Origin of the sequence: Methylobacterium sp. J-092, assembly GCF_022829325.1 — a bacterium.
Lineage (GTDB): Bacteria > Pseudomonadota > Alphaproteobacteria > Rhizobiales > Beijerinckiaceae > Methylobacterium.
On the sequence record NZ_JAKSXU010000095.1, the window covers coordinates 1 to 111,276 of the forward strand.

109 protein-coding genes, 1 tRNA gene and 1 pseudogene (1 of these 111 only partly in view) are annotated in these 111,276 nt (G+C 71.6%); 54 read left to right on the forward strand and 57 right to left on the reverse strand.

Features of this window, described 5'->3' with window-relative positions; all coding sequences use genetic code 11:
• Together MKK60_RS10470 and MKK60_RS10475 are read left to right on the forward strand one after the other, a co-directional pair.
• A pseudogene (locus tag MKK60_RS10470) lies at positions 1–134 on the forward strand (porin family protein); the annotation flags it as partial.
• A 214-nt stretch (positions 135–348) separates the two neighbouring features.
• A complete protein-coding gene (locus MKK60_RS10475) occupies positions 349–1,095 on the forward strand; it encodes a DUF2076 domain-containing protein (protein ID WP_147728242.1) in 747 nt (248 codons plus the stop codon).
• 121 nt (positions 1,096–1,216) lie between these two features.
• Here MKK60_RS10475 and MKK60_RS10480 read toward each other — a convergent pair whose 3' ends face one another.
• Positions 1,217–1,978: a L,D-transpeptidase gene (locus MKK60_RS10480; RefSeq protein ID WP_147728241.1), complete on the reverse strand. Its 762-nt coding sequence runs from the start codon at positions 1,976–1,978 to the stop codon at positions 1,217–1,219.
• A 246-nt stretch (positions 1,979–2,224) separates the two neighbouring features.
• Between MKK60_RS10480 and MKK60_RS10485 the strand changes: the two genes are divergently transcribed.
• The 4 genes from MKK60_RS10485 (at position 2,225) to moaD (ending at position 6,106) form a co-directional block, all read left to right on the forward strand.
• On the forward strand, positions 2,225–2,953 hold the full coding sequence (locus tag MKK60_RS10485) for a chemotaxis protein (protein WP_147844133.1): 729 nt from the start codon (positions 2,225–2,227) through the stop codon (positions 2,951–2,953).
• 75 nt (positions 2,954–3,028) lie between these two features.
• A complete protein-coding gene (gene uvrC / locus MKK60_RS10490) occupies positions 3,029–5,098 on the forward strand; it encodes an excinuclease ABC subunit UvrC (protein ID WP_243985571.1) in 2,070 nt (689 codons plus the stop codon).
• Between the two features lie 72 nt (positions 5,099–5,170).
• A complete protein-coding gene (gene pgsA, locus MKK60_RS10495) occupies positions 5,171–5,770 on the forward strand; it encodes a CDP-diacylglycerol--glycerol-3-phosphate 3-phosphatidyltransferase (protein ID WP_243985691.1) in 600 nt (199 codons plus the stop codon).
• A gap of 84 nt (positions 5,771–5,854) precedes the next feature.
• The gene (moaD, locus tag MKK60_RS10500; RefSeq protein WP_147728238.1) at positions 5,855–6,106 is read left to right on the forward strand and encodes a molybdopterin converting factor subunit 1; all 252 of its coding nucleotides are present in this window, start codon (positions 5,855–5,857) and stop codon (positions 6,104–6,106) included.
• 40 nt (positions 6,107–6,146) lie between these two features.
• Here moaD and cmk read toward each other — a convergent pair whose 3' ends face one another.
• Together cmk and aroA are read right to left on the reverse strand one after the other, a co-directional pair.
• Entirely contained in the window at positions 6,147–6,794 is a 648-nt protein-coding gene (gene cmk, locus MKK60_RS10505; protein WP_243985575.1) for a (d)CMP kinase, read from the reverse strand.
• A gap of 5 nt (positions 6,795–6,799) precedes the next feature.
• On the reverse strand, positions 6,800–8,149 hold the full coding sequence (gene aroA / locus MKK60_RS10510) for a 3-phosphoshikimate 1-carboxyvinyltransferase (RefSeq protein WP_243934506.1): 1,350 nt from the start codon (positions 8,147–8,149) through the stop codon (positions 6,800–6,802).
• Between the two features lie 342 nt (positions 8,150–8,491).
• Between aroA and MKK60_RS10515 the strand changes: the two genes are divergently transcribed.
• Together MKK60_RS10515 and MKK60_RS10520 are read left to right on the forward strand one after the other, a co-directional pair.
• Positions 8,492–8,567: transfer RNA gene (locus MKK60_RS10515), tRNA-Ala, on the forward strand.
• 371 nt (positions 8,568–8,938) lie between these two features.
• Entirely contained in the window at positions 8,939–9,157 is a 219-nt protein-coding gene (locus MKK60_RS10520; protein ID WP_243934508.1) for a hypothetical protein, read from the forward strand.
• An 18-nt stretch (positions 9,158–9,175) separates the two neighbouring features.
• On the opposite strand, the gene pcaD is transcribed toward MKK60_RS10520, so the two are convergent.
• Together pcaD and MKK60_RS10530 are read right to left on the reverse strand one after the other, a co-directional pair.
• Positions 9,176–9,949: a 3-oxoadipate enol-lactonase gene (gene pcaD, locus MKK60_RS10525; RefSeq protein WP_243985577.1), complete on the reverse strand. Its 774-nt coding sequence runs from the start codon at positions 9,947–9,949 to the stop codon at positions 9,176–9,178.
• A 1-nt stretch (position 9,950) separates the two neighbouring features.
• Positions 9,951–10,796, reverse strand: coding sequence for a 3-keto-5-aminohexanoate cleavage protein (locus tag MKK60_RS10530; protein WP_243985579.1), 846 nt, complete (start codon positions 10,794–10,796; stop codon positions 9,951–9,953).
• Between the two features lie 177 nt (positions 10,797–10,973).
• Between MKK60_RS10530 and aroQ the strand changes: the two genes are divergently transcribed.
• From aroQ to MKK60_RS10545, 3 genes are all read left to right on the forward strand, one after another.
• Complete coding sequence (gene aroQ, locus MKK60_RS10535; RefSeq protein ID WP_147844049.1) at positions 10,974–11,429, forward strand: type II 3-dehydroquinate dehydratase; 456 nt, start codon at positions 10,974–10,976, stop codon at positions 11,427–11,429.
• Between the two features lie 140 nt (positions 11,430–11,569).
• Positions 11,570–12,124, forward strand: a complete 555-nt coding sequence (locus MKK60_RS10540; protein WP_243985581.1) for a hypothetical protein — start codon at positions 11,570–11,572, stop codon at positions 12,122–12,124.
• Between the two features lie 88 nt (positions 12,125–12,212).
• Positions 12,213–12,644: a DUF2147 domain-containing protein gene (locus tag MKK60_RS10545; RefSeq protein WP_243985583.1), complete on the forward strand. Its 432-nt coding sequence runs from the start codon at positions 12,213–12,215 to the stop codon at positions 12,642–12,644.
• A gap of 4 nt (positions 12,645–12,648) precedes the next feature.
• Here the strand turns inward: MKK60_RS10545 and alaS are convergent, their stop codons facing one another.
• Positions 12,649–15,327 (reverse strand): alanine--tRNA ligase, encoded by a 2,679-nt coding sequence (gene alaS, locus MKK60_RS10550; protein ID WP_243985585.1) that lies wholly within the window; start codon positions 15,325–15,327, stop codon positions 12,649–12,651.
• A 279-nt stretch (positions 15,328–15,606) separates the two neighbouring features.
• On the opposite strand from alaS, the gene MKK60_RS10555 reads away from it, so the two are divergent.
• From MKK60_RS10555 to MKK60_RS10575, 5 genes are all read left to right on the forward strand, one after another.
• Positions 15,607–16,803, forward strand: a complete 1,197-nt coding sequence (locus MKK60_RS10555; RefSeq protein ID WP_243985587.1) for a transglycosylase SLT domain-containing protein — start codon at positions 15,607–15,609, stop codon at positions 16,801–16,803.
• Between the two features lie 230 nt (positions 16,804–17,033).
• Positions 17,034–17,567: a response regulator gene (locus tag MKK60_RS10560; RefSeq protein ID WP_243985692.1), complete on the forward strand. Its 534-nt coding sequence runs from the start codon at positions 17,034–17,036 to the stop codon at positions 17,565–17,567.
• A 161-nt stretch (positions 17,568–17,728) separates the two neighbouring features.
• Positions 17,729–18,628 (forward strand): transglutaminase N-terminal domain-containing protein, encoded by a 900-nt coding sequence (locus MKK60_RS10565; protein ID WP_147726837.1) that lies wholly within the window; start codon positions 17,729–17,731, stop codon positions 18,626–18,628.
• A 68-nt stretch (positions 18,629–18,696) separates the two neighbouring features.
• Positions 18,697–19,515 (forward strand): transglutaminase-like domain-containing protein, encoded by an 819-nt coding sequence (locus MKK60_RS10570; protein ID WP_147726835.1) that lies wholly within the window; start codon positions 18,697–18,699, stop codon positions 19,513–19,515.
• 139 nt (positions 19,516–19,654) lie between these two features.
• Positions 19,655–20,326 carry a L,D-transpeptidase gene (locus MKK60_RS10575; RefSeq protein WP_147843537.1) on the forward strand — a complete coding sequence of 224 codons (672 nt, stop codon included), beginning with the start codon at positions 19,655–19,657 and terminating at the stop codon, positions 20,324–20,326.
• Between the two features lie 213 nt (positions 20,327–20,539).
• On the opposite strand, the gene MKK60_RS10580 is transcribed toward MKK60_RS10575, so the two are convergent.
• Both MKK60_RS10580 and MKK60_RS10585 read right to left on the reverse strand, forming a co-directional pair.
• Positions 20,540–20,872, reverse strand: a complete 333-nt coding sequence (locus tag MKK60_RS10580; RefSeq protein WP_243985589.1) for a hypothetical protein — start codon at positions 20,870–20,872, stop codon at positions 20,540–20,542.
• 163 nt (positions 20,873–21,035) lie between these two features.
• Positions 21,036–21,524, reverse strand: a complete 489-nt coding sequence (locus MKK60_RS10585) for a phasin (protein WP_147726829.1) — start codon at positions 21,522–21,524, stop codon at positions 21,036–21,038.
• Between the two features lie 227 nt (positions 21,525–21,751).
• On the opposite strand from MKK60_RS10585, the gene MKK60_RS10590 reads away from it, so the two are divergent.
• From MKK60_RS10590 to MKK60_RS10610, 5 genes are all read left to right on the forward strand, one after another.
• On the forward strand, positions 21,752–24,514 hold the full coding sequence (locus MKK60_RS10590) for a PAS domain-containing sensor histidine kinase (protein ID WP_243985592.1): 2,763 nt from the start codon (positions 21,752–21,754) through the stop codon (positions 24,512–24,514).
• 335 nt (positions 24,515–24,849) lie between these two features.
• Complete coding sequence (acs, locus tag MKK60_RS10595) at positions 24,850–26,799, forward strand: acetate--CoA ligase (RefSeq protein ID WP_147726408.1); 1,950 nt, start codon at positions 24,850–24,852, stop codon at positions 26,797–26,799.
• Between the two features lie 145 nt (positions 26,800–26,944).
• A complete protein-coding gene (locus MKK60_RS10600) occupies positions 26,945–27,319 on the forward strand; it encodes a DUF485 domain-containing protein (protein WP_147726407.1) in 375 nt (124 codons plus the stop codon).
• The gene (locus MKK60_RS10605; RefSeq protein ID WP_147726406.1) at positions 27,316–28,995 is read left to right on the forward strand and encodes a cation acetate symporter; all 1,680 of its coding nucleotides are present in this window, start codon (positions 27,316–27,318) and stop codon (positions 28,993–28,995) included. The genes MKK60_RS10600 and MKK60_RS10605 overlap by 4 nt, the downstream gene beginning before the upstream one ends.
• A gap of 290 nt (positions 28,996–29,285) precedes the next feature.
• A complete protein-coding gene (locus tag MKK60_RS10610; protein ID WP_243985594.1) occupies positions 29,286–30,992 on the forward strand; it encodes an MFS transporter in 1,707 nt (568 codons plus the stop codon).
• 96 nt (positions 30,993–31,088) lie between these two features.
• Here MKK60_RS10610 and purH read toward each other — a convergent pair whose 3' ends face one another.
• Positions 31,089–32,687: a bifunctional phosphoribosylaminoimidazolecarboxamide formyltransferase/IMP cyclohydrolase gene (gene purH / locus MKK60_RS10615; protein ID WP_243937394.1), complete on the reverse strand. Its 1,599-nt coding sequence runs from the start codon at positions 32,685–32,687 to the stop codon at positions 31,089–31,091.
• A gap of 72 nt (positions 32,688–32,759) precedes the next feature.
• Positions 32,760–34,505, reverse strand: a complete 1,746-nt coding sequence (locus tag MKK60_RS10620) for a heparinase II/III family protein (protein WP_243985600.1) — start codon at positions 34,503–34,505, stop codon at positions 32,760–32,762.
• Positions 34,506–34,673: 168 nt separating this feature from the next.
• On the opposite strand from MKK60_RS10620, the gene MKK60_RS10625 reads away from it, so the two are divergent.
• On the forward strand, positions 34,674–34,937 hold the full coding sequence (locus MKK60_RS10625; RefSeq protein WP_147726410.1) for an amino acid transporter protein: 264 nt from the start codon (positions 34,674–34,676) through the stop codon (positions 34,935–34,937).
• Between the two features lie 295 nt (positions 34,938–35,232).
• Entirely contained in the window at positions 35,233–35,460 is a 228-nt protein-coding gene (locus tag MKK60_RS10630) for a hypothetical protein (RefSeq protein ID WP_147726402.1), read from the forward strand.
• A 3-nt stretch (positions 35,461–35,463) separates the two neighbouring features.
• Here MKK60_RS10630 and MKK60_RS10635 read toward each other — a convergent pair whose 3' ends face one another.
• Positions 35,464–36,408: a metal ABC transporter substrate-binding protein gene (locus tag MKK60_RS10635; RefSeq protein ID WP_243985602.1), complete on the reverse strand. Its 945-nt coding sequence runs from the start codon at positions 36,406–36,408 to the stop codon at positions 35,464–35,466.
• Positions 36,409–36,604: 196 nt separating this feature from the next.
• Here MKK60_RS10635 and MKK60_RS10640 point away from each other — a divergent pair, with 196 nt between their 5' ends.
• From MKK60_RS10640 to MKK60_RS10650, 3 genes are all read left to right on the forward strand, one after another.
• Entirely contained in the window at positions 36,605–37,135 is a 531-nt protein-coding gene (locus MKK60_RS10640; RefSeq protein ID WP_243985611.1) for a Spy/CpxP family protein refolding chaperone, read from the forward strand.
• 107 nt (positions 37,136–37,242) lie between these two features.
• On the forward strand, positions 37,243–39,012 hold the full coding sequence (locus tag MKK60_RS10645; protein ID WP_243985693.1) for an ABC transporter ATP-binding protein: 1,770 nt from the start codon (positions 37,243–37,245) through the stop codon (positions 39,010–39,012).
• A 51-nt stretch (positions 39,013–39,063) separates the two neighbouring features.
• The gene (locus MKK60_RS10650) at positions 39,064–40,104 is read left to right on the forward strand and encodes an aldose epimerase family protein (RefSeq protein ID WP_243985613.1); all 1,041 of its coding nucleotides are present in this window, start codon (positions 39,064–39,066) and stop codon (positions 40,102–40,104) included.
• On the opposite strand, the gene speB is transcribed toward MKK60_RS10650, so the two are convergent.
• Positions 40,083–41,051 (reverse strand): agmatinase, encoded by a 969-nt coding sequence (gene speB, locus MKK60_RS10655; RefSeq protein ID WP_243985694.1) that lies wholly within the window; start codon positions 41,049–41,051, stop codon positions 40,083–40,085. The genes MKK60_RS10650 and speB overlap by 22 nt on opposite strands.
• Before the next feature lie 292 nt (positions 41,052–41,343).
• Here speB and rpsT point away from each other — a divergent pair, with 292 nt between their 5' ends.
• The 5 genes from rpsT to MKK60_RS10680 all read left to right on the forward strand — a co-directional run bounded on the left by rpsT (position 41,344) and on the right by MKK60_RS10680 (position 47,166).
• Positions 41,344–41,616 carry a 30S ribosomal protein S20 gene (gene rpsT / locus MKK60_RS10660; RefSeq protein WP_147728871.1) on the forward strand — a complete coding sequence of 91 codons (273 nt, stop codon included), beginning with the start codon at positions 41,344–41,346 and terminating at the stop codon, positions 41,614–41,616.
• A 923-nt stretch (positions 41,617–42,539) separates the two neighbouring features.
• Positions 42,540–44,027 carry a chromosomal replication initiator protein DnaA gene (dnaA, locus tag MKK60_RS10665; protein WP_243985622.1) on the forward strand — a complete coding sequence of 496 codons (1,488 nt, stop codon included), beginning with the start codon at positions 42,540–42,542 and terminating at the stop codon, positions 44,025–44,027.
• Positions 44,028–44,228: 201 nt separating this feature from the next.
• Positions 44,229–45,347, forward strand: coding sequence for a DNA polymerase III subunit beta (gene dnaN, locus MKK60_RS10670; RefSeq protein WP_147844487.1), 1,119 nt, complete (start codon positions 44,229–44,231; stop codon positions 45,345–45,347).
• A gap of 74 nt (positions 45,348–45,421) precedes the next feature.
• Positions 45,422–46,534: a DNA replication/repair protein RecF gene (gene recF / locus MKK60_RS10675; RefSeq protein WP_243985695.1), complete on the forward strand. Its 1,113-nt coding sequence runs from the start codon at positions 45,422–45,424 to the stop codon at positions 46,532–46,534.
• A gap of 20 nt (positions 46,535–46,554) precedes the next feature.
• Positions 46,555–47,166: a LysE family translocator gene (locus tag MKK60_RS10680; protein WP_243985696.1), complete on the forward strand. Its 612-nt coding sequence runs from the start codon at positions 46,555–46,557 to the stop codon at positions 47,164–47,166.
• A 3-nt stretch (positions 47,167–47,169) separates the two neighbouring features.
• Here the strand turns inward: MKK60_RS10680 and MKK60_RS10685 are convergent, their stop codons facing one another.
• Both MKK60_RS10685 and MKK60_RS10690 read right to left on the reverse strand, forming a co-directional pair.
• A complete protein-coding gene (locus MKK60_RS10685) occupies positions 47,170–47,574 on the reverse strand; it encodes a type II toxin-antitoxin system VapC family toxin (RefSeq protein WP_147729276.1) in 405 nt (134 codons plus the stop codon).
• Positions 47,574–47,810: a type II toxin-antitoxin system VapB family antitoxin gene (locus tag MKK60_RS10690; RefSeq protein WP_147729277.1), complete on the reverse strand. Its 237-nt coding sequence runs from the start codon at positions 47,808–47,810 to the stop codon at positions 47,574–47,576. Before MKK60_RS10690 ends, MKK60_RS10685 begins: the two co-directional genes overlap by 1 nt.
• Before the next feature lie 78 nt (positions 47,811–47,888).
• Between MKK60_RS10690 and recQ the strand changes: the two genes are divergently transcribed.
• From recQ to MKK60_RS10730, 8 genes are all read left to right on the forward strand, one after another.
• Positions 47,889–49,739 (forward strand): DNA helicase RecQ, encoded by a 1,851-nt coding sequence (gene recQ, locus MKK60_RS10695; protein ID WP_147859671.1) that lies wholly within the window; start codon positions 47,889–47,891, stop codon positions 49,737–49,739.
• Positions 49,740–50,377: 638 nt separating this feature from the next.
• Entirely contained in the window at positions 50,378–51,571 is a 1,194-nt protein-coding gene (locus MKK60_RS10700) for a hydrolase (protein ID WP_147842995.1), read from the forward strand.
• A gap of 154 nt (positions 51,572–51,725) precedes the next feature.
• Positions 51,726–53,945, forward strand: coding sequence for a phosphoribosylformylglycinamidine synthase subunit PurL (gene purL, locus MKK60_RS10705; protein WP_243985624.1), 2,220 nt, complete (start codon positions 51,726–51,728; stop codon positions 53,943–53,945).
• 25 nt (positions 53,946–53,970) lie between these two features.
• Positions 53,971–54,207: a BolA/IbaG family iron-sulfur metabolism protein gene (locus MKK60_RS10710; protein ID WP_147727612.1), complete on the forward strand. Its 237-nt coding sequence runs from the start codon at positions 53,971–53,973 to the stop codon at positions 54,205–54,207.
• Positions 54,208–54,230: 23 nt separating this feature from the next.
• Positions 54,231–54,731 carry a DUF29 family protein gene (locus MKK60_RS10715; protein ID WP_243985626.1) on the forward strand — a complete coding sequence of 167 codons (501 nt, stop codon included), beginning with the start codon at positions 54,231–54,233 and terminating at the stop codon, positions 54,729–54,731.
• Positions 54,732–54,761: 30 nt separating this feature from the next.
• Positions 54,762–55,100: a Grx4 family monothiol glutaredoxin gene (grxD, locus tag MKK60_RS10720; protein WP_147727610.1), complete on the forward strand. Its 339-nt coding sequence runs from the start codon at positions 54,762–54,764 to the stop codon at positions 55,098–55,100.
• A gap of 137 nt (positions 55,101–55,237) precedes the next feature.
• A complete protein-coding gene (locus MKK60_RS10725; protein WP_243985628.1) occupies positions 55,238–56,137 on the forward strand; it encodes an NAD(P)/FAD-dependent oxidoreductase in 900 nt (299 codons plus the stop codon).
• 286 nt (positions 56,138–56,423) lie between these two features.
• Positions 56,424–56,642 (forward strand): hypothetical protein, encoded by a 219-nt coding sequence (locus tag MKK60_RS10730; RefSeq protein ID WP_147842991.1) that lies wholly within the window; start codon positions 56,424–56,426, stop codon positions 56,640–56,642.
• A 19-nt stretch (positions 56,643–56,661) separates the two neighbouring features.
• On the opposite strand, the gene MKK60_RS10735 is transcribed toward MKK60_RS10730, so the two are convergent.
• The 3 genes from MKK60_RS10735 to MKK60_RS10745 form a co-directional block, all read right to left on the reverse strand.
• Positions 56,662–57,471: a hypothetical protein gene (locus MKK60_RS10735; protein WP_243985631.1), complete on the reverse strand. Its 810-nt coding sequence runs from the start codon at positions 57,469–57,471 to the stop codon at positions 56,662–56,664.
• Positions 57,472–57,579: 108 nt separating this feature from the next.
• The gene (locus MKK60_RS10740; protein ID WP_243985633.1) at positions 57,580–59,658 is read right to left on the reverse strand and encodes a M3 family metallopeptidase; all 2,079 of its coding nucleotides are present in this window, start codon (positions 59,656–59,658) and stop codon (positions 57,580–57,582) included.
• Positions 59,659–59,747: 89 nt separating this feature from the next.
• Complete coding sequence (locus MKK60_RS10745; RefSeq protein WP_243985635.1) at positions 59,748–60,425, reverse strand: alpha/beta fold hydrolase; 678 nt, start codon at positions 60,423–60,425, stop codon at positions 59,748–59,750.
• On the opposite strand from MKK60_RS10745, the gene MKK60_RS10750 reads away from it, so the two are divergent.
• Positions 60,424–61,473, forward strand: coding sequence for an extensin family protein (locus MKK60_RS10750; RefSeq protein ID WP_409567384.1), 1,050 nt, complete (start codon positions 60,424–60,426; stop codon positions 61,471–61,473). The genes MKK60_RS10745 and MKK60_RS10750 overlap by 2 nt on opposite strands.
• 122 nt (positions 61,474–61,595) lie before the next feature.
• Entirely contained in the window at positions 61,596–62,699 is a 1,104-nt protein-coding gene (locus MKK60_RS10755) for a L,D-transpeptidase (RefSeq protein ID WP_243937373.1), read from the forward strand.
• 104 nt (positions 62,700–62,803) lie between these two features.
• Here MKK60_RS10755 and MKK60_RS10760 read toward each other — a convergent pair whose 3' ends face one another.
• The 5 genes from MKK60_RS10760 to MKK60_RS10780 are packed head-to-tail and all read right to left on the reverse strand — an operon-like array spanning position 62,804 to position 66,201.
• A complete protein-coding gene (locus tag MKK60_RS10760) occupies positions 62,804–62,962 on the reverse strand; it encodes a DUF2283 domain-containing protein (protein WP_243985637.1) in 159 nt (52 codons plus the stop codon).
• Positions 62,963–62,984: 22 nt separating this feature from the next.
• Complete coding sequence (locus MKK60_RS10765; protein WP_243985639.1) at positions 62,985–63,314, reverse strand: DUF4258 domain-containing protein; 330 nt, start codon at positions 63,312–63,314, stop codon at positions 62,985–62,987.
• 57 nt (positions 63,315–63,371) lie between these two features.
• A complete protein-coding gene (locus MKK60_RS10770; protein ID WP_409567386.1) occupies positions 63,372–64,094 on the reverse strand; it encodes an ABC transporter permease subunit in 723 nt (240 codons plus the stop codon).
• Between the two features lie 5 nt (positions 64,095–64,099).
• Positions 64,100–65,275 carry an ABC transporter permease gene (locus tag MKK60_RS10775; protein ID WP_243985643.1) on the reverse strand — a complete coding sequence of 392 codons (1,176 nt, stop codon included), beginning with the start codon at positions 65,273–65,275 and terminating at the stop codon, positions 64,100–64,102.
• On the reverse strand, positions 65,272–66,201 hold the full coding sequence (locus tag MKK60_RS10780; RefSeq protein ID WP_409567385.1) for a glycine betaine ABC transporter substrate-binding protein: 930 nt from the start codon (positions 66,199–66,201) through the stop codon (positions 65,272–65,274). Before MKK60_RS10780 ends, MKK60_RS10775 begins: the two co-directional genes overlap by 4 nt.
• A gap of 271 nt (positions 66,202–66,472) precedes the next feature.
• On the opposite strand from MKK60_RS10780, the gene MKK60_RS10785 reads away from it, so the two are divergent.
• Positions 66,473–66,862, forward strand: a complete 390-nt coding sequence (locus MKK60_RS10785; RefSeq protein ID WP_147729180.1) for a response regulator — start codon at positions 66,473–66,475, stop codon at positions 66,860–66,862.
• Positions 66,863–66,869: 7 nt separating this feature from the next.
• Here MKK60_RS10785 and MKK60_RS10790 read toward each other — a convergent pair whose 3' ends face one another.
• Complete coding sequence (locus MKK60_RS10790) at positions 66,870–67,250, reverse strand: YraN family protein (RefSeq protein WP_147843565.1); 381 nt, start codon at positions 67,248–67,250, stop codon at positions 66,870–66,872.
• A complete protein-coding gene (rsmI, locus tag MKK60_RS10795; protein WP_243985645.1) occupies positions 67,237–68,205 on the reverse strand; it encodes a 16S rRNA (cytidine(1402)-2'-O)-methyltransferase in 969 nt (322 codons plus the stop codon). Before rsmI ends, MKK60_RS10790 begins: the two co-directional genes overlap by 14 nt.
• 195 nt (positions 68,206–68,400) lie before the next feature.
• On the opposite strand from rsmI, the gene MKK60_RS10800 reads away from it, so the two are divergent.
• Positions 68,401–69,651, forward strand: a complete 1,251-nt coding sequence (locus MKK60_RS10800; protein ID WP_243985647.1) for a penicillin-binding protein activator — start codon at positions 68,401–68,403, stop codon at positions 69,649–69,651.
• Between the two features lie 14 nt (positions 69,652–69,665).
• Here the strand turns inward: MKK60_RS10800 and MKK60_RS10805 are convergent, their stop codons facing one another.
• From MKK60_RS10805 to rph, 4 genes are all read right to left on the reverse strand, one after another.
• Entirely contained in the window at positions 69,666–70,247 is a 582-nt protein-coding gene (locus tag MKK60_RS10805) for a hypothetical protein (protein ID WP_243985649.1), read from the reverse strand.
• Between the two features lie 72 nt (positions 70,248–70,319).
• Positions 70,320–71,498 carry a radical SAM family heme chaperone HemW gene (hemW, locus tag MKK60_RS10810; protein WP_147844311.1) on the reverse strand — a complete coding sequence of 393 codons (1,179 nt, stop codon included), beginning with the start codon at positions 71,496–71,498 and terminating at the stop codon, positions 70,320–70,322.
• Positions 71,499–71,547: 49 nt separating this feature from the next.
• Positions 71,548–72,180, reverse strand: a complete 633-nt coding sequence (gene rdgB / locus MKK60_RS10815) for an RdgB/HAM1 family non-canonical purine NTP pyrophosphatase (RefSeq protein ID WP_243937362.1) — start codon at positions 72,178–72,180, stop codon at positions 71,548–71,550.
• On the reverse strand, positions 72,177–72,890 hold the full coding sequence (gene rph, locus MKK60_RS10820) for a ribonuclease PH (protein WP_147728963.1): 714 nt from the start codon (positions 72,888–72,890) through the stop codon (positions 72,177–72,179). The genes rdgB and rph overlap by 4 nt, the downstream gene beginning before the upstream one ends.
• A gap of 148 nt (positions 72,891–73,038) precedes the next feature.
• Between rph and hrcA the strand changes: the two genes are divergently transcribed.
• Positions 73,039–74,133, forward strand: coding sequence for a heat-inducible transcriptional repressor HrcA (hrcA, locus tag MKK60_RS10825; protein WP_147728964.1), 1,095 nt, complete (start codon positions 73,039–73,041; stop codon positions 74,131–74,133).
• Positions 74,134–74,319: 186 nt separating this feature from the next.
• On the opposite strand, the gene MKK60_RS10830 is transcribed toward hrcA, so the two are convergent.
• The gene (locus MKK60_RS10830; protein ID WP_243985651.1) at positions 74,320–75,177 is read right to left on the reverse strand and encodes a DUF1236 domain-containing protein; all 858 of its coding nucleotides are present in this window, start codon (positions 75,175–75,177) and stop codon (positions 74,320–74,322) included.
• Positions 75,178–75,421: 244 nt separating this feature from the next.
• Between MKK60_RS10830 and MKK60_RS10835 the strand changes: the two genes are divergently transcribed.
• A complete protein-coding gene (locus tag MKK60_RS10835; RefSeq protein WP_147729610.1) occupies positions 75,422–76,771 on the forward strand; it encodes an MFS family transporter in 1,350 nt (449 codons plus the stop codon).
• Positions 76,772–76,801: 30 nt separating this feature from the next.
• Here the strand turns inward: MKK60_RS10835 and MKK60_RS10840 are convergent, their stop codons facing one another.
• On the reverse strand, positions 76,802–77,182 hold the full coding sequence (locus tag MKK60_RS10840; RefSeq protein ID WP_243985654.1) for a glutathione S-transferase N-terminal domain-containing protein: 381 nt from the start codon (positions 77,180–77,182) through the stop codon (positions 76,802–76,804).
• 199 nt (positions 77,183–77,381) lie between these two features.
• Positions 77,382–77,939 carry a superoxide dismutase family protein gene (locus MKK60_RS10845; RefSeq protein WP_243985655.1) on the reverse strand — a complete coding sequence of 186 codons (558 nt, stop codon included), beginning with the start codon at positions 77,937–77,939 and terminating at the stop codon, positions 77,382–77,384.
• A gap of 133 nt (positions 77,940–78,072) precedes the next feature.
• Between MKK60_RS10845 and MKK60_RS10850 the strand changes: the two genes are divergently transcribed.
• Both MKK60_RS10850 and MKK60_RS10855 read left to right on the forward strand, forming a co-directional pair.
• The gene (locus MKK60_RS10850; protein WP_243985656.1) at positions 78,073–78,840 is read left to right on the forward strand and encodes a TlyA family RNA methyltransferase; all 768 of its coding nucleotides are present in this window, start codon (positions 78,073–78,075) and stop codon (positions 78,838–78,840) included.
• Positions 78,827–80,077 (forward strand): class I SAM-dependent RNA methyltransferase, encoded by a 1,251-nt coding sequence (locus MKK60_RS10855; RefSeq protein WP_243985657.1) that lies wholly within the window; start codon positions 78,827–78,829, stop codon positions 80,075–80,077. Before MKK60_RS10850 ends, MKK60_RS10855 begins: the two co-directional genes overlap by 14 nt.
• Before the next feature lie 149 nt (positions 80,078–80,226).
• Here MKK60_RS10855 and MKK60_RS10860 read toward each other — a convergent pair whose 3' ends face one another.
• The 8 genes from MKK60_RS10860 to MKK60_RS10895 all read right to left on the reverse strand — a co-directional run bounded on the left by MKK60_RS10860 (position 80,227) and on the right by MKK60_RS10895 (position 87,547).
• Positions 80,227–80,445: a hypothetical protein gene (locus tag MKK60_RS10860; protein ID WP_243985658.1), complete on the reverse strand. Its 219-nt coding sequence runs from the start codon at positions 80,443–80,445 to the stop codon at positions 80,227–80,229.
• Positions 80,446–80,482: 37 nt separating this feature from the next.
• Positions 80,483–80,956: a hypothetical protein gene (locus MKK60_RS10865; protein ID WP_243985659.1), complete on the reverse strand. Its 474-nt coding sequence runs from the start codon at positions 80,954–80,956 to the stop codon at positions 80,483–80,485.
• A 240-nt stretch (positions 80,957–81,196) separates the two neighbouring features.
• Positions 81,197–81,961: an SOS response-associated peptidase gene (locus MKK60_RS10870; protein WP_243985660.1), complete on the reverse strand. Its 765-nt coding sequence runs from the start codon at positions 81,959–81,961 to the stop codon at positions 81,197–81,199.
• Positions 81,962–82,007: 46 nt separating this feature from the next.
• Positions 82,008–83,012 (reverse strand): magnesium transporter CorA family protein, encoded by a 1,005-nt coding sequence (locus MKK60_RS10875; protein ID WP_147728142.1) that lies wholly within the window; start codon positions 83,010–83,012, stop codon positions 82,008–82,010.
• Positions 83,013–83,098: 86 nt separating this feature from the next.
• A complete protein-coding gene (locus MKK60_RS10880) occupies positions 83,099–83,959 on the reverse strand; it encodes an SDR family oxidoreductase (protein WP_243985662.1) in 861 nt (286 codons plus the stop codon).
• Positions 83,960–83,992: 33 nt separating this feature from the next.
• Positions 83,993–84,835, reverse strand: coding sequence for an SDR family NAD(P)-dependent oxidoreductase (locus MKK60_RS10885; RefSeq protein WP_243985670.1), 843 nt, complete (start codon positions 84,833–84,835; stop codon positions 83,993–83,995).
• A complete protein-coding gene (locus tag MKK60_RS10890; RefSeq protein WP_243937352.1) occupies positions 84,832–85,599 on the reverse strand; it encodes an enoyl-CoA hydratase-related protein in 768 nt (255 codons plus the stop codon). Before MKK60_RS10890 ends, MKK60_RS10885 begins: the two co-directional genes overlap by 4 nt.
• A 202-nt stretch (positions 85,600–85,801) precedes the next feature.
• Positions 85,802–87,547, reverse strand: coding sequence for an acyl-CoA dehydrogenase (locus MKK60_RS10895; protein WP_243985672.1), 1,746 nt, complete (start codon positions 87,545–87,547; stop codon positions 85,802–85,804).
• 144 nt (positions 87,548–87,691) lie between these two features.
• Between MKK60_RS10895 and MKK60_RS10900 the strand changes: the two genes are divergently transcribed.
• Positions 87,692–88,705 (forward strand): L-threonylcarbamoyladenylate synthase, encoded by a 1,014-nt coding sequence (locus tag MKK60_RS10900; protein WP_243949517.1) that lies wholly within the window; start codon positions 87,692–87,694, stop codon positions 88,703–88,705.
• 178 nt (positions 88,706–88,883) lie between these two features.
• Here the strand turns inward: MKK60_RS10900 and wrbA are convergent, their stop codons facing one another.
• Positions 88,884–89,483, reverse strand: a complete 600-nt coding sequence (wrbA, locus tag MKK60_RS10905) for an NAD(P)H:quinone oxidoreductase (protein WP_147728527.1) — start codon at positions 89,481–89,483, stop codon at positions 88,884–88,886.
• A 140-nt stretch (positions 89,484–89,623) separates the two neighbouring features.
• Here wrbA and MKK60_RS10910 point away from each other — a divergent pair, with 140 nt between their 5' ends.
• On the forward strand, positions 89,624–90,517 hold the full coding sequence (locus tag MKK60_RS10910; protein ID WP_147841913.1) for a LysR family transcriptional regulator: 894 nt from the start codon (positions 89,624–89,626) through the stop codon (positions 90,515–90,517).
• A gap of 21 nt (positions 90,518–90,538) precedes the next feature.
• On the opposite strand, the gene greA is transcribed toward MKK60_RS10910, so the two are convergent.
• The 5 genes from greA to MKK60_RS10935 form a co-directional block, all read right to left on the reverse strand.
• A complete protein-coding gene (greA, locus tag MKK60_RS10915) occupies positions 90,539–91,006 on the reverse strand; it encodes a transcription elongation factor GreA (protein WP_147841914.1) in 468 nt (155 codons plus the stop codon).
• Positions 91,007–91,089: 83 nt separating this feature from the next.
• Positions 91,090–92,076 carry an MDR family oxidoreductase gene (locus MKK60_RS10920; protein WP_243949523.1) on the reverse strand — a complete coding sequence of 329 codons (987 nt, stop codon included), beginning with the start codon at positions 92,074–92,076 and terminating at the stop codon, positions 91,090–91,092.
• Between the two features lie 98 nt (positions 92,077–92,174).
• Positions 92,175–92,780 carry a hypothetical protein gene (locus tag MKK60_RS10925; RefSeq protein WP_147728531.1) on the reverse strand — a complete coding sequence of 202 codons (606 nt, stop codon included), beginning with the start codon at positions 92,778–92,780 and terminating at the stop codon, positions 92,175–92,177.
• 205 nt (positions 92,781–92,985) lie between these two features.
• On the reverse strand, positions 92,986–94,140 hold the full coding sequence (locus MKK60_RS10930; RefSeq protein WP_243985699.1) for a cell wall hydrolase: 1,155 nt from the start codon (positions 94,138–94,140) through the stop codon (positions 92,986–92,988).
• A 199-nt stretch (positions 94,141–94,339) separates the two neighbouring features.
• Complete coding sequence (locus MKK60_RS10935) at positions 94,340–94,876, reverse strand: hypothetical protein (protein ID WP_147843704.1); 537 nt, start codon at positions 94,874–94,876, stop codon at positions 94,340–94,342.
• 124 nt (positions 94,877–95,000) lie between these two features.
• On the opposite strand from MKK60_RS10935, the gene MKK60_RS10940 reads away from it, so the two are divergent.
• From MKK60_RS10940 to MKK60_RS10955, 4 genes are all read left to right on the forward strand, one after another.
• Complete coding sequence (locus tag MKK60_RS10940) at positions 95,001–96,392, forward strand: aminotransferase (protein ID WP_243985681.1); 1,392 nt, start codon at positions 95,001–95,003, stop codon at positions 96,390–96,392.
• A gap of 199 nt (positions 96,393–96,591) precedes the next feature.
• The gene (locus tag MKK60_RS10945) at positions 96,592–96,816 is read left to right on the forward strand and encodes a hypothetical protein (RefSeq protein ID WP_147843706.1); all 225 of its coding nucleotides are present in this window, start codon (positions 96,592–96,594) and stop codon (positions 96,814–96,816) included.
• Positions 96,817–96,963: 147 nt separating this feature from the next.
• Positions 96,964–97,884 carry a metallophosphoesterase gene (locus MKK60_RS10950; protein ID WP_243949525.1) on the forward strand — a complete coding sequence of 307 codons (921 nt, stop codon included), beginning with the start codon at positions 96,964–96,966 and terminating at the stop codon, positions 97,882–97,884.
• Positions 97,885–97,945: 61 nt separating this feature from the next.
• Positions 97,946–98,392: an ABC transporter ATPase gene (locus MKK60_RS10955; RefSeq protein ID WP_147843707.1), complete on the forward strand. Its 447-nt coding sequence runs from the start codon at positions 97,946–97,948 to the stop codon at positions 98,390–98,392.
• 15 nt (positions 98,393–98,407) lie between these two features.
• Here MKK60_RS10955 and MKK60_RS10960 read toward each other — a convergent pair whose 3' ends face one another.
• From MKK60_RS10960 to MKK60_RS11005, 10 genes are all read right to left on the reverse strand, one after another.
• Positions 98,408–98,737 carry a type II toxin-antitoxin system HicB family antitoxin gene (locus MKK60_RS10960; protein ID WP_243985682.1) on the reverse strand — a complete coding sequence of 110 codons (330 nt, stop codon included), beginning with the start codon at positions 98,735–98,737 and terminating at the stop codon, positions 98,408–98,410.
• On the reverse strand, positions 98,734–98,994 hold the full coding sequence (locus MKK60_RS10965; RefSeq protein WP_147727896.1) for a type II toxin-antitoxin system HicA family toxin: 261 nt from the start codon (positions 98,992–98,994) through the stop codon (positions 98,734–98,736). Before MKK60_RS10965 ends, MKK60_RS10960 begins: the two co-directional genes overlap by 4 nt.
• Positions 98,995–99,070: 76 nt before the next feature.
• Complete coding sequence (locus MKK60_RS10970) at positions 99,071–100,603, reverse strand: acyl-CoA carboxylase subunit beta (protein ID WP_147727895.1); 1,533 nt, start codon at positions 100,601–100,603, stop codon at positions 99,071–99,073.
• Between the two features lie 220 nt (positions 100,604–100,823).
• The gene (locus MKK60_RS10975; protein ID WP_243985683.1) at positions 100,824–101,618 is read right to left on the reverse strand and encodes an ATP12 family chaperone protein; all 795 of its coding nucleotides are present in this window, start codon (positions 101,616–101,618) and stop codon (positions 100,824–100,826) included.
• Between the two features lie 42 nt (positions 101,619–101,660).
• Positions 101,661–102,320, reverse strand: coding sequence for an HAD-IA family hydrolase (locus MKK60_RS10980; protein ID WP_243985684.1), 660 nt, complete (start codon positions 102,318–102,320; stop codon positions 101,661–101,663).
• A gap of 22 nt (positions 102,321–102,342) precedes the next feature.
• Positions 102,343–102,708 carry a hypothetical protein gene (locus MKK60_RS10985; protein ID WP_243985685.1) on the reverse strand — a complete coding sequence of 122 codons (366 nt, stop codon included), beginning with the start codon at positions 102,706–102,708 and terminating at the stop codon, positions 102,343–102,345.
• 166 nt (positions 102,709–102,874) lie between these two features.
• Entirely contained in the window at positions 102,875–104,410 is a 1,536-nt protein-coding gene (locus tag MKK60_RS10990; protein WP_243985686.1) for an RluA family pseudouridine synthase, read from the reverse strand.
• A 70-nt stretch (positions 104,411–104,480) separates the two neighbouring features.
• Positions 104,481–105,728, reverse strand: a complete 1,248-nt coding sequence (locus MKK60_RS10995) for an Hsp70 family protein (RefSeq protein ID WP_243985687.1) — start codon at positions 105,726–105,728, stop codon at positions 104,481–104,483.
• A gap of 70 nt (positions 105,729–105,798) precedes the next feature.
• Positions 105,799–106,128, reverse strand: a complete 330-nt coding sequence (locus MKK60_RS11000) for a GlpM family protein (RefSeq protein WP_147843991.1) — start codon at positions 106,126–106,128, stop codon at positions 105,799–105,801.
• Between the two features lie 8 nt (positions 106,129–106,136).
• The gene (locus MKK60_RS11005; protein WP_243985689.1) at positions 106,137–107,450 is read right to left on the reverse strand and encodes a replication-associated recombination protein A; all 1,314 of its coding nucleotides are present in this window, start codon (positions 107,448–107,450) and stop codon (positions 106,137–106,139) included.
• Positions 107,451–107,764: 314 nt separating this feature from the next.
• On the opposite strand from MKK60_RS11005, the gene MKK60_RS11010 reads away from it, so the two are divergent.
• Positions 107,765–109,282 (forward strand): putative bifunctional diguanylate cyclase/phosphodiesterase, encoded by a 1,518-nt coding sequence (locus tag MKK60_RS11010; protein WP_243949541.1) that lies wholly within the window; start codon positions 107,765–107,767, stop codon positions 109,280–109,282.
• Positions 109,283–109,312: 30 nt separating this feature from the next.
• On the opposite strand, the gene MKK60_RS11015 is transcribed toward MKK60_RS11010, so the two are convergent.
• Together MKK60_RS11015 and MKK60_RS11020 are read right to left on the reverse strand one after the other, a co-directional pair.
• Positions 109,313–110,812: a Do family serine endopeptidase gene (locus tag MKK60_RS11015; protein WP_147728139.1), complete on the reverse strand. Its 1,500-nt coding sequence runs from the start codon at positions 110,810–110,812 to the stop codon at positions 109,313–109,315.
• 147 nt (positions 110,813–110,959) lie between these two features.
• A protein-coding gene (locus tag MKK60_RS11020; RefSeq protein ID WP_243931760.1) for an alpha/beta fold hydrolase crosses the window boundary here: on the reverse strand, positions 110,960–111,276 show its 3' end. The gene runs 505 nt beyond the window's last position; the window shows 317 of its 822 coding nt (coding positions 506–822); its start codon lies off the right edge, out of view; the stop codon is at positions 110,960–110,962.

A 111,276-nucleotide genomic window follows, 5' to 3' on the forward strand; every position in this document is an offset into this window, starting at 1 on the left:
CCTCCAACTCGACCGGCACCGTGACCCTGACCTCGCCGGGCGTGACCGTCGTGCAGAGCGGCCTGAACCGCAACAACAGCACCGAGTTCGCCGTCGTGCGCGCCGGCCTGAACTACAAGTTCGGCTCGTACTAGGACCTGCGGGATCCGCCGCGGCTCGCCCAGAGCCGCGGTTCGAACCGACCCGAGAAGCCCGGCCGAAAGGCCGGGCTTTTTTCGTCGCACGATCGCATCGTCCTACGGCGAAGATTTCTTCGCCGCCCCTGACAAACCTCGGGCGTGCTCCCCATCTTGGAACCGGTCCATGCGGCGCACGATGCCGCGGGTTCGATTCGAGGAGGACGACTCCATGAACAGCGAAGAACGCGACGTCATCTCCGGCATCTTCCAGCGGCTCGAGCAGGCGTCCAGCCAGCCCCGCGACGCGGATGCCGAGCGCTTCATTGCCGACAAGCTCAGGGCCCAGCCCTATGCGCCCTACGCGATGGCGCAGCTGATCTACGTGCAGGAAGAGGCGATCAAGAGCCTCAACCAGCAGCTCGAGCAGGCCCGCCAGCAGCAGGCGCAGCCGCAATCCTCGGGTGGCGGCGGGTTCCTGTCGAGCATCTTCGGCGGCGGTTCGCAGCGCCAGGATCCGCAGCCGCAGCAGCGGGCGGGCGGCGCCTGGGGCAACCAGGGCGGCGCGCCGCAGGGTTACCCGCAGCAAGGGTATCCGCAGCAGGGCTACCCGCAACAGGGGTATCCGCAGGGCGGACCGCAGCAGGGCGGCCCGTGGGGCGGCCAGCAGCAGGCGCCGGCTCGCGGTGGCGGCTTCATGGCCACGGCCTTGCCGATGGCGGCCGGCGCGGCCGGCGGCATGCTGCTCGGCAGCGCCCTCTCGAACGCCTTCGCCGGCGGCCATTCGAGCCTCGGCAGCGCGGCGGCGGCCGGCCTCGGCGGCGGCACGACGGTCGAGAACAACTACTTCGGCTCGGACGCCGGCGGCACCCAGGATTTCGGTGCGCCCCTCGGCGGCGGGAGCGACACCGCCTTCGACGGCGGCAACGACGACTTCGCCGGCGATCTGGGTGGCGGCGACGACAGCGACTGGGCCTGATCGCGCGGCCCGATCCGGGCGCGGCCCGCTCGGATCGGGCTGGATGACATGCGTCCGATGACGTCGAAGGCTCGGGTCGCTCCTCTCGGCGATCCGAGCCTTCCTGCGTTCGATCCCGCGGTCACATCACCTCGACGCGCGTCCCCACCGGCACGCGTTCGTAGAGGTCGACCACGTCGTCGTTCATCATCCGGATGCAGCCGGACGACACGTTCTGGCCGATCGTGTGCGGCTCGTTGGTGCCGTGGATGCGATAGAGCGACGAGCCGAGATAGAGCGCCCGCGCACCGAGCGGATTGCCGGGGCCGCCTTCCATGTGGCGCGGCAGGTCCGGCCGGCGCGCCAGCATCTCCGGCGGCGGCGTCCAGCCCGGCCACTCGGCCTTGCGGCTGACGGTCTTGAGGCCCGACCAGGCGAAGCCCGGCCGCCCGACGCCGATGCCGTAGCGCATCGCCCGGCCGCCGGGTTGGACGAGGTAGAGATACTTCGACGGCGTATCGATCACGATCGTGCCCGGGCGCTGGGGACCGGAGAACGCGACCTCCTGCCGGGCGTAGCGCGGATCCGGCGCGCGGGCGATGCGGTCGCTCTCGGCAGGTGGGTCGGCCTGGGCGGGCAGGCCCTGAGGCAGCGCCGCGTAGGCTCGCGATGCGACGCCATAGGGTTCGATCGGATCGCCGGATTGTGCCGACGCGCCTGCGTAACCCGGCCGGGCCACCGCAACGGGGCGGGCACCGCCGCGTGGGGCGACGCCGCCGGTGACAAGGTATTCGATCAGGCCGCCGCCGTATCCGTCGGGCTCAGCATAGCGCGCCTGCGCCTGGACCGCCCCCGACCAGACGGATGCGGCAAGCGCCGCCCCCACGCACCAACTCGTCCGCATCGCCGCACTCCCGCACCACGGCCGGGCTCGATGCCGGCCGTCATGGTTGAGAGGGTCGGACCGGGACGCGCGACATTCGATGAAGGAACGTGGTGAATCGGTCGCGGACGGGCTTCGCTGCCCCGGTCGTCACGAAGCAACGTGAATCGACTGTAAATCCGACCGAATGCTTTCGATCTTCAGCAAACTGCAACCGTTCCCGGTCCTAGATCGGATCCGGGTTTCCAAGACGGCCGGTTCGAACCGATGACTCACAAGCGCTACCGCATCGAGGACAGCCTCGGCCTCCCGCCCGCGGCGGGGACGACGATGTCCAGTGCCGGGCCCGTGGAGGGCGGGGCGCGCCTCGACGAGATCCTCTCGGCGATCCAGGACCTGCGCCGCATCACCCAGTCGAGCGCCGGCGAGACCATCGAGGCGTGCCGCCGCGAGCTGTCCGAAGCCTTGGCGATGCGCTCCGAGCTCGACGTGATGAAGGCGGCGATCACCAACACCCGCGACGAGATCGCGGCTCTGTATCACTCCGAGTCCAACGGCAAGGGCATGCGCCGCGCCGCCGACGAGCTGGGCGCCGTGGTCGGGTCGACCGAGCGCGCGACGTCGACGCTGCTCACCGCGCTGGAGGAGATCGAGGCGAGCGCCAACATCCTGCGGGCCGGCAATCTCGGCAAGGGCGGCCAGGACAAGGTCGACGTCATCCTCGACCGCGTCATCGTCGCCTACGAGGCCTGCAATTTCCAGGACCTGACCGGCCAGCGCATCAGCAAGATCGTCAACGTCCTGAGCTTCGTCGAATCCCACCTCGACCGCATGATCGCCGCCTGGAGCGGCCTCGACGGGTTCCGCGACGTGTTCTCCGCCGGCCCCGCCGCCGTCGTCGATCCTGACGACGAGCGCTCGCTCCTGAACGGCCCGAAGCTCGACGAGGATCCGGGCCACGTCGACCAGTCCGACATCGACGCGCTGTTCGGCTGAGGGCCGAGGTCCGCCGGCACGCCTTTGCGCATCGCGCCCCTTCCCTCGCCAGTTTCGCGGGCTTAGATCACGGCGATGAGCCGGAGAGTCCCGTCAGGTCGCGCCACCGAGGATCTGCCCCAGGAGGCCTTCGACGACGAGGCTTTCGACGAGGAGCGGGACGAGGCCGAGCCGGCGCAGGCCGACGAGGCGCCCGAGATCGACTTCGATTTCGAGCCCGGCGCCGTCGAGGCCGGCACGGAGGTGATCCGCCGGTTCTGGACGACGCTGCCCTCCGGGCCCGGCGTCTACCGGATGTTCGATGCCAAGGGCGACGTGCTCTACGTCGGCAAGGCGAAGAACCTGAAGGCCCGGGTCGGCTCCTACGCCCGCGGGCAGGCGCATTCCAACCGCATCGCGCGGATGATCTCGCAGACGGCGGCGATGGAGTTCGTCACCACCGCCACCGAGACCGAGGCGCTGCTGCTCGAGGCGAACCTGATCAAGCAGCTGAAGCCGCGCTTCAACGTGCTGATGCGGGACGACAAGTCGTTCCCCTACATCCTCGTCACCGCCGACGGCCCGGCACCGCAGATCGTCAAGCATCGCGGCGCCCGCCGCCGCAAGGGCAGCTATTACGGCCCCTTCGCCAGCGTCTGGGCGGTGAACCGCACCGTGAACGCCCTGCAGCGCGCCTTCCTGCTGCGCACCTGCACCGACAGCTACTACGAGAACCGCACCCGGCCCTGCCTGTTGTTCCAGATCAAGCGCTGCTCCGGCCCCTGCACCGGCGAGATCGCGCTGGAGGATTACGCCGGCATGGCCGACTCGGCCAAGAACTTCCTCGCCGGGAAGTCCAATGCGGTGAAGGACCGGATGCGCACCGAGATGCAGGCGGCCTCCGACGCGATGGAGTTCGAGCGTGCGGCCCGCTTCCGCGACCGGATCAGCGCGCTCTCGGCGATCCAGGGCGTGCAGGGCGTCAACACGCAAGGGGTCGAGGAGGCCGACGTGTTCGCCCTCGACGAGCAGGCCGGGCAGTTCTGCATCGAGGTGTTCTTCTTCCGCAACTTCCAGAACTGGGGCAACCGCGCCTACTTCCCCAAGGCCGACCGCTCGATGACCCCGGACGAGGTGCTGGGCTCGTTCATCGGCCAGTTCTACGACACGATGCCGGCGCCGCGCCTCGTGCTGACGAGCCACGCGGTCGAGGATGCGGAGCTGGTCGCCGCCGCGCTCTCCAGCCAGGTCGCCTACCGGGTCGAGCTGCACCAGCCCCAGCGCGGCGAGCGCAAGGCGCTGGTGGACTACGCCCAGCGCAACGCCAAGGAGGCGCTCGGCCGCCGGCTCGCCGACACCGCGTCGCAGGGCAAGCTGCTGGTGGCGCTGGGCCAGGCCTTCGCCCTCGAGAAGACGCCGCGGCGGATCGAGGTCTACGACAACTCCCACATCATGGGCACCAACGCGGTCGGCGGCATGGTCGTCGCCGGCCCGTCCGGCTTCATGAAGACGCACTACCGCACCTTCAACATCAAGTCGGAGGAACTGACGCCCGGCGACGATTACGGGATGATGCGCGAGGTGCTGCAGCGCCGCTTCAAGCGCCTGGTCAAGGAGGCGCCGCGCACCGTCGCCGAAGCCGCCTTCGCCGCGACCGAGGGCGTTCCGGCGGAGCCGGTGGCCGAGGCGCCCGAGGATGCCGACGCGTTCCCCGCCTGGCCCGACCTCGTGCTCATCGACGGCGGCAAGGGCCAGCTCGACGCCGCGCGCAAGGCGCTGGAGGAGATCGGCGTCGCCGACGTGGCGCTGGTCGGCATCGCCAAGGGGCGCGACCGGGATGCCGGCCGCGAGACCTTCTTCATCCCCGGCCGGCCGGCGTTCAAGCTGCCGCCGCGCGATCCGACGCTCTACTTCGTGCAGCGCCTGCGCGACGAGGCGCACCGCTTCGCCATCGGCACCCACCGGGCCAAGCGCAAGCGCGAGCTGGTGCGCAACCCGCTCGACGAGATCGCCGGCATCGGCCCGAGCCGCAAGCGCGCGCTCCTGCACCAGTTCGGCACCGTGAAGGCGATCGAGCGGGCGGCCTACGAGGACCTCGCCAAGACGCCCGGCGTGAACGCCGCCACCGCGCGCGCCGTCTACGACTTCTTCCATGCGGGCGGCTGACGCATGAGCGACGGCATCGGCGACGCATCGGAACGGTTGACGCTCAGGCAGGCGCATGATTTCACCGGCCCGATGAACGCCGTCCTCCCCCGACGCCGGTCGCAGGCCTGGACGCTCGCGAACTGCCTGACCTACGGCCGCCTCGTCGCCGTCCCGGTGATGGTCGCGCTGCTGTTCTGGCCCGACGCGATCACCATGCGCTTCACGGCGCTGGCGGTGTTCGTGATCGCCGCGATCACCGACTACCTCGACGGCTACGTCGCCCGCACCTACGCGCAGAGCTCTGCGCTCGGCCGGATGCTCGATCCGATCGCCGACAAGCTGCTGGTCGCCGCCTGCCTGCTGATGCTGGTGGCCGACCGCACCATCGTCGGCGCCTCCGTCTGGGCGGCGATCGTGATCCTGTGCCGCGAGGTGCTGGTCTCGGGCCTGCGCGAGTACCTCGCCGAGCTGAAGGTCGGCGTGCCCGTGAGCAAGGTCGCCAAGTGGAAGACCACGGTGCAGCTCGTGGCGCTGGGATTCCTCGTCGCGGGGCCGGCCGGCGAGACGATCCTGCCCGGCACCGAGCGGATCGGCCTCGTCCTGCTCTGGCTCGCCGCCGCCCTGACGCTGTGGACCGGCTGGGACTACATGCGCGCCGGCATCAAGCACGTGATCGACGATCCGCGATAGGGTGATCCCGCCAGGCTTCCTCGCCCGCTGCGGCAGAGGGAGAAGCGACCTCGTGCATCGGGTGCGACCCGAGGAAACCGAACCATGAAGCTCGTCTATTTCGCCTGGGTGCGCGAGCGCGTCGGACGCCCCGAGGAGACCGTGACGCCGCCGGCGGAGGTCGCGACGGTGGGCGACCTGATCGGCTGGCTCAAGGGGCGGGGCGAGGAATACGCCCACGCCTTCGAGAAGGACGGCGTGGTCCGCGCCGCGATCGACAAGGTCCACGCCAAGCCCGACGCACCGATCGCGGGCGCGCGGGAGATCGCGTTCTTCCCACCGATGACCGGCGGCTAGGACCGACGCAGGGCGAGCGCCACCACCGCCCCGGTCATCGTCACTGCGCGCGGGCGCAGTCGACCACCGCGCGGGCGGCGGCGAAGGCCTCGTCGGCGTCGAGATGGGTAGTGTCGAGCCGTACCGCGTCGTCGGCCGCCCTGAGCGGCGCCGTGCTCCGCGCCGCGTCCCGGGCGTCCCGCGCCTCGATGTCGGCGAGGATGGCGGCCAGCGTCGTCGTCTCGCCGCGGCTCTCGAGCTCGCGGTGGCGGCGGCGGGCGCGTTCGGCGGCGTCGGCGGTGATGAACAGCTTCACGCGCGCGTCCGGGCACACCACCGTGCCGATGTCGCGCCCGTCGAGCACCGCGCCGGCGCTGGTGCCGGCGAAGCGCTGCTGCCACGCGAGCAGGGCCGCGCGCACCGCCGGCACCGCCGAGATGCGCGAGGCCGCCTCCCCCATCGCCCGGTCGCGCAGGCGCGGGTCGGCGAGGCGGTCGGCGATCAGGCCCTCGGCCGCCCGCGCCGCGGCGGCCTCGTCGTCGAGGGAAGCGCCGGCGTCGAGCAGGGTCAGCGCGACGCCGCGATAGAGCAGGCCGGTGTCGAGGTGGGGCAGGCCGTAGTGCCGGGCAAGGCGCTGGGCGAGCGTGCCCTTGCCGGAGGCGGCTGGGCCGTCGATGGCGATGACCATGGCTGTCGAATTGTCGGGCATCGGGCCTATTCCCCGATCCCGGCGCCGAGCGCCTGCATCGTCGGCAGGAAGCTCGGGAAGCTCGTGGCGATCATCGCGCCGTCGTCGACGGTGACCGGCTCGGCGGTGGCCAGCCCCATCACGAGGAACGCCATGGCAATGCGGTGGTCGAGATGGGTCGCGACCGTGCCGCCCCCGGGCGGCGCGGTGCCGTCGCCGTGGACGAGGAGGTCGTCGCCCTCGATCAGGTGGGCGACGCCGTTGGCCTTGAGCCCGGCGGCGACCGCGGCGAGGCGATCCGATTCCTTGACCCGCAACTCGTGCAGGCCGTTCATCCGCGTGGTGCCCTGGGCGAAGGCGGCGGCGACCGCGAGCACCGGGTACTCGTCGATCATCGCCGGCGCCCGCTCGGCCGGCACGTCGACGCCCTTGAGGCGGCTCGCGCGCACGCGGAGATCGGCGACGGTCTCGCCGCCCTCCTCGCGCTCGCGCAGGCGCTCGATGTCGGCGCCCATCTCGATGAGCGTCGTGATCAGCCCGGTGCGCAGCGGATTCATCATCACGCCCTCGATCGTGATCTCGGAGCCCGGCACGATCAGCGCCGCCACCAGCGGGAAGGCGGCCGACGACGGGTCGGCCGGCACCACCACCTCGGTGCCGCGCAGCGTCGGCTGGCCGGTGAGCGCGACCGCGCGGCCGTGGCCGTCCGGCCCGTGCGGGGTGACGGAGACCTCGGCGCCGAACAGGCGCAGCATCCGCTCGGTGTGGTCGCGGGTGGCCGCGGCCTCGATCACCGTGGTGGTGCCCGGGGCGTTGAGGCCGGCGAGGAGCACCGCGGACTTGATCTGCGCCGAGGCGGCCGGCGTCTCGTAGCGGATCGGGATCGCCTCGCGCGGGCCGCGCAGCGTCAGCGGCACGCGGCCGCCCTCGGCCTCCGCGAGCACCTGGGTGCCCATCAGCCGGAGCGGATCGAGGATGCGGCGCATCGGCCGGCTGCGCAGGGAAGCGTCGCCGTCGAAGGTCGCCGTGACCGGCTGGCCGCCGACGACGCCCATCATCAGCCGCGAGCCGGTGCCGGCATTGCCGAAGTCGAGGGTCTCGGCCGGATCGGACAGGCCGCCGATGCCGACGCCGCGCACCACCCAGCGTCCCTCCCCCAGGCGCTCCATGGAGGCGCCGAGCGCGCGGGCCGCGGCCGCGGTGCGCAGCACGTCGTCGCCCTCCAGCAGGCCCTCCACCCGCGTCTCGCCGATGGAGAGCAGGCCGAGGATCATCGCGCGGTGCGAGATCGACTTATCGCCCGGCGGCCGCAGCCGTCCGCGCAGGGGCGCGCCGGGCGCGGCGGAAAGCGGGGTCGGCTCGGAATCGTGCGACACGGGCGGTCAACTTCGCGAGGGATCCGGGCCGGGGCCGCGGGATCGCCAGAGGAGGCGCTGAGGCGCCGAAAAGCCGGTGCGACGCGTGGCGCCGCGCGGGAACATGGGGCGGTCGGTTATCACGCGCGCCGCGATCCGTCATCCGAGCTGCGGCGCCGATCCGACGTTCCGCCGCCGCCCTGGACGCATCGAATGTCGCCGGCGAACGATCGCCGATCGCTTTTCCGCAAAAAGGGGGTTGAGTCCGATCCGAGGCCCGCCTATAGAACCGCCCTCGCCGGACGGCATCGCCGGGCCAGCGAGACACCAGCGCGGACCTCCAGAGCCGCGGTGGACGAGAGTGGGGCCTTAGCTCAGCTGGGAGAGCGCTTCCATGGCATGGAAGAGGTCATCGGTTCGATCCCGTTAGGCTCCACCACTCTCCCTCTCAGACGCGAATACGGCTGTCCGAGAAGGGTTCGGCAGGGACGATCTCCCATCGCTGCCCCATACGATCTTGTGCTGACATCCCGTACGATAGGCAGGCCGCCGCCACGTCTGCGACCGAGATCAGGTACGGTTTCTATCTGCCGTCGAACGGCGCGGTTTTCAGAAGAATCTGCCGTTACGGGCTGCGGTCGGGTTCGCCGACGCTGGTGACTGCATTACGGCGGATGACGTCGCGTGCCCATTGTCGATCGATCGCATCGACCCTCACGGCTCGCGTCGACGGTCGTCGCGCGAGGGAGGCCGGAACCGAACCGCCGATCGCGACCTTACATCTTCAATCACTGGTTGTGTGAGGCTGTGATGGTTGCGATCGTGATGGCGGCGGTCTTCGGCGCGGGACTGTCGATCCTGCTCTTGGCCAAGTTCGGCCTCCTCATGGCGCTGCTGGCGATCCCCCTCGGCGGGAGCACCGCGGGCATGGCCGCCGCGCTCGGCCTCGCCGCGGCGCGCGATCGGCGACCGCCGAACCGGATCGGCCGGAGACCTGCGATGGCGCGGCCCGTCACCATCGTCCGCTGACGCCGCATCCGCTCTCGCCTACCGGTGCCGGTCGAGGAACTGCGCGAGGTAGGCGCCGGCCGCGTCCGGCCGCTCGACGGCGAGGAGGTGGGCGGCGTGCGGCAGCGTCACCAGTTCCGCCTGGGGGATGCCCCGGCAGATCTCCTCGGCCATCGCAGGCGGCGTCGCGGGATCCTCGCGGCCGGCGACGACCAGCGTCGGGGCGGTGATCGCCGAGAGGCGTGGGCGCAGGTCCATGCGCCCGATCGCGCCGCAGCAGACCGCGTAGCCGGCCGGATCGCAGGCCGTGAACGCCGTGCGGATCGGCGCGACCACCTCCGGATGCCGTTCGGAGAAGCCCGGCGTGAACCAGCGGCCGAGGGTCGCCGCGACGATCGCCTGCGGTCCCGCCTCGCGCACCGTCGCGGCGCGCGCGTTCCAGCTCGCTTCGCTCGGCATGTGGGCGGCCGTCGCCATCAGGGTCAGGCTCGCCACGCGATCGGGCGCGGCGCTCGCCAGCGCCTGCATCGTCATGCCGCCGAGCGACAGGCCGACGGCGTGGATGCGGCCGATGCCGAGCCCATCGAGCAGCGCCAGGAGGTCGCCGGCGAGGTCGTCGATCTCGGCCGGCGCGTCCCGCGTCGCCGAGCCGCCATGGCCGCGGGTGTCGTAGCGCAGGATGCGGTAACGGTCGGCCAGGCGCGGCACCACCGCGTCCCACATGGCGAGCGTCGTCCCGAGCGAGTTGGAGAACGCCACCACCGGTGCGTCCTCCGGGCCGGTGAGGATGTGGTTCAGGGGCAGGTGAGCCATCTCAGGCCGCCAGCCCGAGGGCGGCACGGGCCTCGGCCGGTGTCGCCGGCCGGCGGCCGTGGCGGCGCACCGCCTCGGCGGCGAGCCCGACGAGCTCGGCGTTGCTCGCGGCGAGCCGGTCCTTGGCGATGCGGATGTTGTCCTCGAGCCCGGTGCGCACCGCATCGGCGCCGCGCGCCAGCGCCCACTCCATCACCACCGCCTGGTTGCGGCCGATCCCGGCCGCCGTCCAGGTCGCCCCGGGCAGGATGCGCCGGGTCTCGGCCAGCAGGATGTCGAGCAGGTGCTCGTCGGCCGGCATCGCGTTCTGGACGCCCATCACGAACTGCACGTGCGGCCGCGCGTCGATCAGGCCGGCCTCGACGAGGCGGCGGGCGCCGTGGAGGTGCGACAGGTCGAAGATCTCGATCTCCGGCCGCACGCCGAAGCGCCTCATCTGCGTGGCGAGGTCGGTGACCAGGGCGGCCGGATTCTCGTAGACGATGGTCGGGAAGTTGACCGAGCCGGTCGAGAGCGAGGCCATGTCCGGCCGGTGCTGCAGCGAGAGACCCCGGCTCGCCGGGTCGCGCCCGCGCCCGCCGGTGGAGAACTGCACCACGAGGCCGGGGCAATGCTTGCGCAGGCCCTCCTGCACGGCGGCGAAGCGGTCGGGATCGGAGGACGGGGTCTCGTCGTCGTTGCGCACGTGGATGTGGGCCAGCGTCGCCCCCGCCTCGAAGGCCTGGTGCGTCGACTCGATCTGCTCGGCCACCGTCACGGGAAGCGCCGGGTTGTCCGCCTTGCGCGGCACCGAGCCGGTGATCGCCACCGCGATCACCACGGGCGCGCTGGTCTCGATCTGGCTCATGGTCACTCCGTGGCTCGGCCGCGTCCTCGCGCGATTCTCGCGGGATGTAGACCGCCGCGCCCGCGCGCAAAGCCCGGGGCGGAGACAGCGCCGCCGCTCTGTCGGCCCGCTTGATGCCGCGGCCGCAGCGGTTCATGGGTCGAGCGTCCGTGCGCGGGCCGCGCGAAGGAGGATGTCATGAGCCGTCTCGTCACCGTGCTGAATGGCCCGAACCTGAACCTCCTCGGCCGGCGCCAGCCGGAGATCTACGGCCACGAGACTCTGGCCGACGTCGAGGCCGCCTGCCGGGCGCTCGCCGGCGAGCTCGGGCTCGCGCTGCAGTTCCGGCAGTCGAATCACGAGGGCGCGTTGATCGACTGGATCCACGCGGCGCGGGACGAGGCCGCCGGCATCGTCATCAACCCGGCCGCCTTCACCCATACCTCGGTGGCGCTGCTCGACGCGCTCAACGCCTTCGACGGCCCGGTGATCGAGGTTCACATCTCGAACGTGCACAAGCGCGAGGCCTTCCGGCACCACTCCTACGTCTCGCTGCGCGCCGACGGCGTCATCGCCGGCCTCGGCACCGAAGGCTACGGCCTGGCGCTGCGCCGCGTCGCGACGTTGATCGGCCAAGCCGAGGCGGCGCGCTGATGCGGGACGGGGCGGTGGACCGGGCGGTCAGCGCGCACGCGGCGCATGGACGGTTCGGCCGCCGATGCCTATGGCGTAGCGCGAGCCCGCCTCCGTCGGTCCGGGCGCTCCTCCTGCTTGCAATGGCGATGTTCGGTTCGATGCGTCCCGTCTCGGCCGAACCGGTTCCGCCGCCCGAGGCGACGACGGGACTGATCGAGGCCCTCCAGGCCCGCATCCTGTCCGGCCACAGCGCGACCGCGGTGCTGGAGGCGTGGTGCGCCGAGCGCGGCCTGTCGGCCGAGCCGCACCTCGTCGCCCGTCGGGTCCCGGGGGCCGAGAAGCCCCTCGACGCGGCGCAACGCAAGCGTCTCGGCCTCGCGCCGGACGAGCCGGTCCGCTACCGGCGCGTCCGGCTCGCCTGCGGCGTCCACGTCCTGTCCGAGGCCGACAACTGGTACGTGCCGGGCCGGCTGACGCCCGCCATGAACGCGGCCCTGGACGAGACCGACGCGCCGTTCGGCCGGGTGGTGCGCCCGCTCGCGCCGACCCGCCGCAACGTCGCGCTCCGCCCGCTCCGCGATCCCGGCGCCCCCGCCCCGGGTCCGGACGACCCGCTGTTCGAGGTCGACGCGGTGCTCGCGACCGAGGCCGGCCTGCCGTTCTGCGAGGTCGCCGAGACCTATCTCGGGGCCGTGCTCGGGCGCGGACCTTAGCAGCCGCCGCTGCGTCTTGCGGGACTTCGGTGCGCACGGCTATTGCCGAGCCGATCGCCCGGACGGGCGGCACGCTCGGAGGATCCGCATGAGACCGGCAACTGTGTTCGCTCCCACCCTCTTCGCCGTCTGCCTCGTCGCGTCCTGCCTCGTCGGCAGCGGCGCGCAGGCGCAGAAGGCCGCCGACCCGGCCGGGATCTGGCTGACCGAGACCGGCGACTCGAAGGTGCGGCTGACGCGGTGCGGCGCCGGCTTCTGCGGCACCATCGTCAGCACCGCGGGCAAGGGCCTCGACGCCAACAACCCGGACCCGGCCCTGCGCACCCGCAGCGTCGTCGGCGTCCAGATCGTCAACGCCACGAGCCCGTCGGACGACGGCTATTCCGGCACCCTCTACAACCCGAAGGACGGGAAGACCTATTCCGGCTCGCTCAAGATGACCGGCCCGAACGCGATCGAGGTCTCGGGCTGCGTGATGAGCGTCTTCTGCAAGCGCCAGACCTGGAAGCGGGTGGGCTGAGCCGTCAGCCCGCCGCCACCGCCGCGGTGATCGCGTCGAGGGCGGCCTTCGCGCCGGCGCCCTCCGGGCCGCCGGCCTGTGCCATGTCGCGGCGGCCGCCGCCGCCCTTGCCGCCGAGATGGCCTGCGCCGGCCCGCACCAGGGCGACGGCGTCGTAGCGCTCGGTGAGGTCCGGGGTGACGCCGACCACGAGGCCGGCCTTGCCGTCGGCGCCGACGCCGACGATGGCGACGATGCCGGAGCCGAGCTTCTGCTTGCCGGCATCGGCCAGGCTCTTGAGGTCGCGCATCTCGACGCCCTCGATCGCCCGCGCCATCAGCTTGATGCCGGCCACCTCGGTCGCCTCGTCGCCGCCTCCGGCGCTGCCGCCCATCGCCAGCTTCTTGCGCAGGTCCGAGACCTCGCGCTCCAGCCGGCGGCGATCCTCTAGCAGCCCGGAGAGCCGGTCGGACACCTCCGCCACCGGCGCCTTGAGCTGGGAGGCCAGCGCCCCGAGGGTGCGGCTCTCCTCGCCGCGGTGGCGGCGGGCGGCGTCGGCGGTCATCGCCTCGATGCGGCGCACCCCGGCGCCGACCGCGCTCTCGGCGAGGATCGTGATGGTGCCGATGTCGCCGGTGCGCGCGGCGTGCGTGCCGCCGCAAAGCTCGATCGAGAAGTTCGGCAGGCGGCCGCCCTCGATCTCCGTGCCGGCATCGTCCACCGGCCGGCCCATGGAGACGACGCGGACCTCGTCGCCGTACTTCTCGCCGAACAGCGCGCGCGCCCCGGACTCGATCGCCTCGTCCACCGCCATCAGCTTGGTCACCACCGGCACGTTCTGCAGCAGCACCGCGTTGGCGATGTCCTCGACGCGGGCGAGCTCGGCCGCCTCGATCGGCTTCGGGTGGCTGATGTCGAAGCGCAGGCGCTCGGGGGAGACCAGCGAGCCCTTCTGCGCGACGTGGTCGCCGAGCACCTGCCGCAGGGCCTCGTGCAGCAGATGGGTGGCGGAATGGTTGGCGCGAATCGCGGCCCGGCGGGCGTGGTCGACCTTCAGCTCCACGGCCTGGCCGAGGCTCAGGGTGCCCGCCTCCACGGTGACGTGGTGGACGAACAGGTCGCCGAGCTTCTTCTCGGTGTTGGTCACGCGGGCCTTCAGCCCCGGCGCGGCGAGCGTGCCGGTGTCGCCGACCTGTCCGCCGGATTCGGCGTAGAACGGCGTCTGGTTGGCGATGAGCAGCCCGCTCTCGCCGGCCTGCAGGGCCTGGACCTCGGCGCCGTCGCGCAGCAGCGCCGTCACGACGCCCTCGGCGCTCTCGGCCTCGTAGCCCAGGAACTCGGTGGCGCCGGTCCGGTCGCGCACCGAGAACCACACCGTCTCGGTGGCGGCCTCGCCCGAGCCCGACCACGCCGCGCGCGCCGCCTGCTTCTGGCGCTGCATCGCGAGTCCGAACGCCTCCGTGTCGACGCCGATGCCCCGGGCCTTCAGGGCGTCCTGCGTCAGGTCGAGGGGGAAGCCGTAGGTGTCGTAGAGGGTGAAGGCGGTCTCGCCGGCGAGGTTCTGGCCGGCGGCGAGGTCGCGGGTCTCGGCGTCGAGGATCGCGAGGCCGCGCTCCAGGGTGCGGCGGAAGCGTGTCTCCTCGAGGCGCAGGGTCTCGGAGATCAGGCTCTCGGCCCGCACCAGCTCGGGGTAGGCCTGGCCCATCTCCCGCACCAGCGTCGGCACGAGGCGGAACATCGCCGGCTCGCGCGAGCCGAGCAGCTCGAGGTGGCGCATGGCGCGGCGCAGGATGCGGCGCAGCACGTAGCCGCGGCCCTCGTTGCCCGGCAGCACGCCGTCGGCGATCAGGAAGGAACCGGCGCGCAGGTGGTCGGCGATCACCCGGTAGGAGGCGACGTTCGCGGGCTCGGGCGGGCGGCCGACCGCGTGCGATACGGCGTCGATCAGCGACCGGAACAGGTCGGTCTCGTAGTTCGAGGTCACGCCCTGGAGGATCGCGGCCATGCGCTCCAGGCCCATGCCGGTGTCGATCGACGGCCGCGGCAGGACCAGCCGGTTGCCCGGCTCGACCTGCTCGTACTGCATGAACACGAGGTTCCAGAACTCGAGGAAGCGGTCGCCGTCCTCGTCGGGCGAGCCGGGCGGGCCGCCGGCGAGCCCCGGGCCCTGGTCGATGAAGATCTCCGAGCACGGCCCGCAGGGGCCGGTGTCGCCCATCTGCCAGAAGTTGTCCGAGGTGCCGATGCGGATGATCTTGTCGTCGGAAAAGCCGGCGATCTTCTTCCAGAGCGTCGCCGCCTCGTCGTCGTCGGCATAGACCGTGACGAGGAGCCGGTCCGGCTTGAGGCCGAACTCCTTGGTGATCAGGGTCCAGGCCAGCTCGATCGCCTGCGGCTTGAAGTAGTCGCCGAAGGAGAAGTTGCCGAGCATCTCGAAGAAGGTGTGGTGGCGCGCGGTGTAGCCGACGTTGTCGAGGTCGTTGTGCTTGCCGCCGGCGCGGACGCATTTCTGCGCCGTCGTCGCCCGCACGTAGGGCCGCTTCTCGACGCCGGTGAAGACGTTCTTGAACTGCACCATGCCGGCGTTGGTGAACATCAGCGTCGGGTCGTTCTTCGGCACCAGCGAGGACGACGGCACGATCGTGTGCCCCGCACCCGCGAAGTAGTCGAGGAAGGCCGACCGGATCTCGTTGACGCCGCTCATCGGATAACTCTGTGCTGGGCCGGGCTTTTTCGCGCGGCGACGCCCGGCCGTCCCGGGCCGTTCGTCGCGGATGCGCCCTCATACGGAGGGACGGGCGCCAAGTCACGGGCTCACATCGCGCCCCACCATCGCCGGAAGAACGGGTGATGGCCGGCCGGCCCCCGGAAACCGCCGGCACGACCGGAATGGTCCAGCCTCGGCCGTGTTGTCGCCACATCTGTCAAGCCAGATCGGGGGGTGGCGCCGCGATCGGCGCGAAACCGGGATTTTGGGACGCACATGCAGGGCCGCACCGTCGGAACGTCTCGCAAGGCCATCGCGTCCGGCTCCGCCGCCGTCGGCAAGGGCGCGTCCAAATCGGCGTCCACGGGCCGCTTCGGGGCGGGCGCCACCGACTGCATCACCCTTTCCGCCCCGGTCGGCCGCGGCCACGGCAGCCGTCCGGCGCTCGCCCGCTCCGTCCTGTCGATGTCGCTGTTCGCCGGCGCGCTGAGCGCGCTGCTGATCGGCTCGGGCGTCGAGCTCGGCAAGATCGGCCTGGAGAATGCGGTGTCCTCGGCCCAGGCCGCCACCGAGATCCCGATGCCCCGCCCCCGCATCCAGATGAGCGCGCTGCCGCCCGTCGTCGCCGAGCCGCCGGTGGTGCTGCGCGCCTCCTCGGCCTTCGCCGCGGTCCACGATCTCGACACCGAGCTCGGGTCCAACGCGGTCGACCGGGTCTCCTACGACTTCCTGCTCTCGGAGAGCGCCGGCGGCGACCCGAACGACGTGCTCGAGTTCGGGCCGATGAAGATCCGCCGCCACATCGTCCAGACGATCGTGCGTGCCGCCCAGGCCGTGCAGACCGACCCGGTGCTGCTGATGGCGGTGGCCGACAAGGAGTCGAGCTTCATCACCGCCGTGCAGGCCAAGACCTCCTCGGCCACCGGCCTGTACCAGTTCATCGAGCGGACCTGGCTCGGCTGCGTGCGCGACTTCGGCGCCAAGTACGGGATGGAGAAGGAGGCGGCGCTGATCGTCGCCGATTCCAACGACCGGCCGACGGTGACGGACGCCGCCGAGCGCACCCGGATCCTCGAGCTGCGCCGCGATCCCTACCTCTCGGCGCTTCTGGCGGGCGAGATGCTGAAGCGCGACGCCGCCCGCATCGCCCTGCGGATCGGGCGCGAGCTGTCTCTGGGCGAGGTCTACCTCGCCCACTTCCTCGGGCCGGACGATGCCGAATCGTTCCTCGCCCAGGTCGTCGACAAGCCCGGCGCCGCCGCGGCCAAGCTGCTGCCGGGCCCGGCGCGGGCCAACCGCTCGATCTTCTTCGCTTCCGAGCGCAACCGCCGGCGCAAGGCCGCGAGCCTGTCGGTCGCGCAGGTGCACGAGAAGTTCGAGGCGATGATGAGCGCCCGCGGCGCGCGCTACCGCGACGTCCGCGCCGTGTCAGGCGTGATGGCCTACGCCGACGCCGACGCGGCCGCCCGCTAGGATCGGCCGCCCCAGGTATCTCGGGCGCTCCAGGTATCGGGCACCTCGGGGATCGGCCGTCCGCAAGGATCAAACGGCCGCCTGAATCGTGAAGCAGGCGCAACTGACTGCGCTTTCCCGACTTCTTTCTTCAAGCGACTCCGCATCCGCGGCCCGCGACGCGAAGACTTCGGGGGAAGTTCTTGACCAAACCGCTCCGACACCGGCCCATCGACACGCTGAGCCCCGACATACCCCTCGACCGGATCGGGGAGACGCTGGCGTCGTTCTACGACAGCCTCGTCGCCGAGGGCGTGCCGGAGCATCTGGCTGCGCTCGTGCGCAAGGTCCGGCAATCCGAATCCGACGGCGACGTGGCGAAGCCTGCGGCGCCCCCTGCCCCGCGGGCCGAGCGGATCGCCCTCGTCGTCGAGGACAATCGCCAGGTACGCGGCCTCGCCGAGGCGCTGCTCGAGGAGACCGAGCTTTCGGTCGTCGGCTGCGACAGCGCCGAAGCGGCGCTCGCGGTGCTGCAGGCACGGGGCGGCGACGTCGCCCTGGTCTTCGCCGACGTGCGTCTGGCCGGCGAGATGGACGGCCTCCAGCTTGCCCATGCGGTCGCGACGCTGTGGCCGCGGGCGCGGCTCGTCATCACGTCGGGCCACTGCGTCGGCCGCCCCGAGATCCCGCCTGAGGCGGTGTTCATTCAGAAGCCCTGGCGCGCCTTCGACGTGCTGGTGGAGGCGGAACGGGCCGTCGGCGAGCCGGCACCGCCGATCCTCTGACGCCGGCCCTGCGCGCTACCCTTCGCGTCGACGGCATCGTCCGGCTCCGCATGGAACGCGGCATCGGCCGCTTCGATCGCCGTCCCGGACCGAAACGGGCATGTGGGCGTGAAATTTGCAGCACGGACGTCGCACCGGCGCATCCGCGGAGTGTTACGTCCTTGCCGATCCTGTCCGTCCGGCACCTCACCGTGTACCGCTACCGCCGCCCGGTCTCCTTCGGCGAGCACCGGATCATGTTCCGCCCGCGGGACAGCTACGATCAGCGCCTGATCGAGGCGACCCTCGACATCGACCCGCTGCCGGCCAGCGTGCGCTGGATGTTCGACGTGTTCGGCAACTGCGTCGCGATCGCGAGCTTCGACACGCGCAGCGACACCCTGCGCTTCACCTGCGGCATCACCCTCGACCATACGCCCGAGCACGCCCCGGTCTTCCCGCTGGCGCCGCACGCGACCCACTACCCGTTCGGCTACGGCGTCGAGGACATGCCCGACCTGTCGCGCTCGATCGAGCGGCAATGGCCCGACACGCACCACGTGGTCGACGCCTGGGCGCGCAGCTTCATCCCGGCCGACGGCCGCATCCCGACACAGGACCTGCTCGCCGACATGACCCGCGGCATCCGCCGCAACTTCACCTACCTCGCCCGCAGCGAGAAGGGCGTGCAGGACCCGGTGACGACGCTCCGCCTGAAGCGCGGATCGTGCCGCGACTTCGCGGTGCTCATGATGGAGGGCGTCCGCTCCCTCGGCATGGCGGCGCGCTTCGTCTCCGGCTACCTCTACAATCCGCGCAACGACCGCGACCGCCACGTCGGCGGCGGCTCGACCCATGCCTGGGTCGGCGTCTATCTTCCGGGGGCCGGCTGGATCGAGTTCGACCCGACCAACGGCATCGTCGGCAATCGCGACCTGATCCGCGTCGCCATCGCCCGCGACCCGCGGCAGGCGGTGCCGTTGCACGGGTCGTATTTCGGTCTGGCGAGCGACGACCTCGGCATGCGCGTCGACGTCGCCGTGACCGAGAAGCCGGCGCTGGAGCTCGCCCCCGCGCAATAGGGGTACCGACACGCCGGTGCGGGCATCATGAACGTATGCTTCGTTGAGGAAGGTTGGCAGGTGGCGCGATGAAGATCAGGACCGGTTTCGATATCGCCTTCGATTCGGCGCAGCCGATGCCGATGATCCTGATGCTCAGCGTCCACCCGTCGCGGCTGCCGGACCTGCTGTCGCCGCAGGCGATCGCCTTCGATCCGCCGATCCCCTGCCACCAGTATGAGGACGGCTTCGGCAACATCTGCCATCGCATCGTCGCGCCGCCCGGGCTGCTGACGATCTCGGCCGATTTCACGGTGCAGGATTCCGGGCAGCCCGACGCGTTCGTGCCGGATGCGCGGCAGATCCCGGTGCAGGACCTGCCCGACGAGGTCCTCGTCTACCTGCTGGGCTCGCGCTACTGCGACACCGACAAGCTTTCGCAGACCGCGTGGTCGTTGTTCGGCAGCACGCCGGAAGGTTGGGCGCGCGTCCAGGCGATCGTCGACTACACCCACGAGCGCATCCGCTTCGACTACATGCGCGCCGACGCCACCCGCAGCGCTCATGACGGCTTCATGCAGCGCGAGGGCGTGTGCCGCGACTTCGCGCACCTGGCCGTCACCTTCTGCCGCTGCATGAACATCCCGGCGCGTTACTGCACCGGCTATCTCGGCGACATCGGCGTTCCGAAGGATCCGGCGCCGATGGACTTCTCCGCCTGGTTCGAGGTCTACCTCGAAGGTCCGCAGGGCGGGTGCTGGTACACCTTCGATGCCCGCCACAACACGCCGCGCATCGGGCGGATCGTGATGGCGCGCGGGCGCGACGCCACCGACGTCGCGATCACCACCAACTTCGGCTACGCGCCCCTCGCCCGCTTCGACGTGCACACCGACGAGGTGGCGTGATCGCGCGCCCTCGATCGGCGCGACGACGTCTTCGCGGCTTACGTATTCCCACGCTCCTGAAATCTTCGCCGGCGCGTGGAACCCTCTGCCTATGCTCACGCTTGTAATAGCAAAGGTTACTGCACAGGTAGGCCACATCATGAAGACCTCAGCCACCGCTCTCGCCGCCCTTCTCGGACTCTCGATTGTTGCCAGCGTGCCGGCCATGGCCGCCTCGACCTACGATCCCTTCGGCACCGATGCCGGATACGAGGAAGATCAGTCCTACGGTTACCAGGGTACGCAGAGCCGTGACTATTACGGCCAGCGTCCCGTCTACGAGCCGGGCTACGGCCAGGGCGTGCAGGCCGCGCCGCAGGCGCAGGTCCAGCCGATCCAGCGCGAGATCGTGGCGTTCAACGGCAACTATGCTCCGGGCACGGTCGTCGTCTCGACCGCCGAGCGTCGCCTGTACTTCGTGATGCCCAACGGCGAGGCGATCCGCTACGGCGTCGGCGTCGGCCGTCCCGGCTTCACCTGGTCGGGCACCAAGACCGTGACCGCCAAGAAGGAGTGGCCGTCGTGGACGCCCCCGGCCGCGATGATCGCCCGCCGCCCCGACCTGCCGCGCTACATGGCCGGTGGCATCGAGAACCCGCTCGGCGCCCGCGCCATGTACATCGGCAACACCGAATACCGCATCCACGGCTCGAACGAGCCGGACACGATCGGCCAGGCCGTGTCCTCGGGTTGCATCCGGATGACCAACGACGACGTCACCGACCTCTACGAGCGCGTGAAGGTCGGCGCCAAGGTCGTGGTCCTGAACTGATCCGACAGCGCACCTGTCTGCGAAATCATGAGGGCCGCGTCATCCGAGAGGGTGGCGCGGCCCGTCTCGTCTGAACACCTCGGCGCCGCTTCGCTCGGCTCAACGGGGCCGAGCCCTGCGCCGGCGATCCGGCGCAGCCGCCGATACGGAGACGCGGAAGGCGTCGGGCGCGCATTCGAGGCCTCCGCCTCGCGGTGCGAAGGCGGTCGCGCGTCAGGGCACGACGCGGCCGACCGCCGTCTGCGGCTGGCTGAACGAGGCGATCGGCATGTCGCAGAAGCAGCGCGCGCCCAGTGGCCGCGGGCCCGGAAGCGGGCAGGAATAGGGCTGCGGGCCGGTCAGGCCCTGCTGGACCGCATCGCAGTTCAGGCCGACCGGGCGGGCCGGGACCGGCCGCTCGCGCCGCCGCGGGTAGGCCGGGTGCTCGTCGTAGGCCGGGCGCTCGTCGTACCCGCGGGGCGGCACGTCGTAATATTGTGCGTCGGCGGCCTGCACGGCCAAGGTCGTGAGCAGGGCGGCGAGGCCGAGGCGTGTGATCTGTCGCATGGCATCCCTATCGGCGGAACGTCGGAACCCTGTTCGGGCCGATGCAGGCATGCTCGCGGAAACCCGGCGAAAACGAGACGGCCCGCCCCCGACGATCGGAGGCGGGCCGGTGAGCGATTGCCGGCGGCCCGCCCCCCGGAGGGGCGGGCATGGTTTGAAGGGCTCAGTGCGTCGCCTTGTTGGCGGCGTCCTGTGCATCGTGCGCCGCCTGCTTGGCGGCATCCGTGCCCTGCTCCATCGCCTTGCGGGCGTTGTCGGCACCTTCCTGCATCACGGACTTCGCGCGCTCGGCACCCTGCTGCATCGCGCTCTGGGCGAGACCGCCGAAATCCTTGGCCTGCGCCTGGATCGCGGCGAACTGGCTGCGCACGAACTCCGCCTGATGCTGCATCGCCTCCTGCACGTCCTTCGAGCGGACGAGCTTCTGGGCGAGGTCGAAGGCGGCGTTGACGTTCTGCTCGGCATACTCGAAGCCGCGGGCGGACACGTCCTTCACGCTGGTCCGGGTCGCCTCGGTGGACCCGGTCACGGTCTCCGCGGTGCGGCGTGCGGCGCCGATGAAGCTGTCGAAGGCCTTGCGGGCCTGGTCGACGCTCTTTTCGGCGAAATCGCGCATCTCGGTCGGGACTTCGTAGGTCGGGGGGGTGCTCATCGCTCGTCTCCTCTCACGTTGCCGGTTGATGCATCATTGTGCGCTGCACAATAACACAGGTATCATCGTACGCCACCCGGCGAGGCAGCATTAACGTTGATGCGAGGTAAACGTGTGACGGGCGCGAGAAAGGTCCAGCACCCTTCGGCGCTCCGCCTACAATAAGCACGGTACAATCATATTTCCGTAACCGAACGGGCCGGGACGCGGCCGATGGGGACACTTCGTTGAACGTTGGCGACAGCACGCGTGCAGGCCTCACGGCCGCTCTGGAGGCCTGGGCGGGCGATCCCGTCCTCGCCGCGACGCTGGCTGATTCGGCGCGGGCCTACCTCGTCCTCGACGGGGCCGCGACGGCGATCCTGCACGCCTCCGCCGCAGCCGGCCCGTTCCGCGACGCGGTCTCGGACGAAGCCGGGACGCTGAACCCGGCCCTCGCCGGCCAGATCCGTGCCGTCGGCGGCACCGCGCGGCCGCGGCTGGTGCGCCTGCGCCTCGATCCGCGGCGGATCGCACCGCCGACCGCCTGCCTGATCGCCGGCGGCACGATCGACGGCGCCCCCGCCCTGCTCCTGATCGCGGTCGGCCCCCTCCCCGCCTTCCGCCCGCGCCCGGTTCCGCCCGCGACCACGGATCGGCCGGACGATCACGTCATGCCGGCCGCTCCGGTCGCGGCCGCGGCGCCGATCGCGCTCGATCCGGGCGACGCGGTCGTGCCCATGGCCGGCGATCGCTTCGTCTGGCGGAGCGATGCCGCGGACCGCCTCGCGACGATCTCCGGCGCATCGTTCGGGCCGCTCGCGCCGCGCCTCGTCGGGCACAGCTGGGCCGACCTCGCCGGGGCCGGCCGCTTGCGCGATGCAGACGCGTTCCTCGCCGCGGTCGGATCCCGGCGCACGTTTCGGGCGCTGCCGGCCGTGCTGGACGCTGGCCCGATCGGTGCGCTCGCCCTCGACCTGTCCGGCGCCTGCCTCGGCCGCAGCGGCGACACGTTCTCGGGATTGGGCGGGTACGGCGTGGTGCGCGCGGTGATTGCACCGTCGGCAGCCTTGGAACCCCCGACCGATGCGGCGCAAGCCGGTCCGGATCCGGTCGTCCCCGTTCCCGATCCCCAACTGCCCGACGCCGTCTCCCCGCCCGACGCGGAGGCGGCCCGCCCGGGCTCCGCGGGAGCCGATCGCACGCTGCCCGACATCCGCAAGGCCGCGTGGCCGCCGGCGACGATCACCGCCGCCCGCTTCGGCAGCCCTTGGGCCGGCGATCCATTCGCGCGCGATCCCTGGTCCGGTGCCCGCGGCCCGGCGCCGGTGCCAGATATCGACGCCGCCCCTGCGCCGATCGCGGTCCTGCCGGACTCCGAGCCGGCGCCCGTCGAGCAGAGCCCGCCCAGCGAAAGCCCGGTCGCGGTGCAGGAGGGCGCCGACGCCGCTCTGTCGGTGACCGAGCACGCGGCCTTCCGCGAGATCGCCCGCGCGCTCGGCGCCCGCTACGCCGGCGACGACGAGATCCGGGACCCGGCCGACGCCGCGGACGCGCGCGGCGCGGGCGGAGCGGTGATGCCGTTCCCGACGCCCAGGGTCGCGGAGCCCGAGACGCCGGTGCAGCCGGACGACGTCGCTCCGCCCCTGGACGACCTCCCCCTTTCGATGCTGATCCACCGCGGCGACGCGGTGCTGGCGGCCAACCGCTGCCTCCTCGACCTCACCGGATACGCCGACCTCGCGAGCCTTCAGGCCGCGGGCCTCCATCGCCTGTTCCCCGGGCTTGCCCCGGCCGACCGCGTCGCCGGTGCCGGCGCCTCCGCCGGCCCGCGCATCGTCGAGACCGCGCAGGGCGGCAGCCGTCCGGTCGCCATCGAGCGCGGGCCGACGACCTGGAGAGGAGAGCCGGCGACCTGCATGATCCTGCGCGTGGTCGACGAGGCCGATCCGGCCCGCGAGCGGGCGGCCGAACGCCTCGCCCAGTCGTTTCGCGACGGCCACGCCGCGGACGCGCGTGCGACCCTCGACGCCCTCGACGACGGCGTCGTCACCCTCGACCCGGCCTCCCGCATCGTCGCGATGAACCGGGCCGCCGCCGGCCTGTTCGGATGCGATCCCCGCGAGGTGGTCGGCACCGGCTTCGACACCCTGTTCGAGGCCGCGCAGCGCGACGCGGTGCGTGCCGGCATCGCCGGGCTCGGCACCGAGACGCGCATCGCCGCCGCCGGTGGCCGTCCGCTGACGCTGCGCGTGTCCGGCCGGGACGGGGCCCGCGTCGCCCTGCTGCGGCCTGCGCCCGACGATGCCGCGCGGGCGCGGCCGGACTTCGATCGCGCGGCCTTCCTCGATCGCCTCGATCGCGAGATCCGCACGCCGGTCGAGGGGATCGTCGGCCTCGCCGACGGTATCCTCGCGGAGCCGCACGGGCCGGTCGACGAACGCTACCGCACGACGCTGCGCGCGATCCGAGCGGCGGGCGACCACGTGCGCGGCCTCGTCTCCGACCTGATCGACATCGCCACCATCGAATCCGGCGGCCTCGCGCTGTCCGTCCGGCCGCTGCCCCTGAACGAGCTGGTCTCCGGCTGCGTCGAGCTGCTGCAGCCCGAGGCGGCGCGCGGCCGCATCGTCCTGCGCACCAGCTTCTCGCCGGATCTCGCACCCCTGGAGGCGGACGAGCCTTCCCTGCGGCAGGCGGCGCTGACGGTGATCGGCGAGGCGATCCGCGCGACGGCGGCCGGCGGCCAGGTGATCGTCTCGACGACGCCGGGCGAGCGCGGCGGCATCGCGCTGAAGGTGCGCGGCACCGGCCCGGGCGCACGCTCCGCCGAGCCCGAGGACGGGCACGACTCCCGCAGCGGCAGCGAGTCGCACGTCGCCGGGCTCGGATTGCCGCTGACCAAGGCCCTGGTTGAGGCCAATCACGGTTCGCTGCGCATCTCGACCCGGGGCAACGACGGCACCCTGGTGGAGATTCTTCTCCCAGGAACGGAATTCCGGACGGGGTGAGTGGCACGCCGAGACAATCCCCGGCCTTTGTCAGAGGACCGGTTCGAAATTCGTCGTCACCGTTAGACTCTTCAAGCGGGGCCGTGCAGACCATCCCACCGAGGGACGACGGCGGGACTTAGGGTCGGGCTCGAACGGGCCCCGACCTTGGGGCAGGAAAACCGGCTTGACAGCGCTCTCCGGGCGCCCCTAGCAGGAATTGTGTCGCCTTCGGCCGGATGCGGGTCGGGCGGGGGGCGGCGATTGGTGTTACGACGACGACGACGATAATCTTTGGAAGCCCCGGCTGCGCGGACAACTGCGATACGATCGGGCACCAATCAGGGAGACGCGAGATGGACGGGAAGGTCGTCGAGGTTCGGGACACATGGCGCGAGGGCGCCCATGTGGATGACGCCAAGTATCGCGAGATGTACGCCGCCTCGGTTGCCGACCCGAACGCGTTCTGGGGCGAGCACGGCAAGCGCATCGACTGGATGACGCCGTTCTCCAAGGTCAAGAACGCCAGCTTCGAGCCGGGCCAGGTCTCGATCAAGTGGTTCGAGGACGGCAAGACCAACGTCGCCTACAATTGCGTCGACCGCCACCTCGAGACCCGCGGCGACCAGACCGCGATCATCTGGGAAGGCGACGACCCGAACGAGTCGAAGCACATCACCTACCGCGAGCTGCATGCGCAGGTCTGCCGGATGGCGAACGTGCTGCGCAACCGCGGCGTCGAGAAGGGTGATCGCGTCACGATCTACATGCCGATGATCCCCGAGGCCGCCTACGCCATGCTGGCCTGCGCGCGCCTCGGCGCCGTGCACTCCATCGTCTTCGGCGGCTTCTCGCCCGATTCGCTGGCCTCGCGCATCGAGGGCTGCGCCTCGAAGATCGTGATCACCGCGGACGAGGGCCTGCGCGGCGGGCGCAAGGTGCCGCTGAAGGCGAACGTCGACGCGGCGATCGCGCGCCTCGGCAAGGACGTCGTCGACCACGTCGTCGTGGTGCGCCGCACCGGCAGCGACGTGGCGATGGAGCCGGGCCGCGACGTGTACTACCACGAGGCCGCCGAGCAGGTGACCGACGAGTGCCCGGCCGAGGCCGTGGAGGCCGAGCACCCGCTCTTCATCCTCTACACCTCGGGCTCGACCGGCCAGCCCAAGGGCGTGGTCCACACCACCGGCGGCTACCTCGTCTACGCGTCGATGACGCACCAGTACGTCTTCGATTACCGCGAGGGCGAGGTGTACTGGTGCACCGCCGACGTCGGCTGGGTCACCGGCCACAGCTACATCGTCTACGGGCCGCTCGCCAACGGCGCGACGACGCTGATGTTCGAGGGCATCCCGACCTACCCGTCGAATTCTCGGTTCTGGGACGTGGTCGACAAGCACAAGGTCAACATCTTCTACACCGCCCCGACCGCGATCCGCTCGCTGATGGGCGGCGGCGAAGGGCCGGTGAAGAAGACCTCGCGGGCCAGCCTGCGCGTGCTCGGGTCGGTCGGCGAGCCGATCAACCCGGAGGCCTGGGACTGGTACTACAAGGTCGTCGGCGACTCGCGCTGCGCCATCGTCGACACCTGGTGGCAGACCGAGACCGGCGGCATCCTGATCACCCCGCTGCCCGGCGCGACCCGGCTGAAGCCCGGCTCGGCCACGCGCCCGTTCTTCGGCGTGCAGCCGGCGATGGTCGATGCCGAGGGCAAGGTCCTGGACGGGCCGTGCGAGGGCAACCTCTGCATCACCGAGTCTTGGCCCGGCCAGATGCGCACCGTCTACGGCGACCACGAGCGCTTCGAGCAGACCTACTTCTCGACCTATCCGGGCAAGTACTTCACCGGCGACGGCGCCCGCCGCGACGCGGACGGCTATTATTGGATCACCGGCCGGGTCGACGACGTGATCAACGTCTCGGGTCACCGCATGGGCACCGCCGAGGTCGAGTCCTCGCTGGTCGCCCATGCGAAGGTCGCCGAGGCGGCGGTCGTCGGCTACCCGCACAACCTCAAGGGCCAGGGCATCTACGCCTACGTCACCCTCAACGAGGGCGAGGAGGGCGACGACGCGCTGCGCAAGGAGCTCGTGACCTGGGTCCGCAAGGACATCGGGCCGATCGCCTCGCCGGACCTGATCCAGTTCGCTCCCGGCCTGCCCAAGACCCGCTCGGGCAAGATCATGCGCCGCATCCTGCGCAAGATCGCCGAGGACGACTTCTCCTCACTCGGCGACACCTCGACGCTCGCCGAGCCCGCGGTGGTCGACGACCTGATCGAGAATCGACAGAACCGCGCCGTCTAGGGCCGGTCTGCGACGACGGGCGGGCCTCGACCCGCTCACCGAGGCGGATGCCCCAGGGCGTCCGCCTCCAACATGCAAAAAATGCAGTCATGTCGACCGGAAGGCGGGCCCGATCGCGGGTACCCCTTCATCGGAGGGAGCACACATGTCCATCACCACAAGCGGCCTCGACGGCCGCCCCGCCCCAGCGGTGCCGCGGCCCGGCAGCACCGCGTCCGGACCCGCCTACGACGAAGTCGCGAAGAGCCCGATCTTCCGCCAGCTCGTCCAGGAGCGCACGAGCTTCGGCTGGATCCTCACCGGCCTGATGCTGCTCGTCTATTTCGGCTTCATCGGCCTGATCGCCTTCGACAAGAGCCTGCTCGCGGTGAAGCTCGGCAGCGGCACCGCGTCGGTCGGCCTTCTCATGGGGGTCGTCGTGATCCTCTTCGCCTTCCTCCTCACCGGCCTCTACGTCATGCGCGCCAACACCCGCTACGACGCCCTGGCCGCCGAACTCAAGCGGAGCCTCGGACGATGATCCGCACCCTGTCATTCCTGGGAGCCGCCCTGCTGGCCGGCCCCGCGCTCGCGGCCGGCCCCGACATGGGCGCCGTGCAGCAGCAGGCGACGAACTGGCCGGCCATCGGCATGTTCCTGTTCTTCGTGCTGTTCACGCTGGGCATCACCTACAAGGCGGCCAAGGGCACCAAGTCCGCGGCCGACTTCTACGCCGCGGGCGGCGGCATCTCAGCCGGCACGAACTCGCTGGCGATCGCCGGCGATTACATGTCGGCGGCCTCGTTCCTCGGGATCTCCGGCCTCGTCTACACCTCGGGCTTCGACGGGCTGATCTACTCCACCGGCTTCCTCGTCGGCTGGCCGATCGTGCTGTTCCTGATCGCCGAGCGCCTGCGCAACCTCGGCAAGTTCACCTTCGCCGACGTGGCGAGCTTCCGCCTCGACCAGACCTCGATCCGCATCATCTCCGCGACCGGAACGCTGGTCGTGGTAGCGTTCTACCTGATCGCCCAGATGGTCGGCGCGGGGAAGCTGATCCAGCTCCTGTTCGGCCTGCCCTACCTCTACGCGGTGGTGATCGTCGGCGTGCTGATGATCGTCTACGTCGCCTTCGGCGGCATGAAGGCCACCACCTGGGTGCAGGTGATCAAGGCCTGCCTGCTGCTCGGCGGCGCCACCTTCATGGCCGGGGCCGTGCTGCTCAAGTACGGCTTCAACCCGGAGGCGCTGTTCGCCTCGGCCGTCGCCACGCATCCGAAGGGCGACGCGATCATGGCGCCCGGCGGCCTCGTGTCGAACCCGGTCGAGGCGATCTCGCTCGGCGTCGGCCTGATGTTCGGCACCGCCGGCCTGCCGCACATCCTGATGCGCTTCTTCACCGTCTCGGACGCCCAGGCCGCCCGCAAGTCGGTGTTCTACGCCACCGGCCTGATCGGCTACTTCTACATCCTCACCTTCATCATCGGCTTCGGCGGCATCGCCCTGCTGATGTCGGATCCGTCCTACTTCAAGCTCGGGCCGGCCGGCGCGTTCGACAAGCTGAAGGACATGCTCGGCGGGACCAACATGGTCGCCGTCAACCTCGCCAACGCGGTCGGCGGGCCGTACTTCCTCGGCTTCATCTCGGCGGTGGCGTTCGCGACCATCCTCGCGGTCGTCGCCGGGTTGACGCTGGCCGGTGCGTCCGCCGTCAGCCACGACCTCTACGCCCAGGTGATCGCCCGCGGGCGCACCACCGAGAAGCACGAGGTTAACCTCTCGAAGATCGCGGCGGTGGTGATCGGCATCGTGGCGATCTACCTCGGCTACGTGTTCGAGAACCAGAACGTGGCGTTCATGGTCGGCCTCGCCTTCTCGGTGGCGGCGAGCTGCAACTTCCCGGTCCTGGCCATGTCGATCCTGTGGCGCGGCACCACGACCTGGGGCGCGTTGCTCGGCGGCCTCGTCGGGCTGATCTCGGCGGTGACGATGGTGGTGCTCTCGAAGGCCGTGTGGGTCGCGACGCTCGGCCATGCGGCGGCGATCTTCCCCTACGACAACCCGGCGCTGTTCTCGATGCCGCTGGCGTTCGCGACGATCTGGATCGTCTCGACGCTCGACAAGTCGCGGCGGGCCGAGCGCGAGCGCGCCGCCTTCGAAGCGCAGTTCGTGCGCTCGGAGACCGGCATCGGTGCGGAGGGCGCCCACGCGCACTGACGCCCGCCACACCGGCGACGCCTTTCGAGGGGGCGCGGCATCCGCCGCGCCCCTTCTTCGTCGCGGCACGGCTCCGCGACAGGCCTGCTTCGCGCACGAGCCGAAGCAAACCTGTTACAACGTCTGCATTCCTTCCGTTCCGCCCGTCCGACCTGTTGGCAGAATCGAGGCCTCGGGTAACAATCGCGTGTTCGGTTCTTGCCGAACGGCCGGACGACGCGAGCGCGTCGTCCCAAGCCCGGTTCCGCGAAAGGAGCACCGGGACACGACGGATCGGGAGGAATTTCAAGATGGTTGCTGCAACCACAGTCCCACGGCCGGGAGACGCGGCACGGCCGATGACCTCGGCCGAGAAGCGCGTGATCTTCGCGTCGTCCCTCGGCACCGTGTTCGAGTGGTACGACTTCTACCTCTACGGCTCGCTCGCCGCGATCATCGGGGCGCAGTTCTTCTCGGCCTACCCGCCGGCCACGCGCGACATCTTCGCGTTGCTCGCCTTCGCCGCCGGCTTCATCGTCCGCCCGTTCGGCGCCCTGGTGTTCGGCCGCGTCGGCGACCTCGTCGGCCGCAAGTACACCTTCCTCGTCACCATCCTGATCATGGGCCTGTCGACCTTCATCGTCGGCATCCTGCCCAACGCCGAGACCATCGGCATCGCGGCGCCGATCATCCTGATCGTGCTGCGCCTCGCGCAGGGCCTCGCGCTCGGCGGCGAGTACGGCGGTGCCGCGACCTACGTCGCCGAACACGCCCCGAACGGACGGCGCGGCTTCTACACGAGCTGGATCCAGACCACCGCGACGCTCGGCCTGTTCCTGTCGCTGCTGGTGATCCTGGCGACCCGCTCGTTCACCGGCGAGGAGGCGTTCAAGGCTTGGGGCTGGCGCATCCCGTTCCTGGTCTCGGTGCTGCTGCTCGGCATCTCGGTCTGGATCCGCCTGCAGCTCTCCGAGTCGCCGGCCTTCAAGAAGATGAAGGAGGAAGGCACCACCTCCAAGGCGCCGCTGACGGAGGCCTTCGGCCAGTGGAAGAACGCCAGAATCGCGCTCATCGCCCTGTTCGGCCTCGTCGCGGGCCAGGGCGTGGTCTGGTACACGGGCCAGTTCTACGCGCTGTTCTTCCTGCAATCGATCCTGAAGGTGGACGGCTACACCGCGAACCTGCTGATCGCCTGGTCGCTCCTGCTCGGGACCGGCTTCTTCGTGTTCTTCGGATGGCTCTCGGACAAGATCGGCCGCAAGCCGATCATCCTGGCCGGCTGCGCGATCGCCGCCGCGAGCTTCTTTCCGCTGTTCCACGGGCTCACCTCGGTGGCGAACCCGGCGCTTGAGCGGGCGATCGACCAGGTGAAGGTCACGGTGGTGGCCGACCCGAAGGAGTGCGGGAACCTGTTCAACCCGGTGGGCACCCGCGTGTTCTCGGCGCCGTGCGACCTCGCCCGCGACTTCCTCTCGAAGTCGTCGGTGAAGTACGCCACCGAAGCCGGCCCCGCCGGCCAGCCGACCGTGGTCAAGGTCAACGACACCGCCGTGCCGTTCCCCGCCGGCAGCCCGGCCGCGGACTTCAACAAGGCCGCCACCGCGGCCCTGCAGGCGGCGGGCTACCCGAAGGCGAACGACGCCGGCATCGTGAAGATGTCGAATCCGTTCGACATCTTCCGGCCGCAGGTGGCGAGCGTGATCGGGCTGCTGTTCGTCCTCGTCCTGTTCGTGACGATGGTCTACGGGCCGATCGCGGCGATGCTGGTCGAGCTGTTCCCGACCCAGATCCGCTACACCTCGATGTCCCTGCCCTACCACATCGGCAACGGCTGGTTCGGCGGCCTGCTCCCGGCCACCGCCTTTGCGATGGTCGCCCAGACCGGCGATATCTATTACGGCCTCTGGTACCCGATCGTCATCGCCGTCGCGACGGTGATCATCGGCCTGTTCCTGGTGCCCGAGACCAAGGACCGCGACATCTACGCCGACGCGGACGCCCCGGCCCCGCGCCGCTGAGCGACGAGATCGTCGCCGCGCACGGATCGGCACGACAACGAGAAGGCCCTGCCGGTCGGCGGGGCCTTCCCTCATTCGAGGGGGCTGCGACGCCGCTCAGTGCCGGAAGTGGCGCACCCCCGTGAACACCATCGCCAGCCCGGCCGCGTCGGCGGCGCGGATCACGTCGTCGTCCCGCATCGAGCCGCCGGGCTGGATCACGGCGGTGGCGCCGGCCTCGGCCGCCGCCATCAGGCCGTCGGCGAAGGGGAAGAACGCGTCGGAGGCCACCACCGCGCCGACCGCGAGGCTGTCCGGGAGGCCGAGGCGCTGGGCACCCTCGGCGGCCTTCCAGGCGGCGATGCGCGAGGAGTCGACCCGCGACATCTGCCCGGCGCCGATGCCGACGGTGGCGCCGCCCTTGGCGTAGACGATGGCGTTCGACTTCACGTGCTTGGCGACCCGGTAGGCGAAGCGCAGGTCGGCGAGCTCGGCTTCCGTCGGCGCGCGCCGCGTGACCACATTCAGCGCCATGTCGTCGACGACCATGGCGTCGCGGCCCTGCACCAGCAGGCCTCCGGCGAGCGTGCGCACGGTCTCGCCCGCGGCTCGCGGATCCGGCAGGCCGCCAGCGAGCAGCAGGCGCAGGTTCTTCTTGGCGGCGACGATCGCGATCGCCTCCTCCGACGCCTCGGGAGCGATGATGACCTCGGTGAAGATCTTGACGATCTCGCGGGCGGCATCCGCGTCGAGGAGCCGGTTGAGGGCGACGATGCCGCCGAAGGCCGAGGTCGGGTCGCAGGCGAGCGCACGGGCATAGGCCTCGGTCAGGCTCGCGCCCTCGGCGACGCCGCAGGGATTGGCGTGCTTGATGATCGCCACCGCCGCCGCGCGGGCCGGATCGAACTCGGCGACGCACTCGTAGGCCGCGTCGGTGTCGTTGAGGTTGTTGTAGGACAGGTCCTTGCCCTGCACCTGCCGTGCGGTGGCGATCCCGGCCCGCGCGATCCCCGGCGCGCGGTAGAAGGCGGCCGCCTGGTGCGGGTTCTCGCCGTAGCGCAGGCCCTGCGCGAGCTGGCCGCCGAAGCTGCGGAACGGTGCCGTGCCGGCGGCTTCCACGTGGGCGGACATCCAGTTGGCGATCGCCGCATCGTAGGCCGCGGTGCGGGCATAGGCCTTCTGGGCGAGCTGCCGGCAGAAGGGCCGGGTGAGCGTGCCGCCGCCCTGCGCCAGCGCCTCCAGAACCGCGCCGTAGTCGGAGACGTCCGTCACCACCGCGACGTCGCCATGGTTCTTGGCCGCCGCGCGGATCATCGCCGGCCCGCCGATGTCGATGTTCTCGACGCAGTCGTCGTAGTCGCGTCCGGCCGCGATCGTCGCCTCGAACGGGTAGAGGTTGACCACCAGCAGGTCGATCGCGCCGATGCCGTGGGCGGCGAGCGCGGCCTGGTGCTCGGGGTTGTCGCGGATGGCGAGCAACCCGCCATGCACCGCCGGATGAAGCGTCTTCACCCGGCCGTCCATCATCTCGGGGAAGCCGGTGAGCTCGGCGACCTCGGTGACCGGCAGCCCGGCCTCGGTCAGCGCCTTGTGGGTTCCGCCGGTGGAGACCAGGGCGATGCCGCGCGCGCTCAGGGCGCGGGCGAAGTCGACGAGCCCCGCCTTGTCGGAGACGGAAAGGAGCGCGCGGGCAACCCGCACCTGATCATGCGACATCGTGGGTCTTGTCGTTTCGAGGGTGTTCCGGGCGCGGTAGCACGAATGGCCGCCGCCGGGCCAGAAGGCCGGTCAGGCCGCCGCGCTCGGCGTGCGTCCGGGTGCCGAGGCGAGGCGCTGGAACGTCCAGTCGACGCGCACGTCGTCGTGGACGGCCACGTGCAGCACGATCTGGTCGGTGCGGCGCGCGCCGGTGAGGCCGGCGAAGTAGACGCTCTCCTCCAGTCGGATCTCGGCGCCGGTGGCGTGGAAGGTCCAGACCTCGCCGAGCGGCGAGGACAGCTCGAGCCCGTCCTCCTGAAGGCGCACCGCGATCGCCGGGTGCAGGTGGAAGCGGATCGCCACGTCCTGCGTCCGCGGCCGGCCCTTCCTCGCGGACGCGCGCAGGAACGCGTCCTGCCCGTCGAGCCGCCCCTCGGCGCCGGCGAGCTGCCAGCGTCGCTCGTGGACGATGCCGTGGTCGCGGGCGTAGCCGTCGTGCCGGGCGGCGAGCACGGTGGAGGCGCCCTCGTCGCTGCGCTCGGCCTTCACCGCCGCCGGCCCGCGCAGGACCACGGGGCCGACGCGGCGTTCGAGCCACCGCGCCGCGACGCGTTCGTCCCACCACCCGCCGGACCCGAGGAAGCGGCAGGACGATGCGTCGGCGACGCAGGCGGTGGAGTGGGCGGCCGTGGTGCGGGCGAGCCGGCGCAGCTCCGGGCCGCTCGCGGGCAGGCCGCAATTGATCACGATCCGCTGCGGCCCGCTCGACATCTCGAACGACAGGCAGCCGGCCCCGGCATTGAGCGAGTACGGCAGCGGCGGCGGGGCGCCGACGTCGGCGATGACGACGATGCGGCCGCCTTCCAGCCGCTCGTAGCCGGAATTCGGCGCGTGCATCATCGGCTGCGCCAGGGCGCCGTCGTAGATCAGCAGCGTCGCGAGGTGATCGGCGGCCGTCGCGCCCATGCCGTTGAAATGGCTCAGCGAGGCGTCGGCGTGGCGCAGCAGGCGCAGCAGCGGCAGCATCCGGTCGATGGCGCGCAGCAGGGCCTCGGGCGGCTCGACGCTACGGCTGAGATAGCTCTGGCGCAGGGGCAGCAGGTCGAGGAGCAGCTCCATCGCGAAGCGCGGATCGCGCGAGCGGTGGCCGCCATCCGGCATGATCTGGCGGTCGAGCTCGCGCGACAGCACGCGGGTGGCGCGCCGCAGGATCGGCTGGATGCCCTCGCAGCACAGCCCGGCGAAGCAGAGCGCGACGGCCGCGTTCAGCCGCCATTGCGGCGGCACCCCGCGCCGCAGGTCGCGCTCGAGCTGCTGCGCCCCGCGGGCCAGCGCCCTGAGGAAGGTCTGGTAGAAGGCGTGGTCGGCCCCTTCCAGCACCAGCGGCGACTGGCTCAGGAACGAGATCAGCCGGCGGGCGGCCACCGGCGTCTGGCGCGCCAGCGTCGGGTCGCCGCGCCCGGCCACGAAATCGGCCACGAAGGCGCGGGCGTTGGCGCGGGCAAGCGCCGTATCGGCGGCGCGCAGGTGCCTGAGCCAGCCGAAGCCGTAGAGCACGTCGGCCCATTCCGGCGAGGGCGGCGTGTAGTCGAACGGCGAGCCGCCGCTCACCGCGAGCGAGCGCCCGGCGAAGACGAAGAGCCCGGCATAGATGTCGTCGGCGAAGGTGGCGTCGGAGGTGCGCAGGTCGTGCGGCGCGATCACGAGGCCGGTGACGCGGACGCGGGCGAGGATGTCCGGCGGCGCGGTGAAGCGGGCCGAGGCGGCGCGTGCGGTCCGGGCGACCTCGCGTCCGACCAGCCGATACAAGCGCCAGCGATCAGCCCCCCAACGCACGCGGTTCCCCTGAAGGCCGGTGCGCGGAGATCGGCGCCGGTCACTCTCACGATCAAGCTAGAGCGGGCGTCTTAACCATCGGTTTACGATCTGTCATTGCTGGAGGTGACGGGTGCCGCGGCGCCGGCCGACCGTTTCCCCGTGCCGGGTCGCCCGCCATGCTGCCTGATGGTCTCTGAATCCAAGGCTCCGCAAGACGCGGGCGATCGTGCCAAGCTCGTCGCCAACGAGAGCGCCAAGCTCACCGCGACCTACGTGAACGGCGTCGCCATCGCGATCCTGGCCGTGGGCGGCCTTGCACCTGTCTTCTCCGGGCGGCTCGCCGGCATCGACTTCGGAGCTGCGCTCCTGGGCGCCAACCTTCTCCTTTGCGCGATGACGAGTGCGGCCCTACATTGGCTCGGACGCAGAATTCTCAGGACCCTCCGATGAGCGATCCGCACGTTCTGTTGATGTTCGCCTTTCCGATTTGCGGATTGATGCTCGGCCTCTGGGCGTTTTGGCTGACGCGGCGAGCGCACGACTAGACTGCACGACGAGACGGGTCGCGGGACGACGCGGCTTGGCGCCGGCCGCCGTCCCTGTGGAAACCGATGAAAGCGGGGACGATCGGGCCGATTCGACGGTTCGTTGCCGGCAAAGTCTTGAACGCCCTAAGCCGTTTACCCGCCGAGCTTTTTTCCGATGTATCGAAGAAGCATCCAGCACCTGCCGGGGGGCAGCGTCTATGCGGTTCGATATCACCGAGGATCCGAGCGGCCTTTGGCTGTGGACGCTGGTCGACGACCGCAACGGACCGGTGGTGTGCTCGCCCGTCCGGTTCCGGACCCAGGTCCAGGCCTATGCCGACGTCGCCGCCTTCAAGGCGATGGTGTCGGGCGCCGGCGTGCTGGTCGGGCGCGGCCCGAAGCGCCGCAACTCCGGTGACGGCGGCGGTCAGCTCGGCCTGCTCTGAGCGTCACGACGGCCCCAGCGCCGCGCCGAACGCGCGCAGGTTGCTCCGCATCATGTCGAGATAGGTCGATGCCGGGCCGGCCGCCCCGGACAGCGCGTCGGAATAGACCTTGTCGCCGATCCGCGCGCCGCTCTCGCGCGACACCTGCTGCATCAGGCGCGGGTCGGCGATGGTCTCGATGAACACCGCCGGCACCTTGTCCTGGCGGACCTGCCGGATGATCCGGGCGACGTCCTGCGGGCTCGCCTCGCTGTCGGTCGAGACCCCCTGCGGCGCCAGGAAGGTCAGGCCGTAGGCGGCGCTGAAGTAGCCGAAGGCGTCGTGCGTGGTGATGACCTTGCGGTGCTCGGGGGGAATCCTGGCGAGCGTCGCGCGGATCTCGGCGTCGACCGCGTCGAGCCGGGCCAGATACGCCTCGGCGTTGCGGGCGTAGTCGGCGGCATGGCCCGGATCGACCCTCGCCAGGCCATCGCGGATGTTGGCGACGTAGACCTTGGCGTTCGGGATGCTCTGCCAGGCATGCGGGTCGGGGCTCGACGCCGGGTCGTGGCCGCCCGCGCCGCCGTGGTGATGGTCGTGCCGGCCGGGAATCGTCGCGACCCCGGCCGAGGCGACGACGACGGGCGCCTTCGAGCCGGAGGCGCGGATCAGCCGGTCGAGCCAGCCCTCGAAGCCCAGGCCGTTGACGAACACGATGTCGGCGGCGGCCAGCGTCCGCGAATCACCGGGCGCCGGGCTGTAGCCGTGGGCATCCGCATCGGGCCCGACGAGGGTGGTCACCGCGACGGCGTCGCCGCCGACCTGCCGCACGAGGTCGCCGAGGATCGAGAAGGTCGCCACCGCCCGCACGCGGTCTGCCGCGAAGGCCGGAACCGATGCGGCGTGCAGGCACAGCGCCAGGGCCGTCGCTCGGAGGAGGCCGAGTCGCGTCGTGGTCCGGGTCGCCATCGTCGAGCACTCCTCGCAGCCGTCCGGCGTGCTGATAGTGTAATAGTGTTACATCGCCAAGCCGCGCGCGGCGACATACCGCCGAAACACGGATGCGGTGTGATCGGTGCGGCAGCGGGACGGCCGGTCGGCTCGGCCGCGCTGCGGATCCGGCGGCACCCGATCCGGGCTCGCCGCGGAAGGAATGGAGACCGAGATGGTCGGACGTGTGATCAAGGGTGCCCTCGTCGCCGGCCTCGCCGGCCTTGCCCTGGCCGGCGCGGTCGCGGCGCGCGACGGCGAGGACGGCCCGCCCCGCCGCTGGGGCGGCCATTGGAGCCGGCTCTCCCCCGAGGACCGCGCGGCCTTCGCCGACGCCCGCATCGCGGCGCTCCATGCAGGCCTGCGCCTCAACGCCGACCAGGAGAAGCTGTGGCCGCCGGTCGAGACGGCGATGCGCGACCTCGCCCGCCAGCGCCGCGAGCGCATGGCCGCGATGCGCGATCGCAAGCGCATGGACGAGGACGCGCCGGCGGCGTTGCGCGCCATGGCGGATGCCGCCACCGCCCGCGGCGCGGCTTTGGGCAAGCTCGCCGACGCCTCGGGGCCGCTCTACGCCACCCTCGACCCCGACCAGAAGCGCCGGGCGATGATCCTGGCCGGGCCGATGGGCGGGCATCGGCACCGCCACGGCGGCCGTGGCGAGGACGGCGGCGAGGGCGAGCAAGGCCCCCGCGACGGGTGCTGACGCAGGCGGCGCTTGATCCGCGGCGGCCGGGGCGGCACACCCGCGCCACCGCCGCCTCGGGCGACGGTGGGCCGGCGCCCTTCGCCCGGACGATCTCGGAACCCGCGATGGCGCGCCTGAAGGGCGACACGATCCCCCTGCTCCGCCGGCTCTGGCGCGAGTGGCTGTCGCCGCACCGGGGCACGCTGGCCGTGGTGCTGGTGCTCATCGCTCTGGTCGGCGCCTCGACCGGCCTGTACCCGGCGCTGATCAAGGGCGCTTTCGACGCCTTCGACCGCAAGGATGCCGGCGCGCTGGCCTACGGCCCGCTGATCGTCATCGTCGTCACCTCGGTGCGCGGTTTCGCGCTGTTCGGCCAGACGGTGCTGACCAACCGTGTCGTGACCCGGGTCGAGGCCGACATGCAGGCCGCGCTCTACGGGCACCTGATCGACGCCGACCTGGCGCAGCTCGGGCGCGAGAGCCCAGCCGCCTTCACACAGCGCTTCACCACCGACTTCGCCTTCATCAAGGAGGCGCTGACCCGGATCTCGACCGTGCTGCTGCGCGACGTCGCCATGCTCGTCGGCCTCGTCGCGGCGCTGATCTGGATGGATCCGGTGCTGACGCTGGTGGCCGCGGTCACCGTGCCCTTCGTCGCCGGGCCGATCGGGCGGATCGGCAAGAAGCTCAGGCGCGTCTCCACCACCACCCAGGAGCAGATGGGTGCCACCGCCAGCCTGATTTCCGAGAGCCTCCAGGGGGTGCGCATCGCAAAAACCTACGCGATGGAGGGCTACCTCAAGGGCCGCGCGGCCGACGCGCTCGACTCGGTCCGGCGCCTGAAGATGAAGGCCGCCAACGCCCGCGGGCGCCTCGACCCGCTGCTCGAGGTCGGCGGCGGGTTCGCCGTGGCGGCGGTGCTGATGCTGGTCGGCCAGCGGGTGATGGCGGGCGAGCGCACGGTGGGCGACTTCACCGGCTACGTCGCCGCGCTCCTGCTCGCCGCCCAGCCGGCCCGCGCGCTCGGCACCCTCAACGCGATCCTGCAGGAGGCGGCCGCCGCGCTGACCCGCTACTTCGCGCTGATGGACGAGGCGCCGACGATCCGGGAGGCGCCCGCCGCCGTCGCGCTGAGGCGGGGACCGGGCGAGATCGCCTACCGGAACCTGCACTTCCGCTACCGGCCGGACGCGCCGGCGCTGGAGGGCATCGACCTCGTCGTGCCGGCGGGCTCGACCACGGCGCTGGTCGGCCGCTCGGGCTCGGGCAAGTCCTCTCTGCTGAACCTCGTGCCCCGCCTCTACGACGCCACCGCCGGAACGGTGGCCATCGACGGGCAGGACGTGCGCGGGGTGACGCTGGCGTCGCTGCGCGCGGCCGTCGCGGTGGTGTCGCAGGAGGTGGTGCTGTTCGACGACACCATCGCCGCCAATATCGGCTTCGGCCGGCCCGGCGCCACGATGCCCGAAATCGTCGCCGCCGCGGAGGCCGCCGCCGCCCACGGGTTCGTCGCGCGGCTGCCCGAGGGCTACGACTTCCGCGTCGGGCCCGCCGGCGGGCGGCTCTCGGGCGGCGAGCGCCAGCGCATCTCGCTCGCCCGCGCCTTCCTCAAGGACGCGCCGATCCTGCTCCTCGACGAGGCGACCTCGGCCCTCGACTCGGAATCCGAGCGCCTGGTGCAGGACGCGCTGACCCGGCTGATGAAGGGCCGCACCACCCTGGTCATCGCCCACCGGCTCTCGACCGTGCGCGAGGCCGACCTGATCGTGGTGATGGAGGCCGGCCGCGTCGTCGAGTCCGGGCGGCACGAGGCCCTGATCGCCCAGGGCGGAGCCTATGCCCGCCTGCACCGGATGCAGCTTTCGGACGACCCGGCACCGGCGCCGGTGTCGTGAGCCGAATCGGGTCTCGCGCGTAATCCCCGCGTCACGGGACGGGAACGGGCGATGACGGGCGAGACCTTCGGACGGACGGCGGACGGGGAGACGGTGACGCGCTTCACCCTGGTGCGCGGGCCGCTGCGCGTGCAGGTGCTCGATTACGGCGGGATCGTCACCGCGATCGAGACGCCGGATCGCGGGGGGCGCGTCGGCAGCGTCGTGCTCGGCCTCGATACGGTGGCGGGCTACGAGACCAAGAGCCCGCATTTCGGCGGCCTGATCGGGCGCTTCGCCAACCGCATCGCCAAGGGGCGCTTCACGGTCGACGGCCACGCCTACGCCCTGCCGATCAACGAGCCGCCGAACGCGATGCATGGCGGGCCGCGCGGCTTCGACCGGCGGATGTGGCGCGTCGAATCGGTCGATGACGCGCACCTGACGCTCGCGCGCCGCTCGCCCGACGGCGAGGAGGGATTTCCGGGCAACCTCGACGTCGCGGTGACCTACGGCCTGCCCGAGGACGGGACGCTGCGGATCGACTACCGCGCGCATACCGATCGCCCGACCGTGCTCAACCTGACGAACCACGGCTACTTCAACCTGGCGGGCGAAGGCGCCGGCGACGTCATGGGTCACGTCGTCACGATCCCGGCCGACGCGGTGCTGGAGACCGACGCGACGCAGGTGCCCACCGGCACGCTGCGGCCGGTGGCCGGCACGGCGTTCGACTTCCGCACCGGCATGGCGCTCGGCCGGCGCATCCGCGAGGGCGATCCGCAACTCGCGATCGCCAAGGGCTACGACCACTGCTTCGTCCTCCGCGATGCGGACGGACGGCTGCGGCCGGCGGCGACCTGCATCGAGCCGGGGAGCGGGCGCCGCCTCGACGTGGCGACGACGCTGCCGGGCCTGCAGCTCTACACCGGCAACAACCTCGACGGGACGCTGATCGGCCCGAGCGGCCGGATCTACCGCTCGGGCGACGCGGTCTGCTTCGAGACGCAGGCCTTCCCCGACGCCCCGAACCACCCCGGCTTCCCGCCGGTGGTGCTGCGGCCCGGCGAGCGTTTCGCGTCGGCGACGACCTACCGGTTCTCGCTCGCCTGATCGGCGTCCGCCCGCGCCGCCCGGCGTGCGGCGACCGCGTCGGCGAGCAGGCACAGGATCTCGAAGGCGAGCTGGCCGCCGGTGAGCGCGGTGAGCCCCGACGGGTCGAGGGGGGGCGCCACCTCCACGAGGTCGGCGCCGACGAGGTCGAGGCCGCGCAGGCTGCGCAGCAGGGCCAGCGCCTCGCGGGTGGTCAGCCCGCCGATCTCCGGCGTGCCGGTGCCGGGCGCATAGGCCGGGTCGAGGCTGTCGATGTCGAAGCTGAGATAGGTCGGGCCGCGGCCGGCGATGGCGCGGGCCTCGGCCGCGACCTCCGGCATGCCGCGGCCGGCGGCCTCCTCCATGGTGATGACGCGGATGCCCCGGGCGCAGGCCCAGTCGCGCTCGTCCGCCGCATCCATGCTGCCGCGGATGCCGATCTGCACGCAGCGCCGCGGATCGAGCACGCCGTCCTCCACCGCGCGGCGGAACGGGGTTCCGTGGGTGAGCCGGGTGCCGCCGTACTGCGCGTCGTCGGTGTCGCTGTGGGCGTCGATGTGCACGAGGCCGAGCGGCCGGTCGCGCCCGAGCGCCCGGAGGATCGGATAGCTGATCAGGTGGTCGCCGCCGACGCCGAGCGGCACGATGCCGGCCGCTCTGAGTCCGCCCATGAACGCCTCGATCCGCCGGCAGGTCTCGCCGGCGTCGATCGGGTTCACCGGCACGTCGCCGAGGTCGGCGCAGGCCGCCAGCGCGTAGGGCGCGAGCCCGCTCGCATGGTTGATCGCCCGCGTGCCGGTCGAGGCCTCGCGCACGCCGCGCGGGCCGAGGCGGGTGCCCGGCCGGTTCGTGGTCGCCCCGTCGAACGGGATGCCGACGAGGCCGATCTCGACGCCATCGGCGCTTCGCGGATCGCGGCAGGGCAGCCGCATGAAGCTCGCCACGCCGGCAAAGCGCGGCGTCTCCATGCCGGAGGCCGGACGGAACGCCGCGATGCGAGCCGCATCCGCCTCGCTCACCCTGTGCACCACGCTGGTCCCTCCCCGGATCGCCCGGTATCATCCCGGGCCGGCCCGGCGCGATCAAGCCGGATGCGCCGATCCGCGTTGACGACGCGGCGTCCCGTGGCTATAGAGCCGGCTCTGCCGAGGGCCCGTGCGGTTGCACGCGTCGTCGGCTTCGCCATTCGCCACACCCAGCGCAGACCGATCCGAGGCTCCCCGAGCTCGAAGGTCCCCGCCCTTTGATACGAGGATGCCCATGGCCAACACCGTGTCGGCCAAGAAAATGACCCGCAAGATCGCCAAGCGCACGGCGATCAACCGCTCGCGCCGCTCCCGGATGCGTACCTTCGTCCGCAAGGTCGAGGAGGCCATTGCCGCGGGCGTGCAGTCCGACGCCCTCAGCGCGCTCCGCGCCGCCGAGCCGGAGATCATGCGGGCCGCCCAGAGCGGCATCGTTCACAAGAACAATGCCTCGCGCAAGGTTTCGCGCCTCGCCGCCCGCGTGAAGGCCCTGGCCGCCGCCGCCTGAGCGCGGCCGCTGTCGGCACCGCCGACGCGCCATCAGGTCCCGATACGAAAAAGCCCGGCCTTCGCGCCGGGCTTTTTCGTGTGCCCGAGCCATCGCGGCCATGATCTCATTCGTCGGGACGGCGAGCGCGCTCGACGCGAGGCGCGTACCCTCCGCGATCGCCCTCCCCTGAGGCGGGCTGCTGCATCTTGCGCATGATGGCAGCCGGTGAGCCTTCGAAGGCCCGCACGGCCCCCTCCCCCGTCCGGGAGAGGGTCGGGGTCGGGGTGAGACCTGCCCGGAAGGACCTGTCCCCTCACCCTGTCCCCTCACCCTGCCCCCTTGACCCTGTCCCCCTGCCGAACGGGAGAGGGCACCGGCGCCGCGCCGGCACGATGCCGTCGTTCAGTCGCCGTCGCGGGGTCGAGCAGTGCGGAGATCCGGGCGCCAGCCTGGGCGATGCGGACCGATCGTTGCCCGCGACACCGCCGTCGAGACGCGCTCCGGAAGCGCCTGAGGGCGCGGTCGATGTTCGCGCCTTGTCCGCGCTTGGCGCGTGACGAAGCGTTAACCCATTTTCAAAAATCCATTTCGTTGCGGAGTCTTCGGGGCGGGTGTAGCTTAACAAAACCTCACCACGCCCCAGCAAACCCACAGCATCTCCGCCACCAAGCCGAATCATGCGTCGAATCAAAGCCGTATCGTGTGTCGCTTCGACTCCGCTCGACTCGCCGAAGTGGCGGTCAAGGCTTTCCCCGCAAGTCCCACTGTTAAAACTACCGTAGGCAATTGTTGATAGGCTCTTCAAATCGACCAGCAGCGTCGTCGGACGGGTTGACTCCCTCCGATTTTTGCGCCCCGCCCGTGTTCACGGGGTGTTCCAGTGTGCGTGCGTACGCCCCGTCGGCGGGTCTCCCGTCCTCGGTGCGAGGAGAGTGTCAGTGATGCATGTCGACGAGAGCGTGTCGGGCGGCGGCGGAAGCGGCGGAGGAAACGGGTCCACGGAGGCCGCCGCAGCCTGGGGACGGGTGAAACGCCGCCTGCGGGCCGAGCTCGGCGAGGACGTGTTCGCGAGCTGGTTCGCCCGCCTGGAGCTGGATTGCGTCGTCGGCGGCACCGCCCGCCTGACCGTGCCGACCCGGTTCCTGAAGAGCTGGATCGAGTCGCACTACCTCGACCGGGTGCTGAACACCTTCAAGGCCGAGGTCGAGGAGGTCGGCCGCATCGAGGTCGGCGTGCGCGGCACCACCGCCCCCGTCCGCCCGGTGGCGCCCGGCGCCCCGAAGCCCGGCCCGACCAGCGGCCCGCTCGCCCGCCTCCACGCCGCCGGCACGCCCGCCCCGATGCCGACGACCCCGGCGCCCGACATGCGCGCCGAGATCGCCGGCGAGCTCAACGGCGCGCCCCTCGACGCGCGGCTCACCTTCGCGAACTTCCTGCTCGGCCGGTCGAACTCCCTGGCGCATGCCGCCGCCGACCGCGTCGCCCGCCACGATGGCGAGGGTGCGCTCTACAACCCGCTCTACTTCCATGCCGGCGTCGGCCTGGGAAAGACCCACCTGCTGCACGGCATCGGCCACGCCGGCCGCGAGGCCGGCCGCCGGGTGATCTACCTCACGGCCGACCGCTTCATGTACGGCTTCGTCAACGCCCTGAAGACCCAGAACGCGCTCGCCTTCAAGGAGCGCCTGCGCGGCATCGACCTGCTGATCCTCGACGACGTGCAGTTCATCCAGGGCAAGTCGATCCAGGCCGAGTTCGGCCACACCATCAACGCGCTGATCGATGCCGGCCGTCAGGTCGTCGTCGCCTCCGACCGGCCGCCGACGGAGCTCGAGGCGCTCGACGAGCGCGTCCGCTCGCGCCTGGCCGGCGGCCTCGTGGTCGAGATCGGGATGCTGGACGAGCAGCTGCGCGCCTCGATCCTCTCCGCGCGGCTCGCCGCCGTGCGGGTGGCGCATCCGAGCTTCGAGGTCTCGCCGGCGGTGGCGACCTACGTGGCCCGCGCGATCACGGCCAACGGCCGCGACCTCGAGGGCGCCGTGAACCGCCTGCTGGCCCATGCCACGCTCACCGGCACCGCTGTGACCATGGAGACGGCCGAGACCGCGATCCGCGACCTCGTGAAGAACCGCGAGCCGAAGCGGATCAAGATCGAGGACATCCAGAAGCTCGTCGCCTCGCGCTACAACGTCTCGCGCTCCGACATCCTCAGCGAGCGCCGCACCGCCGCGGTGGTGAAGCCGCGCCAGATCGCGATGTACCTGTCGAAGGTGCTGACCCTGCGCTCGCTGCCCGAGATCGGCCGCCGCTTCGGGGGGCGCGACCACACCACGGTGCTCCACGCCGTGCGCAAGATCGAGAAGCTGATCGGCGAGGACGCGGTTCTCGGCGACGAGGTCGAGCTCCTGAAGCGCATGCTGCAGGATTGATCCTGCTGCGTCCCTCCCCTCTCGCGGGGCGGGACGCGCGGGGCGGGTCGTCGGCCCGTCCAGCCCCCGATCGCCCTGTGCGAGGGACGAATCGCGCCCTTGCCTTCGCGCCGCCGCTTCGCCAAGCTGAACGGCCAAACTCCGAACCCGCCGGCCGCGGCGGCGTTCGAGCACGGTCCTTCGAGCATTCAGAGTACTGCGATGAGAGTCACTGTCGAGCGTGCGGCCCTCCTACGGTCGCTCGGCCACGTGCACCGCGTCGTGGAGCGGCGCAACACGATCCCGATCCTGTCGAACGTGCTGCTGCGTGCCACCGACGGCGGCCTCCAGCTGCGGGCGACCGACCTCGACATCGAGGTGACCGAGACCGTGCCGGCCGACGTCTCGGATCCGGGTGCCACCACCGTGCCGGCCCACGTGATCTACGACATCGTGCGCAAGCTCCCCGAGGGCGCGCAGGTCTCGCTCGAGACCGGCGGCGAGTCCGGCCAGATGACGATCCGCTCCGGCCGCTCGCGCTTCGCGCTCGGCGCCCTGCCGGAAGGCGACTTCCCGGACCTCGCCGCGGGCGAGCTGCCGCACAGCTTCGGCATCGCGGCCGCCGACCTCAAGCGCCTGATCGAGAAGACCCAGTTCGCGATCTCGACCGAGGAGACGCGCTACTACCTCAACGGCATCTATCTCCACACCATCGAGGCGGAGGGGCTGAAGCTGCGCGCGGTCGCCACCGACGGTCACCGGCTCGCCCGCGTCGAGATCGACGCGCCGGAGGGCAGCGCCGGCATGCCGGGCATCATCGTGCCGCGCAAGGCGGTCGCCGAGATCCAGAAGCTCGTCGACGACGGCGGCGACAGCGTCGCCATCGACCTCTCGCCCGCCAAGATCCGCCTGCGCTTCGCCTCCGGCGTGACGCTGATCTCCAAGCTGATCGACGGCACCTTCCCCGACTACCAGCGCGTCATCCCGGCCGGAAACGACAAGCGCCTCACCGTCGAGCGCGAATCCTTCGCGCGGGCGGTGGACCGGGTCTCGACGATCTCGTCGGAGCGCGGCCGGGCGGTGAAGCTCGGCCTGCAGGAGGGCCGCCTCTCGCTCTCGGTCAACAACCCGGATTCGGGCAGCGCGACGGAGGAGCTCGACGTCGACTACGAGGCCGCCGGCCTCGATATCGGCTTCAACGCCCGCTACCTCCTCGACATCACCGGCCAGCTCGAGGGCGACACCGCCCTGTTCAAGCTCGCCGATCCGGGCTCCCCGACCCTGATCCAGGACCGCGAGGGCGCCTCGGCGCTGTACGTGCTGATGCCGATGCGGGTGTGAGCGAGGCACCGGTTTCGCACTCGGGTGGGGCATCGAACGAGACGGATGATGCGGATGCGCAGCGCCTCACCCGCCTGACAGCCCGCGACTTCCGCAACCACGCCGATCTCGACCTGCCGCTGTCGGACCGCTTCGTCGCGCTCGTCGGCGAGAACGGGGCGGGCAAGACCAACATCCTGGAGGCGATCTCGCTGTTCGCGCCCGGCCGCGGACTGCGGCGGGCCGAGTTCTCGGCGATGGCGCGCAAGGACGGCCCCGGCGGGTTCGCCGTCTCGGTGACGCTGGCGCGCGACGGGGCGGAGCACCGCCTCGGGACCGGATGCGAGCCGCCGGGCTTCGACGGCCGCATCAGCCGGCTCTGCCGGATCGACGGGGCCGGCGCGCCCTCCCCGGTCGCCTTCTCGGAGTTCCTGCGCGTGGTCTGGCTGACGCCGGACCTCGACGGGCTGTTCCGCGGGCCGGGCGGCGACCGCCGCCGCTTCCTTGACCGGCTCGTGCTCGCGGTCGATTCCGGCCACGGCGCCCGCGTCTCGGCGATGGAGCGGGCGCTGCGCTCGCGCAACCGCCTGCTGGAGGAGCGCCCGAACGACGGCCGCTGGCTCGACGCGATCGAGCGCGAGGTCGCCGAGCTCGGCGTCGCCGTCGCGCTCGCCCGCCGCGAGACCACCGAGCGACTGGATCGCCTGATCCACGAGACCCGCGACGACGCGCAGCCGTTTCCCTGGGCGGCCCTGCGCCTGGAGGGCGACCTCGACGACCTCGTCGCGGTCTGGCCGGCGCTCGAGGCGGAGGACCGCTTCCGCCTCGCCCTCGCCCGGGGGCGCCCGCGCGACCGCGCCGCCGGGCGCACGCTGTCGGGCCCCCAGACCAGCGACCTCGTGGTCCGCCACGGCCCGAAGGACGTGCCGGCCGCCACCGCCTCGACCGGCGAGCAGAAGGCGCTGCTGATCGGCCTCGTGCTCGCCCATGCCAAGCTGGTGCGGGCGATGAGCGGGATCGCGCCGCTGATCCTCCTCGACGAGGTCGCCGCCCACCTCGACCCCCGCCGCCGCGCCGGCCTGTTCGCGGCGCTCGACGCGTTGCCGGGGCAGGTGTTCATGACCGGGGCCGACGCGGCGATGTTCGCCGAGCTCGGCGGGCGGGCCGATGTGATCGGCATCGCCGACGGGCGCATCGCGCGGCCCTGATCTCGACCGTCGTGACCACGATGCCGCTGTCCAGCCTCGCCTTCTTCGCCGCCGTCTATGCCATCGCCGTCGCCGCGCCCGGCCCGGGCATCGCCGCGCTCGTGGCGCGGGTGCTGGCGCGGGGGACGCCGGGGATCATCGGCTTCGCGGCGGGGTTCGTCGCGGGCGATCTCATCTGGTTCTCGCTGACGGTGGCGGGCCTTGCCATGGTGGCGCAGACCTTCGCGATCGGATTCGTCGTCCTGAAATACGTCGGCGCGATCTATCTCGCGTATCTCGCCTGGGGAGCCTGGACCGCCCGCACCGACGCGGTCGAAGCCGCGCCCATGGCCGGACACGGCGCCGTTCGCCTGTTTCTCGGCGGACTGACCCTCACTTTGGGCAACCCGAAGGTGATCCTGTTCTTCCTGGCCCTGCTGCCGACTGTCGTCGACCTCGATCATCTCACGCCGCTGGGCATCGCGGAGATCGCGGCGACGATCGTCGTCGTGCTGAGTGCGGTGCTGGCGGCCTATGTGCTCGCCGCGGCCCGCGCGCGCCGGGTCTTCACGTCGTCTCGCGCCCGTCGCGCGATCAATCGTGGGGCCGGAACGGTCATGGCCGGCGCCGCCGTCGCCATCGTCGCGCGCTGACCCTCAAGCCATCGCCGAGCGAATGTCGGTCTGCGGAAAGTCGTCGCCGACGAAGAGCAGGGGAACGTCGTGGACCTGGGCGCAGGCATAGGCGAAGCAGTCGCCCAGATTGAGCTGTGCCGGATGCCCGCGGCCCTTGCCGTAGCGTGCATGCGCGGCGAGGGCTTCGTGGCTTTCCGCCGCGGCGATCGGCACCAATCGGATGCCGGCGGCCAGGAGGAACCGTTCGATCTGCGATTCGGAGTTCGCGACGTCCTGACTCAACTTTCGCGAGAGGGCCATGACGGTCTCGAAGACGGCAAGCGCCGAGGTGATCGGTGCTTCGGCTTGGTCGAGGCACCGGATCAACGCCGCCGCTGGCGGCTCTGCGCTCATGATCGCGACCATGGCAGAGGCATCGACGAACATCACTCGTCGTTCAGGCCGTCGTAGAAGGCCTTGTCGGCCTCCAGACCCGTTCGCGGTACGGCGGCGATCTCATCGAGCAGGGGCCGCAACCGTTCGGCCAGCGGTAGGGCGCGATCCCGCCGCTCCAGTTCGTTGGCCAGCGCGATCTTCACCGCCTCGGTCTTGCTGACCCGGGCGAGGGCCGCCAGTTTGTCGGCGAGGCGGTTCACCTCCTCGCTTCGGATGTTCAGCGGCATCGCGCGCCTCCGTGTAGACAATCTGCTGTTAGTGTATACGCACCCCGGCGGCAAGCCGTGGTTTCACCTGGGACAGGCATGACCTCACGACTCGACGATGCGCGGCGCGCCCTCAAGACCACCTTCGGCTACGACGATTTCCGACCCGGCCAGGACGAGGTGATCGAGGCGGTGCTCTCGGGCGCGGACGTGTTCGCGGTGATGCCGACGGGCTCGGGCAAGTCGATGACCTACCAGCTGCCGGCGCTGGTGGAGGATTCGCTCACCGTCGTGGTCTCGCCGCTGATCGCGCTGATGCACGACCAGGTGCAGCAGATGCGCGGCTTCGGCGTCGCGGCAGCGACCCTGAACTCGTCGGTGGCCGAATCTGTCTCGCGCGAGACCTGGCGGATGATCCGCGCGAACGAGCTGCGGCTGCTCTTCGTCTCGCCCGAGCGCCTGCTGATGGACGGCTGCATGGACGCGCTGCGCGGCGCGGGCGTCCGCCGGCTCGCGGTCGACGAGGCGCATTGCGTCTCGCAATGGGGCCACGACTTCCGCCCCGAATATCGCGCGCTGTCCCGCGCCCGTGAGGCGCTCGGCGACGTCCAGACCGTGGCGCTGACGGCGACCGCCGACAAGGCGACGCGGGCCGAGATCGCCGAGCGCCTGTTTCCCCAAGGGCGCGACCTCAAGACCTTCGTCCACTCCTTCGACCGGCCGAACATCGGCCTGACCTTCGCCGCCAAGGACAACCCGACCCGGCAGATCGAGCGCTTCCTGAAGCACCGCCGCTCCGAGAGCGGGATCATCTACTGCTCGTCGCGCAAGCGCACCGAGCAGCTGGCCGAGAGCCTGAAGAAGGACGGCTTCAACGCGTATCCCTACCATGCCGGGCTCGACCAGGGCACGCGTATGCGCAACCAGGACACCTTCCTGCAGGAGGACGGCGTCGTGATGACCGCGACGGTGGCCTTCGGCATGGGCATCAACAAGCCCGACGTGCGCTTCGTCTGCCACGCCGACATGCCGGGCAACGTCGAGGGCTACTACCAGGAGATCGGCCGCGCCGGCCGCGACGGGCTGCCCGCCGACACGCTGACTCTCTACGGCCTCGACGACATGGCCCTGCGCCGCCGCCAGATCGACGAGAAGGAGGTGCCGGACGAGCGCCGCCGCGTCGAGCGGCGCAAGCTCGAGGCGATGATCGCGCTGTGCGAAGGCGCGGCCTGCCGCCGGCAATCGCTGCTCGCCTACTTCGACGAGGCCAGCGGCCATTGCGGCCGGTGCGACCTCTGCCGCGGCGGCGTCACGCTCGTCGACGGCACGGTCCCGGCCCAGAAGATCCTCTCGGCGATCGTGCGCACCGGGCAGCGCTACGGCGCGGCCTATGTCTGCGACGTGGTCCACGGCAAGGTGAGCGAGCCGATCCGCCGCAACGGCCACGAGCAGCTCAAGACCTTCGGCGTCGGCGCCGACAAGCCGGTCGCCGCGTGGCGCGCGATCCTGCGCCAGCTCTTCGCCGCCGGCGCGGTGGCCGAGAACACCGACGGCTACGGCGGCCTCACCATGACCGACAAGGGCGAGGCGATCCTGTTCGGCCGCGAGCCGGTGCAGCTCCGCCCCGACCCGGAGCCGAAATCGGCCGAGCCGCGCGAGCGCCGCCGCGCGGGCGCCGTGCGCGACGCCGGCTCGGACGACCTGAGCCCGGCCGACGAGGCCCTGTTCCAGCACCTGCGCGGCCTGCGCGCCACCATCGCGCGCGCCGACAACATCGCCGCCTTCATGGTGTTTCCCGATCGGACGCTGATCGAGATGGCCAAGGGCAAGCCGGTGGATCTCTACGCGCTGCGCACCGTCCACGGCGTCGGCGAGCGCAAGCGCGAGGCCTACGGCGAAAGGTTCGTCGCCGCGATCGCCGAGTTCCTGGCGCATCCCCCGGCGGCGTGACGGGCGGAGCCGGCATCGGCGACGTCTCAGCTTGTAGGCTCGCTCGACAAGCTTCTCGCGACCCACGCCAGACGTGCGGAGAGCCGTGGGCGCTCCTCCGACGCAGCCATCCGTGGTGGTCGAGCAAACGCAATTCCGCGCGGGAAGCGAACCTTGACCGCGGGAAGGCGTCCTACGGCATCGCCGTGGCCCACTGCCGGGTGTTTGCGGTTGAAGCAGCGGCTTTCGCGGACCGACCCAAGCTAGGTCAACTTCCTCGGTCCGGCCAACCCCCATCGGATACGTATGACCGCTTGGGTGCCATTCGACTTTTGTACAGTCTGGGATGGACGCCAAGGCAGGCGGGGCGGCGGACAATCTGCCGCCCGCGCGCTGCGGCTCGGCCTTCTCCGCTCTCAACCGTGAGCGGGCGGGTGGCGATGTCCGCCTCGATCGATCCGTCGCCCGGGAGCGGACAGGCCGAAAGCCACTCTTTGCGGTGCCCCCCGAGTTTTTCAACGGGTCATAACGCCGGCGTCTTTTCGCTCGTCTCCGGGGCGTGCCGTCGTGTAGGGAGCCGGCATCCTTCGATAGCAACAGCGCCGGAACGCTCCGTCATCACCCGATTCAGCGACACGCCCACCGCCGATCCGCAAGAGGTGGTCAGGCGCCAGGTCTTCTACCTGCCCGGCTTCGATCCGCGCCAGCCCGAGACCTACTGGGGCCTCTTCCGTCGCGAGAGCCGGCTGACGGCCGCGCGCCGCGGGCTCGACATCGCGGTGAGCGACCCGTCGCGCAGCGCCGACCGCCTCAGCCTCGACTGGACCGTCGAATCGGGGGGCACCCGCACGCGCTACGGCCTGCTGCGCTGGGACGACATCGTGCGTGCGCGCTTCCCGCGCCCCAACTGGCGGCGCCTCCTCACGGTGCCGGCCCTGCTGTGGCGGCTCAGGCGCTCGGGCTACGAGCGGCGCCTGCGCCGCGAGGGGCGCAGCTTCGCCATGGTGATCTTCGGCGTCCAGTACCTGTTCCTGGTGTTCGTGGCGTTGAGCCTCGGGCTCGCCGCGCTGCTGCCGCTGGCGCTGCCGGCCGACTGGCGGCCGTGGTCGTGGCTCGCGGTACCGGTCGCGGCCTACGCGATCCTGGCCGGGATCATGGCGATCACCCGCGGCAAGCCGTTCTACTGCGCCCACCTCGTCGACGACACCGCCTTCACCCACGACCACGCCGCCGGCCGCGAAGCCCGGATGCCCGAGCGCCTCGACGCCATGGCCGCGCGCATCGCCGCCGCCGAGGGCACCGCCGACGAGGTCGTGGTGATCGGCCATTCCTCGTCGAGCTTCCTCGGGGTCGAGGTGCTCGACCGGATCCTCTCGGCCGATCCCGCCTTCGGCACCCGCGGCACGCCGGTCTCGTTCGTGACGCTGGGCAGCGTGATCCCCTGGATCGCCCTCGACCGCCCCGCGGTGAAGTTCCGGGCGGCGCTCGCGCGCTTCGCCGCCGCCGACCAGATCCGCTGGCTCGACGTGCGCGCGCCGTGGGACTGGCTGTCGATCCACCTGCGCGATCCGCTGACCGCCTCCGACGTTCCTTCGCCCGACCGCGGGCGCCCGGCCACGCGCTACGTCCGGCTGGAGGACCTGATCGAGCATCGTCTCATCCGAGGCCGACGATTCAACCTGTTCCAGATGCACTTCCAGCTCTTGATGTCGAGCCTGGACACGGACGGGTTCGACTACATCGCCCTGGTCTCCGGGCCGGAGCCGGTGCACGCGGCGATCGACCGCCGGTGCGGGGCGCGGCCGGCGAGCCCGTCCGAAGGCGGCGCGACGGCCGTGCCGGTCCGCGCCTGAGCGCTCCGACCCCGGGACGGGCCGGGCGGATGTGTGATCGAATGTTGCCAGGGCGGGCGCTTACCCTCTAGAGCCGTGGCGACTCCCGAGCCGGCGCCGACCTTGCCGACGGCGCCATCTCCGATCGGGACCGGATTTTCGTCGAGACCGCCGCATGTTCCGCAACGATGTCCCGATCACGCCCGAGCTCGTCCGCCAGCACGGCCTGACGCCGGACGAGTACCAACGGTTCCGCGGGTTGATCGGGCGCGATCCGACGCTGACCGAGCTCGGCATCGTCTCGGCGATGTGGAACGAGCACTGCTCGTACAAGTCGTCGCGCAAGCACCTGCGCGGATTGCCGACGACGGGGCCGTGGGTGATCCAGGGGCCGGGCGAGAACGCCGGCGTCATCGACATCGGCGACGGCCTCGCCTGCGTCTTCAAGATGGAAAGCCACAACCACCCGAGCTTCATCGAGCCCTACCAGGGCGCGGCGACCGGCGTCGGCGGCATCCTGCGCGACGTCTTCACCATGGGGGCGCGCCCGATCGCGGCCCTGAACGCCCTGCGCTTCGGCTCGCCCGACCACCCCCGCACGCGCCACCTCGTCTCGGGCGTGGTCGCCGGCATCGGCGGCTACGGCAACTCCTTCGGGGTGCCGACGGTCGGCGGCGCGGTCGGCTTCCACCCGCGCTACGACGGCAACATCCTGGTCAACGCCATGGCGGTCGGCCTCGCCAAGGCCGACGCGATCTTCTACGCGGCGGCCTCGGGCGTCGGGAACCCGATCGTCTACCTCGGCTCGAAGACCGGGCGCGACGGCATCCACGGCGCCACCATGGCGTCGGCCGAGTTCGACGCCGAGACCGAGTCGAAGCGCCCGACGGTGCAGGTCGGCGACCCCTTCGCCGAGAAGCTCCTGCTCGAGGCCTGCCTCGAGCTGATGCGCTCGGGCGCGGTCATCGCGATCCAGGACATGGGGGCTGCCGGCCTGACCTGCTCGGCCGTCGAGATGGGCGCCAAGGGGGATCTGGGCGTCGAGCTCGACATCGAGAAGGTGCCCGCCCGCGAGGCCGGCATGACCCCTTACGAGATGATGCTGTCGGAGAGCCAGGAGCGCATGCTCATGGTTCTGAAGCCCGGCATGGAGGCCGAGGCCGAGGCGATCTTCGTGAAGTGGGGCCTCGACTTCGCGGTGATCGGCAAGACCACCGACACCCTGCGCTTCGTGGTGAAGTGGCACGGCGACGTCGTCGCCGACCTGCCGATCAAGGAGCTCGGCGACGAGGCGCCGCTCTACGACCGGCCGCACATCGCCAACACGCACCTGCCCGAGATCCAGGCCGCGGACGTCGCGGCGCCGGCCTCCCTGACCGAGGCGCTGAAGCGGCTCGTCGGCTCGCCCGAGCTGTGCTCGAAGCGCTGGGTCTACGAGCAGTACGACCACTTCATCGGCGGCAACACCGTGCAGAAGCCCGGCGGCGACGCCGCGATCGTCCGCGTCGAGGATGGTCCCCGCGGGCTGGCGCTCACCGCCGACGTGACGCCGCGCTACTGCGAGGCCGACCCGGTCGAGGGCGGCCGGCAGGCGGTGGCCGAGGCGTGGCGCAACATCACCGCCGTCGGCGGGCGGCCGCTGGCGATCACCGACAACCTGAACTTCGGCAACCCCGAGAAGCCCGAGGTGATGGGCCAGCTCGTCGGCTGCCTCCAGGGCATCGGCGAGGCCTGCAAGGCGCTCGACTTCCCCGTCGTGTCCGGCAACGTCTCGCTCTACAACGAGACCAACGGCGTCGGCATCCTGCCCACGCCGACCATCGGCGGCGTCGGCGTGCTCGACGACGTCGCGCACCACGCCACCATCGCCCTGAAGCGCGAGGGCGACGTGCTGGTGCTGGTGGGCGCCGCCGAGGGGTGGCTCGGGCAGTCGATCTACCTGTCGGTGATCGAGGGCCGCGAGGAGGGGGCGCCGCCGCCCGTCGACCTGTCGCTCGAGCGCCGCAACGGCGACTTCGTCCGCGGGCTCATCGCCTCGGGCCAGGTCGACACCGTGCACGACCTCTCCGACGGCGGCCTCGCGGTGGCGTTGGCCGAGATGGCGATGGCGGGCAGCTTCGGCGCGACGCTGCCCGAGGCGCCGGAGGGCATGCCGGCGCACGCCTACCTCTTCGGCGAGGACCAGGCGCGCTACCTCGTCGCCGTGCCGGCCGAGGCCGCGACCGACATCCTCTACGCCGCCTCGGCGCAGGGCATCGACGCGTCGGTGGTCGGCGTGGTCGAGGGCGACGGTTTGACCCTGCCGGGCGGGCAGACCATATCGGTCGCCGAGCTCCGCGACGCCCACGAGGGCTGGCTGCCGGCCTACATGGCGAGCCTTCCGGCGGCCGCCTGACACCCCCGACCCGAGGAACCGACCGATGCCGATGGACGCGCGCGAGATCGAGCGGATGATCGTCGAGGCCCTGCCCGACGCCAAGGTGGAGATCAAGGATCTCGCCGGCGACGGCGACCACTACGCCGCCACGGTGCTGTCGGCGGCGTTCAAGGGCAAGACCCGCGTCGCCCAGCACCAGATGGTCTACGGCGCGCTCCAGGGGCGGATGGGGGGCGTGCTCCACGCCCTTGCGCTGACGACGGGCGTCCCGCAGGATTAGGCCTCCGTTCCACGGTGGTGCCGATGGATCAGCCGAGCCTCTACGACGACGACATCGTGACCTGGTCCGAGCAGCAGGCGGCGAGCCTGCGCGCCCTGGCGGCTCGGCCCGACCTCTCGAATGCGCGCGCTTGGGAGAACATCGCCGATGAGGTCGAGGGCTTGGGACGGTCTCAGACGCAGGGCGTCGAGAGTGCCATCCTCCTCGTCCATGTCCCGAAGTACCTTTCGGCTCCGTCCGCGCAATCGACCCGATCCTGCCGGGTCGAGGTGGTCGCCTACCAGGCGACGGCACGCCGGAACTACAAGCGCTCCATGCGACAGAGGATCGACTGGGAAGACCTCTGGACCACCGCGAAGGCGAACGCCGCCGTGTCGCTCGAGATGTACGGCGACAGCCTCGTCCCTGGGTTGCCGGCGACGATGCCTTTCGATCCGGACGAGATCGTGGCGAAGAGCTTCGATATGGATTGGGCGCTAAAGCGGTTGGCCTCGGCATTGGAAATGCCTGCCGACCATCACTAGATCTGCTGAAACGAACGAGGATCGGAACCCATGAGCGACGTCAACGCAACGATCGAGAACGAGATCAAGTCCCAGGACGTGGTCGTGTTCATGAAGGGCACGCCCACCATGCCGCAATGCGGCTTCTCGGGGCAGGTCGTTCAGATCCTCAACTACCTCGAAGTGCCGTTCAAGGGCGTGAACGTGCTGGCCGACGCCGGCATCCGCGACGGCATCAAGGCCTATTCCAACTGGCCGACCATCCCGCAGATCTACGTGAAGGGCGAGTTCGTCGGCGGCTGCGACATCACCCGCGAGATGTTCCAGTCGGGCGAGCTGCAGACCTTCCTCGCCGAGAAGGGCGTCCCGGTGAAGTCCGCCGCCGCCTGAGCCGGCCTTCGCGGACGGACGACGACGAAGGGCGCCGCGGCGCCCTTTTTCGTGTCCGCATCCGAGAAACGTTCGGCACGGATCCGGCTTGAGCCCAAGAGGGGCAACCGGAGGCGCGCCTCGGGCGCGGCGTCATCATGCACGACGTGATCATCGTGGGCGGCGGGCCGGCGGGGCTCAACGCGGCGCTCATTCTCGGGCGCTGCCGGCGCACCGTCCTGCTCCTCGACCACGGCACCCCGCGCAACGCCGCGGCTCGCCTGACCTGGGGCGTCTACACCCGGGACGGCACGCCGCCGGCCGAGCTTCGCGTCCTCGCCCGCGCCGACCTCGAGCGCTACGACACCGTCGCGCTGCGCGAGGCCGAGGTCGTGGAAGCGCGCGCGATCGACGGCGGTTTCGCGATCACGCTCGCGGACGGCACCCGGGAGACCGCCCGCCGGCTGATCCTCGCCACTGGCCTGCACCAGGACCTGCCCGCGATCCAGGGCTTCGCGCGCTACTGGGGCACCGGCGTCCATTCCTGCCCGTATTGCGACGGCTACGAGGCACGCGACCGGCCGATCGCGGCCTACGCCCACGGCCCCGTCGCGAAGGGGTTCGCCCTGGAGCTGACGGTCTGGAGCGGCGACGTCACGCTCTGCACCGACGGCCATCCGACCGACCTCTCCGAGGACGATCGGGCGCGCCTTGCCCGAAACGGCGTGCGGCTGGTCGAGGCGCCGATCGCCCGCCTGGACGGCGACGAGGCGGGGCCGACGCATCTCGCCTTCGCGGACGGCAGCGCCCTGCCCTGCCGCGCGGTGTTCCTGATGCCGATGGGATGCCTGCCGTCGCAGCTCATCCGGCAGCTGGGCTGCGCCCTGAACGAGGCCGGCGTGGTGCCGACGCGCGATTACGAGAAAACCGACGTGCCGGGGCTCTACGTGGCCGGCGACGCCTCGCGCCGGGTGCAGTTCGCGATCGTCGCCGCCGCCGAGGGCGCCATGGCGGCCTTCGCGGTCAACACCGAGCTCCTGCGCGAGGACACCCGCTGACGTTTCCGAGAGACGCGATTAGCCGTGCATCCGCAGGGTGCATTTCGCGGGGCTGCCGACGACTTGCGAAGCCACGTCGCGCCGGATGCGTAGTCTGGAGATCTGCCGAAAGGCGAAGTCGGTGTGCGATTTCACACCATGGCCGGGGCGCGGCAATGCAATGATGAAAAAATAGTTCCGTTCTCGAAACTTTCGGAACTTGTTCAGGTTGTCCCCGTTACTCGCGTACGGCCGAGGTTTCCTGGGCCGCCGGTGCCGACGCTCCGCTGTCTCTACAAGGCCGGTCATGCCCGTCTTCGACGCCAAAAACCTCGGGACCCAGTTCGAAGGCCAAGCCTTGCTCGCAGCGATCCTGCACCCGACGCGCATCGCCCAGACTCGCGCCCTCACCCATGGCCGCCAGCGCGCCGAGCGCGCCGCCGCCATGGCGGACCCGATGACGATCGAGCCGCGCTACCCGGTCGGCGCCGGCGTGCTGACCCAGACGCCGATCGCTTCGACCTGACGGCGTTCCGCGCCGCGTCCTACCAGGGCTGCGGCGTGACGAGGCCCTGACGCGTCACCACGACCCATTCCCGCCCGCGCCGCTCGACGGCTTCGACCCGCCCGACTCCCGGAATCGCGTCGCCGATCGCGACCTCGACCAGGCGGCGGCGGCGATCCTCTAGCATCGCGGTGCCGTCGTACACGTCGCGGACGGCCCAGGACTCGATCACCGCCGGCTTCGGCTTGGCGTCCGGGATGCTCCCGGTCTGGACCGGCTCGGGCTTCGCGACCGGAGCCGGCGGCGCGGCGGACGCGACGGTGCGCTTCTCGGCTTGGGCCGCCGCCGCCGCGAGGCGGGCGCCCTGCTCCTTCTCCGCCTGCTCGATCCGCTCGCCGAGGGCGGCGATCTTCGCCACCAGGGCGGATTCGGTCTTGCCGACCTTCTCGGTCAGCGCGGCGCTGCGGGCCTTCGCCTCGCTGCGCGCGGCGTCCGCAGCGTCCTTGAGGGCCGCGACCGACTTGTCGAGGCGATCGGAAGCGATGGCGAGGCGCGACGCCTCCAAGCGGTTGGCCTCGAGCGCCGCGTTGATCTCAGCCAGGACGACCGCCGTCCCCTGAGGCCGGGGCGTCGCCAGGATCGCGGTGCCGGCGCCGAGCACCGTGCCGACCGCGAGTGCGGCGCCCGCCAGCCCCATCGTCACCGCATCGAAGCGGCGGACGGCCCTGGCAGCCGTCGGCGCGGCCGCCGCCTTGCTCTCGGCGGGCTTCGCGCCGGAGACTGCGGCCTTCAGCAGGGCCTCCGGCGAGGCGGCCGATTTCTCCACGGCCGAATCGATGATCGTCGTCATGGCCCTCGCCTCCGCGTCCGGCATCTCTGTCGAAAGCTTTGGTTAAGGACGTTTGTTTACCGAAGGGTTACCGCGCCGCGCGTGCCGAGGCGGCGCGGGCCTTCCCCGTCAGGCCGCCAGCCCGCGCTTGCGCAGCAGCGGCTCGGTGCTCGGCAGGCGCCCGCGGAAGGCGGTGTAGGCCTCGCGCGGGTCGCGCAGGTTCCCGGCACCGTAGACGTAGGTGCGCAGGCGCGCGGCGGTCGCCGGATCGAAGATGTCGCCGGCCTCGCGGAAGGCGTCGAAGGCGTCCGCATCCAGCACTTCGGACCAGAGATAGCTGTAGTAGCCGGCCGCATAGCCGTCGCCCGAGAAGATGTGGGCGAAGTGCGGCGTGCGGTGGCGCATGTTGATCTCGGCCGGCATCGCGATGCGCTCGAGCGCGTCGGCTTCGAAGGCCCCCACGTCGAGCCCGTTCTCGCCCTCGGCCGAGAGGTGCAGCGTCATGTCGACGATCGCCGACGCGGTGTACTCGACGGTGGCGAAACCCTGGTTGAAGGTGCGGGCGGCGAGCAGCTTCGTCAGCAGCGCCTCCGGCATCGGCTCGCCGGTGCGGTGGTGGCGGGCATGGGTCCGCAGCACCTCCGGCTGCTCCAGCCAGTGCTCATAGAGCTGCGACGGCAGCTCGACGAAGTCGCCCGACACGGCGGTGCCGGCGAGCAGCGGGTAGGTCACGTCGGAGAGGAGGCCGTGCAGGGCGTGGCCGAACTCGTGGAAGAGGGTCCGGGCGTCGTCGAAGGACAGCAGGGCCGCCTCCCCGGCGGGCGCCTTCGCGAAGTTCATCACGTTGACGATGATCGGCTTCACGTCGCCGGTGAGCCGTTCCTGCGAGCGGAAAGCGCTCATCCAGGCGCCGCTGCGCTTCGACGGCCGTGCGAAGTAATCGCCGAGGAAGGTGCCGACCTCGGAGCCGTCGGCGTTCGCGACGCGCCAGGCGCGCACGTCCGGGTGGTAGCGCGGAACGTCCTTGAGCTCGGTGAAGCGCAGGCCGAACAGGCGGGAGGCCGTGTCGAACGAAGCGGCGATCACCGAATCGAGCGGCAGGTAGGCCTTGATCTCGCTCTCGTCGAGATCGTGCTCGGCGCGCCGCAGCTTCTCGGCGTAGTGGCGCCAGTCATGGGCCTGGAGGGCGAAGTTGCCGCCCTCGGCCTGGACGATCGCCTGGAGCCGGTCGCGCTCGGCCCCGGCCTGCCTGCGGGCCGGGGTCCAGACCTCGCGCAGCAGGCCCATGGCCGCGTCCGGGGTCGCGGCCATGGTGTCGTCGAGCTTGAAGTGGGCGAAGCTGTCGAAGCCGAGGAGCCTGGCCCGCTCGGCGCGCAAGCTGACGATCTCGCGGATGATGCCGCGGTTGTCGGTGGCCCCGCCGCCCTCGCCGCGGCGGATCCAGGCCTCGTAGGCGCGCTCGCGCAGGTCGCGCCGGGTCGAGCACACCAGGAACGGCTCGATCAGCGAGCGCGACAGGGTGATGGCGTGGCTGTGCGCGCCCCCGCGCTCCTTGGCGGCGTTGGCCGCCGAGGCGATCAGGAAGTCGGGCAGGCCGGCGCGGTCCTCCGCCGCGTCGAGGGGCAGCAGGAAGCTGCTCTCGTCGGCGAGCAGGTTCTGGCTGAACTGGGTTCCGAGTTCCGACATCCGCGCCGCGATCTCGGCGACGCGCAGCTTGTCCTCGGGCCCGAGGTCGGCGCCGGAGCGGCGGAAGCGGGTGCGGTAGCGGGACAGAACCCGGCGCTCCTCGCCGCCCAGGCCTTCGGCGTCGGCGTCGACCGCCGAGATGCGCGCCCACAGGTCGGGGTTGAGGTAGATCGCGCTGCCGTGGCGCGACAGCTTCGGGCCGATCGTCCGCTCGATCGCCTGGAGCTCGGGGTTCGTGTGGCTGCCGGTGAGGTTGTAGAACACGCCGGCGACCCGATCGAGGGCGAGGCCCGCCCGCTCCATCGCCGCGACGGTGTTGCCGAAGGTGGGCGCCGCGGTCTCGCCGGCGATCGCCGCGATCTCGGCCTTGTGGGACGACAAAGCCGCCTCGAAGGCCGGCAGGTAGTGCTCGGGGCGGATGCGCTCGAACGGCGGAAGCTCGGCCGGCGTGCCCCAGGCCGTCTCGGAGAAGGGGTTGTCGGCCGGAAGGTCGGCGAGCCCGGGGTTTTGCGCTGTCGTCATCTGAAAGGTCCCGATGTCGCGCGCCGTGCCCTGGCCGGCGGCGTTCCGGCCTGGGCCGTCGACGCCCGGCGATTCGACGCGCTCCCGCTTCAGATAGGCCCGAACCCACGCTTCAGGAAGGCGATACCGCGTGCCACCGCGTCGGCGTCGGTTCGCGGATCGAAGGCGTGGCCCTGGTCTTCGTAGAGGTGGACGCGGCAGCTTCCGCCCGCCTCGGCCATCCGCCGGTGCAGGTCCTCGGGGTGACGCCGACCGACCAGGGCGTCGCGGGCGCCGTGCAGCGCCAGCACCGGCGGCAGTGCGAGGGGGCCGGCGCTCGGGCCGCTGCCGAGTTCCGGCGGCAGGAAGGCCGAGCGCAGCACCAGCGCCGCGATCGCCTCGGGCGCCCGCGCGGCGAGCGCCAGCGCGAGGGCGCCTCCGAGCGAGCGGCCGACCAGCGCCGCCGGGCCGGGGACCTGCGCGCGCACGATCTCGAGGGCATCCCGCCATGCGCCGAAATGCCGGCTGATCCCGGAGAACCCGACCCGCGCCTCGCCGGTCCGCTCGAGATAGTGCGGCAGCAGCACCGCGAAGCCGGCTTCCGCCAAAGCTGCGGCTTCGGCGCGGACCGGACGGTCCGGGCCTGGTCCTTCCGCGTCGTGCAGCAGAATGACGGTCGCCGTGGCCGGCGCGTCCTTGCCGCGCGGCGCGAACCGCTCGATCGTGACGGGCCGTCCCTCGCACAGGATCGTGTCGCGGGTGACGGCCGGATGGGGTGGATAAGTCATGGCGTCAGGTCGGTCTCGACGGTTCGCGGCGCTCGCGCTCGCCGGCACGGCCCTGCTTGCCACGACGGCGGGACGGGACGCGAGGGCACAGGAGTCGAAGCCGCATCCGCCCGAGGCGACCGTCCCCGTGCCGCCGCCCCTGCCGCCCGAGCGGCCCGCCGAGCTGAAGCCCGCGACGGCGCCGGGCGCGACGGTGACCGACCCGCCGCGCCCGCCGGAGCGCCCCGCCGCGCTGACGGCGCCGGCGACACCGCCCGCGCCGCCCGAGACGAAGCCCGCCGCGCCGCCCGCCGATCCGGCTGCCGTCGCGCCGCTCGCACCGAGGCCGCCGGAACGCCCGGCCGACCTCGTCCCGAACGCGTCCTCCGGCGCACCGCCGGTCCCGGCGGAGGCCAAGCCCGGCGACAAGGCCGCCGACAAGCCCGGCGAGATGCCGGTGCCGCCGCCGCTCCCCCCGGAGCGCCCGGCCGATCTGTCGGGCGAGGCGGCGCTCGCCCTCAAGGTCGCGGCGCCGGACGACACCGCCTGCCGGGTCAGGCTGAAGCGCCTCGGCGCGGCGTTCGAGCCGCTGCCGGCGATCGTCAACGGGCAGTGCGGCACGCCGCTGCCGCTGAAGGTGACGGGGCTGCCCGACGTCGCGCTTCCGCAATCGGCGACGCTGACCTGTGCGGCCGCCGAGGCGCTGGCGCGCTGGGCGACCGAGGCGCAGGTCGCGGCCGAGCGCGAGCTGAAGCAGCCGCTGACCGGGATCGCGATCGGCACCTCCTACGAGTGCCGCGGGCAGAACCACGATGTCGAGGCCAAGCTCAGCGAGCACGCCTTCGCCAACGGCGTCGACGTGATGAGCTTCACCTTCGCCGGCCGTCCGCCGATCGCGGTCGGGGCGATGCCGGAGGGCTCGGCCGAGGGGCGCTTCCTCGATGCGGTGCGGGCGCGGGCCTGCGGGTTCTTCCGCACGGTGCTCGGCCCCGGCTCGAACGCCGCGCACGCCAACCATCTCCATCTCGACGAGCGCGAGCGCAACGCCGGGCACCGCCTGTGCCAGTGAGGGCGGTCGCGGAAACCTGATGCCGCCGTGCCGTTTGGCGGGGAACGCTCACGCTTCGCCGACACTTGATCGCGTGGAGCGAATCGGCTCCGGGAGCCTCGACCATGACGTGCGGATCGACGATGCGGACCGGCCTCGCGGCCGTCGTCCTGGCCTGCCTCGCGGGCCAGGGTCTTGCCGCATCGGACAAGGAGCCGGCCAAGGCGTCGGGCAAGAACGAGCCCGCGGCGCCGAGCGCGCAGGCGATCCGGGACGCGACCTTCGCCGAGCCGGCCCAGGATGCGAAGACGGATGCGAAGAAGGACGAGGCGAAGTCGTCGGGGGCCGCGAAGGCGAACGACCGGCCCGATCCGCTGACGATCAAGGTCCAGGTGCTGCTCGACCGGGCGCGGTTCTTCCCCGGCGCCATCGACGGGCGCGACGGCGAGAACCTCCAGGGCGCGCTCTCGGCCTACGCCGTGGCGCAGGGCCTGCCCGCGACGAAGACGCTGACGAAGGACGTCTTCGACAAGCTCGCCGCCACCGGCGGCGATCCGGTGGTCGCCGACTACACCATCACCGAGGCGGATGCGGCCGGCCCCTATGTCGAGACGATCCCGCCGAAGATGGAGGCCCAGGCCGACCTGAAGGCGATGAGCTACACCAACCCGCGCGAGATGCTGGCCGAGCGCTTCCACATGAGCCGCGACCTGCTGAGCCAGCTCAACCCGGACAAGCCCCTCGACAAGGCCGGAACGGTGATCCTGGTCGCGGGCGTCGCGCCGATGGGTCTCGACAAGCCCAAGGCCAAGGACCTGCCGCAGGACCCGAAGGTCGACCGCGTCGAGGTCGACAAGGGCAGCCGCGACGTGCGCGCCTTCGGCAAGGACGGCAAGCTTCTGGCCTACTATCCGGCCTCGATCGGCAGCGAGGAGAAGCCCGCGCCGAGCGGCGAGACCAAGGTGAAGGGCGTCGCCTTCGACCCGTTCTACACCTACGATCCGAAGTACCGCTTCAAGGGCGTGAAGAGCCGCAAGAAGTTCTCGATCCGCCCCGGCCCGAACAACCCGGTCGGCCTCGTCTGGATCGACCTCGCGATTCCCTCCTACGGCATCCACGGCACCCCGGAGCCGGAGAAGGTCGGCAAGACCGAGTCGCACGGCTGCATCCGGCTGACCAACTGGAACGCCCGCGACCTCGCCGCCCACGTCGCCCGCGGGGCGAAGGTGTCGTTCAAGGACGAATAGAGCGGGCGCTTGCATCTCGTCGAGGCGACCGGCTCCGAACCGCCGTTCGGCCTCATGTCCTTCCGGCGAGCGGGCTTCCACCTTGCTTGGAAATGCTCCTGCGATCAGGCCGCCGTCAGGTGCCGAAGGTCCGCACTGGTGGACAGGTGCTCCGATGCATCGAGGATTTCGACCGCCACGATCCGACCGGCGGCATCGAAATCGAGGACTAGGCCGGGACGGACTTCCTCGCTTTCGACGACGGGGGCATCCGCGAAGCGCACGTAGAGCGCATCGGTCTTAGCGTCATACCGCGACTTCACGTGGGCGCCTCCGGCTGCGATCGAAGAATGCGGTCACGATGTGCACGCCATCTTCGGTCGGCACGTATACCACGCGCAGCATCCTGCCGTCGCGCTCCGGCACCGAGCGATAGGCCCGTCTTCGTTCCGGGTGCTTCGGGTCCGTCTCGGTCTCTTCCAGCTCTGCCACGGTGCGTTCGATCCACACGCGCTCCAGTGCTCGATCCACCAAATTGCCGAGGGCATGCGTACCGTAGGTGATCCGCACACGCCCTCCCAAAAGACCGAAGCCAATTTCGCGTACGACGAAGCCGGTGGACGTCGCGTACCTCACGTAGAGTATTTTCCTATTCAGGCCTATTGGATTCGCGCTTCGTCGTCGAAGAGGCGATCAGCGGCGAAGCAGGCCTGCCGCCGCGACCATCAGCGCGTCGCACAGGAAGGCGAGCGCCGCCGTCGCGGCGGCGCCCTGGAGCATCGGCACGGTGTTCTGGTTCTGGAGGCCGGCGACGATCGGCGTGCCGAGCGTCGCGGCGCCGGCCAGCGCGCCGACCGCGGCGGTCGCCACGGCGAGGACGAGGGCCGTGCGCAAGGTCTCGACGATGGCGGGCGCGGCCAGCGGCAGCTCGATCCGCGTCAGGGTCTGACGGGCGGTGAGCCCGAGCGCTTTGGCGGCCTCGCGCGTCTCCGCCGGCACCGCCTCGAGGGCGCCGACCGTGCCGCGGAGCGTCGGCATGATGCCGTAGAACACCAGGGCCAGCAGGGTCGGCGGGCCGCCGAAGCCGAGCACCGGTAGGGCGAGCGCCACCACGACCACCGGCGGCACCGCCTGCGCCGCGGCGGCCAGCGTATCGATCCCGCCCCGGACCGAGGCCGCGCCGGGGCGGGTCGCGAGGATCCCGAGGCCGATTCCCGTGATCGCGACGAGGACGAGGCCGGTCCCGGCGAGGATCAGGTGGTGCAGGGCGAGCGCACCGAGATGGTCGAGCGGCAGCGCCCGCCGCGGCGTCTCGCCGAGCGCCGAGACGATCGCTGCGGCGACGGTCGGATGACTGAAGCACGCGAGCACGAGGCCGGCGGCGACGGCTCCGAGGGCCGGGTGCAGGGCACGCAGCCGGGTCATGCCGGCGTCCCGCGCCAGCGATCCTCGGCGAGGCTCAAGGTCCGCTCGACGACGAGCGAGAGCGCGACGATCGGGATCGCGCCGAGCAGGATCAGGTCCGGGGCGAACTGCGCCATGCCGTCGAAGACGATGCCGCCGAGGCCGCCGGCCCCGACCAGCGCCCCGAGGGTCGCGAGCCCGATCCCCTGGACGCAGGCGACGCGCAGCGCCCCGAGCAGGATGCCGGCGCCGATCGGCAGCCGCACCTGGAACAGGATCGTTCGTGGGGGCAGGCCGAGGGCCTCGGCCGCGTCGAGGGTCGCCGGGTCCGGCGCTGCGAGCGCTAGGGCGAGGCCGCGCCACAGCGGGAGCAGCAGATAGGCGGCGATGCCGATCACCGCCGGCACCGGCCCGAGCGCGCCGAGGCCGGCCTCGCGGAGCGCCGGGACCGCCTGCAGCAGGCCCGAGGCGACGGCGACCAGCGCGCCGAGCAGGGCCACGGCCGGCACCACTTGGATGCCGCCGACCAGCACCTCGACGAGGCCCTGCCCGCGTCGCCACAGCGAGAGCAGCACGGCACCGCCGACTGCCAGCAGCACCGCGCTTCCCGAAAGCAGCAGATGCCGCACCAAGGCTTCGCCGACCACGTCCTTGCGCGCCGCGAACTCGACGGCGAGCGACAGGCTCCCGAGCGTCCCGGTCGAGCCGGCCAGCGCGACGAAGCCCAGGAACGCGACCGCGAGCGCCCCCCCGAGCCCGGGGACGGCCATGCGGCGGGCGAGGTGGGCGAGCCCGCCCGCGAGCAGTAGCAGCGCCGTCCAGGCACCGGAGGCGAGGCCGGCGCGGGCGGCCGGCGGCTCGCCGGCGAGAAGGTCCCCGGCCGTGCTGCCCAGCGCCAGCATCAGCAGCGCGAGGGCCAGAGCGAGGAGCACGGTGGCGGCGCCGACGCCGATCCGCGTCCGCCCGATCCGGGCGAGCAGCACCGCGCCGAGCACGAGCCCGGCCACCGCCTCGATCTCCGGCCCGAATCCGGGCAGGGCCCCGAGGCCGTCCAGCGCGTAGACCGGCTCGCCGACGACGAGGCGGTTCTTCGCGATGCGCAGCAGCGGCAGGCCGTAGACCGCACCGAGGAAGGCGGCGGCGAACAGCGGCGGGCCGATGCCCCCGCGCCGATCCTCCGTTGCGGGCGTCAAGCGATGAAGCCGGCGTCGCGCAGGAACGCCCGCGCCACCGTCTCGGCGACCTGGCCCTCGACGGTGATGCGGGCGTTGAGCCGGCGGAGCGTATGGGCATCGAGGCGCGCGAACACCGGATCGAGCTTCTCGCGGATGCGCGGGTGGCGCGCCAGGGTGTCGGCGCGGATCACCGGGGCGACCTCGTAGACGATCTGTGCGCCCTTCGGATCGCTCATCACGGTCAGGTCGAGGGCGTCGAGCGCCCCGTCGGTGCCGTAGACCATGCCGGCGTTGACGCCGCTGATGCCCTGCGCCGCCGCCCGCGTGGTCACCGCCGTGTCGCCGCCGGGCAGGCTGATGATGCGGTTCATCGGCAGCGAGAACCCGTAGGCCGCCTCGAAGGACGGCAGGGCCGCCGGGCTCTCGACGAACTCGGTCGAGGCCGCGAGCAGGATCAACCCGCGCCGCACGGCCCCGGCGAAATCCGCCATGGTGGCGAGCCCTTCGCGCCGGGCGAGGCTGCCCCGCACCGCGATCAGCCAGGTGTTGTTGGCCGGCGCCCGCCCGAGCCAGACGAGGCCCTTGGCCCGATCCGCCGCCGCGATCGCGGCGTAGGCGCCGTCGGCCCGCTTCCAGGCCGGATCGCCCTCGGTGCCGGTGAAGAAGGCGCCGTTGCCGGTGTATTCGGGATAAAGGTCGACATCGCCCGACATCAGGGCCGAGCGCACGATCAGCGTCGGCCCGAGGCCGAGGCGGCGCTGCACCGGGATGCCGAGATCCTCCAGGCACAGGGCGATCATGCTGCCGGTGAGCGTGCCCTCGGTGTCGCTCTTCGAGGCGACCACCACCGCGCCCTGCCCGCGCGCGGGCGCCGCCGCGATGGCGGCGCCGAGGCCGACCAGCACGGCGCGGCGGTCGCAGATCGGAACGTGGCGACCCCTCACAGGAAAAATCCGGTCGTGTCAGGAAAAGATCGGCCCATTGCGGGTTCTGCCCTCACGCCGACCGTGCCACACCCTATCGCGAAATGTATCGCCGTGTAACATTGCCGACGGTACAGCCCGCGCCGGACGCTTGACACAACCGGCGTTCCGGGCGACCCCTCAGCCGCCCGGTGTACCCGCTTGGTTCTCCTGGCGCGACGATCGGATCCGACCAGCCATCATGGCGACGTTCCGTTGAAGCGGAGCGGATCGACAAGGAAGACACCTCGGCGTGAGCGCGGAACCGAACGACGACGTTCTCCAGGGTAAGCGGGTGCTCGTCGTCGAGGACGAAGCCGCGATCTCGATGCTGCTCGAAGACATGCTGCTCGATTTCGGCTGCACCGTGGTCGGCCCGGCCGCACGCCTCTCGACCGCCCTGGAGATGGCCGAGGGCGAGACCTTCGAGGTCGCGATCCTCGACGTGAACGTCGCCGGCGAGCCGATCTACCCGGTCGCCGAGGCGATCGCGAAGCGCGACCTGCCGCTGATCTTCTCGACCGGCTACGGCGGCGCCGGCATCCGCGAGCCGTTCCGCGATCGCCCGGTGGTGCAGAAGCCGTTCAGCCAGGCCGACCTCAAGCGCACGCTCATCGGCGCGATCAGCGCCGCGCGCGCCTGATCGTCCGCTACAGGCCCTCGATCGGGAACGCGTCGACGAGGTGGACCGGCCAGCCGCGTCCGCCGATGAAGACCGCGTCCGCCCGCAGGGTCAGGCTCCCGGCGAACGGATGCCGCGCGATCCAGCTCCGCACCGCGCGCGAGAAGCGCTGTCGCTTGACCCGGCCGATCGCGCCCTGCGCCTCGATCAGCGTCGCGCGCGCCTTGACCTCGACGAAGGCGATGGTGCCGCCGCGGCGCACGATCAGGTCGATCTCGCCGCCCGACGCGCTTACCCGCATCGCCAGGGGGCGATAGCCCTTCAGCATCAGCGCGCCGAGCGCCAGCCATTCGGCCCGGCGCCCGCGGCGTTCGGTCGCCTTCCGGCGGGCGGCATCAGGCGTCCGCATCGGTCTCGCGAGCCAGCACCAGCGCACGGTTGTAGACGGCGCGGCGCGGCTGCCCGGTCTCGTCGGCGACGAGGCTTGCGGCATCCTTGATCGAGTGCCGCGCGAGCGCGACGCGCAGGGCCGCGTCGAGGCCGGCATCGGCCTCCTCCGGGGTGGCCTCGTCCGGCGCGGTCCCGATCACCACCACGACCTCGCCCTTCGGGGCGCCCTCCTCCGCGAAGGTGTCGTTGAGGCTGGCCAGGGTGCCGCGGCGGATCGTCTCGAACATCTTCGTCAGCTCGCGCGCCACGGCCGCGGGACGGGTGCCGCCGAGGACCTCCGCCGCGTCCGCCAGCATTTCCGGCAGGCGGTGGGGCGATTCGAACAGGACCAGCGTGCCGGGCACGGTCACCAGCGCCGAGAGCCGGTTGCGGCGGGCGCCGGCCTTCTGCGGCAGGAAACCCTCGAAGAAGAACCGGTCGGTCGGCAGGCCGGCGGCGACGATCGCCGTCATCACCGCCGACGGGCCGGGAATCGGCGTGATGCAGATCCCCGCCTCGATCGCCGCCTGGACCAGCTTGAACCCGGGATCGGAGACCAGCGGCGTGCCGGCATCCGACACCAGCGCCAGCGCCTCGCCGTCCAGCATCCGCCGCACCATGCGCTCGCGGACGGCGGCGTTCGAATGCTCGTGGTAGGCGACGAGCGGCGTGGTGATGCCGTAGTGCATCAGCAGCGTCCGGGTGACGCGGGTGTCCTCGGCGAGCACCGCGTCGGCGGCGGCCAGCGTCGCGAGCGCCCGGATCGTGACGTCGCGCAGGTTGCCGATCGGCGTCGCCACCACGTGCAGGCCCGGCGCGAGCGGCTCCGCTTCCGTCGCCAGCCCGAAGGCGGTGAAGGTCGCAACCTTGGTCGCGGTGGATTTGGCCGGCCCGTCCCTGCGGGGGCGGCGTGCGGGCTCGATTCGCTGTGTCATCGCGCGGACCTTGCCACGCCAAGCCGCCGAGCGGAATTTGCTCGCGGCCGCCGAACCGCCGCGAACCCCCGCTGATTCGTGTTTTCCGGGGGCGCGCGCGATCCTGCGACATCGGCGCGTTTACTTTTCGGGTCCACGCTTTAAGCCAGAGCCACGATCCCGCGTGGACGATCTTTACGGGAAGGAAGTTTCGCGATGGCGCGATGTGTCCCGCCCCGCGCCCTCCGGGCCGGCGCCGCCCTCGCCGTGATCCTCGCCCTTGCCGGCTGCATCGGCGTTCCGGACCGGGCGCGTTCCGTCCGCGCCGCGCCGCCGCCGCGGGCCGAACTCGCTCCCGACCTCGCACCGCCCGCCGACGCCGTTCCCGGCTCGACGCCGGCCGCCGCCTCGGCGCCGGGCCGGATCGGCACCGGTTCGGTCAAGGTCGCCCTCGTCGTGCCGCTCTCGGGCCAGGGGGCCAATCTCGGCGCGGCGATGCGCAACGCGGCCGAGCTCGCGACCGAGGAATACCAGCAGCCCGACCTCCAGATCCTGGTGCGCGACGACCGCGGTTCGCCGGACGGCGCCCGCGAGGCGACGAGCGGCGCCATTGCCGAGGGCGCCGAGCTGGTGCTCGGCCCGCTCTTCGCCGCCAACGTCGCGGCCGCCTCGGCGACGGCGCGCGCCGCGGGCAAGCCGGTGATCGCGTTCTCGACCGATGCGAGCGTCGCCGGCCCCGGCACCTACCTGCTGAGCTTCCTCCCGCAGGCCGAGGTCGACCGGATCGTCGACGAGTCGGTCGCGGGCGGGCGCCGCTCCTTCGCCGCGCTGATCCCCGAGAACGCCTACGGCAACGCCGTCGAGGCGCAGTTCCGCGAAGCGGTGGCGCGCAAGGGCGCCCGTCTCGTCGGCATCGAGCGCTACGCCCCCGGCGCGCCGGAGCCGGCGATCGCGCGCCTCGGCGGCCTGATCACCGGACCGGGCGCGCAGGCCGACACCCTGTTCCTGCCCGAGACCGCCGACGGGCTGCCGAATGTGGCGGCCGCGCTCACCAAGGCCGGCTTCGCGCCGTCCCGCGTCCGGCCGATCGGCACCGCGGTCTGGAACGAGCCGCGGCTCTTCGCGCTACCGGCCCTACAGGGCGGCCGCTTCGCCGCACCGGACACCGGCGGATTCGGCAACTTCGCCGGGCGTTACCAGGCGCGGTTCGGCACGAGCCCGCCGCGGGTCGCCTCGCTGGCCTACGACGCGGTCTCGCTCAGTGCGGCGCTCGCGCGGCAATACGGGACCCAGCGCTTCGCCGACGCGACCCTGACCAAGAGCGCCGGGTTCGCCGGCGTCGACGGCACCTTCCGCTTCCGCGCCGACGGCCTGAGCGACCGGGCGCTCGCCGTCCACGAGATCCGCAACAACGCGTCGAGCGTGGTCAGCCCGGCGCCCCGCGCCCTGGCCAAACCCGGCACCTGAGCCTCCGCCGCGCGTCAGCCGTGGCCGATCATCGCCGCGCCGGCCGCGACGACCGTGCAGGCGGCGATGCGGCCGGCGGTCAGGCGCTCCGCCAGGAAGGCGCGGCCGAGGAGCGCGGCGAAGACCACGCTGGTCTCGCGCAGGGCCGAGACCGGCCCCATCGCCCCGAGCCGCATCGCCCAGATCACCGCCGCGTAGGCCAGCAGCGAGGCGGCGCCCCCGCCGACGGCGCGCGCGACCGCGGCGGGCCGCCCGCCGAGGGCCGCCGATCCGCGCGTCAGCAGGAGCCAGAGCGGAGACGCGCGGTGGACGGTGACCATCGCCGCGGTGTCGCCGACCCAGTCGCCCGACAGCCGCACGCCGATGCCGTCGATCAGGGTGTAGGCGGCGATCGTCGCGGCCGTGCCGAGCGCCGCCAGCAGCGTGCCGCGCGACAGGCCGGCCCTGCCCAGCGACAGCGACGGCAACCCGCCGCCGACCGGGGCGAGCCCGAGGCCGCCGACCGCAAGATTCATCACGCTCATGGTCCAGAGCCGGTCCGCGCCGCCGCGCAGCAGCGTGTTCCACCCGGCATGCAGCAGCGCCGCGAGCAGCACGAGGCCGATGACGGCCGGCGTCGTCGCCGGCTCACGGATCGGCTTTCGACGCGCGCGCGGAGGCGTACGGCATCACGCCGCGAGGCTCGCGACCACGGCGTTGAGCACCGGAGCGCCGCGCGCGGTCGCGGCGATGCGGCCGCCGTCGAGCCGCGCCACGAGGCCGTCGCCGATCAGCGCCGCGACCCGCGACCCGTCGAGCGGGCGGCCCTTGAGCGCGGCATAGCGCGCCGGGTCGATGCCCTCGGACAGGCGCAGGCCCATCATCAGGAACTCGTCGCCCTGGTCGGCGCCGGCGATCGTCTCGGTCTCGGCGATGCCGTGGCCGTCGCGCTCGACGCGGGCGAGCCAGGCCTCTGGCGCCTTCTCGGTGACGGTTCCGAGTCGGCCGGCCTCCGTCACGAGACGGCCATGCGCGCCGGGGCCGATGCCGGCATATTCGCCGTAGCGCCAGTACAGCAGGTTGTGGCGCGACTGCGCGCCGGCACGCGCGTGGTTCGAGATCTCGTAGGCCGGCAGGCCCGCCCGGTCGCAGACCTCCTGGGTCACGTCGTAGAGCGCGCGGGCGGTCTCGTCGTCGGGCGGCACCAGCCGGCCGGCGGCGGCGAGCCCGTAGAACGGCGTGCCGGGCTCGATGGTGAGCTGGTAGAGCGAGAGGTGCTCGGCCGCCCGGCCGATCGCCTCGGTGAGCTCGCGCCGCCACGCCGCGGCGGTCTGGTTCGGGCGCGCGTAGATCAGGTCGAACGAGCTGCGGTCGAACGCGCCCTGCGCGACCCGGATCGCGGCGAAGGCCTCCTCGGCGCTGTGCAGCCGCCCGAGGCTCTTGAGCGAAGCGTCGTCGAAGGCCTGGACGCCGAGGGAGACGCGGTTGACCCCGGCCGTGCGGTAGCCCCGGAAGCGCCCGGCCTCGACGCTGGTCGGGTTGGCCTCCAACGTGATCTCGGCGCCGGGCTCGACGCCCCAGGCTGCGGCGATGGCATCGAGGATGCCGGCGACCGTCGCGGGCTGCATCAGCGAGGGCGTGCCGCCGCCGAGGAAGATGCTCGAGACGGTGCGGCCGGGGGTGCGCCCCGCCACGTGCGCGATCTCGGCGCGGAAGGCCGCGAGGTAGCGCGCCTCGTCCACCGGCGCATGGCGGACATGGCTGTTGAAGTCGCAATACGGGCACTTCGAGGCGCAGAAGGGCCAATGCACGTAGACGCCGAAGCCCGCATCGCGGGTCGGGTGGTCCGGGCCTGAACGGTCAGTCATCGCACGCGATGTGCTCGCGTGCGCGCCGTTTGGCAATCGCCCGATCCGTTCAGCCCGGCCGGCGCAGGCATGCGGCGGCGAGCTTCACGAAGGCACGGGCCCGGTGCGAGAGGGCGTCGCCGGTCTGCCAGTCGACCCCGTGCTTCTCCTCCGACGCGATCTCGCCGAAGGTGCGGTCGAAGCCGTCGGGCCGGAACATCGGGTCGTAGCCGAAGCCGGCCGTGCCGCGCGGCTCGACGAGGTCGCCGAAGACGCGGCCCTCGAACAGCTCGGTATGGCCGTCGGGCCAGGCCAGCACCAGAGCCGAGACGAAATGCGCCCGCCGGTCCCTCGCCCCGCGCAGGTCCAGCTCCGCGAAGATCCGCGCCATCGCGCCGGAAAAGTCCTTGGACGCGCCGGCCCAGCGGGCGGAGAACAGCCCGGGCGCCCCATCGAGCGCATCGACGCACAGGCCCGAATCGTCGGCGAAGGCCGGCAGGCCCGCGGCGTTGGCGGCGGCGACCGCCTTGATCGCGGCGTTCTCGGAAAACATCGTGCCGGTCTCGTCGGGTTCCGCGAGCCCGAGCTCGCCGGCCGAGACCGCCTCGACGCCGAAGGGCGCGAGCAGCTCGCGCATCTCCACCAGCTTGCCGGCATTGTGGGTCGCGATCACGACCCGGCCCGAGAGGATGCGGTGGCTCATGCGATCGCCTGCTTCTGGAGGGCGACGAGGTCGGCGACGCCGCCCTTGGCGAGCCGGAGCAGCGCGAGCAGCTCGTCCTCCGAGAACGGCTTGCCCTCGGCGGTGCCTTGGACCTCGACGAGGCCGCCGGTGCCGGTGATGACGAAGTTGGCGTCGGTCTCGGCGCCCGAATCCTCGGCGTAGTCGAGGTCGAGCACGGCGGCGCCCTTGACGATGCCGCAGGAGATGGCGGCGACGTGGTCGCGCAAGGGGTCGACCGAGATCATCGAGCGGGCGCGCATCCAGGCGAAGCACTCGTGCAGCGCGACCCAGGCGCCGGTGATCGATGCCGTGCGGGTGCCGCCGTCGGCCTGGATCACGTCGCAGTCGACGGTGATCTGCTTCTCGCCCATCGCCGGCAGGTTGGTGACGGCGCGCAGAGATCGCCCGATCAGCCGCTGGATCTCCTGCGTCCGGCCCGAGGGCTTGCCGGAATTGACCTCGCGGCGGGTGCGCTCGTGCGTGGCGCGCGGCAGCATGGCGTACTCCGCCGTGATCCAGCCCTTGCCCGAGCCGCGCAGCCAGTGCGGCCCGCGCTCCTCCAGCGAGGCGGTGCACAGGACCCGGGTCTCGCCGAAGGTCACGAGGCAGGAGCCCTCCGCGTAGCGGGCGACCGAGCGCTCGAGCGTGACCTTGCGCAACTCGTCGGCCGCGCGCTTCGAAGGCCGCATGCGGCGTTCTCCTGATTCCCGAATTCGAGCGGGGTGCTTAGGCTGCGCCGCCACACGCGGCAACCCGAGGCGCCCGAGCGCCGTATGAGAAGCTCATGGATTGATCCGCAGGCTTTAGCGGGACACAATCATCGGCCAGGAACCGCGCGTGACCGAGTTTTCCCGACCCTTCTCCCAACCGCCGCAGGCGCAGGCCCTCGCCGCGCTGAACGAGCGTGCCCGCGAGATCTTCCGGCAGATCGTCGAGGGCTATCTCTCCACCGGCGAGCCGATGGGATCGCGCAACCTCGCGCGCATCCTGCCCATGACCCTGTCGCCGGCCTCGATCCGCAACGTGATGTCCGACCTGGAGCAGTCCGGGCTGATCTTCGCGCCGCACACCTCCGCCGGGCGCCTGCCGACCGAGCTGGGCCTGCGCTTCTTCGTCGACGCGATGCTCGAGCTCGGCGATGTCGGCCGCGAGGAGCAGGAGCGGATCGAGGCGCAGATGCGGGCGGCGGCCTCGCGGCACACCTTCGATTCGGCGCTGGCCGAGGCGTCGAGCCTGCTCTCGGGCATCTCGCGCGGAGCCGGCGTGGTGCTGACGACCAAGACCAACGTGCAGCTCAAGCACATCGAGTTCGTGCGGCTCGATCCGGCACGCGCCCTGGTGGTGCTCGTCTCCGACGACGGCTCGGTCGAGAACCGCCTGCTCGACCTGCCGCCGGGCCTGCCGGCGAGCGCGCTGCAGGAGGCGTCGAACTACCTCAACGCCCGCCTGCACGGCCGCACCCTCGGCGGCCTGCGCGCCGAGATCGAGGCGGGCCGCCAGGCGATGAAGCGCGAGCTCGACGCGATCACCGAGCGCCTGGTTGATGCAGGTCTCGCCGTGTCCGTCGGCCCGAGCGAGGCCCGCCAGCTCATCGTGCGCGGGCAGGCCAACCTGCTCGACGACCTTCGCGCGATCGAGGACCTCGAGCGGATGCGGCTGCTGTTCTCGGACCTCGAGACGCAGAAGGACGTGATCGACCTGCTCGCCCGCGCCGAGGGCGGCGACGGGGTGCGGATCTTCATCGGCTCGGAGAACAAGCTGTTCTCGCTCTCCGGCTCGTCGCTGATCGCGGCGCCGTTCCGCGACGGGTCGCAGACCATCGTCGGCGTCGTCGGCGTGATCGGCCCGACGCGCCTGAACTACGCCCGCATCGTGCCGATGGTCGACTACACGGCGCGGGTCGTCTCGCGGATGCTCGACCGCGGGACGTAGGGCCGGGGCCGCTCGCCCAATGCGCCGCCGCGCCCCTCGGTTGACGCGGAATGTCGGCCCGCGAAGCACATCGGGAGAGGGGGAGCGCCGTATCCGGACGACGCACCCGCCTCTCCCGACCCTTGCCGCCACGAGGCCCACCCTCCCCCGCAGAGGAGGGAGGGCAGGCCGGCGCGGGTTTTCGCCTCAGCCGCGGATCACGTCCACGATCTGGTAGGTGTCCGGATCGACGATGACGATGTCGTCGTCCACGAGGACGTAGCTGTAATCCTCGTATTCCGGTGCCAGCTCGACGATCGCCGGCGGGAGGCGGTGCAGTTCATAGCTGCGGGCGATCGCCGTGCCGACGGTGAGCGCGAAGGCGCCGGCCGCCAGGCGCGGCACGCCGCTGCGGAACAGGTCCTGGCGGAACCGGGTGCGCTCGGCGCCGCCGAGACGCCCATAGGCGCCGCGGGCCTCGCCGCCGCCGCGCGGACCGCGGGCGCCGCGATCCGGACGACCGTCGCGGTCGCCGCGGGCACCGGGGCCGTCGCGATCGCCCCGGCCGTCACGGGCGCCGGGACCATCACGGTCGCCGCGTCCGTCGCGCGCCGCCGGACCGTCGCGATCCCCGCGGGGGCCGCCGGTCTCGTTGCGCCCGGGGCCGCCGCGCTCGTCGCGGGCGCCGGGCTTGCCGCCGGGGCCGTCGTCGCGCATCGCACCGCCGCGTTCCGCACCGCCCGGCGCCCCGCGATCGGCACCGACCGGACCGGCCCGGTCGGCACCGCCGCCCGGCCCGCCGCGCTCGGCCGCGCCGCCCGCCGGGCCGCCGGCGTCGTTCCCGCGCATCGCGCCGCCGGCACCACCGCCAGCACCGCCGCCAGGGCCTGCACCGCCGCGCATGCCACCGCCGGCGCCGCCGCCAGCACCGCCCGCCGGTCCGCCGGCGCCGCCGGCGCCGCCCGGCCCGCCGGCACCGCCGCCGGGGCCGCCCTGGCCGAAGGCCGTGGCCGTGCCCAGCACCAGCACGGCGGCCGTCACCGTTCCGCGAAAGATCTTGTTCATGGCGCTCGATCCCGTCCCGTTATTGTTGAAAGGCCGCGTCCGTCGCCGACCGACGAAGTCACCGCCCCGAAACGGTACAGTCCCGAAAAGCGTTCCGTCGGCGCGTGCCTCTCGGAGACGACGTGACACGGGCGGTGGGCATCCTCGTTCGCGCGCCCACGCGGCCTAGGCGGTCCCGGTCCCCGCCTGTAACGTCGCCCGTATCAAGAATGCACCGTCCGAACGACGGAGACAGGGAGCCAGCATGTCCGACTCGATCGGGATCGCGCCAACCGCCGAAGACGTGGCGGCCGACCGCAGCCGCCGCATCCGGGCGATCGTCGCCTCGTCCTCCGGCAATTTGGTCGAGTGGTACGATTTCTACTGCTACGCCTTCTTCGCGATCTACTTCGCGTCGTCGTTCTTCCCGAAGGGCGATTCCACCAGCCAGCTTCTCCAGACCGCCGGCATCTTCGCCGTGGGCTTCTTCATGCGGCCGATCGGCGGCTGGCTGTTCGGGCGCATCGCCGACCGCGTCGGGCGCCGGACCTCGATGGTCATCTCGGTCCTGATGATGTGCATCGGCTCGCTGTTCATCGGCCTGCTGCCCACCTACGAGACCGTGGGCGCCGCAGCCCCCGTGCTGCTGCTGCTGGCGCGCATGCTCCAGGGCCTCTCGGTCGGCGGCGAGTACGGCACCAGCGCCACCTACATGAGCGAGGTCGCGCTGAAGGGTCAGCGCGGATTCTTCGCCTCGTTCCAGTACGTGACGCTGATCGGCGGCCAGCTCCTGGCCTCGCTGGTGCTGATCGTGCTGCAGTTTGCGCTCACCGAGGCGCAGCTGCACAGCTTCGGCTGGCGAATCCCGTTCTTCCTCGGGGCGGTGGCCGCCATCGTCGCCCTCTACCTGCGGCGCTCGCTCGCCGAGACCGCGGGCTCCGACAAGGAGAACGCCGGCACCTTCTCCGAGCTTGCCAAGCATTGGCGCGCGTTCTGCGTGGTCCTGGCCTACACCGCCGGCGGCTCGCTGGTGTTCTACACCTTCACCACGTACATGCAGAAGTATCTCGTCAACACCGCGCATTTCGACAAGGGCACGGCCTCGCGCACGATGACCGCGGTGTTGCTGGTCTACATGATGGTCCAGCCGCTGTTCGGCGCGCTGTCGGACCGGATCGGGCGCAAGGCCAACATGCTGCTCTACAGCGGCCTCGGCACGCTGATGGTTGTGCCGCTGATGACCGCGATCGGCGCGACGCAGGACCCCTACGTCGCCTTCGGCCTGATCACGCTGGGGCTGCTGGCGGTGAGCTTCTACACGGGGATCAGCGGCATCGTGAAGGCGGAGCTGTTCCCGACCAAGGTCCGCGCGCTCGGCGTCGGCCTGTCCTACGCCCTCGCCAACGCCACCTTCGGCGGCACCGCCGAATACGTGGCGCTGTGGTTCAAGGAGGCGGGGATGGAATCGAGCTTCTTCTGGTACGTCACCATCCTGCTCGCGATCGCCTTCGTCGCCTCGCTGATCATGCCGAACCCGAAGGTCCACGGCTATCTCGACGGTGACGGCACGGTGGAGGAGGCGCTCGGAGGCAAGCCGCGCCTGGCGCGGGCCTGAGCCCGGCCCTGCCGTCGCGCGGAATGCCCGTCAGGCCGTCCGGGACCGGTTCTTGAGCTCCATGTTCTCGCGGTAGAGGGACTGGAGGTTCTTTAAGACGCCGCCGAGATAGGCCTGGTAGGTCGGCAAGGCATCGGGCGCGACGCCGGCGCGCTCCGCGAAATGGGCGACGATGGCATCGGATTCGGTCGTGAACCGGCCGGGCGCAAGCTCGGCCGTCGGGGAGGTCACCGTCTCGACCGCCGGCGCGAGCCGGCTGCGGATCGACGTCTCCGCCGCGTCGCCGGGGACGAACTCGCGCAGGTCCGCCCGATCCAGCTGCCCGGTTTCGAGCAGGAACAGGCGGACCTTGAAGCAGAACGGGCAGCCCGCCTTCAGGTAGACGGTCGGCTTGAACGCGGCTTCGGTCATCGTCGGTCGTCCTCGTCGTCGAAGTGGGTCGGGCAGTCCCGCGGTAGCGGACCGGAAGCGCTCGGCGGCGCGGCCGGGGACCGCGCCGCCGCGTCAGATCCGACCGATCCGCCGGTCGGCACGGGCCGGGACATCCCTCGCCGGGCGTCGGCCGTCTGTGACCGAGGGCCTCGTGCCCCTCAGCGGATCGTCGTGCGGGTCACTTGATCACCGCGCAGCCGATGCGGTTGCCGGCGCCGCCGATCGGCTGCGTGGTGTGGTCGTCCTCGTTGGTGTGGACGATCAGCGCCGAGCCGTCGCCGTCCTGGAGGCCGCCGTCGCCCGTCAGCGGCGTCTCGCTGGAGACCTCGGCGTTCACCGAGCCGTCGGCTGCCGCGTAGACGTTGGGCAGGTCGCCCTCGTCCGGGCCGTCGGGGTTGAGCAGGCCGTGCTTGCTCTGGTCGTGGTTCACGTGCGCCTTCGAGTTCATGAACTTGTCGGTGTCGGAGCAGTCGCCGACCGCGTGGAAGTGGATGCCGTGCCAGCCGGGCGGCAGGCCGCCGGCCTTGATCGCGATCCGCATCACCAGCGCGTTCGCGCCGTCGCGGATCGTCAGCGTCCCGATCGTCTCGCCCTTGTTGTTCTTGATCTCGCCGGTGAAGGTCTGGGGTGCGGCGGCCGGGGCCGACTCCGCGGCCGGCGGGGTCTGCGCGAGCGCTCCGGTGGCGCCGGATGCGAAGCCGACGAGGGCTGCGAGCAACGGCAGGGTGCGTGTCATGTGATGGCTCTCCTCTCCACGTCGGGCTAGTTAGGCCGTCATCCGGTCCTCCGACAGGGCTTTCTTCGATCGCGCCGCCCGGGCAGCCCGGCGGCCGGACCATTCGTGACCCCTTCCCCGTGAACCAGCCTCGATGACGCGCGACAGGATCAGGGCCGACCTCCTGCTGGTCGAGCACGGCCATTTCGAGAGCCGGGCGCGGGCGCAGGCCGCCATCGCCGCCGGCCTCGTGCGGGCCGACGGACGCGCGGTCACCCGCGCCTCCGAGCGGCTGCCGGCCGACGCGGCGATCGAGGCCAGCGCGCCCCACCCCTTCGTCTCGCGCGGCGGCCTGAAGCTCGAGGCGGGCCTCGACGCCTTCGGCCTCGATCCGGCCGGGCTCCCCTGCCTCGACGTCGGCGCCTCGACCGGCGGCTTCACCGACCTGCTCCTGCGCCGCGGCGCGACGCGGGTCGTCGCGGTCGATGTCGGGCACGGCCAGCTTCACGCCAGTCTGGCCGCCGACCCACGGGTCACGAACCGCGAAGGGACCGACATCCGAACCCTCGCGCCGGGCAGCCTCGACCCTGCCCCTTGCCTTGCCAGCATCGACGTGAGCTTCATCGCCCTGCGCCTCGTGCTGCCGGCGGTGGCCGGGCTGCTGGCGCCGCGCGCGCACCTGATCGCGTTGATCAAGCCGCAATTCGAGGCCGGCCGCGAGCGCGTCGGCCGCGGCGGCATCGTCCGCGACGACGCCGTCCACGCGGAGGTCTGCGATGCGGTGCGCCGCACCCTCGCCGGCCTCGGCTTCACGATCCTCGGCCTGATCCCCTCCCCCGTCCGGGGCGGGGACGGCAACACCGAATTCCTCGTCGGCGCACGCGCCGATCGACCGCACGAAAGACCCGATGACCGCATCTGAAACCGTCACGATCCGTCGCCTCGGCGCGCGCGGGGACGGCATCGCCGAAGACGGCACGGCGATCGCCTTCGCGCTTCCGGGCGAGCGCGTCGCGATCCGGCGCGACGGCGGGCGCGGCGAGCTCCTCGGCATCGAGACGCCCTCGCCCGATCGGATCGCCCCGATCTGCCCGTACTTCACCCGCTGCGGCGGCTGCGCGACACAGCACCTCGCGCCCGAGCCCTACGCCGCCTGGAAATACGCGCAGGTCGCCAACGCCCTGGCCCAAGCCGGGCTCGACCGCGCTCCCGATCCGCTGATCGACGCCCACGGCGAGGGCCGCCGGCGCATCACCCTGCACGTCCGCGAGGTCGAGGGCCGGGCCGAGGCCGGGCTGATGGCCGCGCGCAGCCACGCCCTCGTCGCGATCGACCATTGCCCGATCACCGTGCCGGCCCTGCATCGGGCCCCCGAGATCGCGCGGGCGCTCAGTGCGCCCCTCGGGCACGGGCGAAAGCCCCTCGACGTCGCGGTGACCGCGACCGAGGCCGGGCTCGACGTGGACCTGCGCGGCCACGGCCCGGTCGAGGCCGGCGTGCGCGCCACGCTGGTGCGGCTCGCCGGAGAGCTCGACCTCGCCCGCCTGTCGCTGCACGGCGACGTGGTGGTGGAGCGCAAGGCCGTCACGGTGGCCTCGGGCGACGCGCGCCTCCATCCGCCGCCGGGCGGCTTCCTCCAGGCGACGGCGGCCGGCGAGGCGACGCTATCCGGGCTGGTGCGCGACGCCTTCACCAAGAAGACCAAGCGCGCCGTCGACCTGTTCTCCGGCTGCGGGCCCTTCACCCTGGCGATGGCGCGCACCGCCACCGTCCACGCGGTCGAGAGCGAGGCCGGCGCGCTGGCGGGCATCGCGCGGTCCTATCGCTCCGCGCTCGGCCTGAAGGGCGTCACCACGGAAGCCCGCGACCTGTTCCGCCGCCCCGTCCTCGCCCACGATCTGAACGGCTACGACGCCGTGGTCTTCGATCCGCCGCGGGCCGGCGCACAGGCGCAGGCGAAGCAGATCGCGGAATCCAAGGTGCCGCTGGCCGTCGGCGTCAGCTGCGACGCCGGGACCTTCGCCCGCGACGCGGCGACCCTGGTCGCGGCGGGCTTCGGCCTGGAGCGGGTCACCCCGGTGGACCAGTTCCGGTACTCGGGCCACGTCGAGATGGTCGGCGTGTTCCGCAGGGCGGTCGCGGTCAAGCGCCGGCTGTAGCGGCCGGCGGCCGCCTCGACGCGGGACCGAGCCCGCGCGGACGCGACGGGAGCGTCACGCCTCCCGGAGGCAGGGAAGAGGTCGAATCTCGTCGCTCCGTGCGGGTCGGTCGCCGCGAAGGCGCGGCGCCGCACACGGGGTGGGGCCGGCTACGAGCGGTCGGCCTCGGCCGTCACGAAGGTCAGGCAGCGGGCGCGGGCCTGCGGATCCCTGATGCGGTCGAAGGCTCGAACGAGGGCCAAGGTCTCGACCTCTCGGGATTCGGGCTCGCCCCCCGTGAAGAACGTGCTGACCGGCTCATCGAGCGTTTGCGCGATCCGCTCGAGGCTCGCGCGCGCGATGGACAGATGGGCATCCGGCTTTTTCACAAGACGACCTCATAGGCACGGCCTCCCACGGAGCCAATCAATTTATCGAGACTCCGGCGGCCTTCGGCCCAAGGCTGTTGGCGAGATGGCGACCCAGGATCACCAGGGCCTTCCGCACGATGTCGGCGGCCTCGTCGTTCCCGGTCGCCACAGCTTCGCGGTAGGCGGCGGAGAAGTCCTCGACGACCGCATCGAGCGCCTCGCCGTTCATGTCGGCCAGGAGAGTCTGGACGGCGCCGACGGAGACGGCATGCTTCGGTTCCTGCCACGCCGGGGCGAAACGCGTGCTCGAGGATCGGATCGCCTCGCGCGACCGATCGATCGCCAAGCGGGACAGCGCCATCAGATCGTTCGAATGGCCGATGCGCCGACGGCTCTGTCGTATCCGGGTCTTGAGAGCTGCTTTCTCGCATCGATAAGCAATCATGGATATGATCTCGCAGGTGATGAAATCGATGATCGTGCAAATGCGAAAGCAATAGACGGTAGGGCGCTGACAGTCTTGCGTCAAATCAACGTCTGATGTTCAGGTTTGTTTGTCGCGTGACCTGCGCATCAGGCTTTCGTGGGCCCGGTGCGCAAACGCCGGCCACGTCGTGCCTCGGTAGGGTCCTGGGCACGGCTGCCGCGCTCCAACCACCGAAAAAGGATCATAGGGCGGTTGGATGCTGCACGTTCACTCGGCCGGCGAGAAGTGACACCAACATAAGTTGTGTGTCCGCCTCACGTTTCTGTTACCGCGTGTGCCGGTTCAGAACAGGCTGCCTTGCGCGTCCTCGTCGCTGGACCGCGGCTGTTCGGCTGCTGGACGATCCGCCGGTGGGATGGCCGGCTGAGGCCGGCCGACCGGCTCGATCAACGCCGCGTCGTCGTTGCGAACGGCGTTCACCCGGTCGGAGACCGGGTCGAGGCGGAGCCAGTCGTCCGGGCATGGACGGCAGAGGGCCGCCGCCTCGGCCTGATCCACCGCGCGGGTGTCGAGCCAGGGTGCGACCTGCTCCGGCGCGAGGATCGCCGGCATCCGGTCGTGCACCGCCGCCATGGTTCCGTTGGCGCCCGTCGTGACGATGGCCGCCGTGTCGATCTCCGAGCCGTCCGCCCCGAGCCAGGATTCCCACAGGCCGGCGAGCGCCATCGGTGCGCCGTCCGCGCGGCGGATCGCGAAGGGCGTCCGCACCGCGCCGCGTCCGGTGCCCTCGCGCCGCCATTCGTAGAAGCCGTCGGCCAGGAAGACGCAGCGGCGGTGGCGCACCGCGCCGCGGAAGGTCGCCTTCTCCAGGATGCTCTCGACCCGCGCGTTAATCACTAGCGGAAAGGTCTTGGGGTCCTTCAGCCAGCTCGGCCAGAATCCCCAGCGCACCAGCCGGAAATGCCGCGCGCCGCTCTCGGCGATCACGATCGGCACGGGCTGGGTCGGTGCCACGTTGTAGCGCGGCGGAAAGTTCGGGCGCTCCGGGTAGCCGTAGAATTCGGCGAAGCGTTCGGGCGCCTGGGCGATGAAGAAGCGTCCGCACATCCCGAGAGGTTCCTATCCGCCGGCGATCGCCGCCCGCGGCGGCCGTCTAAAGCCACTTCTTCCAGCGGAAGAACACGTAAGGCAGCACGGCGGCGACGACCATCATCACCACCGCCATCGGGTAGCCGAAGCTCCAGTCGAGCTCCGGCATGGTCTTGAAGTTCATCCCGTAGATCGAGGCGATCAGCGTCGGCGGCATGAACACCACCGCCATGACCGAGAACAGCTTGATGATGTTGTTCTGCTCGAGGTTCACCAGCCCCAGAGTCGCGTCGAGCAGGAACTGGATCTTCGAGGACAGGAAGGTCGCGTGCTCCTCGAGCGATTGCAGGTCGCGCAGGGTCGAGCGCACGTCCTCGCGCAGCTCGCGCGGGGCCTTGGCCGTCCGGTAGGTGGCCGAGAGCGAGAGCAGGATGCGCTCCATCGAGACGAGGCTCTCGCGCTGCTTCGAGATCAGGTCGCCGTGGCGGCCGAGGGCGCGGAGCGTGTCTTGGAGCGCGGTGTTGCGCGCGCTCGGGTCGGCCTGGACCTCGAAGATCTTGCCCGAGAGCCGGTCGATGCGCTCGCCCTGGAGCTGGAGCACGTCCGCCGCGCGGTCAATCACCGCCTCGATCAGGCCGGCGAGGATGGTCTCGCCCGAGGGCGTCCCCGTCGGCCCGCTGCCGGTCGCCCGGCCGGCGCGCTGGGTGTACATCCGGAACGCCTGCGGCTCCTCGTAGCGCACCGTCACGAGCTTGCGGCCCTGCAGGATGAAGGTGATGCCGGCGAGCCCCGGATCCTCCGAATCGCTGACCTTCGAGAGCACGCGCCCGGTCATGTAGCGGGCGCCGTCCTCGACGTAGAGCAGCTCGGAGGGCTCGATGTCCTTCATCTCCTCCCGCGTCGGCACCTGGATGCCCATGAAGGCCTCGACCTTGAGGTCCTCCTCCCGCGTCGGCTTGATCATGTCGAGCCAGACGGTGTCGTCGGGGATCGGGTCCTGCAGCTCGAGGGGGCGGCGCTCCAGCAGCATCTGGCCGGTGCCGGTGACCGGCTGGTGGATGAAGATCACGAAGAGCGAACCTGGGGATGGGCGCTCTGTCGAGCGCCGTCATGGGCGGGGGCGCTCACGCGAGCGCCGTTCAGGGACGAACGCGCTCAGTCGAGCGCGTGGGGCGGCGGCGCGCTTGCATCCGGCACGAAGAAGTCCGGCGCAAGGGGCACGCCCGCGGTGACGCGGTATTGCGAGAAATCCGTGACGCCGTTCTGCGACAGGAACGTGTCGTCGATCAGGAATTGGCCGGTGATCTCGCGAGCCGGCTTCAGAAACAGGGTATGGGCCGCGTCGGCGATGATCTCGGGGGTGCGGCTCGCCCGCATCAGCGCCTCGCCGCCGAGCAGGTTGTTGACCGCCGCCGTCGCGATGGTGGTGCGCGGCCACAGCGCGTTCACGGCGATGCCGGCCTTGCGCAGCTCGCCGGCGAGGCCGAGCACGCACAGCGACATCCCGAACTTCGCCATCGTGTAGGCGAGGTGCGGCGAGAACCACTTCTCCGCCATGTCGAGCGGCGGCGACAGCATCAGGATGTGCGGGTTCTGCGCCTTTTCCAGATAGGGAAGCGCGTATTTCGAGACCATGTAGGTCCCGCGCGTGTTGATCTGATGCATCAGGTCGAAGCGCTTCATCTCGGTCTGGCGCGTCGGAGTGAGCGAGATCGCGCTGGCGTTGTTGACCACGATGTCGACGCCGCCGAACGTCTCCGCGGCGCGCGCGAAGGCGTCGCGCACCGAATCCTCGTCGCGCACGTCGACCACCAGCGGCAGCGCCCGGCCGCCGGCCGCCTCGATCGCGGCGGCGGCGGTGTGGATCGTGCCCTCGAGCTTGGGGTGGGGCGTCTCGGTCTTGGCCGCGATCACCACGTTGGCCCCGTCGCGGGCCGCGCGCAGGCCGATGGCGAGCCCGATGCCGCGCGAGGCGCCGGTGATGAACAGGGTCTTGTCGACCAGGGTACCGGTCATCGCTTCCTCCGCGCGTGGGTCGGGCGTTGCGTGTCAGGGCTTGATCCGGAAGCGGGCGGGCTGCGTCCCGTCGGCATCCGTGAAACCGTATTCCGCCGCGATGTCGCCGGCGTGGATAACCCGGCCCGACCGGGCGATCACGTCGGGGTCTGCGGCGAGCGCCGCCAGCGCGCGGCCGGCATAGAGCGGGCTCTCGGTGGCGAGCGCGCCCTGCCCGAGGTCGCAGACGCGCTCGGTCCGCACGAAGCCCGGCGAAAGGGCGAGCGCGGTGACGCCGTGCGGGCGCAGCTCCTCCCCGAAGGCGAAGGCGAGGCGGTTCGTCGTCGCCTTGGCGAGGTCGTAGTAGACGTCGCCGAGGTAGCCCTCCTCGGTGCCGAAGGAGACCAGCGCGATCAGGCCCGATCCCGCCGCGATCATCGCCGGCGCCACGGCGCGGGCGAGCAGCAAACCGGGATAGGGGCCGACGCGGGCGAATTCCGCGAACGGCTCGGCCGAGCGGCGCCAGAACGGCGTGCCCCATCCGGTCCCGTCCGGGTAGCGCTCGCCATCGTAGCCCTCGTTGCCGCCCCAGACGCTCGAGACCGCGACGTCGATGCGGCCGAAGCGGCGCAGGGTCCAGTGGACGAGCGCGTCGACGGCGCGCTCGCTGGTGTGGTCGCAGAGATAGTGGTGGCCCTCGCCGCCGGCGGCGTCGACCTCGCGGCTGGTGTCCTCGATCGATTCGGCGCGCTGCTCGGTGCGCGGCCCGGTCTCGCTCGACCGGGCGGTGACGACCACCGTGGCGCCCCCCTCGCCGAGCGCCCGGGCGATGCCCCGCCCGACGCCGCGCGAGGCGCCCGCGACGAGGCAGATCTTCTGGCCGAGGTCGGGCGTCACGGCCTCGGGCCGGGCTTCGATCGGGCGAGGAATGCCCGGAACGCGCCCTGTGCCTCCTCCGTGCGCAGCTGCCGGTCGAACGCCTCGGCCTCGGCGTCCAGCGCCGCCTCGACCGCGGCCTGGTCCCCGCGGATCAGCTTTCGCGAGGCGGCGAGCGCGCCGCGCGGCAGGGCGGCCAGCCGAGCGGCCTGGCCGAGCGCGTGCTCCAGCAGCATGTCGGAGGGCATCACCGCGTTGACGAGCCCGAGCGATTCGGCCGCATCCGCCCCGAACATCTCCGAGAGCAGCAGCAGCTCGGTCGCCTTGAGGCGGCCGATCCGCCGCGGCAGCAGGTAGCTCGAGGCCGCCTCCGGCACGAGGCCGAGCTCGACGAAGGGCATGCGGAAGCGCGCCGCCGGGCTGGCGTAGACGAGGTCGCAGTGCAGCGTCAGCGTGGTGCCGATGCCGACGGCGATCCCGTCGACCGCCGCGACCATCGGCGTCGCCGTGCGCGCGAGCTGCCGGATGAAGCGGAGCGAGGGCGCCTCGCTGAACGCCTTTTCCGCCCGCGAGACAAAGTCGGCGATGTCGTTGCCGGCGCAGAAGATGCCGGGCACCCCGGAGAACACCACCGCGCCGACGGCATCCGACGCGTCGGCCGAGGCCAGCGCCTCGCGCATCGCGTCGTACATCGCCCCGGTGAGCGCGTTCTTCTTCTCGGGCCGGTTCAGCGTGATCGACCGGACGCCGTCCGCGCCGTCGGTGATCGCCACGTGCTCGCTCATCTCCGCCTCCCCCTGATCATTCGTTCCAGGCCTCGCCAGCGACCGATCGATGTCACCGTTTCCGTTCCAGACCCGCCATCCCGGGGCGCCGAAGGTGCGCCCGGGATCCGGAGCCGCCGGCCGGGCTCGATGAGGTGCCACCTGCGGTTCTGGATTCCGGGCTCCGCGTCGCGGACCCGGAATGACGGGCGGAGGGCTTGGGTCACGCCACCAGCACGGCGGCCGCATCGTCCAGGAACCCGCCGCCGTCGATCACCACCTGGGCCAGCCCGTCGGCGGCCGGCAGCAGGTTCTCGGCGAAGAAGCGCGCGAGCGCGATCCGCGCGGCGTGCGCCGGATCGGTCTCGCCCGCCTTCAGCGCGGCGCGGGCGGCCAGCGCCTCGCGGGCGAGGCAGGCCGCGCCCTGGGCCAAGCCGAACAGCCGCAGGTACGGCGTCGCGCCGGCCAGGGCCGCGTCCGGTCGGTTGGACCTCAGGCTCGCCAGCTGGTGGCTGGTGGCACGGTCGAGGGCCTCGATGCCGGCGCGCAGCCGCGCCGGCGCGTGGCCGAGGGCCGGGTCGGCGGCCTTGAGCAGGGCTTCGGCGACCCGGCGCATGGCAGCGATCTGCGCGCGCACCGTGGCGCCGTCGTTCAACGGGAGCTTGCGCCCGGTGAGGTCGATCGCCTGGATGCCGTTGGTGCCCTCGTAGATCCCGAGGATGCGGGCGTCGCGCATCGCTTGCGCCGCGCCGGTCTCCTCGACGAAGCCCATGCCGCCGTGCACCTGCACGCCGAGGGAGGCGACCTCGTTGGCGATGTCGGTCGAGAACGCCTTGGCCACCGGCGTCAGCAGCGAGGCGCGGTCGAGCGCCGCCTTGCCCTCCGGCCCCTCGGCCGCGTCGAGGGCGGCCGCGGTCAGGTAGCAGACGCCGCGCGCGGCCGCGGTGCAGGCCTTCATCGTCAGCAGCATGCGCTGCACGTCCGGATGGGCGACGATCGGGCTCGTCTCGGCGGAGCCCGGCGCTTTTCCCTGCCGGCGCTCGCGGGCGTAGGCCAGCGCCCGCTGCGTCGCCGCCTCGGCGATGCCCACGCCCTGCAGCCCGACATTGAGGCGGGCGTTGTTCATCATCGTGAACATGCAGGCGAGCCCGCGATTCGCCTCGCCGATCAGCCAGCCGACGGCGCCGCCGTTGTCGCCGAAGGCCATCGAGCAGGTCGGCGAGGCGTGGATGCCGAGCTTGTGCTCCAGGCCCGAGCAGCGCAGGTCGTTCTCCGACCCGTCGGGGAGCACCTTCGGCACCAGGAACAGCGAGATGCCGCGGGTGCCCGCGGGCGCATCCTTCAGGCGGGCGAGCACGAGGTGGACGATGTTCTCGGCCATGTCGTGGGCGCCGTAGGTGATGTAGATCTTCGAGCCGACGATGCGGTAGCTGCCGTCGCCGGCCGGCTCCGCGCGGGTGCGGATCGCGGCCAGGTCCGAGCCGGCCTGCGGCTCGGTCAGGTTCATCGTCGCGGTCCACTCGCCGGAGACGAGCTTGCCGAGGTAGCGCGCCTTCAGATCCTCCGAGCCGTGCGCCGCCAGCGCCTCGATGCCGCCGGCGGTGAGCAGCGGGCACAGGCCGAAGGCGAGGTTGGCGCCGTTCCACATCTCAGTGCAGGCCGCGTCGAGCACCTGCGGCAGGCCCTGCCCGCCATGGTCCGGGTCGGCGGTGAGCCCGTTCCAGCCGCCGGCGACGAATGTCCTGTAGGCGTCCGCGAAACCCGGCGCCGTGGTGACGACGCCGTCCGCGAGCGTCGCGCCGTGCCGGTCGCCGATGCGGTTCAGCGGGGCGAGCACGTCGGCGGCGAGGCGTCCGGCCTCGGTGAGGATCGCGTCCGCGTCCTCGATGCCGAGCGCGCCCGTGCCGTCGAGCCCGGCGATGTGCTGCAGGGTGAACACCATCTCGGACACGGGTGCGCGGTAGCTCATCGGCTGTTCCTCCCGCCCGGCCCGGTTCGACCGCGCCTCGGCGTCTCGTTTGACGGTCGGCGCGGGGGCACGCTAGGCCCACGCCCTCCGCTGACGGCATACGCCCGAACCGGCCCCGCCGTCACCGCCGGAGATGGTTTATATATGAACGATCTCGCGTCAATCCCCGCCCCGGCCTCGGGCCGGCGCCCGACGGCCCGCCTCCCGGGCGACGGATCGGGCGTGGCGGAGGCGGCGCGCCTGATCCGGGCCGGCGCCTGCGTCGCCTTCCCCACCGAGACCGTCTACGGCCTCGGCGCCGACGCCACCGATGCGGAGGCGGTCGCCGGGATCTTCGCGGCGAAGGCGCGCCCGCGCTTCAACCCGCTGATCGCCCATCTGCCCGGCCGCACCGCCGCCGAGGGTCAGGGCACGTTCGACGACCACGCGCTTCGGCTCGCGGAGGCGTTCTGGCCGGGCCCGCTCACCCTGGTGGTGCCGGCCTCGGGCGGCACCACCGTGTGCGACCTGGCGCGTGCCGGCCTGCCGAGCGTGGCGCTGCGGGTTCCCGCCAACCCGCTCGCCCGCGATCTTCTCGCCGCAATCGGCCGCCCCGTCGCCGCCCCGTCGGCGAATCGCTCGGGCCGGGTCAGCCCGACGCGGGCCGACCACGTGCTCGCCGACCTCGACGGGCGGATCGCGGCCGTGCTCGACGGCGGCGACACCCCGGTCGGGGTCGAATCGACGGTGATCGCCTGCCTCGGCGGCCCGCCGCGGCTGCTCCGGCCCGGCGGCATCACCCGCGCGGCGATCGCGGCCGTGCTCGGGACGGCGTTGGCCGCACCGGCGCAGGACGATGCGGCCCGGCCGATCGGCCCCGGCCTCCTGGCCTCGCACTACGCGCCGCGGGCTGCGTTGCGGCTCGACGCCGAGGTGGTCGAGCCCGAGGAGGCGGTGCTGCTGTTCGGTGCGTCGCGCCCGGTGGGGATCGAGCGCGCGCGCGCGGTCTCGAACCTCTCTCCGCGCGGCGACCTCACGGAGGCGGCGTCCCGCCTGTTCGCCGCCTTGCGCGACCTCGACGCGTCGGGAGCCGCGACGATCGCGGTATGCTGGATCCCCGCCGACGGCCTCGGCGAGGCGATCCTGGACCGGCTCGGACGGGCCGCCGCCCCGCGCTGAAAAAATCTTTCGTCCGGCGTGGAACCGGGGGTCGCGAGGGCTGTTTCCCCATCACGAAGGCCAGTTCAGCCCCCAATGGCCTTTTTCCTTCCAGGCTCGGAGCAATCCGAGCCTTTTTTCTTGCGCTTTTCCGGCAGCGGCGGGCCGAGGCAGCGAACCGCCCCGGCCCTCGACGGCGTCAGCCCGCCAGCTTGGCGGCGATCCCGGCCACGTGCCGGCCCTGGAACTTCGCCCCCTCGAGCTCGATCGCGATCGGCTGGCGCGAGCCGTCGCCGCCGGCGATGGTGCTGGCGCCGTAGGGCGTGCCGCCCGACACCGTCTGCACGTCGCTCATCCCCTTGAACGAGTAGGGAAGCCCGACGATCACCATGCCGTGGTGCAGCAGGACGGTGTGGAAGCTGGTGATCGTGGTCTCCTGCCCGCCATGCTGCGAGCCGGTGGAGGTGAACACCGAGCCGACCTTGCCGACGAGGGCGCCCGTCGCCCAGAGGCCGCCGGTCTGGTCGATGAACTGCTTCATCTGCGCGGCCATGTTGCCGTAGCGGGTCGGCGTGCCGAAGATGATCGCGTCGTAGTCGGCCAGCTCCTCGGGCTTCGCGATCGGGGCCGGCTGGTCGAGCTTGTAATGCGATTGCTTGGCGACCTCCTCCGGCACCAGCTCGGGCACGCGCTTCACGTGCACCTCGGCGCCGGTCTCGCGCGCGCCCTCGGCGGCGGCGTGGGCGAGCTGCTCCACGTGGCCCCAGGACGAATAGTACAGCACCAGGATCTTCGTCATCGTCGGCTTCCGTTCGCATGGCCGGGCGGCGATGCCGGGATCGGCGGCCGCCTCGCGCTCGCCCGAAGATCGTACCCGCCGGGCTTTGCGCAAATGCCCCGATCTGCAAGAACGATCTTGCGTGAATGCAAGGTCGATGGATGGCGACGCCCTGGGACGACTTTCGGCTGGTGAAGGCCATCGCCGACCATGGCGGATTGACCGCGGCCGCCGCACGCCTCGGCATCAACCACTCGACCGCGTTTCGGCGCCTCGCGGCGATCGAGGCGTCCGTCGGCGCACGCCTGTTCGAGCGCTCGCGTGCGGGCTACGCGGCGACGCAGGCCGGGATGGCGATGGTCGAGGCGGCCGGCGCGATGGAGGAGACCGCCGCGCGTTTCGCCCGCGACGTCGCCGGGCGCGCCTCGGAACCGACCGGCCTTCTCCGCATCACCGCGCCGTCGGGCCTGGTCACCGACCTGCTGATGCCGATCCTCGCCGATTTTCGCACCCGGTGCCCGGGGATCCGCCTCGACGTGGTGGTGTCCGACGACGCGCTGAACCTCTCGCGCCGCGATGCCGACGTGGCGGTCCGCGCCAGCAACGACCCGCCGCAGAACCTGTTCGGGCGCCGCCTCTCGACCGTCGGTTGGGCCCTCTACGGCCGCGCCGACGATACGGATCGCGACCCGCGGCGTGCGGATTGGGTGGCGCCGTCGGAGCAGGTCGGCGACGGCAGGTTCCTGCGCTTCGTCGCCGAGCACGGCGACCCGGACCGCATCGTGATGCAGCTGAACACGGTCGCCGGCCTGTGCGAGGCTGTGGAGGCCGGCATCGGCATCGGCCTGCTGCCCTGCCTCAGCGCCGATCGGCGGCCAGGTTTGCGCCGGCTGCGGCCACCCGATCCCCACTTCGCCGACGGCCTGTGGATGCTGACGCACCCGGATCTGCGCCATTCGGTGCGGGTCCGGGCCTTCATGGATTTCGTCGGCGATGCGGTCGTCGCGCTGCGCCCGGTCATCGAGGGCCGTACGGCGAACGACGGAACGGCTTAGCCGGGCGGGACGAACCGACGATCAGCCGGCCTTGATCTCGGTGATCTCGACTTCCTGCCCGTTCACCTCGACGACGTCGCCGACGCTCTTGCCGGTGATCGCCTTGGCGAGCGGGGCGACGTAGGCGATCGAGCCCTTGGCCGGATCGGCCTCGTCCTCGCCGACGATGTGGAAGGTCTGGCGGGTGTCGTCCTCGCGCAGCACGGTCACCGTCGAGCCGAAATGCACGGTGTCGCCCTCGACCGTCTCGACGAGCTGGGCCGTGCCGAGCCGCGTGGTCCAGTAGCGCAGGTCGCGCGTGACGCGGGCGGTGTCGGCCTTGTCGTCGGGCGTCAGCTGGGCCTGCTCGGCCTGGAGGCGCGCGACCTCCTGCTCGATCTGCGCGAGCCCCGCCGGGGTGACGAAGTTGGTGTGGGGGGAGATCGGGCGGTCGGGGAGGTCCTCGAAGGCTTCCCCGCCCTCCTTCTCGCGAACGAATGCACTGCTCATGGGTCGAGAATGCCCCGGCTTGCGCCGCGGTTCCGTCCCGAAGCCGACTCATCGCCGGGGCGATCGGCGTTCGGCGTCGCGCGTCAGCCGATCTCGACCACCGTCCGGCCGCGGATCTTGCCCGAGAGGATGTCGGCTCCAAGCCCGCCGACCTCGGCGAGGCCGACGCGGTTCGTCATCGCCGCAAGCTTCTGCAGGTCGAGCTCGTCGGCCAGCCGCGCCCAGGCGGCGCGCCGCTTCGCCTGCGGCGTGGTCACGCTGTTGATGCCCAGCAGCGACACGCCGCGCAGGATGAAGGGGGCGACCGAGGTCGGCAGGTCCATGCCCTGCGCCAGGCCGCAGGCGGCGACCGCTCCGTCGGCCTTGGTCTGGGCGAGCACGTTGGCGAGCGTCGTCGAGCCGACGGCGTCGACGGCCACGGCCCAGCGCTCCTTGCCGAGCGGCTTGCCGGGCTTGCCGAGCTCGTCGCGGTCGACGATCTCGGCGGCGCCGAGGGACTTGAGATACTCCGCTTCCCCGGCGCGCCCGGTCGAGGCCATCACGTGCCAGCCGGCTCGCGCCAGCAGCGCGACCGCGACCGAGCCGACGCCGCCCGAGGCGCCGGTGACCAGGGCGGGACCGTCCTTCGGGGTCAGGCCGTGGGCGTCGAGCGCCATCAGGCAGAGCATCGCGGTGTAGCCGGCGGTGCCGATCGCCATCGCCTGCTCGGGCGACAGGCCGGCGGGCAGCGGCACCAGCCAATCGCCCTTCACCCGCGCCTTCTCGGCATAGGCGCCCAGATGCGTCTCACCGACGCCCCAGCCGGTGAGAACCACCGCGTCGCCGGGCTTGTAGTCGGGGTGGTCGGAGGCCTCGACGACGCCCGAGAAGTCGATGCCGGGGATCATCGGGAAACGGCGCACCACCGGCGACGCGCCGGTCATCGCCAGCCCGTCCTTGTAGTTCAGGCACGAATGGGTGACGCGGACGGTGACGTCGCCGTCCATCAGATCGGCCTCGTCGAAATCGGTGAAGGACAGGCTCTGACCGGCCTCGCCCTTCTCGATCACCCAAGCCTTGAACCGCGCCATGCTCGCCTCCCGATGCGTTCGGGGGACCTGTGGCGGGAGCGGCGCGAAATCAACCCGCCGGAGGGTCGGGCTCCGGCGGGGCGATGTGGACGGGGCTCTTAGTAGCCGTCGTAGAGGCTGCCCGAGGAGAAGCCGAGGCCGACGCCGATATCGGCTGAGCTCGCGCCGGCGATGCCGAGCGCGTCCGGGATCGAGCCGAACCGCGGCCCGCCGTAGCCGACGCCCTGGTAGCCGCCACCGTATCCGCCGCCATAGCCGCCGCCGACCGGCACCCAGCCCGAGCGGGCCGGCGCGACGAGGACGCGGCGGCTGACGCTGGCGTATTCCGGCGGGATCGTCTCGGGGATCGACTGCGCCGGCTGCACCAGCACGCGGCGGTGCTGCACCGTGAACTGCGGCGGGGTGGTGACCCAGCAGCCGATCAGCTCGCCGTAGGGCCCGCGCCGGGTCTGCCAGGTCCGGCCGCCGGGCGAGACCATCACCCGCTCCGACACGGTGTCGTAGACCGGCGGCGTGGTGCGGTAGATCGTGCGGGGCGGCCGCACCAGCACGTTTTCCTGCACGGTATCGAACACCGGCGGGGTCGAGACGTGGCGGTAGCATTCGGAGCCGTAGCAGCCGCCGGCCGAAGCGGGCGATGCGACGAGGACGGCACCGGCGAGGGCGGCGAAGAGCAGGGTGTTTCGGGCGACCGGCGCGGTCATGACGGCTTCCTCTGATACGCGGAACGAAAGGGATGACGCGAAGGGCGCGCACATCTCGACGCTCAAGAGGCCGTCGGGTTGCTGTACAAGCAAGCACTATCCGAAAGTAGGGTAAAATTAACCCTCGATCCGGAGTGCGTAGTTACCGTCTACGTAAGTAAATCCTCGATGAATTGAATTGCAGAATTTTGGTTGTCCTCGAATCCTACGTCTGCCCGGGCTTGAGCTCGTAGAAGATGTGCCGGCCGATGACGTCCATCTTGCGCAGGCGCCGCGACCAGCCCGGCTTGACGTAGTCGGCATGGTAGTGCGTCGCGTCGCCGACCTCGGCGAGGTAGGTGCGCCCCTCGATCACCGACTGCGCGATGCGGGTGGCGGTGGCCCACGAGCCCGAATCGGTGATGCGCAGGGCCTTGCCCTCGCAGGCGAAGGAGAACTGGCAGCCCATGTAGCGGTGTCGGTTCTGGTAGACGACGCCGCAGACGTTCGACGGGTAGAGCCCGCTCTTCACGCGGTTCAGCACCACCTGGGCGACGGCGGCCTGGCCGGCCTCGGGCTCGCTGCGCGATTCGAAGTACACGGCCTCGGCGAGGCAGCGCTGCTCCTTGTCCATGGCGTCCGGCCCGATCAGGTCGGCGTAGCGATGGCGAGCGTCCTCGGGGACCGATTGCGCCACCGGCGGCTCCGTCCGGTCGGTGCGGATGGTGAGGCCCGGCAGCATCAGGCTGGCCGAGGCGACCTCGACCGGCGTCGCGTCGGCCGGCGCCGGCGTCGTCGAGGACAGGGCGACCGCGCGCGGCACCGGCGGCGTCGAGCCGTCGTCGCGGCGTTCCTCCGCGGCCTCGGCGATCGCGTCGTCGTCGCCGGGCGTGCCGGTGTCGGCGCGCCCGAGCCCGAGATCGGGGACGGGGACGAAGCCGGCGTCCGGCTCGAGGTCCGGGTTCCAGGTGGCGGTCCCCGGCGTCAGCAGGCCGGTGACGTTGCCGGTGAGGTTGGCGAAGAGCAGCGACGAGCCGGCTTCGCGCAACGATGCCGCGGTGCGCTCGAAGCTCGGGCCCGGCGCGCGCGCCGGATCGCCCTTGCCGCCGCGCTGCACGATCGGGAACACCCGCGCCTCGGCCTTGAGATCGGCCTGCAGCGGCGCGTCGCCGACCCGGCGCCGGGCGCGGACGGCGTCCGCCCGCTCGATGGTGAGGAGGGCGCCGGCGCCGTCGCGGCGCAGGCTCGCACCGATCAGCACGGTGCCGGCCGGCAGGGCCGGGACCAGGCGTGCGTCGCTCTCGGTCAGCCGGCTCGACCCGAAGCTGGTCTCGGTGCCGGCGCTCGCCGTGAAGGAGACCAGCAGCCCGAGGCCGGCCATCCAGGGCGTGAAGGCGGTGCCGAGCCCGATGAGGCCCCGTCCGCGTCGTCCTCGTCTCGTGCCCACGCCGAACCGACCCGTACTGGAAAAGCCACGCCCGACGATCCTCCCGGCTGGTTCCGGTACGAGGATGGCGGTCGCGGATTTATCGCGCGGTATGGTTGCGGAGGGGTTAAAGGCACCCGATCGACGGTTGCCCTCAGGCGGCGCGGACGACCGCGATGTCGAAGGTCGGGCCGTGCGGGCCCATGCGCTCGCGCATGGTGATGCGGTCGTCGGGCGTCAGGGTCCCGAGCGGCACGTCCCGGTCCGGCAGCACCACCGTCGTCGCCTTGTTGAGGTGGACCAGCACGTGGCGCTTCATCGGCAGCGAGGCCGCGGCCCAGGCCTTCAGCTGCCCGTAATACGGCTCGCGCGTCCACGCCTTCGGCTGGCCGGGGTCGACCTGCACGTTCATGTTGCGGTTCACCGGATCGAGGCTGAGCACCATCTTGGCGCGGTCGGGCTTCCACTCGGGGCCGAGCCAGCTTTCCGTCATCCACAGGCAGTGGAAGGCGCGGCAATGGTCGGGCCGGTCGGCATGGATCGCGCAGCCGCGCCCTGCCCGGGTGTGGCGGCACCATTGCCCGGCGACGCTCTCGACCGCGGGCACGTCGTAGACCTTGCAGCACAGCGTGCAGGCGCCGCAGGCCCGGCCGGGGGCCGGCATCGCGACGATGGTGGCGGGATCGAGCATCGCGTCGAGGCTTCGCGGTTACGAAAGGGGCCCGGCCGAGGCCGCGCGGTTCTGCCGGGGTACCTGAGCCCGCATCGGGTCGGTAGTGTGGCGGGCCTACGCGCCACAGCACCGGATCGCCCGCATGCTCTCGAACCTCGCCGTCCGCGACGTCGAAACCCTGATCCACCCCTACACCAATCTCGATGCGCACCGGGGCGCCGGGCCGCTGGTGCTCGAGCGCGGCGAGGGCGTCCACGTCTACGACACGGAAGGCCGCCCCTACATCGAGGGCATGGCGGGGCTGTGGTGCACGGCGCTCGGCTACTCCAACGGCGAGCTCGTCGAGGCCGCCCGCGCGCAGATGGGCAAGCTCCCGTTCACCCACCTGTTCTCCGGCCGCAGCCACGATCCGGCGATCGAGCTGGCCGAGGTGCTGAAGGAGCTGATGCCGGTCCCGACCTCGAAGATCTTTTTCACCTCGTCGGGATCGGAGGCGAACGACACGCAGGTCAAGCTGGCCTGGTACCTGAACAATGCGCTGGGCCGACCGAAGAAGAAGAAGATCATCGGGCGCCAGCGCGGCTATCACGGCGTCACCATCGCCACCGCCTCGATGACCGGGCTGCCGGCCAACCACACCGATTGGGACCTGCCGCTGCCGGGCTTCCTCCATGTCGGCTGCCCGCACGTCTACCGGTTTGCCGAGCCCGGCGAGACGGAGGCGGCGTTCTCGCAGCGGCTGGCCGACGAGCTCGAGGCCACGATTCTGCGGGAGGGGCCGGAGACGGTGGCCGCCTTCGTCGCCGAGCCGGTGATGGGCGCGGGCGGCGCCATCGTCCCGCCGGAGGGCTACTTCGCGGCGATCCAGGCGGTGCTCGCGCGCTACGACGTGCGCTTCATCGCCGACGAGGTGATCTGCGGCTTCGGCCGCCTCGGCACCTGGTTCGGCAGCGAGGCGCTGGGGATGCGGCCGGACACACTCTCCTTCGCCAAGGCCCTGACCTCGGGCTACGTGCCGCTCGGCGGCGTCTCGATCGACGAGCCGCTCTACGAGGCGATGCGCGAGCAGAGCCGGAAGATCGGCACCTTCGGGCACGGCACCACCTATTCCGGCCACCCGGTCGCCTGCGCCGTCGCCCTGAAGACCATCGAGATCTACAGGCGCGAGCGCATCGTCGAGGGCGTGGCGGCGAAGGCGCCGCACTTCCAGGCGCGGCTGTCCGCGTTGGCCGAGCACCCGATCGTCGGCGAGGCGCGCGGCCTCGGCCTGATCGGCGGGCTCGAGATCGTCGCCGACAAGGCTTCGCGCCGGCAGTACGAGCCGAAGGCCGGGGTGGCCGCCCGCTGCGTCGCCTTCGCGCAAGCGGAAGGGCTGATCGTGCGCTTCCTGATGGGCGACCGCGTCGCCGTCTGCCCGCCGCTGATCATCACCGCGGACGAGATCGACGCCCTGTTCGACCGCCTGACACGGGCGCTCGACCGGACCGCGGCGTGGATCCGCGCCGAAGGGCTGGAGGCGATGCCATCCCTCTAGCACCGTACTGCGCCCCCTGGAATGCTGCGACGCGGCAGCGCTTTCTTAAGCCTGCGTTCATCCCGGCTGCACCCTTATCGTTCATCCGCCGGCTCAGGACCCGGGGATGATCTCGAATCGCCCGCCACCGCCCTGGAGCGGCGTGGGGGCACGAAGCGACGGCGCGACCGTCACGCGAACGACCACAGGACGCAAACCCATGTACGCCCCCGATGCGATGCAAGGTTCGGAGATGCAGGCCCAGGCTCACGAGCCCGAGCGCCGGCAGATGGACCAGGCCGAGGCCCGCTACGGCTTCCGTCCCCTCGCGCTTCCGGCGCTCGCCGCCGCCGCCCACTCGGTGAAGCCGGCCGGCAAGGTCGCCCCGCGGACCAACCGCAAGGGCGTGCTCGGCATCGTGCACGAGGATGCGCCGATCGACTGACCGATCGCGCGAACCGCCCCGTACCCGACGGTTCGGTTCAGACTTTCTCGACGGGTTCGCGTCATCGTCGCCCGCTCCCAGCCCGCGCCGCGCTTTCGCCGGAGTGCCGCGCTAGGAGCGCCCGACAGACGCGAACCCGAGGCTTCCATGCTGATCCTGCCGAGCCGCAGGCAGGTCCTGACCGGAATCGGCGGCACCTTCGCTGCGGCGGGGCTTTCGACCGGCGCCTACGCCTTCGGCGTCGAGCCGCTGCATCGCCTCGTGGTGACCCGCTACGCCCCGCGCCTGCCGGGTTGGACGCCGGGGCTCGCCCTCAAGGTCGCGGTGCTCGCCGACTTCCACGTCTGCGAGCCGTTCATGCCGCTCGACCGCGTCGCCGAGATCGTCGACGCGACGAACGCGCTGTCGCCCGACCTGATTCTCATGCTCGGCGACTATCCGGCCGCCGGCCGCATCGCCTGGAAACGCGTGCCGCTGCCCGAGTTCGCGCGGCTCGCCGCGGGCCTGCGCGCGCCGCTCGGCACCTACTCGATCCTCGGCAACCACGATTGGTGGGACGACGCGGCCGCTCAGGCGGCCCGCGGCGGCGTGCCGGAAGCACGCCGCGTGCTCGAGGCGGTCGGCATCCCGGTGATGGAGAACGACGCGCTGCGCCTTTCCAAGGACGGGCACCCGTTCTGGATCGCGGGGCTGGGCGACCAGCAGCCGTTCCTGGTCTTCGACGACGACAGCGGTCGCGACGACCTGCCCGCGACGATGGCCAAGGTGACCGACGCGGCGCCGGTGATCCTGATGATCCACGAGCCGGACGCCTTCGTCGACGTGCCGGAGCGGGTGTCGCTGACGCTTGCCGGGCACACCCATGGCGGCCAGATCCGCCTGCTCGGCCGTTCGCCGGCGATCCGCCCGATCCACGGGCACGACTATTCCTACGGCCACGTCGTCACCGACGGGCGCCACATGATCGTCTCGGGCGGGTTCGGCGTCAGCCGCATCCCGGTCCGCCTCGGCGTGCCGCCCGAGATCGTTCTGCTCGAGCTCGGGTCGAGCCCGGCGCCCACCGCCTGAGCGGCGAGACGCCTCACGCGCCGGTGCTGGCCGTTTCGCGCACGCACGCTACGTTCCCGGCATGCGCGCGCTCCTCGTCGGCCTCATCCTCGCCCTGCCCGTCCCGGCGCTCGCCGACGAATGCGGCGACCTGATCGACAAGGTCGCCAAGGCGACGACGGCGAGTCCCGGCAACCGCAGCGCCGACTTCGCCAACTTCACGGCCGGCGACGGCACCACCCTGACGCTGTCCTGCGGCGGCCCGCAGCTCTCGTCGGTCGGCGCGCAGTTCCGCGGCGACGCCCCGCCCGACGGCTACTACGCCCTGTTCGGCAAGGCCGGCCACGCCGTCACCGGCATCGCGGCCGACGTGATCGAGGCGGCGGCCCACAAGGCCCGCGAGGCGGCGAGCCGCCTGCGCCACAGCAACGTCGACGCCGGCGGCGCCCGCATCACCTGCTCCGTCTCGGGCACCGACAAGGGCCCCCTGACGATGTGCGCCGTGATCGAGCACAGCGACCGGAGTTGAGCGCGGAGGGCCGCCTCAATCGGCCGCCTGCTCCAACGTGCGGGCGACCCACTTGTTGAGGCTGATTCCGGCCCGGCGTGCCGACGAGACCAGCGAGCGATGCAGGCCCGGCTCGACGCGCACCACGAACTGCCCGGAAAAGGCCTTCTCCGGCTCTTCCCCGCGCTCGGCGCAGAAGGCAAGGTAATCCTCGACGCTGTCGGCGAGCGCCTGCTTCAGCTCGTCGACGGACCGGCCCTGGAACGTGATCACGTCGCGGAGATCCAAGACCTCGCCGTGAAAGATATCGGCTTCCGCATCGTATTCGACGGAGGCTTCGTAGTTCCGATACTGCATCGTCGTCATGGCGTGACTCCAGCCTCGATCAGGAAGCGTCGCACCGACTTGACCGCGCCCTTGTCCGTCTCCTCCTGCGGATGAGGCCGGTGAAACACCGCCCGCACCCCGTGCAGGGCCACCCGGATCCGCGACCCGCGGCCTTCCGTGATCTCCGCGCCGCACGCGCTCATCAGGGACTCGATGTCGGACCAGACGACACCCGAGCGCACGGGGTCGGCGAAGATCGCCGCCAGCGTCGTCCGATGCCGTCCGCCGAGCTTCATATGATATCAGCAGCCAGTATCACAAGACGTGCCTTCGCGGTGCGGTCGACGACCCGCACCTCGTTGCCTCCCGCCCTCAGAGCGGGATGTTGTCGTGCTTCTTCCAGGGCTGCTCCATCTCCTTGGTGCGCAGCATGCCCAGCGCCCGCGCGATGCGCTTGCGGGTGGAATGCGGCATGATCACCTCGTCGATGTAGCCGCGCTCGGCCGCCACGAACGGCGACAGGAAGCGGTCCTCGTACTCGCCGGTGCGCGCGGCGATCTTGTCGGTGTCGCCGAGCTCGCTGCGGAAGATGATCTCGACGGCGCCCTTGGCGCCCATCACCGCGATCTGCGCGGTCGGCCAGGCGTAGTTCAGGTCAGCGCCGACGTGCTTGGAAGCCATCACGTCGTAGGCGCCGCCGAAGGCCTTTCGCGTGATGATCGTCACCAGCGGCACCGTCGCCTGGGAGTAGGCGAACAGCAGCTTGGCGCCGTGCTTGATCAGGCCGCCGTATTCCTGCGCGGTGCCCGGCAGGAAGCCCGGAACGTCGACGAAGGTCACGATCGGGATCGAGAAGGCGTCGCAGAAGCGCACGAAGCGGGCGGCCTTGCGCGAGGCGTCCGAGTCGAGGACGCCCGCCAGCACCATCGGCTGGTTGGCCACGAACCCGACCGTGCGGCCCTCGATCCGGCCGAAGCCGGTCATGATGTTGCGGGCGTAGGCCGCCTGGATCTCGAAGAAGTCGCCCTCGTCGACGACCCGGCGAATCAGCTCGCCCATGTCGTAGGGCTTGTTCGGGTTGTCCGGGATCAGCGTGTCGAGCGACTTGTCGAGCCGCAGCGGGTCGTCGAAGCTCTCGATCTCCGGCACGCCGTCGATGTTGTTGGCCGGGAGGAAGTCGAGCAGCCGGCGGATCTGGAGGATTGCCTCGACGTCGTTCTCGAACGCGCCGTCGGCGATCGACGACTTCGTGGTGTGGACCTTGGCCCCGCCGAGCTCTTCCGCGGTGACGACCTCGTTGGTGACGGTCTTCACCACGTCGGGGCCCGTGACGAACATGTAGCTCGTGTCGCGGACCATGAAGATGAAGTCGGTCATCGCCGGCGAGTAGACGTCGCCGCCCGCGCACGGCCCCATGATCACCGAGATCTGCGGGATGACGCCGGACGCCGCGACGTTGCGCCGGAACACCTCGCCGTAGCCGCCGAGGGCCGCCACGCCCTCCTGGATGCGCGCGCCGCCGGCATCGAAGATGCCGATGATCGGGGCGCGCATCTTCAGGGCCATGTCCTGGACCTTGATGATCTTCTGCGCGTGCGTCTCGGAGAGCGAGCCGCCGAACACGGTGAAGTCCTTCGAGAACAGGAACACGGTGCGGCCGTTGACCGTGCCCCAGCCGGTGACGACGCCGTCGCCGGGGATCTTCTGCTTCTCCATTCCGAAATCGGTCGAGCGGTGCTGCACGAACATGTCGAACTCTTCGAACGACCCGTGGTCGAGCAGGAGCTCGATGCGCTCGCGCGCCGTGAGCTTGCCGCGCTTGTGCTGGGCGTCGACCCGCTTCTCGCCGCCGCCGAGGCGGGCGAGCGACCGGCGCTCCTCGAGCTTTTCCAGAATGTCCTTCATGGGTCGAGCGGTCCTGCCTCGGGCGTCGGAAGAGTCTTGTATTGCCTAAGCTGGCCGAGGAGGCCGGCCCGCTCAAGCTTCGAAGCGCCTTAGCACGCGGTTCCGCGCCGGGGAATTGAACCTGATTTGGCGAGGCGACAAGGCGAATTTTCCGGTGCGCGACCGCTCCGGCAAAGCCTGGCCCGCCACCTCGCCGAGCGCGCCAGCGCGACCACTTCGCTCAGCGCGCGAGGGCCGTCACCTCGGCCGCGGCCAGGAACTCGACCTTGCGCCCGGCGAGCCGGGTCGCGGCATCCTCGTCGGCGCCCCAGACGGCAGACTGGTAGGTCTCGTCGACATGGGCCGCGTCCCAACCCTCCTCCGCGGTGAGGCGGCCGGCGAGCACCGCCAGCGCGATCAGCAGAGAGCCGGTCAAGGTCGTCAGGGTGTGGAAGGCGGCGAGCCGGAACGGGTCGTCGATCGCCGACACCGCCCGGCGCAGGGCCGCGACCGAATCCTCCGGCTGCGCGACGTGCATCACGCCCTCGCTCAGGATCAGCCGGGCGCCCAGCGCCTCGCGCGCCCACGCCACGATCGGGTCCCAGGCTTCGGCTTGCGCCGCGACCAGGCGCTCGGGCGAGCCGGCGCGATAGGCGACGAGGTCGGTGCCGGCGTAGGGCCACAGATCCTCGGCCACCGCCGCCATGCGCGGGGCGACGCCATCGATCGCGGTGTTGATCAGCCGGGTGAACGGCATCCTGGCCGGGTCGATGGTCTCGCCCTGCGCCGCCCACTCGGCGGCGAGGCGCTCGGCCAGCGCCCGCGTCGGCGCCGCCAGCGGGTTGCGCGCCGGCGTGTTGGCCGGGCGTCCGTCCAGCGTCAGGCGGAAGCCGCCCGCGCCCTCCGCGAACCCGGTCTCCTTGTAGAAGCGCTTCGGCAGCACCGGCTTGCCGTGGTCGCGCACCGCCCGCATCGGGTCGGGGCGCGGGGTGTCGGAGGGCTGGCCCAGCCAGTCTTGCGTGACGTCGTCGCTCATAGCTTCGGAGATAGGCGATCGGGTGCGGTTTCGCGAGCCCGATCAGCCGCCGGACCCGTCCCGGAACAGGTCGCCGAGAGCCGAGGCCGTGTCCACGACAGTCACGGCGCCGGCGCCGAACAGGGCGCCGGCGGGATGATAGCCCCAGGCGACGCCGATGGCCGCGGCGCCCGCCGCCACCGCCATCGCCATGTCGTAGCTGGTGTCCCCGACCATCACGGTCGCCGACGGGCCGACGCCCGCCTCCGCCATCGCCTGGAGCAGCATCGCGGGATCGGGCTTCGAGGGTGCGTCGTCGGCGGTCTGGGTGGTGGCGAACCACCCTTCCCAGCCGTTGAAGGCGACGAGGTGGTCGACGCCGCGCCGCGACTTGCCGGTGGCGATGCCGAGCCGCACGTCGTCGCGGGCGTGCAGCCGCGCGATCAGCTCGCCCATGCCGGGAAACAGCGGCTCCTCGTAGTCCGGGTCGAGCCGGAGGGCGTTGAACGCACGCTTGTAGCTCTCGGACAGCTCGGCGACCGGGCCGTCGTCCCCGACGAGGCGCCGGAACGCCTGGGGCAGCGAGAGGCCGACCACGGAGAGCGATTCGGCGCGGCTCGGCGCCGGAAGCCCATTCTCGGCGAACGCCGTGACCTGCGCGGCGACGATCAGGTGCTGGCTGTCGACCAAGGTGCCGTCGACGTCGAAGACGACGAGCTTCACGTGCCGGGACGGCAGGGCCGCCTCACGGCCTGCGCTCCGCGGGTGCCGGCGCCGATGGCGTCGGCGGGGCCGACGCGGGCGCCGTCGCGGCCGTCGGGGCCGCCTGCTGCTGCGCCGCCGACGGGGTGCGCGGCCGCTCGTAGCCGAGCTTGCACCGGATCAGGAATCGGCGCCGCCTGCCGCCGTGGAGCGCGCGCGCATGCGAGGCGCGGTTGCACGCGGCGTACGAACGCCGCCGCTTGTCGCCGCTGCGGGCGCTGGGCGGCCCCGCGCGGCCCAGCGACGGCTGCGCCTGCGCGCTCGGGGGCGCCGCGGGCGCGGCCGTCGCCAGCGTCTCGGGGCCGAGCAGGCCGAGGGCGGCGAGGCAGGCCAGCGTCGTGAGCTTCATGTCGATCAGGTCTCACCACGAGGGTCGATGTCGGCCGGGTGCCCAGGGCGGATGGCCGCCGGCCCGGTGCCCTTCGAGGATATGAGCCTCGCGGGGCGGTTGCCAACCCTCGCGGCCCGCGCCGTGCACGACGGCCAGTCGCCGCCGCGATCACGAACGCTTGGCCTCACGCCTCCGGCGCGTCGACGATCGGGTCGTAGCGCGCGGCATCGAAACCGAGCAGGTTCCAGCTCTGGGCCATGTGCGGCGGCAGCGGCGCGCTCACGTCGATCGGCTTGCCGGTGCGCGGATGCGGGATCACGATCCGGCGGGCGAGCAGGTGGAGCCGGTTCTGGATGCCGCCGGGCAGCGCCCAGTTCTCGACCGAGAAGTATTTCGGGTCGCCGACGATCGGATGCCCGATATGGGCGGCATGCGCCCGCAATTGGTGCGTCCGCCCGGTCACCGGCTTGAACGACAGCCACGACACCTTCTGCGCCGCCTGGTCGACGGTGGCGTAGTAGGTCAGCGCGTGGGTGGCGCCCTCCTCGCCGTGCTGGGCGATCCGCATGCGGGCGTCGGCATCGGTCGGCTCTTCCTTGACCAGGTAGGTCGAGACCCGGCCCTGCGGCGTGCGCGGCACGCCGGCGGTGAGCGCCCAGTAGATCTTCCGGGCCGCCCGCGAGCGGAAGCTCTTGGCGAGCGTCGCCGCCGCGACCCGGGTCTTGGCGACGATCAGGCAGCCGGCGGTGTCCTTGTCGAGGCGGTGGACGAGGCGCGGCTTCTGCCCGTCTGGGCCGGCCAGCGCCTCGAGCAGCCCGTCCACGTGCCGGACGGTGCCCGAACCGCCCTGGACCGCCAGGCCGAACGGCTTGTTCAGCACCATCATGTCCGCGTCCTCGTAGAGGATCAGCGAGCGGATGTACTCGGCGTCGTTCTGGTCCCGCACCGGGTTGCGCGGCCGGTCGGCGGGCTGGTCGAGCTTGAGCGGCGGCACCCGCACCGCCATGCCCGGCTCGAGCCGGTCGTTGGGCTTGGCGCGCTTGCCGTCGACCCGCAGCTCGCCCTTGCGGACGATGCTCTGGACCCGGGCGAAGGGCAGCTGCGGGAACCGCGCGGTGAGGAAGCGGTCGATCCGCATCCCGGCCTCGTCGGTCTCGACGGTCAGCGTCTGCACGCCGGACGCCAGCGTCGCCGAGGCCGCCGCGCGCTGCTGGCGCCGGGTCGGTCCCTCGGCGAGGGGCGCCGGCATCTCGTCGGCCGGCCGCGGACGGGTCGCCCGCGCGATCGCCGGCTTGGTACGGGACGGCTCGGCGCGGGTCTGCTCCGTCGAGGCGTGCTCCTCCGGCGCCGGGCGCCGCGGCGCGCGGGCGGGCCGGGGGGCCGGCTCGGCCCCCTCGACCTCGCCCCAGGGCGACCGTCCGGTCGCGTCGTCGCCGCGAAGCTGCGCGGCGCGCTGGGCCGCGTCCAGCGCCGAGCTGCGCGGACCGGTGCCGGCGCGCTCGGGCCGGCCGAATCGCGGCTTCCCGGGACCGCCGGCGCGGGGGCCGCGGCTCGCGCTCTTGCCGAAGGCGGCCTTTCCGGCCGCGGCTTTGCCGGCCGCGGACTTCGCGGCGGGCGGACGGCCGGAGCCCTTGCCGACGGTCTTGCCTGCGCCCTTGTCCGGGCCCCGGCCGGAGCCTTTCCCGGCCGAGCCGCCGCCGCGTGGTGGATTGCCTGTCATGCGAGGGCGTTAGCACCCGCCCGCGGCGGCGACAATTCGCCCTCGCCGCACGGCAGGCCGGCGTCGCGGCTCAGGCCGCCCGGCGGATCGCCTCGATGGTGAGACCGATGCCGACCGAGCCGAAGGTGTCGCCCTCGACGACGCGGGCGCCGGGCAGGCAGGACGTCAGCCCTTGGCGGACATGCGGCAGGCCGGTGGAGCCGCCGGTGAGGAACAGCGAATCGATCCGGTCCGCGCGCAAGCCCGCCTGGGCGAGGCAGCGCCCGACCCGCTCGGAGATCCGCACCGCCAGCGGTTCGGTGTGGGACACGAGGGCCGTCCGGTCGACCGAGGCCGCCAGGCCCGGCTCGATCCAATCGAGATCGACTTCGGAGGCGCCGTCGTTCGAGGCGGCGATCTTGGCGCCCTCGACGGCGATGGCGAGCGAATGCCCGCGCTCCAGCTCGACCACCGTGCGCAGGCGCTCGACGAGGTCCGGACGCGCGCCGTCGCGGATGATCTCGGCGATCTCGCGCAGGGTCTTGGCGTTGTAGAGCCGGTTGATGCTCGACCACGTGGCGAGGTCGTGGAAATAGGCGTTCGGCACCGAGAGCTCGGGGCGCTTCATCGGGCTGCCGAGGCCGAGCAGCGGCATCACCGTGCCGAGGCTGAGGAAGCGGTCGAAGTCGGTGCCGCCGATGCGGACGCCGTCGTTGGCGAGGATGTCGTCGGCCCGCTCCGCCTTGGCATGCCGCTCGGGCGACAGCCGCACGATCGAGAAGTCCGAGGTGCCGCCGCCGATGTCGGCGATCAGCGCGATCTCCTCGCTGCGGACGCTCTGCTCGTGGTCGAGCGCCGCGGCGATCGGCTCGTACTGGAACGAGACGTGGCGGAAGCCGATGCTCTCGGCGATCTCGCGGAGGGTGTCCTCGGCCCGGCGGTCGCCCTCGGCGTCGCCGTCGACGAAGTGGACCGGGCGCCCGTGCACCACCGTGTCGAAGGTCTCGCCGGCCGCGGTCTCGGCCCGCGCCTTCACCGCGGCGAGGTAGCGCCCGATCACGTCGCGGAAGCGCACGCGCTCGCGCCCGACCGGGGTCGTCTCCTCGATCAGGCCGGAGCCCAGCACCGACTTGAGGCTGCGCATCATCCGGCCCGGCGTGCCCTCGACATAGGCCTCGGTCGCCGCCCGGCCGATCACCGCCTCGCGGTTCGGCTCGAAGAAGATCGCGCTCGGGATGGTGACGTGGCGCCCCTCCAGCGGGACGAGGCGCGGACCCGGCGCGGTGCGGTGTCCAAGGGTCGTGTTCGACGTGCCGAAATCGAGGCCGCAGGCCGCCATCGGGTCTTTGTCTTTCGCGAAGGGTCGGGGGGCGGGTGCCCTACAGGCTGACGGGCGCCCGGTCCAGCGTTCACAGCCAGCGCGGCGCGAGGAAGATCGCGAGCGCGGCCAGCAGCCATGCACAAAGCCCGCCGAGGAGGGCGAGGCGATGGTCGCAGAACCCGCCGAGCCACCACGCCACGGCGAGGAAGACGAGGTAGGCGGGAATCGTGCGGACGCCCGCGAGGCAGGTCTCGCGGAAGGCGCCGGCCTCGCCCTTCGCCCCGACCGCGAGCAGCGCGATGATCGCGAAGGTCGGCGCCAGCGGCAGGATGCCGGGCAGGACGTTGCCGCGGCGCGAGGCCAGCACGATCGCCATCGTCACGAGGCCGCCGGCCACGCCTTTCAGGAGGACGTCCATGCCGGCGCTCATCCCTCCTCGCGCCGCGCTTTCCGAAGCTGCTCCCAGTGGGCGAGCCGGTCGCGGTAGCGGCTCTCCATGCCGCGGTCGGTCGGCGCGTAGAGGTGCTGGCGGCCGAGCCGTTCCGGCCAGTAATCCTGCCCCGAGAACGCCTCCGGCTCGTCGTGGTCGTAGCGGTAGCCCTCGCCGTAGCCGAGCCGTTTCATCAGCTTGGTCGAGCCGTTGAGGATGGTGCGCGGCGGCGGCAGCGAGCCGTGCTCCTTGGCTATGCGGGTCGCGGCCTTGTAGGCCTCGTAGGCGGCGTTCGATTTCGGGGCGCAGGAGAGGTAGATCACCGCCTGTGCCAGGGCGAGCTCGCCCTCGGGGCTGCCGAGGAAGTCGAACGCGTCCTTGGCGGCGGTGGTGATCACCAGCGCCTGCGGGTCGGCGAGCCCGATATCCTCCACCGCCATCCGCACCAGCCGGCGGGCGATGAACAGGCGGTCCTCGCCGCCGTCGAGCATGCGGCAGAGATAGTACAGGGCCGCGTCCGGGTCCGAGCCGCGCACCGTCTTGTGCAGCGCGCTGATTAGGTTGTAGTGGCCCTCCTGCGCCTTGTCGTAGATCGGCGCGCGGCGCTGGACGAGCGTCTGCAGCACCTCCGCGTCGAGGATTTCGTCGGGCTTGGCGGAGCGCCAGACCTCCTCGCACAGGGTCAGCGCCGCGCGCCCGTCGCCGTCGGCCATGCGCACGAGCACGCCGCGCGCCTCCTCGGTGAGCGGCAGCGCCTGGCCCGTCAGGTCCTCCGCCCGCGCGATCAGCTTGGCGATGGCGCCGTCGTCGAGCGCGCGGAACAGCAGGACGCGGGCGCGCGACAGCAGCGCTGCGTTGAGCTCGAAGGACGGGTTCTCGGTGGTCGCCCCGACGAGCGTCACCGTCCCGTCCTCCATCACCGGCAGGAAGGCGTCGAGCTGCGCCCGGTTGAAGCGGTGGATCTCGTCGACGAAGAGCAGCGTCCCCTGCCCCGTCGCCCGGCGCTTGCGCGCGGCCTCGAACACCTTGCGCAGGTCGGGCACGCCGGAGAAGATCGCCGAGATCTGCTCGAAATGCAGGTCGGTCTCGTGCGCGAGCAGGCGCGCCACCGTCGTCTTGCCGGTGCCGGGCGGTCCCCAGAACACCAGCGAGCCGAAGGTCCGCCCGCGCAGCAACCGCGTCAGCGCGCCGTCCGGGCCGGTGAGGTGATCCTGGCCGACGACCTCGGCGAGCGTGCCGGGCCGGAGCCGGTCGGCGAGCGGGCGGGGCGCCGACGCATCGAGGCCGGCGGTTGCGAACAGGTCGGGCATGCCGGCATCAACACCCTGCGCCCCTCCCTCGGCAAGGGCCGCCGAACGTCGGGTCGGCCTGATTCGAGCGGCCGGGATCGGCGCCGACGCGGGCGCGTGTGCCCGACGAAGGGCGAAAGGCTCCATTTACCCCCGCGACCGAAGTCTTCGTCCGGCGTCCGCCAAACGAGCCGTGCCGCCTGCCGCCGCCAGGACGCGTGAGACTCCCTTAAGCTCGCCCGTGCTCAGGGTGAGACCGATCGGGGGGACGGTTCATGATCGGAAAACGCGGCAGCTGGGGCGAAGGAGAGCTTTACGAGGTTCTCTGCTTGCTGATGATCGGTGCGTGTTTATGGGTCATCGGAATTCAATTTGAGGTTTTCTCCTGGCTCAATGCTTTCGTCCAGGCGCACCAGCTCTCCAACGAGTTCATGCTCGTGGCGCTGATGGGGATGGCGGTGTTCGTCGCCAGCCTGCGGAAGTCCCTGCTGCTGCGGGTGGCGATGCGCGAGCGCGACATCACCGCCGCCGAGGCCGAGGCGGTGGCACGCCACGACGTCCTGACCGGGCTCGCCAACCGCCGCCTGTTCCTGGAGACGCTGGAGCGCCGCAGGGCGGCCGCGACCCTGGTCCCGACCCAGGCGGTGCTCCTGGTCGACCTCGACCGCTTCAAGCCGGTCAACGACATCTACGGGCACGCGGCCGGCAACGCCGTGCTGTGCGCCGTCGCCGAGCGCCTGTCCGCCCTGACGCCCGACGCCGGCCTCGCGGCCCGGCTCGGCGGCGACGAGTTCGCCCTGCTCGTGCCGCTCGACGGCGGCAGCGACGGCCTGACCCGGCTCGCGCAAGGGTTGATCGCGGCGATCGCGGCGCCGATCCAGTGGCAGGGCAACGAGCTGAAGGTCGGCGCGACCATCGGCATCGCCCTGATCTCGGCCGACCAGGCGGATGCCGACGTGGTTCTGCATGCCGCCGACCTCGCGATGTACCAGGGCAAGAAGGACGGCCGCGGCGTGTTCCGCGTGTTCAAGAGCGCGATGGACATCGAGCTCAAGGCGCGGGCCCAGCTCGAGAGCGAGCTTCGCGAGGCGATCGCGAGCGGCGCGATCGAGCCGTACTACCAGCCGGTGGTGACGCTGCCGGAGAAGACGCTGGTCGGCGTCGAGGTGCTGGCCCGCTGGCGGCACCCGGTCCGCGGGCTGCTCGCGCCGGCCTGCTTCATCGGGATCGCGGAGGAGACCGGCCTCATCGCCGAGCTCAGCATGAAGCTCCTGCGCCAGGCCTGCCTCGACGCCCGGGACTGGCCGCCCCATTTCCAGCTCGCGGTCAACATCGCGCCGCAACAGTTCCAGGACCGCTGGCTGTGCGAGCGCATCCTCGCGATCCTGACCGAGACCGGCTTCTCCCCGAGCCGCCTCGAGGTCGAGATCACCGAGACGGCCCTGGTGCAGGACCTGGAGGCGGCCCGCACGACCCTGACCTCGCTGCAGAACCTCGGCGTGCGCATCGCCCTCGACGACTTCGGGACCGGCTATTCCAGCCTGTACCACCTGCGCGAGCTCAAGTTCGACAAGCTGAAGATCGACCGCACCTACGTCGACACCATCACCATGAGCGCCGAGCGGGCCAAGCTCGTCGACGCGATCATCAAGCTCGGCGCCAGCCTCGGGCTGGTCACCACCGCCGAGGGGATCGAGACCGATGCCAGCGTCGACTGGCTTTCCGACCAGGGCTGCGACTACGGCCAGGGCTACCTGTTCGGCGCCCCGATGCCGAAGGACGCGATCACCGCGCTGATCGGCAAGCCGCTCGAGGAGATCCAGGCCACCGCCATCGCGTTCCAGGCGGCCTGAGGCCGGGATCGCGTCCGGGCCGGTGCGGCCTCAGCCGCCGAACATCGAGGTCAGCACCTCGCCGTTGCGGTTGATCGCGATCTCCCAGGCGCTCTGCACGGTGCGGGTGGCGCGCTCGACGTCCTTCGTCGTCGAGACCGGCTGCCCGTTGATCGAGACCAGCATGTCGCCCTTCTGCAGGCCGGCGCGCGCCGCGATCGAATTCTCGTCGACCGCCTGCACCGCGACCCCGTCGACGGGGAAGTCCGTCAGCATCTCCTCGGCGACGGCCGGCGAGGTGTTGATCAGCGTGGCGCCGAAGAACGGCGAGCGCGTGCGGACCTTCAGCACGTCGCGCGGCCGCGTCTCGGGCGCCGGCGTCAGCTTGACCGGGAGCGTGCTGCGGCTGGTGCCGCGCAGGATGCCGAACTTGGTCTGGCCGGTGATGCCCTTGAGCGCGAAGCGGTAGCCGAAGGCTTCCGGGTCGTCGACGCTCAAGCCGTCGACCGTCAGGATCAGGTCGCCGCGCTTCAGCCCCGCCTCGTCCGCCGGGCTCTTGGCCTGCAGGCTCGCCACCAGCACGCCGGTCGGATGGTCGAGGCCCATGCTCTCGGCGATGTCCGGCGTCACGCTCTGCACCCGCGCGCCGAGCCAGGGCCGCCGCACGGTGGTGGCGCCGTTCTTGGCGGTCTCGACCACCGCCTTGACCATGCTGGCGGGGATCGCGAAGCCGATGCCGTGGCTGCCGCCCGACTGCGAGTAGATCGCGGTGTTGATCCCCATCAATTGCCCGCGCAGGTCGACCAGCGCCCCGCCGGAATTGCCCGGATTGATCGCGGCGTCGGTCTGGATGAAGAACTGGTAGTCCGACGAGCCGACCTGGGTGCGCGCCAGCGCCGAGACGATGCCCTGCGTCACCGTCTGGCCGACGCCGAACGGGTTGCCGATCGCCATCACGAAGTCGCCGACCTCCAGGCTCTCCGAGTCGCCGAACGGCATCGGGATCAGCCCGCCGGTCGGGTTGGTGATCCGCACCACGGCGAGATCCGTGCGCGGGTCGCGCAGCACGATCGTCGCCTCGAACTCGCGCCGGTCGGCCAGCGAGACGCGGACCTCGTTCATGTTGTCGATGACGTGGTTGTTGGTGATGATCAGCCCCGACGCGTCGACGATGACGCCGGAGCCGAGGGATTTCTGCGCCCGCTCGCCCGGGGCGCCGCCCTGCCCGCGGCCGCCCTCCGCGCCGAAGAACCGACGCATGAACTCGTCCATGGCGCTGGTGCGGGCGTTGGGCCGCTTGTCGATGTGCGAGGCGTAGACGTTCACCACCGAGGGCGCCGCCCGCTTCACCACGGGGGCGAAGGAGAGCTGCACCTCGCTCTTGCCCGTCGGCGCCGCCTTCTCGGGCATCGCCGACTTCAGCGGCGGCGCATCCGGGGTCTTGACGTCCGGTGTCTTGACGTCCGGTGTCTTGGCCATCTGCGCGGCGGCGGGGCCGGCGGCCAGCATCAGCGCGGCGACTAGGACGATCGGGGTGGACGGGCGAGGCATGCAGGGCTCCGGGCGCTCGGGGTCGTCGGGGCGCCGGGCCGCCCGCGGCGGCGCGGGCCGGCCCGGACCGACGGGCGTTTGCGGCCTGTCTATCGCGGCCGAATGCGGCGCGCGAGAGCCCGATCCCGGGCTCGCGCACGCACGCGTTCAGCCCTTCAGGAACGCCAGCAGGTCGGCGTTCAACCGTTCGGCATGGGTGAACGGCACCGCGTGCGGGGCGCCCTCGTAGACGACGAACGCCGCGCCGGGGATCGCGGCGGCGGCCGCCTTTCCCGATACCGCGATCGGCACGGTCTGGTCGTCGTCGCCGTGGATCACCAGCGTCGGCACCGTGAAATGCGCCATGTCGGCCCGGAAGTCGGTGGTGCCGAAGGCGCTCACGCAAGCGGTCGTCGCCTTGGGCGAGGCCAGCATCGCCAGGTTGCCGGCCCAGGTCATCGTCTCCGTCGAGACCGGCGAGTGGA

Excerpts from the sequence above, each read along its gene's own strand:
- MKK60_RS10475 (WP_147728242.1), top strand. The coding sequence starts at position 349 with ATGAACAGCGAAGAACGCGACGTCATCTCCGGCATCTTCCAGCGGCTC.
- MKK60_RS10480 (WP_147728241.1), bottom strand. The coding sequence starts at position 1,978 with ATGCGGACGAGTTGGTGCGTGGGGGCGGCGCTTGCCGCATCCGTCTGG.
- MKK60_RS10485 (WP_147844133.1), top strand. The coding sequence starts at position 2,225 with ATGACTCACAAGCGCTACCGCATCGAGGACAGCCTCGGCCTCCCGCCC.
- uvrC (WP_243985571.1), top strand. The coding sequence starts at position 3,029 with ATGAGCCGGAGAGTCCCGTCAGGTCGCGCCACCGAGGATCTGCCCCAG.
- pgsA (WP_243985691.1), top strand. The coding sequence starts at position 5,171 with ATGAACGCCGTCCTCCCCCGACGCCGGTCGCAGGCCTGGACGCTCGCG.
- moaD (WP_147728238.1), top strand. The coding sequence starts at position 5,855 with ATGAAGCTCGTCTATTTCGCCTGGGTGCGCGAGCGCGTCGGACGCCCC.
- cmk (WP_243985575.1), bottom strand. The coding sequence starts at position 6,794 with ATGCCCGACAATTCGACAGCCATGGTCATCGCCATCGACGGCCCAGCC.
- MKK60_RS10520 (WP_243934508.1), top strand. The coding sequence starts at position 8,939 with ATGGTTGCGATCGTGATGGCGGCGGTCTTCGGCGCGGGACTGTCGATC.
- pcaD (WP_243985577.1), bottom strand. The coding sequence starts at position 9,949 with ATGGCTCACCTGCCCCTGAACCACATCCTCACCGGCCCGGAGGACGCA.
- MKK60_RS10530 (WP_243985579.1), bottom strand. The coding sequence starts at position 10,796 with ATGAGCCAGATCGAGACCAGCGCGCCCGTGGTGATCGCGGTGGCGATC.
- aroQ (WP_147844049.1), top strand. The coding sequence starts at position 10,974 with ATGAGCCGTCTCGTCACCGTGCTGAATGGCCCGAACCTGAACCTCCTC.
- MKK60_RS10540 (WP_243985581.1), top strand. The coding sequence starts at position 11,570 with ATGCGTCCCGTCTCGGCCGAACCGGTTCCGCCGCCCGAGGCGACGACG.
- MKK60_RS10545 (WP_243985583.1), top strand. The coding sequence starts at position 12,213 with ATGAGACCGGCAACTGTGTTCGCTCCCACCCTCTTCGCCGTCTGCCTC.
- alaS (WP_243985585.1), bottom strand. The coding sequence starts at position 15,327 with ATGAGCGGCGTCAACGAGATCCGGTCGGCCTTCCTCGACTACTTCGCG.
- MKK60_RS10555 (WP_243985587.1), top strand. The coding sequence starts at position 15,607 with ATGCAGGGCCGCACCGTCGGAACGTCTCGCAAGGCCATCGCGTCCGGC.
- MKK60_RS10570 (WP_147726835.1), top strand. The coding sequence starts at position 18,697 with ATGAAGATCAGGACCGGTTTCGATATCGCCTTCGATTCGGCGCAGCCG.
- MKK60_RS10575 (WP_147843537.1), top strand. The coding sequence starts at position 19,655 with ATGAAGACCTCAGCCACCGCTCTCGCCGCCCTTCTCGGACTCTCGATT.
- MKK60_RS10580 (WP_243985589.1), bottom strand. The coding sequence starts at position 20,872 with ATGCGACAGATCACACGCCTCGGCCTCGCCGCCCTGCTCACGACCTTG.
- MKK60_RS10585 (WP_147726829.1), bottom strand. The coding sequence starts at position 21,524 with ATGAGCACCCCCCCGACCTACGAAGTCCCGACCGAGATGCGCGATTTC.
- acs (WP_147726408.1), top strand. The coding sequence starts at position 24,850 with ATGGACGGGAAGGTCGTCGAGGTTCGGGACACATGGCGCGAGGGCGCC.
- MKK60_RS10600 (WP_147726407.1), top strand. The coding sequence starts at position 26,945 with ATGTCCATCACCACAAGCGGCCTCGACGGCCGCCCCGCCCCAGCGGTG.
- MKK60_RS10605 (WP_147726406.1), top strand. The coding sequence starts at position 27,316 with ATGATCCGCACCCTGTCATTCCTGGGAGCCGCCCTGCTGGCCGGCCCC.
- MKK60_RS10610 (WP_243985594.1), top strand. The coding sequence starts at position 29,286 with ATGGTTGCTGCAACCACAGTCCCACGGCCGGGAGACGCGGCACGGCCG.
- purH (WP_243937394.1), bottom strand. The coding sequence starts at position 32,687 with ATGTCGCATGATCAGGTGCGGGTTGCCCGCGCGCTCCTTTCCGTCTCC.
- MKK60_RS10625 (WP_147726410.1), top strand. The coding sequence starts at position 34,674 with ATGGTCTCTGAATCCAAGGCTCCGCAAGACGCGGGCGATCGTGCCAAG.
- MKK60_RS10630 (WP_147726402.1), top strand. The coding sequence starts at position 35,233 with ATGCGGTTCGATATCACCGAGGATCCGAGCGGCCTTTGGCTGTGGACG.
- MKK60_RS10635 (WP_243985602.1), bottom strand. The coding sequence starts at position 36,408 with ATGGCGACCCGGACCACGACGCGACTCGGCCTCCTCCGAGCGACGGCC.
- MKK60_RS10640 (WP_243985611.1), top strand. The coding sequence starts at position 36,605 with ATGGTCGGACGTGTGATCAAGGGTGCCCTCGTCGCCGGCCTCGCCGGC.
- MKK60_RS10645 (WP_243985693.1), top strand. The coding sequence starts at position 37,243 with ATGGCGCGCCTGAAGGGCGACACGATCCCCCTGCTCCGCCGGCTCTGG.
- MKK60_RS10650 (WP_243985613.1), top strand. The coding sequence starts at position 39,064 with ATGACGGGCGAGACCTTCGGACGGACGGCGGACGGGGAGACGGTGACG.
- speB (WP_243985694.1), bottom strand. The coding sequence starts at position 41,051 with ATGGAGACGCCGCGCTTTGCCGGCGTGGCGAGCTTCATGCGGCTGCCC.
- rpsT (WP_147728871.1), top strand. The coding sequence starts at position 41,344 with ATGGCCAACACCGTGTCGGCCAAGAAAATGACCCGCAAGATCGCCAAG.
- dnaA (WP_243985622.1), top strand. The coding sequence starts at position 42,540 with ATGCATGTCGACGAGAGCGTGTCGGGCGGCGGCGGAAGCGGCGGAGGA.
- dnaN (WP_147844487.1), top strand. The coding sequence starts at position 44,229 with ATGAGAGTCACTGTCGAGCGTGCGGCCCTCCTACGGTCGCTCGGCCAC.
- MKK60_RS10680 (WP_243985696.1), top strand. The coding sequence starts at position 46,555 with ATGCCGCTGTCCAGCCTCGCCTTCTTCGCCGCCGTCTATGCCATCGCC.
- MKK60_RS10685 (WP_147729276.1), bottom strand. The coding sequence starts at position 47,574 with ATGTTCGTCGATGCCTCTGCCATGGTCGCGATCATGAGCGCAGAGCCG.
- MKK60_RS10690 (WP_147729277.1), bottom strand. The coding sequence starts at position 47,810 with ATGCCGCTGAACATCCGAAGCGAGGAGGTGAACCGCCTCGCCGACAAA.
- recQ (WP_147859671.1), top strand. The coding sequence starts at position 47,889 with ATGACCTCACGACTCGACGATGCGCGGCGCGCCCTCAAGACCACCTTC.
- purL (WP_243985624.1), top strand. The coding sequence starts at position 51,726 with ATGTTCCGCAACGATGTCCCGATCACGCCCGAGCTCGTCCGCCAGCAC.
- MKK60_RS10710 (WP_147727612.1), top strand. The coding sequence starts at position 53,971 with ATGCCGATGGACGCGCGCGAGATCGAGCGGATGATCGTCGAGGCCCTG.
- MKK60_RS10715 (WP_243985626.1), top strand. The coding sequence starts at position 54,231 with ATGGATCAGCCGAGCCTCTACGACGACGACATCGTGACCTGGTCCGAG.
- grxD (WP_147727610.1), top strand. The coding sequence starts at position 54,762 with ATGAGCGACGTCAACGCAACGATCGAGAACGAGATCAAGTCCCAGGAC.
- MKK60_RS10725 (WP_243985628.1), top strand. The coding sequence starts at position 55,238 with ATGCACGACGTGATCATCGTGGGCGGCGGGCCGGCGGGGCTCAACGCG.
- MKK60_RS10730 (WP_147842991.1), top strand. The coding sequence starts at position 56,424 with ATGCCCGTCTTCGACGCCAAAAACCTCGGGACCCAGTTCGAAGGCCAA.
- MKK60_RS10735 (WP_243985631.1), bottom strand. The coding sequence starts at position 57,471 with ATGACGACGATCATCGATTCGGCCGTGGAGAAATCGGCCGCCTCGCCG.
- MKK60_RS10740 (WP_243985633.1), bottom strand. The coding sequence starts at position 59,658 with ATGACGACAGCGCAAAACCCCGGGCTCGCCGACCTTCCGGCCGACAAC.
- MKK60_RS10750 (WP_409567384.1), top strand. The coding sequence starts at position 60,424 with ATGGCGTCAGGTCGGTCTCGACGGTTCGCGGCGCTCGCGCTCGCCGGC.
- MKK60_RS10745 (WP_243985635.1), bottom strand. The coding sequence starts at position 60,425 with ATGACTTATCCACCCCATCCGGCCGTCACCCGCGACACGATCCTGTGC.
- MKK60_RS10755 (WP_243937373.1), top strand. The coding sequence starts at position 61,596 with ATGCGGACCGGCCTCGCGGCCGTCGTCCTGGCCTGCCTCGCGGGCCAG.
- MKK60_RS10790 (WP_147843565.1), bottom strand. The coding sequence starts at position 67,250 with ATGCGGACGCCTGATGCCGCCCGCCGGAAGGCGACCGAACGCCGCGGG.
- rsmI (WP_243985645.1), bottom strand. The coding sequence starts at position 68,205 with ATGACACAGCGAATCGAGCCCGCACGCCGCCCCCGCAGGGACGGGCCG.
- MKK60_RS10800 (WP_243985647.1), top strand. The coding sequence starts at position 68,401 with ATGGCGCGATGTGTCCCGCCCCGCGCCCTCCGGGCCGGCGCCGCCCTC.
- hemW (WP_147844311.1), bottom strand. The coding sequence starts at position 71,498 with ATGACTGACCGTTCAGGCCCGGACCACCCGACCCGCGATGCGGGCTTC.
- rdgB (WP_243937362.1), bottom strand. The coding sequence starts at position 72,180 with ATGAGCCACCGCATCCTCTCGGGCCGGGTCGTGATCGCGACCCACAAT.
- rph (WP_147728963.1), bottom strand. The coding sequence starts at position 72,890 with ATGCGGCCTTCGAAGCGCGCGGCCGACGAGTTGCGCAAGGTCACGCTC.
- MKK60_RS10830 (WP_243985651.1), bottom strand. The coding sequence starts at position 75,177 with ATGAACAAGATCTTTCGCGGAACGGTGACGGCCGCCGTGCTGGTGCTG.
- MKK60_RS10835 (WP_147729610.1), top strand. The coding sequence starts at position 75,422 with ATGTCCGACTCGATCGGGATCGCGCCAACCGCCGAAGACGTGGCGGCC.
- MKK60_RS10840 (WP_243985654.1), bottom strand. The coding sequence starts at position 77,182 with ATGACCGAAGCCGCGTTCAAGCCGACCGTCTACCTGAAGGCGGGCTGC.
- MKK60_RS10845 (WP_243985655.1), bottom strand. The coding sequence starts at position 77,939 with ATGACACGCACCCTGCCGTTGCTCGCAGCCCTCGTCGGCTTCGCATCC.
- MKK60_RS10850 (WP_243985656.1), top strand. The coding sequence starts at position 78,073 with ATGACGCGCGACAGGATCAGGGCCGACCTCCTGCTGGTCGAGCACGGC.
- MKK60_RS10855 (WP_243985657.1), top strand. The coding sequence starts at position 78,827 with ATGACCGCATCTGAAACCGTCACGATCCGTCGCCTCGGCGCGCGCGGG.
- MKK60_RS10870 (WP_243985660.1), bottom strand. The coding sequence starts at position 81,961 with ATGTGCGGACGCTTCTTCATCGCCCAGGCGCCCGAACGCTTCGCCGAA.
- MKK60_RS10880 (WP_243985662.1), bottom strand. The coding sequence starts at position 83,959 with ATGACCGGTACCCTGGTCGACAAGACCCTGTTCATCACCGGCGCCTCG.
- MKK60_RS10890 (WP_243937352.1), bottom strand. The coding sequence starts at position 85,599 with ATGAGCGAGCACGTGGCGATCACCGACGGCGCGGACGGCGTCCGGTCG.
- MKK60_RS10895 (WP_243985672.1), bottom strand. The coding sequence starts at position 87,547 with ATGAGCTACCGCGCACCCGTGTCCGAGATGGTGTTCACCCTGCAGCAC.
- MKK60_RS10900 (WP_243949517.1), top strand. The coding sequence starts at position 87,692 with ATGAACGATCTCGCGTCAATCCCCGCCCCGGCCTCGGGCCGGCGCCCG.
- wrbA (WP_147728527.1), bottom strand. The coding sequence starts at position 89,483 with ATGACGAAGATCCTGGTGCTGTACTATTCGTCCTGGGGCCACGTGGAG.
- MKK60_RS10910 (WP_147841913.1), top strand. The coding sequence starts at position 89,624 with ATGGCGACGCCCTGGGACGACTTTCGGCTGGTGAAGGCCATCGCCGAC.
- greA (WP_147841914.1), bottom strand. The coding sequence starts at position 91,006 with ATGAGCAGTGCATTCGTTCGCGAGAAGGAGGGCGGGGAAGCCTTCGAG.
- MKK60_RS10920 (WP_243949523.1), bottom strand. The coding sequence starts at position 92,076 with ATGGCGCGGTTCAAGGCTTGGGTGATCGAGAAGGGCGAGGCCGGTCAG.
- MKK60_RS10925 (WP_147728531.1), bottom strand. The coding sequence starts at position 92,780 with ATGACCGCGCCGGTCGCCCGAAACACCCTGCTCTTCGCCGCCCTCGCC.
- MKK60_RS10930 (WP_243985699.1), bottom strand. The coding sequence starts at position 94,140 with ATGGCCGGCCTCGGGCTGCTGGTCTCCTTCACGGCGAGCGCCGGCACC.
- MKK60_RS10935 (WP_147843704.1), bottom strand. The coding sequence starts at position 94,876 with ATGCTCGATCCCGCCACCATCGTCGCGATGCCGGCCCCCGGCCGGGCC.
- MKK60_RS10940 (WP_243985681.1), top strand. The coding sequence starts at position 95,001 with ATGCTCTCGAACCTCGCCGTCCGCGACGTCGAAACCCTGATCCACCCC.
- MKK60_RS10945 (WP_147843706.1), top strand. The coding sequence starts at position 96,592 with ATGTACGCCCCCGATGCGATGCAAGGTTCGGAGATGCAGGCCCAGGCT.
- MKK60_RS10950 (WP_243949525.1), top strand. The coding sequence starts at position 96,964 with ATGCTGATCCTGCCGAGCCGCAGGCAGGTCCTGACCGGAATCGGCGGC.
- MKK60_RS10955 (WP_147843707.1), top strand. The coding sequence starts at position 97,946 with ATGCGCGCGCTCCTCGTCGGCCTCATCCTCGCCCTGCCCGTCCCGGCG.
- MKK60_RS10960 (WP_243985682.1), bottom strand. The coding sequence starts at position 98,737 with ATGACGACGATGCAGTATCGGAACTACGAAGCCTCCGTCGAATACGAT.
- MKK60_RS10965 (WP_147727896.1), bottom strand. The coding sequence starts at position 98,994 with ATGAAGCTCGGCGGACGGCATCGGACGACGCTGGCGGCGATCTTCGCC.
- MKK60_RS10970 (WP_147727895.1), bottom strand. The coding sequence starts at position 100,603 with ATGAAGGACATTCTGGAAAAGCTCGAGGAGCGCCGGTCGCTCGCCCGC.
- MKK60_RS10975 (WP_243985683.1), bottom strand. The coding sequence starts at position 101,618 with ATGAGCGACGACGTCACGCAAGACTGGCTGGGCCAGCCCTCCGACACC.
- MKK60_RS10985 (WP_243985685.1), bottom strand. The coding sequence starts at position 102,708 with ATGAAGCTCACGACGCTGGCCTGCCTCGCCGCCCTCGGCCTGCTCGGC.
- MKK60_RS10990 (WP_243985686.1), bottom strand. The coding sequence starts at position 104,410 with ATGACAGGCAATCCACCACGCGGCGGCGGCTCGGCCGGGAAAGGCTCC.
- MKK60_RS10995 (WP_243985687.1), bottom strand. The coding sequence starts at position 105,728 with ATGGCGGCCTGCGGCCTCGATTTCGGCACGTCGAACACGACCCTTGGA.
- MKK60_RS11000 (WP_147843991.1), bottom strand. The coding sequence starts at position 106,128 with ATGGACGTCCTCCTGAAAGGCGTGGCCGGCGGCCTCGTGACGATGGCG.
- MKK60_RS11005 (WP_243985689.1), bottom strand. The coding sequence starts at position 107,450 with ATGCCCGACCTGTTCGCAACCGCCGGCCTCGATGCGTCGGCGCCCCGC.
- MKK60_RS11010 (WP_243949541.1), top strand. The coding sequence starts at position 107,765 with ATGATCGGTGCGTGTTTATGGGTCATCGGAATTCAATTTGAGGTTTTC.
- MKK60_RS11015 (WP_147728139.1), bottom strand. The coding sequence starts at position 110,812 with ATGCCTCGCCCGTCCACCCCGATCGTCCTAGTCGCCGCGCTGATGCTG.